Raw genomic sequence first — 115,343 nt, forward strand, 5'->3', positions numbered from 1 at the left:
GGTACACAGAGTCAAAAAACACTGAGCTGTTGACGGGAACAGGCAATAAGCAACTGATTAAGTTGTACAGTACAATAGCGCGAGTCTTGAGACTCAGCTTGTACAAAATCCAACTGCACCACTGATCAATGATTAGAATTCTTATTGCCGATGACCACACTATCATGCGCGAAGGACTCAAGCGCATACTTGATGGAAACGACGACATTCATGTAGTTGCAGAAGCTGTCGATGGATTTGATACTTTGGAAAAAGTCAGAAACACACAGTTTGATGTTCTGCTCATGGATCTTTCCATGCCAGGCAGAAGCGGCGTCGATCTGATTCGCCAGATCAAAGATGAATTTCCCAAGCTCCCTATCCTGATTCTTACCATGCATGAGGAAGAGCAATACGCTGTGCGTGCGATCAGAGCGGGTGCCAGAGGGTATCTGACGAAAGAAAGTGCAGGTACGCAATTGGTGACTGCATTACGCAAAGTCGCTTCGGGCAGGCCGTACATCAGTATTGAGGTCGCAGAACAATTAGCGATGAATGCTATGCCTGCAGACGATAATCTTCCACACACCAGCCTCTCCGACAGGGAATTTGAAGTGTTCAGCCATATTGTCAAGGGAAAAACAATTACTGAAATTGGCGACCTGTTACACCTCAGCGTAAAAACAGTCAGTACGCATAAGATGAGGATTATGCAAAAAATGAATATGAGCAATATTTCGGATCTGGTCCAATATGCTGTGGCCCATAATCTTCTGATTCCTAACGCCTGACCCTGCACTACCCTCTCGTCACTATTTTGTAGGAATATTCCTATAAGATCAGCCGCAAATCTGACAAGTCAAATCAGCATTACCTGATTTAAATCAAAAAGCCCAGCCGTGATAATAGACATCAAGCAAACAAGCGATGTCTTACATCACGAGCACCATGAATTTATTTATCGTTGAAGATTCGGTTTTAATCCAGAACCGGCTCATTCGTTTCGTAGAAGAAATACCTGGCATACACGTTATCGGTGTTTCCGGTGACGTCGATACTGCCTACGACAGTGTTATCAATAGCGACACTGATGCAATGATTCTCGATTTGCAGTTAGGCGATAAAAATGGCTTGCAACTTTTGAAAGATGTGAAGCAAAATAAACCAGAGATCAAGATTGTCATTCTCACGAATCATTCAACAGAAGACAATCGCGTGCACGCAATGCGCGCTGGTGCAGACGGTTTTCTCGACAAATCTACTGACTTCAACCAGATACAGAATTTTCTGTACGACTGGGAAAGTCCAAATATGTCGAAACAAGTTAATTAATTTTCGTTTATCCAGGAGACTCACATGACAACAGTTGCTCAAACTTCCCGCCAGGTCAGCCATCATATTCCAGCAAACAAAACGATCCTTCCAATGAAGTCAAATGAGGCAGGATGGCGTTGCCACGGCAATTTATGGTCTGACCTGAGTCAGGTCTGTGAACTGTTGAATATTCCTGCGCCGCTTAACGCAACAGATGAAGAGGCATTATTTCAGCATGTGCGTTTTAAAGCCGGACAACGCATCCATACAATCGGTCAGAATTTTGAAGCCTTGTACGTTGTCAACTCGGGATTTCTGAAAACCGTATTGATTGATGAATACGGTAACGAACAAGTGCTGAGCTTTCCGATGAAAGGTGATCTGCTCGGAATTGATGGCATCCACAACCAACAGCATGCCTCCGAAGCCGTTGCTTTGTCTGATTGCGACATTATTATTTTGCCCTACAAGGCGTTTGCAAATCTGGGCCGCAATTATCCTGAATTGGAACATGCAATGTTCAGTGTGATGAGCCGCGAACTGGTACGTGAACAATTAATGATAGGCATGCTCAGTGCACTGAGCGCAGAAGCCAAAGTTGCCCGTTTTCTGACCACACTGGGTGATCGCTTCAGTCAACTGGGTTATTCAGGAAAATCATTCAACCTGCGTATGACGCGCCATGAAATCGGCAGCTACCTTGGTCTTACATTAGAGACTGTCAGCCGTACGCTTTCTGCATTTAACGAAATGGGTCTGATCAGCGTTGATCAACGTGAAATCTGTTTGCTGGATACGACCGCATTGAAAACCTTACGTCGTCTGCCACCGGCAAAAACCCGGAACAAAGTCAGTGATAAAGTATCTGTTATGGTTGGAAAAAAACTACTTCCACAATGGGGAAATGAGACAGCAGTTGCCGTATAAAATATTTAAGTTAGAATCTGACAACTTGCGCAAAAATTCGTACGCCGACTTTTGATTCATTACCAATTTTCACCTCAGTGTTTATTTCGCTCTGAGCGGAGAAATAATTAACAGGAGCAATGACATGACATATAAGACCATACTTGTGCACGTTGATGAATCAGAGCGTTCCAATGTAAGAATCAAATTTGCGGCAGACATTGCGAAATCGGAAGATGCACATTTAATCGGAACTGCGGTGACCGGAGTATCCCGTTTTATTTATCAGGACGGAAACATCAGCGCCAGTGATCCAAACTTGACAATACATCTTAATTTTCTCAGAGAACGTGCTGAAAAAGCCGTCGCAAATTTCAACCGCGAAGTAGAAACAACAGGCATTTCATCTCATGAAAGTATGATTGCCAATGATGAGGCTGGCGGTGGCATTGGTCTTCAGGCCAGATACAGTGATCTGGTGATCATCGGGCAAACCAACCACGATGAGCCTTCGCCCTCTGTCCTGCCGGATTTCCCCGAATATATTGTGATGAACTCCGGACGTCCGGTACTGATCATCCCCTACGCCGGCGATTTTAATACCATCGCGAAACGCCCTCTGATTTCCTGGGATGCAAGCAGAGAAGCGACCCGTGCTGTCACTGATGCATTGCCTTTGCTGAAAAAAGCAGATGTTGTTCAGGTTGCGATTTTTAATCCTAAATCCACGCCTGATGCTCATGGCGAACAACCAGGTGCGGATATCGCACTTTATCTGGCAAGACATGGTGTCAAAGTTGAAGTTTCCGTCCACAAAACGTCGACCGATATCGGTAACGCATTGCTGTCATTAGCGCATGATCTTGATAGTGACATGATCATTATGGGCGGTTACGGACATTCCCGCTTCAGAGAAATGATCATGGGTGGTGTGACTAAAACTATTCTTGAAAGTATGACTGTCCCAGTATTCATGTCTCACTGATAATTACTGGCATCAGTTCCATGACCTTGAAAATAGTGGCATCCATTGATGGATGCCACTTTTCTTTTTAACAAGATATCAATACAAACTGACGTCTAGCGCTAAAATTCCCAGATATTATTCTCTTACCATCCTGTCGCATGTCATCCCAACCCACCTCCTTAACTTCAAGATTATCCGAGGCTCGCTGGATAGCGGGTTTTCTGTTCGTTCTGTCCTGTTTTATATGGATAGATCAGGAGCGTCTCTCCGTATTCGTTGTGCCAGCACCTCTGCCGGTTCACACCTTTCTTGAAACGGTAACGATCGTTATCTTTGCATCGGTATTTATCGTTTGCTGGAATGCATTTGGTGAAGTGCGTAAAAAAAGCAGTGTGATACTGGCCGTTGCATTTCTCTGTACGGCGATACTGGGTTTTTTTCACACGCTCACATTTCAGGGTATGCCGGGATTCGAGACCGCAGGCGACATGCACAAGTCCATGAGTTTCTGGCTGATTTCAAGATCCATCATTGCTACAACTTTACTTGGTCTTGCCTTTGATCCGGAAGACTCAGAAATAAGTCAGATGCAATCATACGGCGTTTTGACGGCAGGCCTGCTGGCAACATTAGGCTGGGGCATCCTGGTTTTTGCTTTTCCCGATTGGATCCCTCTTACTTTTATCCAAGGAGCGGGTCAGACGTCCTTCAAAGTAGCATGCGAAACCTCATTAATTGCAGCACATATCTTGGCTGCCGTTTTATTTTACAGACACGCATTACGCTTCCAGATTGATAAGACTGCAGAGCATTTGCATATCGACAGAGTACCTTTGTTTTTAGCCACCATCATGATGGCAATGTCTGAAGTGTATTTCTCAATCTACGCCGAAACCAGTGATGTCAATGTCGTCATCGGACATACGTTTCAGCTATTCTCTGCGATCGCAATTTATCGCAGTATGGTTGCAGTCAACATCCACACACCATATGCCAGCCTTGCTGCCTCCACTCACAGTCTCGCGGAATCTGCTGAAGAATTAAAACTGGAACGCCAGCGCCTGAGCCGTATGATAGACACCGCCATCGATGGCATCATCACCGTCGATGAAAAGCAGGATATTATTCTGGCCAATCCGGCAGCTGCTCTGATTTTCGGTTACGAAGTCAACGATTTAATAGGAACATCACTCAACCGCTTAATCCCTGCCCGCCATCGCGAGACACATAAAAATCACGTGCAACAATTTGGAGAAGCAGGTATTACCCGCCGCAAAATGGGCACTCATTTTGAAGACTTCTATGTCACCGGATGTAGGGCATCAGCCGACGAGTTTCCGATTGAGGCATCAATTGCTCACCAGCTGGAGAACGGGAAACGCTATTACACGGTCATCTTCAGAGATATTACTGACCGAAAAGTCGCAAAAGAAAAAATGGCAAAGTATCACGAGCAGCTAAGCCAGCTCTCAGCCACACTGCAATCAATCCGTGAAGAAGAGCGTAAACATATTGCACGCGAGTTACACGATGACCTAGGTCAGCTACTTGCCGCACTGAGAATGGATTTGTCCTTACTTCAACGAGATCCTTCTTTTTTAGAGCGAAATAAGCCCACCATTAATAGTATGGATCAGTTGATATTAACTGCGATTACTACGCTGCGACGGATCGCCACCGATCTGCGCCCCCGGGCACTGGATGAAGGCGGGCTTTTTTTTGCGCTGCAGACTTTACAGCGCGATTTTTCTCATCGTCATCGTATTAATTGTGAATTGATTGCAGATGAGGATCAACTGACCTTGGATGACGCGCGAAGCACCGCTATTTTCCGTATTGTTCAGGAATCATTGACCAATGTGGCACGTCATGCTGAAGCCAGCGATGTCCAGATTGAATTTCAACGCTCCGAAGAAATACTTCAGTTAAATATTAACGACAATGGCAAAGGAATCGTTGAAGAAGATATGAGCAAAACCAGCTCATTCGGCTTGGTGGGTATGAGAGAACGAATCAAAGCGATGAATGGAGAATTTCAGGTTCTGAGCACACCGGGTGAAGGTACGACGCTGGAAATAAGAATACCTCTGACAGATTAAATAGTGTCAAATATGTAGCAATGTAAAAAATACGGAATACACTACAGATATGGCAATATTTACGGGAAGAAAAACTGATGTTATCTTCAATATTGAGCAGTGGCCTTTCAGGCATGCGGGCAAATCAAACTGCATTAAATGTATCGGGTCATAATGTAGCGAATGCTGAAACTCAAGGCTTTCTACCTCAGCAAGTCAGCTTTCAAGAAACAAGTAATGGGGTAACTGTCAGCGTCAGCCAAGAGGGCTTCCGAATGGCTGCGCAAGAGACCAGTGGTACGGATCTGACGAAAGAAATAGTACAGTCTATTCAATACAAAGCTAGTTTTGACATCAATGCAAAAATGGTCAAAACCGCTGATGAATTATTGGGAACACTGATTAACACTAAAGCATAATCGCACATGCTTTTGCAGGCAAATGCTAGCGCTCAGGTAATACACAAAGAAAACCTGGCATCTGCTGCATATCCGAATACCAGAGTCCGAGTATCCCAATCGCTATCAGTATAAACGCACCTGTATATTTTAAAGCCGCAGGCACCCTGACATTACTGACAGCGTTAAATATTCCCTGACTCAGCAAAAGATGCGGCATCGCACTCAAGCCAAATAACAACATGAGTACAGCGCCTGAGAATGCGTCCCCGGCCAACAAGGCAAAAGGCGCCATCCCCCAAAGCAGTCCGCAAGGCAGACATCCCCATGCCATACCGACAAAAAATGGATACTGAATACCTTGTTTTAAGGGGGGCACCCAAAAAAATAATGATTGCTGTAAGCGCGAAACGTGTGGGCTCAAATAGCTGAAATGAAAACGCATTCCGGTTACTTTGAGTCCCAAAATAATCAGCGCAAGATTACCCGCAATGAACAAGATTTGATGGATGGGAAAGTATGGTTTCAAAATCATACCCGCAGCCCCCAAGCCTCCGAACACAGCACCGATGATCATATAGGTGGTCAGTCTGCCCGTCTGGAGCAGAACCTGAAAACGGACATTGTTATTTAACGAAACCTGAGGCAGACTTTCAGCATTGCCATCACGACTGATAGGAATTACTTTTTGTCTGCCATTTCCGGCGCGGCTGAGCATGGACGATATACCACCGCACATACCGACACAATGCACTCCTCCAGCGATACCAGCGGTTACAGCAGCAAGTATCAGAGGCAGAGTCAGCATATCAATAAATAAATTTGAAAACTTCCATTCTTAAATGGAATAGAAACTGAGGTAATCACATTATGTCGTTTGCAGCAAAAAGCTGGCTCACTTAACAGAACACATTTGTGTTGAACTTCCAGACCACGCAAACGTACATCCTGCCAATCTGACACCCGCTCAATTCAGAACTCAATGCGCTTTTTGCACCAGCAACGCGGTCAGACCGCTAGACAGAATACCTAACAGCCAGAACATGAAAAAACCGATGGTATACACCCCTGTCAGGTGTATTTGCAGACGCTGATCAAAAATAATCAACTCCATGGGATCAACGAGACTGAAAAACAAACCTGTTGCAGCACACGCCATCAAAAACGCTGGCCACAACACGATCATCAACATTGGCCGCAAGTGGGCTTTGCTGTGAGCTGAATTCTGATGTTCCAATCTCGTCCCCTTTTGTGATTATTTAACTGATCAGTCAACGAATCATAGGGATGCGCAATTATTTTGCTGTACCTAATTGCACCACCTTTTGTGCCGGCTCAAACCAATCCCCGGTCAGTCGCCAATCAGTCGTTTCTAATTTAATGTGAAACAATTTAACAGAACTTGCAGAAATATTCGATACTAACTTTAAATCACCTTCATAGATACCGGGACTCACCCTCACCATCGGTAAACGATGTACGATTTCATTGACAGAGGAGCCACTCTCGGCAGCGTTCGCCAGGCTGAGTTTCACCGTTTCCGGCAAGCTACCATCGCCTGCTAAATGCATACGCAATTTACCAGCGGAGGCATCAAGACTGAGAGTTGCCCCCAGGTGTAGTTCACGTGCTTTTGCATCTCGCTGTATATCTTTATTGATCATTAAGCCTTGTTTGTAATAGTCCTCAGCAACGACCTTGTCAGCGCCACGGAATGCAATAGCGCCTGTAAAAATACTCGCGCAAACAACAACAGCCGGACCGCCTGCGACCAACAATAACCAAGGCTCTTTGTACCACTTATCCCGTTTTTTTGACACCAGTATTGCGTCCATGACTACTCCTTATCTCGGAACAATAAATACAGCTTTTTCAGTCACGTTCACTTCTGGCGAATCCAGGTCCTTCACCACAAACCAGATACGATTTGACCCAGTCTGAAGAACGTTAGCAGGAACACGGACACGTACAGGAACAGCTTTTGCTCCAGCTGACTTCACATCAATATCAGCATTTTTAACGATCGTCGCACCGCTAACACCTTTTACTTCGACCGAATAACGTCGCGCAGACTCCTGAGTATTCATCACTTGCAGGCGATAGACATTTTCAATCTCGCCATTTTCAGTAATTTTTGGCATACCCCGATCCCTGATCACATCAACCTTTAAAGGGACGTGATAGAACAGTGATACCGCCGTCACTAAAATAATTAAACTTAAAATTCCGCTGTAAATTAACGTTCTCAGACGGAATACGCGCTTCCACATCGCTTTATTATCCAGCTTGCCTGTGAGAGCATGTTCAGTTGTATAGCGAATCAGACCCCGCTCATACCCCATTTTATCCATCACCTGATCACAGCCGTCAATGCATAAACCGCAGGCGATGCACTCATATTGCAAACCATTACGAATATCTATCCCGGTAGGACAGACCTGAACGCAGATTCCGCAGTCAACACAAGAACCGAGACCCGCCGCTTTGAAATCGACTTTCTTGTTACGAGAACCACGTGGTTCACCACGTGCACTGTCGTAAGTCACAATCAATGTATCTTTGTCGAACATCGCACTTTGGAATCGTGCGTAAGGACACATGTATTTACAGACTTGCTCCCGCATCCAGCCGGCGTTACCGTAGGTAGCAAAACCGTAGAAAAGAAACCAGAACGTTTCCCAAGGCCCAAGCGTAAAGGAGCCGACGGAGATGGCCAATTCACGTATAGGAGTGAAGTAACCGACAAAGGTAAAACCCGTCCACAGGCTTAAAACAAGCCATAAAAAGTGCTTGACGAATTTTAAAGAAAATTTACGTGCAGTTAATGGACCCGTATCGAGTTTGATACGCGCGTTACGATCACCTTCGACCTTGCGCTCTATCCATAAAAATAATTCTGTGTAAACGGTCTGAGGACAAGCATAGCCACAGAACAAACGTCCTGCCACTGCAGTAAATAAAAACAGTGACAGAGCTGATATCACCAGCAAGACCGCGAGATAAATAAAATCCTGCGGCCAGAAAACAATTCCGAATATGTAAAACTTACGCGCAACAAGATCGAATAAGACTGCTTGTCGATCGTTCCAGTTAAGCCACGCTGTGCCATAAAACAGCAACTGCGTAAAAGCCACCATTACCCAGCGCCAGGATGCAAACCAGCCCTTTTGTGTACGAGGATATATTTTCTTACGTTCCTCAAACAGAGCCAGCTCTACTTCATCCGTCGGCACCGGAGTAATGGGAATATGCTTCATTTTAAAACTTCATCTTTCTTATTTAAACAATGCTCCAGCTCTTACTTTGCAGCGCTTTCAACCGCAGGAACAACGGCAGTAGCAATTTGTTTGATGGTTGCTGCTTCCGCATCTGATACTTTCCCTGCTTCAGCGTTATTTGACAAACCCCAGACATAAGCTGCCAACAGGTGGATTTTACCGTTGCTCAGTTTCGCTTCCTGTGCTGGCATCAGGTTATTTCTACCTTTGTTGATCGTCTCCATTATCGTATCAATGTCACCACCGTACAACCAGGTTTTATCAGTCAGATTCGGCGCACCCAAAGCCTGATTTCCTTTACCGTCTGCACCATGACATGCAGCACATGCGGCAAACTTTGGCTTACCTAAGGCTGCTTTGATAGGATCATGGGCAGAATTGGATAAACTCAGTACATAGTTAGCAACATTACGGACATCATCATCACTACCAACTGCTGCGCCCATCGGAGGCATCTGACCGTTACGACCGTGAGTAATGGTAGTCTTAATGATAGCAGGATCACCACCATACAACCAATCGTTATCTGTCAGATTTGGATATCCCTTACCGCCCTGCGCATCAGATCCATGACATTGTGCACAATTGTTCAGGAATAGACGTTGAGCAATCTCACGTGCTTGCGGATCTTTAGCAACGTCTTTGATATCCATCGCCAGATATTTATTGAAGATAGGGCCATATTGCGCTTCCCCGTCTGCCATTTCTTTATCGTAAGCACCAACCTGAGACCATCCAAATGAACCCTTGTTGCTACCAAAACCTGGATAAACAACCAGATAGCCAATACTGAAGACGATTGTCAGATAGAACAACCATTTCCACCATTGTGGTAACGGATTATTTTGTTCCATCAAAGTACCATCCCATACATGGCCCGTCGTTTCCGCAGGTAAAGGTTTACCGTCAGCACCAACCTTTACTTTGACTTTCGACTGCGTCCATAACAGAACCACACAGAAGACGATGCCAAGAGCTACGATGGCGGCGATGCCTATACCCCACCATTCATTAAAAAAATCTGCCATGACTATTTTCCATTCTCATTATCAATTGGCAAGCGAGCCAGTTTTTCGAAGCGCTCCTTGTTACCGGAACTAAACGCCCAGTAGACGATGCCCAGGAAGACAAACAGGCTAATCACCGTCACCACACTGCTCAGGATCGTGAAATTCATAATTTACCCTTTCAAAAAGTGATAACCCAAGGAGCCACTCTTTAGTTTTTATTTTTAATCGCTGTTCCAAGAACTTGCAAATATGCGATCAAAGCATCTTGTTCAGATTTGTTTGCCAGATCTGCCGGACCTGCCTTGATCTGCTCATCAGTGTATGGAACCCCCAGAGTCTTCATCGCAGTCATTTTTGGAACGATGCTGTTCGGATCAAGAGGTGTTTTTGCCAACCATGGATACGCAGGCATATTCGATTCAACAACAACCGAACGTGGATCATTCAAGTGATCACGGTGCCAGTTGTCGCTGTAACGACCGCCAACGCGAGCCAGATCAGGACCAGTACGCTTACTACCCCATTGGAAAGGGTGATCATAGACAGACTCACCTGCAACGGAATAATGTCCGTAACGTTCAGTCTCAGCACGGAAAGGACGGATCATCTGAGAATGGCAGCCGTAGCAACCTTCGCGCAGATAAATATCACGCCCTGCCAGTTGCAACGGTGTATAAGGCTGCATTCCCTGAACAGGTTGCGTGGTCGATTTCTGAAAGAACAGCGGAACAATCTCAACCAGACCGCCAACACTGATCGTCAGAATAGTCAGCACCAGCAGCAGGCCTACGTTACGCTCAATCAGATCATGAGTAAAATTACGCATCAAATTTCTCCTGTTGATTTAAGCATGAGCGGAATTAGCAGACAACGCTGGAATTGCGTTATTCACTGGTTTCGCAGCCATCAGTGTTTTTGCAACGTTGTAAGCCATGATAATCATGCCACTCAGATACATTAAACCACCTGTTAAACGGATGACATAGTATGGGAATGTCGCTTTGACAGACTCAACGAAAGAGTAAGTCAGAGTTCCGTCTTCATTCACTGCACGCCACATCAGACCTTGCATCACACCAGCGATCCACATAGATGCGATGTACAGGACAACGCCGATAGTCGCAACCCAGAAATGAATCTCGATCAAACGCTTACTGTACATTTGTGTCTGTCCGAACAAACGTGGAACCAGGTAATACAAACTACCGATGGAAATAAAGCCAACCCAACCTAAAGCGCCAGAGTGAACGTGACCAACTGTCCAGTCAGTATAGTGCGACAAGGCATTCACAGTTTTGATCGCCATCATAGGACCTTCAAATGTCGACATACCGTAGAAGGACAGAGACACAATCAGGAAACGCAGGATAGGATCGGAACGCAATTTGCTCCAGGCACCGGACAAAGTCATAATGCCGTTAACCATACCACCCCATGAAGGAGCCAGCAAAATCAGGGAGAACACCATACCGATGGATTGTGCCCAGTCAGGCAGCGCGGTGTAGTGCAGATGATGCGGACCCGCCCACATATAAGTGAAAATCAATGCCCAGAAGTGGACAATCGACAAACGATAGGAGTACACAGGGCGCTCGATTTGCTTAGGAACGAAATAGTACATCATGCCCAAGAAGCCTGCAGTCAGGAAGAAACCAACCGCATTATGACCGTACCACCACTGAACCATCGCATCCTGCACACCAGCATAAGCCGAGTAGGATTTAGTCAGTGACACTGGCAGTGCAGCACTATTTACGATATGCAACACTGCGACGGCGAGAATGAACGCGCCGTAAAACCAGTTTGCGACATAAATATGTTCCACTTTACGTTTAGCCAGCGTACCGAAGAAGACGATCGCGTAAGCAACCCAGACGACGGCGATCAACAAGTCAATCGGCCACTCCAGCTCTGCGTATTCTTTACCTTGGGTGAAACCCAAAGGCAGAGAAACTGCAGCTGCAACGATCACCAGTTGCCAACCCCAGAAAGTAAACTCAGCCAGACCATCAGAAAACAAGCGTACATTGGAAGTACGCTGCACTACATAATAAGACGTCGCCATCAGCGCGCATCCGCCAAACGCAAAAATCACTGCATTAGTATGCAAGGGTCGCAACCGCCCATAGCTAAGCCAAGGTATCCCTGTTAAAAATTCTGGAAAGGCCAGTTGAGTAGCAATCACCACGCCCACAAGCATGCCGACTATTCCCCAAACCACAGCCATGACAGAAAATTGGCGTACAACCCGATAGTTGTATGAGTTTTCTTTAGTTATCGTCATGATCTCACTCTGTTGTAAAAATACACTGAAAGAATAACAACCGCACTGCACAACTACATTGATACATATCAAATATTACCGGAATCCGCGCCTGCTTCATGCTATTCACAACAGCCTCAAGAATAACGCCGATTAACGGTTTGCGCAAAAAAAACGGCGCCGTGATGGCACCGTTTTGTGGTCAGATTTTTTTGATTACTGGATTACTTGCGCAGATGCGGCGATTGCTGCTTTATTGACGCTGACTTTCGCCTTTTTCTTCAACAATTCTATGTAAGCCAGCAAGTCTTGCTGCGATTGCATGCTTGCAATCTGTTGCGCATCTGAAGCCCGTTTTGCTGCGTCGGGAACACCTGCTGTCACTTTGGAAATACGGAAGACACTATAACCCGCATTACCAAGAGCAACGCCAACGTAAGCTGGCAATTTTTGCGTATCCGCCTTCATGATCTGAATAACTGCCTGCGCAGGAATATCCTGTGGCTTGGCACGAGATATAACTTTAACGTCAGAAAATCCATTAACTGAATCTGTTGCTTTCAATGCAGCCAGCTTCGCCTTACCTTCTTTTTCGGCGAGCAGCTCAGCCTCAGACTGGGTAAGTTTTGCAACAATCGCCGGTCTGACTTCCTCCAACGGACGTTTGCTCGCTGCTTTGTATTCGAGAATACGACCTGCAATCATCGTATTTGGTGCAACCTCAATAGCTTCTGTGTTGTGCTTTTTCTTCACAGCACCATCAGAAAAAATTGCCGTCAGAAATTTAGCATTGTTTGTCAATACGGAAGCTGGAAGAGCCTTGTTCGGCTCACGCGTCAATCCGTCCACCACTTCTATTTTGAGTTTGAGCTTATCCGCAACCGGCTTCAGACTATCCGCCTGCTCGTACACCATGTTACCGAATGTTTCCGCTGCCTCAGCATAAGCTTTTGCTGCTTTCTGTTTTTTAATATCAGCAGTAATCTGCGCGCGCACCTCTTCCAGAGGTTTGACCATCGCAGGCTTTACATCAGTCAGCTGAATAATATGAAAGCCAAAATCAGACTGCACCAAATCACTGATCTCACCTTTTTTGAGCTTGTATGCAGCATCCTCAAATGGTTTCACCATTGCGCCCTTACCGAAAAAGTCAAGATCACCACCACGCTCTGCTGAGCCTGGATCCTGAGAATTTTCTTTTGCCAGCTTTGCGAATGAAGCAGGATTTTTGCGAACTTCTGCTAACAATGACTCAGCCTTCGCTTTTGCCTTCGCTTTTTCAGCATCACTTGCTTCTTTTTTTGCTGTGATCAGAATATGGCTGGCGCGGCGTTGCTCTTCAACACTGTAAGCTTTGGCATTACTCTTATAAAACTCCTGCACGTCCGCATCGGACACAGTCACCTGCGCCTGCAATACATCATTATTCAAGACAACATATTCAGCCTTGATTGACTCAGGAATTTCAAACTGAGCAGCATTTTTATCGTAATAAGCTTTCACCATTTCATCAGTGACTTTTACCTGCGAAGTAAAATCAGCTGCTTTAAAGTTCAGCACCTGAACTTCACGCTCCTGCTCACTGATCTGCGCGATACGATCCACCACAGTCTTAGGAATAAAACTCGTGTTCTGCACGGCACCCGCTAACTGCTCAACCGCCAGATCCTGACGCATACGCTGATCAAACACTGCCTGAGTCATCCCCTGAGAGGCAAGATAATTCAGATAACGCTCCCTATCAAAACTACCATCCGCCTTGACCAGACCCGGCAAAGCAAGAATCTGTTGCTGCAAGGTCTGATCGGTCACAGTCAGTTTGCTGTTTTTAATTTCGGCAGCCACCGCTTTACGCGCAATCAATTCATCCAGAACACTTTTTTTCATTTCTGGCGTATTCATCATTTTAGGATCAAACTGAGGGCCATAGCTTTGACGGAATTTATCCAACTGCTCACGCAATGCAAGATCCAGTTCCTGCTGCGTTACTGCCTGCCCGGCGACAGTCGCCACTGTTGCACCTGCAGTCGCTTGCGACCGGGTATAACTTTCGATACCAAAAAAGGCGAACGAAGGGAAAATGATCAGCAACAATAAAAATTGCATTAAGCGCTGATGGGTACGAATAAATTCAAACATGTTCAACCTATCGTATGACGAAGAATAACAATCACAAAATTGCAAATATAAAAAAAGGCGAACTTTCGTTCGCCTTTTCAGTTTTCTGGCGGAGCGGACGGGGCTCGAACCCGCGACCCCCGGCGTGACAGGCCGGTATTCTAACCAACTGAACTACCACTCCTTTTTACTACTATTGCAAATTTACTGGTGGGCGCTGAGAGGCTCGAACTCCCGACCTAAGCCTTGTAAGGGCTCCGCTCTACCAACTGAGCTAAGCGCCCGCACCTAAAACTTACATTCACGTCGCCGTTAGTCAACATAAAACAGCGCCGCGAAAAAACATTAGTTTACAGCATCTTTCAATGCTTTGCCAGGTTTAAATTTAGGAACCTTGGCAGCCTTGATTTTAATTGCATCGCCAGTGCGCGGATTGCGGCCGGTTCTCGCAGCACGTTTACCGACAGAGAATGTGCCAAAGCCAACCAATGTGACTGTACCGTTTTTCTTCAGCGTTGTTTTTACCGCACCGATCAAAGCGTCCAGGGCGCGGGAAGAAGCCGCTTTTGAAATATCCGCTGTTTTCGCAATATGATCGATCAACTCAGTTTTATTCACTTAAAGCCCCCTCACAAAAATTTGAATTTCGCGACGATGTATTCGATTGTTTCTCAGTCTCGCATCTATCACGGCAAGCAGGAAATCTGCATCCGGTATTAAAACAAGCCGCAAAGCCTTGTGTCAAGCGGTTTTACACGCTTTCATCACAATCTTAAAGATTAAGTTTAACTTTACTCAGTATAATTTCGCACATACATCCTTGCTGAGTTCAAATTTACAGCAAATTAGCGCGAACATGCAGGCCATCAATTAAACGAATACCGCACGCACGTAGCGAAAACAGAATTCACATCAAACTCTCTGACATCAATATGAAACCAATTCAAACCATCGGTACACCACTCTCCCCTTCTGCAACCAAGGTTATGCTACTGGGTTCCGGTGAACTGGGAAAAGAAGTCATCATTTCACTGCAAAGATTAGGGGTGGAAGTGATTGCGGTGGATCGCTACGAAAATGCACCTGGCCATCAGGTAGCGCATCGCGCTTACGTCATCGATATGACAGACGGCGCTGCGCTGGCGACTCTGATTGACGTAGAACGGCCTGATCTGGTCGTTCCTGAAATCGAAGCCATCGCCACGCCGATGCTGGTTGAACTGGAAAATGCCGGCAAAGTACAGGTAATTCCGACAGCGCGCGCAGCGTGGCTGACAATGAATCGCGAAGGCATACGCCGCCTTGCAGCTGAAACACTGGGACTGGCGACATCCCCCTATCGTTTTGCCGACAGTTTGGAAGAGTTGCGCGCTGCATGCACTGAAATTGGTTTTCCCTGCATCGTTAAACCAGTCATGTCGTCTTCCGGCAAAGGGCAATCGAAACTCGACAGCGCCGCCGACGTCGAAACTGCATGGAACTACGCTGCAGCAGGCGGGCGCGTGAATGCAGGTCGCGTCATCGTTGAGGGCTTCATCGATTTCGACTACGAGATCACACAACTGACCGTGCGTGCAGTCGGCGACAATGGCGAAATTCAGACGCATTTCTGTGAGCCTATCGGCCACGTTCAAGTACAAGGTGATTATGTCGAATCCTGGCAGCCACAGGCGATGCATCCAATGGCACTGCAACGCGCACGTGATATCGCAAAAAAAATCACTGACGACCTTGGCGGTCTCGGCTTATTTGGCGTTGAATTATTCGTCAAAAACGACATGGTCTGGTTCTCCGAAGTCAGCCCGCGCCCTCATGACACCGGGATGGTCACCATGTCGAGTCAGGTACAGAATGAATTTGAACTGCATGCCAAAGCCATACTCGGATTGCCAGTCAATGTCGCCTTGCGCACACCAGCGGCATCAGCAGTAATTTATGGTCAGCACGAAGCAAAAGGCATCGCATTTGAAGGCGTTGCGGCGGCATTACAAGTTCCCGGAACAGATATCCGTCTGTTCGGAAAACCAGAATCTTTTACCCGCCGACGCATGGGCGTGGCATTGGCAGCAGCGGGCGACACCGATACAGCTCGCCGTCTGGCCAAAGAAGCCGCAGGCAAAGTAAGACCTGTCATAATAAAGTAAATCATTTCAATAAACGCAGGTCTGTCAGCACGTTCACCGCGACATCATCTTAGCGGCGGCGCAACAGCAAGACCGTGTTTTTACAAAGCAGCTTATGAAGAATTTTGATGTAGTCATCGTTGGCAGTGGTCTGGCCGGATTGTCCGTCGCCCTGCATCTGGCACAAACAAGAAAAGTCGCCATCATCTCCAAACGCGAGTTACTGGACGGTGCCAGCAACTGGGCACAGGGAGGCATTGCCGCCGTACTGGATTCGCATGACAGTCATGACCAGCATATTTCAGACACACTGATCGCTGGGGGCGGCCTGTGTGACGAAGGAGCAACCCGTTATATTGTTGAGCATGGGCGTGAAGCAATTGACTGGCTGATAGAACAAGGCGTGCCGTTCACCCGCGACGATGAAGCGGAACTCGGCTTCCACCTGACGCGCGAAGGTGGTCATAGCCAGCGTCGCATCATCCACGCAGCCGATGCGACTGGGCATGCGGTACAGGTGACACTAGAACAAAAGGTCCGCAATCACCCCAACATATCGCTGTTTGAACATCATTACGCGATTGACGTCATCACTTCTGCCAAGCTCGGCGATACATCCTCAACACCACGCTGTCTTGGCCTGTATGTACAGGATGTCAAAACCGGCAAAGTCGATACCTTTGCGGCCCAGCACACCGTGATGGCAACCGGCGGCGCAGGTAAGGTTTATCTGTACACCACGAATCCGGATACGGCGACTGGCGACGGGATAGCCATGGCATGGCGCGCAGGCTGCCGCGTCGGCAATATGGAATTCATACAGTTTCATCCGACCTGCCTGTATCACCCGTTTGCCAAATCTTTCCTGATCACGGAAGCGGTACGTGGCGAAGGCGGCATTTTAAAATTACCAGCCGAAGCAGGTGCGGCAGCTGGCAAGCGTTTCATGGCTGATCACGATGAGCGTCTGGAACTGGCACCACGTGATGTCGTGGCGCGGGCGATCGACTTTGAAATGAAAAAACGCGGTCTCGATTATGTAGAGCTCGACATCAGCCATCAACCGCCGGAATTTTTGAAGGAACATTTTCCGACGATTTATGCTCGCTGTCTGGAACTCGGTATCGACATTACCAAACAAGGTATTCCTGTCGTGCCAGCGGTGCATTTCACCTGTGGCGGCATTGTCACCGACACCGATGGCAGAACCGATCTGCACGGTTTATATGCAGTCGGCGAAACGGCTTACACCGGCCTGCATGGAGCAAATCGCCTTGCCAGCAATTCCCTGCTGGAATGTCTGGTCGTTGGCCGCGCTGCGGCAAAACACATAGAAAGTCAGGAAAGAATTACACCGATTGCCTTACCAGACTGGGATGAAAGCCGTGTCTCTGACGCAGATGAAGAAGTCGTGATCGCCCACAACTGGGATGAATTACGCCGCTTTATGTGGAATTACGTCGGCATCGTGCGCACCACCAAACGGCTGGAGCGCGCGAAGCACAGGATACGTTTGCTGAAAGAGGAAATCGACGAGTATTACGCCAACTTCCGCATTTCCAATCACTTACTGGAATTGCGCAATCTGGTTGAAGTCGCCTCACTCATCGTCAACAGCGCATTGTCTCGCCGCGAAAGTCGCGGCCTGCATTTCAGTCGCGATTATCCCGACACCTTGCCAAAGGCCTTACCAACAGTGCTGACACCAAAGCGCAAAAAGTAAGCATCAGGCGATACAACACAATCAAGAATCACGAAAATGGCAAAAAACAATGCCGCCACAGCCCAATATCCATGCGGGCTCTGGCGGCATTGCTTTATACGGAAAAGAAAGAAAAAAGTCCGCGCTCAGATAATCCGTAAGGAATAATCCGTCGCCTTGATATCCTTAGTCAGGCTGCCGATGGAAATACGGTCAACACCAGTTTCAGCAATCGCACGAACGGTAACATGATCGATGCCACCGGACGCTTCCAGTAAAGCACGTCCAGCATTGATCGCCACCGCTTCACGCATCATGTCGGTATTGAAGTTATCCAACAAAATCGACGTCGCACCGGCTTGCAATGCCGTCTGCAATTGCTCCAGCGTTTCCACTTCTATCTGTATGCTGACGCCCGCATTCAGGTTCAGTGCCTGCTGCATAGCCGCAACAACACCGCCGGCAGCCGCAATATGATTTTCCTTGATCAAAATGCCGTCATACAAAGCCAGACGCTGGTTTTTTCCACCGCCAACGCGTACCGCATATTTTTGCGCCAGACGCAGTCCTGGCAAGGTCTTGCGCGTATCGAGAATCGCCGCTTTCGTGCCGGCAATGATGGCGACATACTTGCTGGTCGCCGTTGCCACTGCGGACAACAACTGCAGGAAATTCAGGGCAGAACGTTCGGCTGTCAGCAAAGCGCGGGCTGGCGCCTTGATTTTACAAACCACGGTATTGGCCTTCATCGCATCGCCTTCCGCGTATTGCCAGTCCACTTCGATAGAGGTATCCAGCGTCGTCATCACGGCATCGAACCATGGCGCACCGCACAGAATGGCATCTTCGCGCACTATCACCTGCGCCTGCACCACCTCATCGGCAGGCACCAGCAAACCAGTCAGGTCGGCGGCACCGACATCTTCGGCCAGTGCATCGCGGATATTGCGTTCAAACGCTTTTTGCAGATCGGCGTCAAACGGCGAATGGGAGTTTTTCAGATTACTAGGCATGAGTAAAAAATCCTGAGCGGAGTTCAGTTAAGCCGGACCAATGCCGGAAAATAAGCGGGCTTCTTTTGCCAGATCGGAGGATGGGCGCACATTGGCTTTTTTTGCCGCCGCAAAATCCAGCATGCGGTCAATGCAGACGCGCGCTTTTTGCCCGACCACAGGATCAACATGAATTTCATGATCGCTGTTTTCCAGCACGTGCAGCAGATTACGCAAGCCATTCATCGCCATCCACGGGCAATGCGCACAGCTCTTACAGGTAGCACTGTTGCCGGCAGTCGGCGCAACGATAAAGCGTTTGCCAGGCGCAGCCATTTGCATTTTGTGGAGAATGCCGTTGTCGGTGGCGACGATGAATTCCTGCGCATCCATGGTTTGCGCGGCATGAATCAGTTGCGAAGTGGAACCAACCACGTCGGCCTGTGCCACTACAGACGCTGGCGATTCCGGATGCACCAGAACTTTGGCGTTTGGATATTCCGCCTTCATCACATCCAGTTCCACGCCTTTGAATTCATCATGTACCAGACAGGAACCCTGCCACAGCAGCATGTCAGCGCCGGTTTCTTTCTGAATGTAGCTACCCAGATGTTTGTCCGGTGCCCACAGAATTTTTTTGCCTTGTGCATGCAGGTGGCGCACGATGTCCAGACCGATGCTGGAAGTCACCATCCAGTCGGCGCGTGCTTTAACGGCGGCGCTGGTGTTGGCGTACACCACCACGGTGCGGTCAGGATGGACATCGCAGAATGCCGCGAATTCATTCGCATCACAGCCCAGATCCAGCGAACAGGTCGCATCCAGATCCGGCATCAGGATCGTTTTTTCCGGGCTCAGGATTTTGGCGGTTTCACCCATGAAGCGCACACCGGCCACGATCAGGGTTTTGGCTTCATGATCACGGCCAAAACGTGCCATTTCCAGCGAATCCGAGACGCAACCGCCGGTTTCTTCGGCCAGATCCTGCAAGTCCGCATCCACATAGTAATGCGCCACCAGTACCGCCTGCTTTTCTTTCAGCAAGGCACGGATACGGTTTTTCAGGGCGATTTTTTCTTCCGGTGTCGGCATATCCGGCACTTTGGCCCACGCATTGGCGACACAACTGCTGCCTTCTTCCATTAAAGGACGTTCAAATTCAACGACTTTGGTAGCTTCCATCATTCTCTGCCTATCGCCGGAAGCGCGCTGGAAGGCGTTCCGGCATCAAAATATACTCCCCGGGGTATATAAAAAGGCCCATTGTTTATGCTGACAATAGGCTAATTTTGGCATATACCCCCTGTTTTTCAGGGAAATTGAGGATAAAAAACGCCGGTTGCGCTGTGGGCGAAACCGGCGTTGGGATCACAGCAAAGGCGACAGTATACGCTGTTACCAGATGTTCACGCGCTTCGCGCCCTGACGCAATGGCGAACGATCGCCCTTACATTGGAATGCCTCCGCAAATTCGGGCATGTTTGCCAGCGGCGCAATGACGCGGTATTTGTCCGGTGCATGCGGGTCTGTTGCCAATTTCATGCGTAACATTTCATCACGAATCAGGCTGCGGAAACTTTGGGCATTCGCCACAAAAAAACGCTGATCCGGCGTCAGTCCGTCAATTTCTGCGGCCTGCGGTTTGGTCTTCAGCGATTGACGTAAGGCTTGTAACGCGATTTTCAAACCGCCCAGATCGGCGATATTTTCACCAGCCGTCAGCTTGCCGTTAATGTGCAACTGATCGATAGGATTAAATTCATCGAACTGACGCTCAATGGCCTTGGCGCGCAACAGGAATTTTTTCTCATCCTGCGGCGTCCACCAGCTTTTCAGATTTCCCTGTGCATCGAACTGCCGCCCTTCATCATCAAAACCATGCGTCAGTTCATGCCCTATCGTCGCGCCGGTATTGCCGTAATTCGCTGCCGGATCAGCATTCACATGGTACAGCGGCGGTTGCAGTATCCCAGCCGGGAAAACCATTTCATTCATGGTCGGGTTGTAATAGGCGTTCACCGTTTGCGGCGTCATGCCCCATTCGTTACGGTCGATAGGTTTACCTAATTTTGCCAGCACACGCTTGAATTCAAATTCAGAAGCGCGCGCGATATTGTCGGCATACGAGCCCTTGTCGATCTGCAAGCCAGAGTAATCGCGCCAGACATCGGGGTAGCCGATTTTCACCATCACCATATCGAGTTTTTTATACGATTGCTGCTTGGTCACATCCGACATCCATTCCAGCTTACTGATACTATCGCGCATCGCCGCCTTGATGTTCGTCACCATTTCCTGCACACCGGCTTTTGCTTCGGGACTAAAGAACTGCGCCACATACAGCTCCCCCATGGCCTCGCCGGCGTGGGCATCAATGCTTGCCAGCACTCGTTTCCAGCGCGGTTGCAGCTCTTTCGTCCCGGCCAGAGTTTTGCCGTAAAAATCAAAATGCGCATTGACCAGCGCAGAATTGAGTGCCGATGCCCGCGTATTCAGTAATTCCCAACGCAGATAGGTCTTCCACTGATCGAGGGGAACACTGTCAAGCAGACGGTCTGCTTCCGCAAAAAATTTTGGATGAGCGATATTGATCTGACCCGGCTGCGTTAAACCCACACCTGAAAAATAGCTGGTCCACGGCGTCGCTTTCGCCACTTTCTGCAGCCCGGCCAGGTCGGACAAATGATAGCTGGCCTGCGGATCACGCAGCTCAACCTTGGTCAGAGACGCTTTGGCGAGACGGGTTTCCAGCGCCAGTACATCTGCCGCATTTTTTGCTGCGACGTCAGATGTATCGCCCAGAAAGCCAAACATCTGCGTCATGTAGGACAGATATTTAGCGCGGATTTCTTTCGTTTTTGCATCGGTTTTCAGATAGTAATCACGATCCGGTAAGCCCAGACCACCTTGCATCAATTGAGGAATGTAGCGGCTCGCATTTTTTGCGTCCTGATCAATCGTAAAACCAAACAGTGGATTCACACCCTGCTTGTGCAACGCAGCGATCATGGAAATGAGCTGCTGCTTATCGCGGATGGCATATATTTGCGCCAGTGTTGCATCCAGTGGATGAATTCCCTCTTTTTCGATCTGCACTTCATTCATGCCGCTGGCGTAAAACGCACCAACCAGCTGCGCTACGCGGTGTTGATCGTGACCCGCCGCCGCTGTTTCCGCGATCTTTTTCAAGGCAATCATATTGCGCTCAGTCACCTCGTCAAAAGCGCTGTAACGCGAACGGTCTGCTGGGATAGGATTATTTTTCAACCATAGCCCATTTGCGTATTCATAAAACTGTGTGCAAGGATCTGCCTTCAAATCCATCGTCGCTGATTCAAGTACCAACTGGTTTGACGTTGCTGTTTGTGCCTGCGATACCGGAGACAGACAAGCCAGACTCACCATTGTGGCAAGAGCGCTGCGTTTAAAAAGTTGAGGTATTAACATCATTTTTATCTTATTAATTATAGGTAAATCGAACATCAAAGATTATTTGACCAACACCGGTACAGAAATACCGGAATACTGCCCTGGCGAGCGATAAACGCGTTGCGTCGCCTTTTGGAAATCTTCAGGATTGGCTTTGGGAATATCCATGAATTTTTGCGGGTTCAGGTCAATCAGAGGAAACCATGAGCTTTGTACCTGCACCATGATCCTGTGCCCGCGGCGAAAAGTGTGGTTGATATCCGGCATACGATAGCTCACTGTTTCGACTTTGCCCGGCGCAAATGGCACAGGCTGTTCAAAGCCATGACGGAACTTACCGCGCAAAGGTTCGCCACGGATTAATTGCTGATACCCTGCCATTCTCAATGACGGCGGTGGCACATCTGTACCCCGCTCACGTGGTGCTTGTCGCTCAGGGTAATCATCAGGATAAACATCAATCAGCTTCACGACCCAGTCTGCATCGGTACCGGATGTCGAGACAAATAGACGGGGACTAACCGGCCCCGCAATCGTCACATCTTCTTCCAGTACATCGGTCTGATACACCAGCACGTCAGGACGGGTAGAAGCAAAACGCTGATCCGACACCATGTACTCGCGCGGCACACCCGTTGCCACATACGAGATAAACGGCACAGGTTTTTTCGGATCGCTGATATATTCGTCAAAGGTGTTGAACTCTTCCTGCGGCTCCTTCCAACTCAGCTTCCCATTCGCAGAAAAATACAAAGTGCGGTTTTGCACCTGTTGTGGCGGCCAACTGGTGTATTCACGCCAGACATTCGTTCCGGTTTCAAAGACCGTCGCTTCTGCCAGCGCCTTCCCTTTTCCGTCTTTCAGATACTGCTCAAAAAACGGAAACAGAATATTTTTACGGTAATACTCACCTGTCTTCACATCAAAACTGACATTCCCTAATGACTTGCCCTCAGCGCCAGCCCATCCGCCATGCGCCCACGGCCCCATCACGATGCCGTTAAAACTGCCTTTATTATTCGCTTTGATGGCCTGATAAGTTGTGAATGGCCCCTGCGCATCCTCGGCGTCATACCAGCCGCCAACCGTCAGTACGGGGGTCTTGACGTTTTTAAGATGCGCAGCAATATTGCGCGACTTCCAGAAATCATCGTAACTGGTATGGGCGATTGTCGGCATCAGCAATTCACGCTGTTTGTCACTCAGTTGCGCAGTGATATTTCCCAGCGTCAGATATTTCAGGAAGTACTGATAACCGTCCTGTGTGCCGTAATCAAACTGCTCCCATATTTTCGGCAACCGGGTCGGATTTTTTTCGGCTGTAAAACCGGAATAAAAATCAAAATTGGCCGACAACATAAACGCACCGCCATGATAAGAATCATCACCCATATACAAATCTGTGACGGGCGCCTGCGGTGATGCCGCCTTGATCGCCGGATGCGAATTGATGATGCTGGCAGAGGTATAAAAGCCGGGATAAGAAATACCCCAGATCCCGACTTTCCCATTATTTCCACGCACGTTTTTTAACAGCCATTCCACCGTGTCATACATGTCCTGGCTTTCATTGCCTTCGCCGGGGGCTCGGTCAGATTTCACATGGGGTGTCATCTCCTGCCACTTACCCTCCGACATGTAGCGCCCACGCACATCCTGATTCACGAAAATATAGCCGCTGTTTTCAAATTCTTTTGAAGGGCCAAGCGAACGAGGATAAAAATCGACACCATAATGCGTTTCCTCACCATCATGCACACCGCTGCCATAAGGGGTCCTGAGCATCAGAAACGGATAAGTTTTAGAGGTGTCTTTGGGGACATAGACCACAGTGAACAGGCGCACACCATCACGCATAGGAATCTGGTATTCGTACTTGGTGTACATTTCACGCACAGACGGTTTGCTGTCGGATTTTTCCGCCACGTCTGCTGCTGCCCGGGCTGAACCAGGCAAATTCAGCGACAGCAGCAAGATACACAACAAAGCAGAGAGTTTAAAACGGGCCATCACACATCCTTTTTATGATCAGATTGTTACTGAACACTATTTCTGATAACTAAAATTCACACCATATTCTGCCAATTCACATTGAAAAAGCATGCTTCATCACACAACACAAGGAAACAATAGACTTTCAGAATACTGCTAATATGCAGTTTGTGACTATGGCGGATGATAGTTATCCGCTTAGTTATTTGTTACTGAGTGTATTTTTTGCATTAAGTTTCGGATTTTTTGCAAAAACGCTCATTTATGTAATGAATTATGTGCTGAAGGTTAACGTCATGAACATACTCAAGCTGCTTTGCGTGACCGGATATATGCTTTGTACTGCCGCCCATGCATGGGCGCAAGCCCATCCCGGCCCGGTCAATTCTTTTCAACCGGGCTTCAATTCGGGACGCTCATTCCCCGGCTACAACTACCATACCCCCCGTCCCTCCTATTACAGCAACCATGGTTTTTACCGCGGACATTATTCTTACTTTCCCGAGATTCTCTTAGGCTCAGTTATCGTCGGTGCGATGCTCAGTGCTCCGCCCGTCATGTATCACAGCCACTCCTATACAAGCTACGCTCCTTACCCTGTTTATACCAGTACGTATAACAGCTATTCCAGCCCGGTGTACACCAGCGAACCAGTCAACAGTTATTCTTATTCAGACCCTGCTCCCGGGTCCAGTAATAACAGCGACTGGCTCTATTGCAGTCAGCCGGACGGCTTTTATCCCGCCATCAGAGATTGTCCCGGTGGCTGGAGAAGAGTTCCCGCGCAAGAGCGCTGAGATTGTCATTTGCCTGCCACCAAGCGGCAACGCGCGAAAAAAAAGGACGCCTGGCAGGCGTCCTTTTTATTACTCAACGACATCAGCAGTCGCTTATGCCGTTTTTCACTATTTGTTTTTCAGTACTTTCCTGATTGCTGCAGCCAACTCTTCCGCCACGAACTTGGCGACATAAGCATCCGCTCCGACACTCTTGATGTGCTCTTCATTAGTCGAACCAGAAAGAGACGAATGGATAATCACTGGTAAAGTTTTAAAGCGCTCATCCTGTTTGATCTTGCGTGTCAGGGTAAAGCCATCCATTTCAGGCATTTCCAGATCCGTCAGTACCATAGCAACCTTGTCACTGGCCGGTTTTCCTTCAGCAAGAGAAGCTGCTGTCATGGTCTGCAATTTATCCCAGGCTTCCTTACCCGTTTTTGTCATGACGAACGGTGCACCGATAGCATGCAGTGCCTGTTCAATCAGCGTACGGGCGACGCCGGAATCATCGGCAGCAAGGATCACTGCGCCTTCTTTGATCTGCAACTGATCACCTATCGTGTCAGGATCAACATCTTTGGTATCGGAAGGTGTAATCTGCCGCAGTATCTGCTCAACATCAAGCACCTGCGCAAGACGGGTATTTTCAATATCGCCATCAAGACGGGCGATACTCGTGACCATACCACCAACCGCGCTGTTTTCCGCCGACAGTACCTGGTTCCAGTCAAGACGCACAATTTCTTCCACCGATTCCACCGCAAAGCCCTGAGTGGTGCGTGCGTATTCGGTGACCAGCATAATATTCAGGCCTGTTTTCGGCGTACAACCGACAACAGCGGGCAAATCAATCACGGGAATAATCTGTCCGCGCAAATTCACGACACCCAGCATATGAGGAAGAGAGCCGGCGACTGCCGTAATCGCAGGCATCGCAACGATTTCACGCACCTTAAATACGTTGATACCAAACAATTCAGAACGATCACCATTCGCATCGCCGCCTAACCTGAACAGCAGCAATTCAAATTTATTCGAACCGGTGAGATTGGTACGCTCATCCACTTCCTGCTGTACTGTACTCATATATATTTCCTTCTAAATTAAATAGAATTGCTTCGATAGTATGTTACCAATTTCAGCGGATAAGCCAAACACATTTATCTTTTAACACAGCAAATTCACATCTTTTTGCAGTTACCGAGAAAAAAATCACACGGTAACTTTGTAAGTAACTGCTCCGGTGCTATTTAATGATGCGATAACATGGGGTATAGGCTTTACCCGGCAATTTCATACGATTTTGTGCGACAAAAGAACTGAGTAGTGCGTCCATCGATTCCATGATCTCGCTGTCGCCACAAATGTCGAAATTTCCATGTTGCTCAATCGCCCGGATCCCCTGATTCTTTACGTTACCTGCAACCACCCCGGAAAAAGCCCGCCGCAGATTAGCGGCCAGTATGTGTTGCGGCTGATTTTTATGAATCGCCAGATTGCGCATATTTTCGTGGGTAGGCTCAAATGGTCTCTGAAATTCCTGATCAATCTTCAGCATCCAGTTGAAATAATAAGCGTCGCCGTTCTGTTTTCTAAACTCCCTGACCTGTCTGACGCCCTGCTCTACCGCATTGGCAACAGCTACCGGATCATTCACGATAATCTGATAGAGTTTTTGCGCCTTTTCACCCAAAGTGCTGGCAATAAACTGGTCAATCTGATGAAAGTAATCAGCTGCGCCGTCAGGCCCCGTAAAGATCAGAGGAAACGGGATCCCTTCGTTCTCTGGATGCAGCAAAATTCCCAGCAGGTAAAGTATCTCCTCAGCCGTACCAGCTCCGCCCGGAAAGACGATGACGGCATGCCCGATACGGACAAAAGCTTCGAGTCGCTTCTCTATATCCGGCAAAATAACCAGATGATTGACGATAGGATTCGGTGCCTCAGCGGCGATAATGCCGGGTTCGGTCAGGCCTATGTAACGGTTATGCACTATACGTTGCTTCGCATGACCTATCGTCGCCCCCTTCATCGGCCCCTTCATCGCTCCCGGACCACAACCGGTGCAAATATCCAACGTGCGCAAGCCCAACTGATAACCGACTTGCTTGGTGTAATCATACTCGTGACCTGAAATCGAATGACCACCCCAGCACACTACCAGATTGGGATTCACCTGGGGACGTAACAAATTAGCGTTACGCAATATATGGAACACCGCATCGGTGATACCCTCACTGGAATTCAGATCGAATTTATTTCTGTCCGCAAGGCCAGCCGCGGCATTGCTTTCTATTTCCGCATTCATGAACAAAATATCGCGTAAAACTGCGAACAGATGTTCCTGAATCCCCTTGATCATGACACCATTGACGAACGCCATAGCAGGTGCGCTCTTGATGTCCAGTTTAATTCCGCGCTCACGCTGAATGATGCTGATATCAAAATCTTTATAGCGCTCCAGTAATTCCTTGCCATCATCGAGGCCGCTGCCACAATTCAGTACAGCCAGAGCGCAGCTGCGAAAAACCTGATACAAACCGCCATGGCTGTTATCCAATAACTTGCTGACTTCCGCTTTAGACAAGATCTCCATGCGACCTTCCGGCGCAATCTGACTATCAATCACTTCGTATTTCATCACTACTGATCTCCGCATAAAACAAATCAATTCTGTCCAGCCATCACCCAGGCGGACTTTTTTCAACATTCAGACTATCTCTTATCCTCGGCATTATGCACGGTCGCCAACGATTTATATCCGATACTTAATTTAAATAATTTCATGTCAGCAGGTAGAGACCTTTCGCGAGAGGGAGAATTTATTTGCATTGAATACTTGTATATCAAGCGCGTGCCATGTATCATTCCCCCTCTTCAGACGCGGGGTGGAGCAGTCTGGCAGCTCGTCGGGCTCATAACCCGAAGGTCGTAGGTTCAAATCCTGCCCCCGCAACCAGTTACATCAAAAAGCTCACCGCGCATGCGGTGAGCCTTTTGTCATTGCGAGACTGTGTTCAAATCACCCGGGGAAATAGGGAATGCAATAATTCCCCCGCTTAATGACGCTGGCGACCGGCAGACAGGATCATCTCAGCGTTTTCTCGAAACCGAAGAACGAGCCTCACACGGTAGATAAATTCAAATAAAATAGAACCCTCACTCTGCTCTGCAGGGCAACAGCAAAACAACAAACAAGGTAAAGGCGTTCAATGAAGTGGCAAAAACGCTGGAGAACATTGCGGGCGTTGATGTGGGAGGAATTGCATCACCTGACAACAATCCAGAACAGTGACCGACGATGGCACATGCCCTTGGCCGCAGCGCTTGCGTCTGGCTTGCCACTGATAGTCGGCGCGTATTTTAATCATCTGGACTATGGTCTGATTTCATCGCTCGGCGGGTTGGTATTTCTTTATATGCCCAACACCCCTATGTATCATCGCATGGTCTCGGTGATGGCCTGCGCTTTCGGCTTAGTCGCCTGCTATACATTAGGATTAATCAGTCATTTTTTTACTCCGGTCATGATGCCGGTGCTGATTTTCATCTCCATCCTTGTCACGATGGTCTGCCGATTGTATGCCGTGGGACCACCGGGCAGCCTGTTTTTCATTATGACAGCATCTATCGGGGCCTATACACCGGTGGACGTAATGCAGGTACCGCTATTGGTCGGCTTACTGACCATGGGCAGTTTACTCGCGTGCATGGTCGGCTTTTTTTACAGTATTTACGTACTCAGGCTGCAGCCCCCCAAGCCGGTCAATCCATTACCGCCAGTAACCTTTGATTTCGTCGTATTTGATTCTGTCGTTATCGGCGTTTTTGTGGGTATTTCACTGGCAGTTGCTCAGTTGCTGCATCTGGAAAAAGCTTACTGGGTTCCGGTCAGTTGTCTTGCCGTTATTCAAGGTGCATCACTGCGTGCGGTATGGAGCAAACAACTGCACCGGGTCATTGGCACCAGTGCAGGCCTGTTGGTTTCCTGGGGATTGCTGCTGTTGCCGCTGGATAAATGGACCATTTCGATAATGATGATGGCGCTGACCTTCGTGATCGAATTTACAGTGGTGCGACATTATGCGTTTGCGGCTGTTTTTATTACCCCTCTGACCATTCTGCTGGCGGAGGCTGCAACTCTTGGGCACGGCTCCCCCTCAGAGCTGATTCACGCAAGATTCTTTGATACGGTACTGGGTTGCATCGTTGGTCTGTTTGGCGGGATTTGCCTGCATAACCAAGGTTTCCGGGATATCGCCAGCCGTCAAATGCGTCGCCTGATACCATCACGTCTGATGTCATGATAACTGCGGATACCCGGAATAATGATCCAGTCCGGGGCTGGTCAAAAAACACCCTTTCTCACCCCAAAAAAAGTGGCGACAAAATGTCGCCACCATACTGATTCACCCGATAGCCGGAACTTAGCCTGCGTGTTTTTTAACCCAGGCGACATAATGATCCATCCATTTTTGCAAAAATGCCTTACTGCCTGGACCAATGTTGCCATCACCGTCAAACAGACCTTCTTTGGCGTGTATAAATGCTTCTGGCTGAGGTAACACAGGCATATCCAGATACGAGAGTATGTTGCGCAAATGCTGTTGCGCCATCGCCGTACCAATCACGCCGACAGATACCCCCAGCACTCCGGCAGGCTTACCCGCCCAGGCACTCTGTCCATAAGGACGTGATGCGTGGTCGATCGCATTTTTAAGCACACCGGGTATAGAGCGATTGTATTCCGGCGTCAGAAACAGCACACCTTTTGCAGCGCTGATATCTGCTTTCAGACGACTAACTGGCGCGGTTTGTTGTCCATCATCATCCTGGTTATAAAGCGGCAAATCACCAATCTCTGACTGCTTAAATGTGAATTCCGCAGGCGCCAGTTTCGCGATAGCGTTTGCCAATTGACGATTAAATGAATCTTTGCGAAGACTACCGATGACTACTGCAATTTGATATTGGCTCATGTTGATCTCTCCTTAGTGTAATGAAAAAACAAACTGACCTGACTGCCTGAGCGACGATAAAAACGAAAGCAACGATGACAACAACTGATGATCGTCTCATCAATATACATAAAATATCTGCTTAGTACCGTCATTCTTATTTGAGCTGAAAATTGATCCGCTACAAACAGAACACCGTTTGCCATCAATGAGCAATTCCGCGATATCTAAGCAAACTTGCTCTGCTTAAATGACCGGATTCCGATATAATCCGCCTCCTTCGAGGTTCAGAAGATCGTTGATCTTAGCAGGCGTTTCCACTTCAGACATGCGGATCACAGCCTGATCAATAGCGGAAAATGTAAGGTCAGCCGATAAGCAACTGCAGCCCACGCAGAGTGCTGAATTGCTACTCTCAAGCATATCCTCTTAAAAAAATCAGATGCTTGATTCACTGATAGACAGTGTGCTGCGGGGATAAGTTTTTATTTTATATTTACAGAAAAACTGCCACTGCAGATTCATACAAAATCCGATGAAAGATTACAAAGATAACGCAACAATGGAATTACCCGGATTTGACGAACCCGCATTTGAAGTGCAGGAAATCAGAAAAGGAAACACCAAACGCCGCCACAGAAAAACTATGCGCCAGGAACAACTGGATTTGCTGGCCGTGTTAGGTCCGACCGACACCACCGGGCTGCCGGCATGGGTTCATGATGAAAATACCGACCTGACCGGCCTTCCCGTCTGGCGCTGAATATCTTCAACGGACCAAGGCCTTAATCACAGGCCATTGACGTCTTGAAATAGGCAGCCGCTCAACAGATCCGGCGACGATTACCTGCCAATTTTCACTCACCTTCTCGTTTTCGCCGTCCATATCAGCGATGTGCGTCGCACGCTCGACGCCGGCGATCGCTGCTTTCGCAACCAGCGCATTTCGGTGAATGCGCACAAATTTGTCTTTCAGCTCCGCTTCTAAAGAGGTCAGAGATTCCTCCAGCAGAAATTCTTTATGCGACGTATATAAAGTCACGTATTTCTGCTCTGCCTTCAGAAATAACACCTCATTCACGGGTACCAGCAAAATACGTCCTCGTTCGGGAATGGAAAAGTGTTCACGGCAGCCAGGCACCACTATCTGTTCAGGAGCCGACGCAGTTCCCGCCGTCTTGACCGCAAGCCTTGCAGCGACACGATTGACAGACTCAGCAAGGCGACTCGCCCTGACGGGCTTAAGGAGGTAATCTGACGCTTGCACACCGAATGCCGGCAACGCAAATTCATCATAAGCCGTAATAAAAATAATTGCCGGCACACCGGAAAGCGGCGCGTGCTGCCGTAAATACTGCGCCATTTCAATCCCGCTCATTTCCGGCATCTGCACATCAAGCAAAACAATATCCGGCTGCAATTCGGCAATTTTTTCAAGCCCCGATTTTGCATCAGATGCTTCACCAAGCAGCAGATGCGGGCACTCAGCCTGAATATCAGACAATAAAGTCGTCAGCCTTTCCCTCGCAGGCGCCTCATCATCAACAATGAAAATGGTGGGAATATTCATCTTTGTGCAGGAAATTGTAATTTCACTTCAAAACCGTCATTTGATTTACTGGTACTCAGACGCGCCTCCACGTCATACAACAGATTTAAGCGCTGGCGTATATTTTCCAGCGCCATCTGATTGCCTGACGACAGTCTGGCTGCCTGATGTACGGGATTACGCACGCTGATTTCAATTTTATCTAATCCCTTCTGAATATCGATGAAAACCGTTGCGTTTTCTGCCGAGGGTTCCACACCATAATGCACCGCATTTTCCAGCACAGGCTGCAACAACAATGCAGGAATTTGTATCAGACGTAAATCTTCATCCGTCAATTGCACGATATTCCACTGCAACTGCAAACGCTCCCCGAGACGCAAAGACTCAATTGCGAGATATTGCCGGCAAAGATGCAACTCATCATACAAACTCGTCATGGTCCGGGTGTCACGCATCAGTACCCGGAACAAATCGGACAAATCCTCAATCACAGATTCAGCACGGCGCGGATCCTTGCGTATCAGTGACAACGCGGTGTTTAAACTGTTGAACAAAAAATGTGGTCGTATCCGCGCCTGTAAGGCCTGCAAGCGCGCCTCTCCCAACGCAGGAGAAAAAGCCCTGGTCCGCAGCTCAAAATACTGTTGCAGGCAAAATCCTGCGACACCGGCGAAAACGAGAATAAAAATGGTATTCAGGCGCGGAAAAGCCAGCAAAAACCAGTCAAGCTGAGTCAGAAGAGAAATCAGGCAAAAACTGACAACAACGGGAATCAGAATGCAGGCCAGTCGCTGCGACCAGACTGGGCTGGCATGGTTATAAACATAACGGCGGGTAGCACATAACAGGAAAAGCGAAAGCAGACAAATCGATTCGATCAGCATCGATGCTTCAATGAAATTCTCCAGAACCAGCGCCCAGCCGTCACCGCGCGAAGCCAATCCCAGCAAAACAATCATGCTGACACCCGCCAGCACACGAAAAATCACGCCGGTATTACAGCAATCTGGAATCACAGGTTCCTTATTCGGGACAGATAAAACAGTCGTCATCGTGGTTTTGCTCGGGGAAAAGGGGTGCGGTGTTTTATAATCTGGGAATATTTATCGCTAACCGCAGCTAAAACGGCAACCTATCCATTATGACATCACAATTCAACAAAAAAAGCGAGGCATGGTCTGCCCGTTTCTCCGAGCCAGTTTCCGATCTCGTCAAGCGCTACACCGCATCGGTATTCTTTGATAATCGCATGGCAGCGGTGGATATTCAGGGCTCACTCGCACATGCGGAAATGCTGAGCGCACAAAATATCATCAGTGCGCAGGATTATGCCGACATTCAGCGTGGCATGGCGCAAATTCAGTCTGAAATTGAATCCGGCAAGTTTGAATGGTTACTGGATCTGGAAGATGTGCATCTGAACATAGAAAAACGCCTGACCGAGCTGGTCGGTGACGCAGGAAAACGACTGCATACCGGACGCTCACGTAACGACCAGGTAGCGACCGACATCCGCCTTTATATGCGCTCTGCGATTGACAATATCGTTGCCCTGCTACGTGCTCTGCGCAGCGCATTGCTTGATCTGGCAGAAAAAAATGCCGATACGATTTTGCCGGGTTTTACCCACATGCAAGTCGCCCAACCGATCACCTTCGGACATCACATTCTGGCGTATGTTGAAATGTTCGGACGGGATACCGAACGCATGCTGGACTGCCGCAAACGCGTCAACCGTCTGCCATTGGGCGCGGCAGCCCTGGCTGGAACAACCTTCCCTATCGACCGCGAACGCGTTGCCAAAACACTGGGCTTCGATGAAGTCTGTTACAACTCGCTGGACGCGGTTTCTGACCGTGACTTCGCGATTGAATTTTGCGCCGCAGCTGCACTCGTGATGACACATATTTCACGGATGTCTGAAGAACTGGTGATCTGGATGAGCCCTCGGGTCGGCTTCATTGATATCGCCGATCGTTTCTGCACCGGCTCGTCGATCATGCCGCAAAAGAAAAATCCTGACGTGCCAGAGCTCGCCCGCGGAAAGACAGGTCGCGTCAATGGTCATCTGATTGCGCTGCTGACGTTGATGAAGGGGCAGCCACTGGCGTACAACAAAGACAATCAGGAAGACAAAGAACCGCTGTTTGATACAGTCGATACACTGATCGATACACTGCGCATTTTTGCTGACATGGCAACCGGTATCAGCGTCAAGCCAGAAGCCATGCGTGCTGCGGCTTTGCAAGGTTATGCCACAGCAACCGATCTTGCGGACTATCTGGTCAAAAAAGGCTTGCCGTTCCGCGATGCGCACGAAGCCGTTGCGCATGCCGTCAAAACTTGTGTAGAAAAAGGCTGCGATCTCAGCGAAATGTCGCTCGAAGAATTACGTGGCTACTCAGCATTGATAGAACAGGATATTTTCCAGGTACTGACACTGGAAGGCTCTGTCGCTGCTCGCGATCACATCGGCGGCACAGCACCAAATCAGGTACGGGCAGCAATTGCACGCGCACGCCAGTCGCTCGCATAAACTCTCGTATTAACAACAAGCACACGGTGCGGCCCGTTCCGGAGCCGCACCCCTCCCCCTTCAAGACCCGCTCTCCTGCTCGCTTTACCAATGCTATAAGTAATTCTACTTAAGCAGCTGATATTGCACCGCAACACCATGTTATATTGCCCTTAAGGTTAGCAGCCAATACAATATTCGGCGAAAATAAATGTTTGTCTAATAAAAATCCAAGGTCAGTTATTCTGGGCAGTCAGGTAAAAGCGACAAGTATTTTCTCGCACTCTCAGTGACCGGCCAGTTTTTTCACCACTTTCTTTCAGGGAACCTTTATGTCACATCAACTTAAAATGATAGTTGCAAGTGCCTTACTCGGCTGGTCAGCACTTGGCAATGCGGCCGATATTAAAGTCGGGGTTGCCGAAGCACTGACTGGCCCTGCGGCAAAATACGGGATAGCAATCAAAAATGGTTTTACTCTGGCAGCCGATGGTATCAATGCAAAAGGTGGTGTCAACGGTAACAAAATCGCGCTTGTTGTCGAAGATGAGCAAGGCAAAAAGGAAGAAGCCATCAATGTTTTCAAAAAACTGATTTTCCAGGAAAAGGTTTTGCTGATTTTTGGTCCGACCTTATCGAACTCAGCATTTGCCGCTGATCCTATCGCCAACGCGACTAAAACCGTGGTTTTTGGCACCAGCAATACTGCCGACGGCATTACGAATATGGGACCTTTCACTTTCCGTAACTCTGTGATGGAAGCCGACGTTTTGCCAGTAACGACCCGCGCTGCAGTTAAAAAATTCAACATTAAAAAAGTTGCCGTGCTGTATGGCAATGATGATGCCTTCACCAAGAGTGGCTACGATGTCTTCAAGTCAGCGCTCGCGGATCAAAAAATCAGCGTTACAGATACCGAAACTTATGCAAAGGGCGACGTTGATTTCAAGGCGCAACTGACTAAAATCAAGGCATCGAATCCCGATGCGATCGTTTGCTCCTGCCTGGCCGAAGAAGCCGCCAACATTATTCTGCAAACCCGTTCGCTGGGCATGAAGCAGCCTTTTATCGGCGGTAACGGATTCAATTCACCCAAGCTGTTTGAAATCGCCAAAGACGCAGCGGACGATACTTTAATGGGCAGCCCGTGGTCGATAGAAAATGCCTCCGCAGCCAATAAAAAATTTATCGCCGATTACAAAGCTAAATTTGGCAATGAGCCGGATCAGTTCGCAGCACAGGCATTTGACGCGCTCAATATCGTTGCTGAAGCATTAAAAACAGTAAAACTGACTGGCAGTATCGATAAAGACCGCATTGCTTTGCGTAATGCCCTGCCAGCAATTAAATTCGAAGGAGCCACCGGTAAGTTTGCATTCCGCCGCGCCGCTGCCAAGGATAGAAAAGAAGCTGGTTACGATGCGCAGCAAGAAGCCATCGTCAATATTGCTAAAGGCGGTAAGTTTATTCTGCTGAAGTAAGACGACGCTGAAGGTACAGCGATCACACCGCGCGCTGACGTTGCGTGATCGCTGATATATGGCAACAGTAAAAATTTTTGCTCTGCCCCGATTTTGATTTATTCACAGATATATTTACCCGCATTGCATCGGCGTTTCTGAACTGAATTTATTTCATTTCCTTAAAACGCTTTTCTGACAGAACTGATGCTGAGTCCTATATTTGCAATAGCTGCAGCAGTTTTTCGCCTGGATCATCATGTTTGAACAACAACTTATCAATGCTCTGTCACTCGGTAGTGTGTACGCATTGTTCGCCCTCGGTTTTACTCTTGTCTTCGGCGTACTCGGCGTCATCAATCTCGCACACGGCGCTATCTTTATGCTGGGCAGCTATGTTGCCTTATTACTTGTGAGTCAATTTCAGATGTCCTTGTGGCTGGCGATGCTGATCGCCATGCTGACGTGCGGCGTGATCGGCGTGATTGTCGATTTTCTGGTATTGCGGCCATTGCGCAAACGGAATGCGCCGCATCTGGCGCCGATGATCGCCACCATCGGCGTCGCCATCATGATTACGAACGTGGCGCAGGGCTTCTTTGGCGCAGAAAACAAACGTTTTCCGTTTGGTACGATACCGGAAGAAAGTTTTACTGTCGGTAATCTGCACCTGACTGCCGTGCAATTAGCCATTGTCCTGATTTCATTTGCACTGATGGTCGTATTGCTGATCGTGATGCGCCGCACACAACTGGGCAGAGCCTTACGCGCTATCGCCGAGTCACCTAAAGCAGCGTATCTGCTTGGTATTAACGTTGAAGGTCTATTTCTGTTCACCTCTTTTGCTGCAGCGGCGCTCGGCGGTGCCGCCGGGGTACTGGTTGGCCTCTCGTTCAATGCGATCTCACCATTCATGGGACAACCTATGCTGCATAAAGGCATTGCAGTGATTATTCTCGGTGGCATGGGCGATATCCGCGGAGCCCTCATCGGTGGCTTATTTCTTGGCTTTGCCGAAGTGATGAGCGTAGCGTACATGTCCAGTGATTTCCGTGATGCGGTGGCATTTGGTTTATTGTTTGTGATCTTGTTGGTTCGTCCCTCCGGTATGTTTGGCAAGATTTTAGAAAGAAAGGCATAAGATCATGCTCGAATGGTGGGATGGTTTCTGGGCTATTTACAGCAACGTTATTTTCGGCATCGGCATCAACGCGATGCTGGCATTGTCAATTTATCTGACCCTGTCTTGCGGCTTGCTATCGCTTGCCAACGCTGCGTTCATGGGTATAGGCGCGTACGCCGCGTCGATGATCAGCATGCAGACCGAACTTGCGTTCCCGGTCGCCTTGCTTGCAGCGGCTGTTGTTCCCGCACTCGTTGCCCTCGTGATCGGGATTCCGACCCTGCGTCTGTCGGGTGTTTATCTGGCAATGGCGACACTTGGTTTCGGTGAAGTTGTCCGCGTTATCGTTCTGAACATGGAAATCACCGGCGGCCCTATGGGTCTGAACGGCATTCCGTTGAAAACAGAATGGTGGCATATCGCCCTGACTTTAGGCGTCACCTTATTCATCCTCGCAAGATTACGCCGCTCAAAAACCGGGCGAGCATTTGAAGCGATTAAAGAAGATGAAATTGCCGCGCGATTAATGGGCGTTAACGTCGCTGGCTACAAACTGTTGGCATTTGTGCTGGGCGCTGTGATCGCCGGCATCGCGGGCGGGCTGAATGCGCATTACACATTCACCATAGGTCCGGGAAATTATGCGTTTGAAAACGCAGTCGAAATTCTGACGATGGCCGTCTTTGGTGGCACCAGCAACCTGATCGGCCCGGTGATAGGCAGTACGATACTGACACTGTTGCCGGAAGTGATGCGCTCACTGAAGGATTTCCGTCTCGCCGCCAATGGTCTGATCCTGATCATCGTAATTCTTTACCTGCCTAAGGGCATCTGGGATCCAGCTAAAATCCGCGCGCTGCGCCGCAAATTCACATCCAGCAAGTCTGAAGAGGTTGCTTAAATGTTGCAGTTACAAGCTATCAGTAAAAATTTCGGCGGCTTGCAGGTCTTGCAGGACGTCAGCTTCTCCATGCCTGAAGGCAGTATTTTCGGCCTCATCGGCCCGAATGGCGCAGGTAAAACCACTATCGTGAATCTGATCACCGGTCTGCTGCGCCCATCCAGCGGCGAGATACGCTTCAATAGTCAGGATCTGAGCGTGGTGGAGCCTCACAAAATCACGCAACTCGGCATCGCCCGCACATTTCAGAACATCCGCATTTTCAAGGAAATGAGTTTGCTGGAAAACGTCGTCGTTGGTATGCATGAGCACCTCAATTACAGCGTCGGCAGTATGTTATTTAATCTCGCCGCATATAGAAATGCAGAAGCAAAAGCACGTGAACGTGCCCATGAATTGCTGACCTGGGTAAGACTCGATCACAAAGCACACATGCTGGCCGACAATTTATCGTACGGCGAACAACGTAAGCTGGAATTCGCGCGTGCGCTCGCGACACAACCCAAACTATTGCTGCTGGACGAGCCGGTCGCTGGTATGAATCCCGCGGAAAAAACCGAGCTGATGGCTGAGATTAATAATATCCGTCAACGCGGATTTTCGATTTTCATGATTGAACACGACATGCGTTTTGTGATGGAACTCTGTGACCGCATCGCGGTACTCAATTTCGGTAAAATCATTGCAGAGGGCACGCCGGACGAGGTACGCGCTAATCCGAATGTGATCGAAGCTTATCTTGGCAAGGAGGATGCTGCATGAGCACGATATTAAGCATCCATAACCTCAGCGTATCGTATGGTCACATCCGTGCCGTCAAAAATATACAACTGGAACTCAACGCTGGTGAGATCACGGCTCTCGTCGGTGCCAATGGTGCGGGCAAGAGCACGTCATTACTGGCAGTCTCCGGTCTGATCAAAGCGAATACCGGAAACATCCTGTTTAACGGTGAAGACCTGACGACACTCTCACCGCATCAGATCGTACAAAAAGGTGTGGTACAAGTAGCCGAGGGACGCGCGATTCTGACCACATTAACAGTGCAGGAAAATCTCGATCTCGGCGCTTACACCCGCAAAGATAAAGCGCAGATCAGCAAGGATCTGGACTACGTATTTCATCTGTTTCCGGTGCTGAAAAACCGCGCTTCCGGACTCGCAGGCAATTTATCCGGTGGCGAACAACAAATGCTCGCAATTGGCCGCGCTCTCATGGCAAAACCCAAAGTGTTGCTACTCGACGAGCCATCAATGGGGCTCGCACCGTTAATGGTGCAGGAAATTTTCCGCGTGCTGAAAGAAATCAACCAGACCGGGCTGACGATTTTGCTGGTGGAACAAAACGTCAGACAAGCACTGAAAATTGCCCAGCGTGGCTACGTTCTTGAAAATGGCGAAATTGTGTTGCAAGACAGCGGTCAGAATCTGCTGAACAACACGAGAGTGATCGAGGCTTATCTGGGTGCCTGATCTCGAATGCCAACCAAAACGTAATCAGCAATCCGAAATCCGAATCGCAGGCAATCGCCTGCGATTATCTGATGACAAGTCAGTCGCAAAGCACCGTTATCCCGGTGCATCCTTATTTAATTGCTCCAGAATTTTTTTCGCCACGCCACCAACATTGGGCAACACGCTATTTTTAGCCAGGTAAGTGATTTGATCTTCAGCGAGTTCCTTCACCTCTCTTGCCATTTCAGGATGCTTTTTTAATAGTAAAAAAAGAACTCCCAAGGCTTTATTCCTGTCGGTGTGAGAAGGCAGGTTCAATTGCCATGCAAGGTCGCCGATAAGATGGTGGATGTCTGCTGACGGTATATAGCTAAAGTAAAAAGAAATGAATTGAACAAGATTGTTTCTTACTGGCGAGCTCTCATCTCTGAAAGCGACCATTGCTTTGATCATCGCTGCCTGAGGGTCGCCACACCAGTTCAGCAAATGTGCTGCCTCTGTGCGCTGCGACTCGCTCTTTGAATATAGTAGTACATCAAATATCGCCTGTTTTTGCACCGAAGCAAGCAAAAATAACTGATTCGCCAACAAGGATAATTCTTGATCGTCATAATCAAGAAAAACACCGCGCGAGACAAAACTCTTTACGCCGGCATTTTTCTTGAGTTTTTCTATCCAGACGGAAGTCAGTTGCCTTGATAACTTGTATAAGTCTGAATTCAGTTCAATGTCGCGATATGGGATTTTTTCGGGAGTCTTTAATTTACTTTCATCTCCCGCTTCAACAACATCAACAACGGCATAGACCTTGCCGCCGCCAAAACCAACGATACCGCATCGCGCAAACGGAACATGAAGCCGGACTTCCAACGTATCACACCATGCTTTAAGCGAGGACATATCTGATGGTAACGGTGTATTCGTTTGCAGAGGAAACCCACTCAGGATGGTCTCCCTCGCTATCAGTTTATTTCCCAATACCTCAACACCTTGCAAAGACTGCTGCGCAAATCCCACAGATGAAAGCAACAACAAAATAAAAAAGGAAAGTAAATTTTTAACAGCCATAGCAAGTTTTAAAATGAAGAATTCAGCATAAAAAAACGACCATCTGTGATGGCCGTTTTCATTTGCGCGGTACGTGAGAGAATCAGTTACCCGCTATCGTCATGCTCTCTATCAGTATCGAGCCGGTCTGCTTGGTACCGCGTACCAGCGTATCGGCACCGACTGCCACAATCTGCATGAACATGTCGCGCATATTGCCTGCGATCGTGATTTCTTCGACCGGATATTGAATCACACCGTTTTCCACCCAATAGCCGGAAGCGCCACGCGAATAGTCGCCAGTAACGTAATTAACACCCTGCCCCATCAGCTCGGTTACCAGCAAACCTGTGCCCATTTTTTTGAGCATGGCAGCAAATTGATCGCTCTTTTTTGTATTCGATGACAGCAGACTCAAATTATGCGAACCGCCGGCATTACCAGTTGTTTGCATTCCCAGCTTACGCGCCGAATAGGTTGATAAAAAATAGCCCTGCAAGACACCATTGCTGACCACGTCGCGGCGCTGGGTGCGAACACCTTCATCATCGAATGGCGATGAACCAACTGCGCCTGGCACATGCGGATCTTCAAGCACCTGGATATGTTCAGGAAAAATCTGCGTCCCCAGCGAATCCAGCAAAAATGAAGATTTACGATACAAAGCGCCGCCGGAAACCGCCTGCACAAACGATCCCAGCAAGCCTGCAGCCAATGGTGCCTCAAACAGAACCGGGCATTTACGGGTCGTCAGTTTGCGAGCATTCAGACGCGCCAGAGCACGTTCAGCAGCATAACTGCCGATGGCTTCAGGCTGGGCGAGTTTTTTCGGATTGCGCTGTGATGAATACCAGTCGTCACGCTGCATCTTGGCGCCCTTACCTGCAATCGGTGCTACGGCGATGGTATGACGGGAAAGCGGGTAACCACCGATAAAGCCGCGCGAGTTCGCAGAAACGAAATGCGACTGCTGCACATGAACACTGGCGCCTTCACTGTTTGTAATCCGTTTATCGACCGCGAATGCTGCCGCTTCGGTGCGTCTGGCGATCTCGATCGCTTCTACTGCGCTGATCTGCCACGGATAGCACAGCTTCAGGTCGCGCGGTGCCATTTCAAACAGTTCCGCATCCGCCAGGCCGGCGCAATCGTCTTCGGCAGTAAAACGGGCGATGTTATACGCTGCATCAACCGTATCTTTCAGCGCCTGACGGGAAAAATCAGAGGTGCTCGCATTGCCGCGTTTTTGTCCGATATAAAAAGTAATACCGATACCTTTATCGCGGTTCTGTTCTATCGTTTCCACCTTACCTTTGCGCACGCTGATCGATAAACCTTCGCCTTCGCTGATTTCGACGGCGGCATCGGAAGCGCCTTTTTCCTTAGCAAAAAGCAACATATCCTGTGCAATTTGTTTCAACTGATCCTGGGTATGGGTAAAAACTGGCTTGCTCATAGATGAGGTTTCTTTGGAGACTGAACTAAAACGGGTATCATAGCAGCCGTTTCATTAAGTTTATAGTAAAGGCGCAGAATTATGCCAAATCCAAACCGGGGCTCATGTGGCTACCAATCCAGCGAGTTTGAACAGGAATACGAACGTCCTTCAAAATCTCAGCTCAAACGCGAAATGACCGCGTTGCAAAAACTGGGACAAGAACTGGTCGAACAGGCGCGTGACCGCGTCAAACGCGTTCCTATGCCGGAAGATGTGCGCGACGCGATTCTCGAATGTCAGCAAATCACGAACCATGAAGGTCGTCGCCGTCAGATGCAATTTGTCGGTAAAAAAATGCGCACACTGGATGAAGCTGAAATCGCGCTGATCCAGAAAACCATCGACAGCTGGAAAGGCTCATCGAAAGCGGAAACTGCGGCGATGCATGCACTCGAACGCCGTCGTGACAAACTGCTGACAGACGATAATGCTCTGACAGAATTGCTGTCGGAACATCCGCATCTCGATGTGCAGCAATTGCGCACACTGATCCGCAATGCGCGCAAAGAACAGGCAGAAAACAAACCACCAAAAGCCTATCGCGAGATTTTCCAGATTCTGAAAGAATTGCAGAAAGCACCTGCGGGTGATGAAACACTGGAAGATGCGGAAGGTCAGGAGGATGAGGATCATGAGCAATACTGATGCGGCCGACCGCGCTCTGCGCATAGGCTTGGTCTCAATCTCCGACCGCGCATCCGCCGGCGTCTATCAGGATCAGGGTTTACCCGCGTTACAGGAATGGTTCAGCACTGCCATGGCGAGTAACTGGGTGATGGAAACCCGCCTGATTCCCGATGAACGTCAGGCAATTGAACAGGCACTGACGGAGCTGGTCGATGTGGCGCGCTGCGATCTGGTGATTACTACTGGCGGCACCGGCCCTGCTCGGCGCGATGTGACGCCGGAAGCCACGCTGGCGGTCGCCACCAAAGAGATGCCGGGATTCGGCGAGCAGATGCGTCAGATCAGCCTGCAATTTGTACCAACCGCGATCTTGTCACGGCAAGTGGCTGTGATACGAGAAACCGCTGATCACGCCGCATTGATTCTGAATTTGCCGGGACAACCGAAGTCGATTAAAGAAACGCTGGAAGGTTTGAAAGATGCGGATGGCAAACAGATTGTGTCCGGCATTTTCGCAGCAATTCCTTATTGCATCGACCTCATCGGCGGGCCTTACATAGAAACGCACGAATCGGTCTGCAAAGTCTTCCGCCCTAAATCGGCGTTACGACAAAAATCCTGATTGCCTCCCGCTCAAACGGGTCGCCCGCTATTTGCTCAGACAGATGAACAAAGCAGATTTTCCGCCATCAGCAAGACGATTATGGATCTCTGCTTTGCTCGTCACCTCAGCGCTGGACCTGCTCAATAACGCCTTTGGGGCAACTGTAAACGCGGTGACTGCGGTGAATACAATCACTCCGGGCACATCCAAGAAACAACAGACATCATCCGACATCCGCAATTCCCCTTCAACCAAGAAAAACACTCCGTCAGCCATGAGCAATTACCTCGACACCGTAGAAATTGAAAGCGCCACCAATCCCAGCGTCGCTATTATCTGGATGCATGGTCTGGGCGCAGATGCCAATGATTTCGTCCCCATCGTTCAGGAACTCGATCTGAGCGGCTTACCTGGCATCCGCTTCGTGTTCCCGAACGCGCCAACGATGCCAGTGACGATCAACGGCGGCTATGTAATGCGCGCCTGGTATGACATCCTGGGCACCGACATCGCCCGCCGCGAAGATGAAAAAGGCTTACGCGCATCGCAAGTGGAAATTGAAAAACTGATCGCGCGCGAAGTGGCACGCGGCATTCCGGCTAATAAAATTTTCCTCGCGGGTTTCTCGCAAGGTTGTGCCATGACCTTGCAAACCGGCTTACGCTATCCACAAAAACTGGCCGGCTTGCTGTGCTTATCCGGATATGTACCCTTGCGTGATGTGGTCGCTGCCGAACGCAGTGCGGCGAATCAGGATACGCCAGTGTTTCTGGTGCATGGTCGCGCCGATCCTGTGATTCATATTCAACGTGCAGAACAATCGCGTGACCTGCTGAAAGAACTCGGTTATCAGATTGAATGGCATGAGTACATGATGCCGCATTCGGTCTGCGCCGAAGAAATCCGCGATATCGGGCTGTGGCTGAAAAAGGTACTGACTGCGTCAGCCTGAGCAAACTGAGCGCTGCAAGCGTCTCAGCGGCAAAAATATACTCCCCCCAGTATTTTAAAACGTCCTTATTTTCTGCTGAGAATAAGGCGTTTTTTGCATATACTCCCCATTTTTCTGCATTTTTTATAAAATCGGGGCGCAAAATAGGGCTGGTCTGAATGCCGCCGCGACGGCGATACGCGCATGGGACCGATGGCGGCATCACCATACTCAGCGTTTGCGATGTATAGTACGCGCACATCCTGAGCAGCAAAAAAGTATGACAAAAGGAAGAGCGTCCACCCTCTTTTTTTTCATATCGATATACGCAAAAAATGTAAGGAAGCACGCTTGATAAAGATCAATCACGCGGCATCACCTGACTCGTAGTATCCATACACCCAACTTCTGAAAGACCATCATGGCACTTTATTTGAATAACGCAGATTCCATCGGACGCACACCATTAATTCGCCTCAACCGCATCACCGCCGGTGCAGGTGCCACGGTACTGGTGAAAGTGGAAGGCCGCAATCCAGCCTACTCCGTCAAATGCCGTATCGGCGCGGCGATGATCGCAGATGCCGAAGAACGCGGATTGCTCGGCGCAGGCAAAGAACTGATAGAACCCACCAGCGGCAACACTGGTATCGCCCTTGCGTTTGTCGCCGCAGCCAAAGGCATACCGCTGACATTGACGATGCCGGAAACCATGAGCATAGAACGCCGGAAATTACTTGCTGCCTTCGGCGCGAAGCTGGTACTGACTGAAGGGCCTAAAGGCATGAATGGCGCGATCGCCAAAGCCGAAGAAATCCGCGCCAGCGACCCGGATCGTTATGTCTTGTTGCAGCAGTTTAAAAACCCGGCGAATCCGGCAGTACATGAACGCACGACAGGCCCGGAAATCTGGGAAGACACCAAGGGCAACATCGATATTTTCGTCGCTGGCGTCGGCACCGGCGGCACCATTACCGGCGTTTCCCGTTATCTGAAAAAGACGCAGGGAAAAACCCTGCAGACCGTCGCGGTAGAGCCGACTTCCAGTCCGATACTGACGCAGCAACGCGCTGGCCTGCCTTTGCAACCGGGGCCGCATAAAATTCAGGGCATCGGCGCTGGCTTTGTGCCTGATGTGCTGGATTTATCGCTGATCGATCAGATCGAACAAGTCAGCAACGAAGACGCCGTGTTGTTTGCGCAGCGACTCGCCAAAGAAGAAGGCATACTCGCCGGCATTTCTTGTGGTGCTGCGGTAGCGGCAGCAACCCGACTCGCGTTTTTACCTGAAAATGCAGGCAAAACCATCGTCGCGATTTTGCCGGATTCCGGCGAGCGCTATCTGAGCTCAGTCTTGTTTGAAGGTTATTTTGATGCGGCAGGTGTGGCCGTATAAACAGCCATAATGCCAAAGTCGTGACACCGAAGTAAAACGGCTTGGGAAAAAACAGAGTTACCTCCGCTTTTATCCGCAAGCCGTTTTTTAAGCAAACGATTAAAACCGTTCAGCCGAAATCCTTCAGCAGTTCCAGATCGATCTGTACCGAGGCGTCGCCGGAAGACATCCAGATTTGTCCGTCCTGTATCGTGCATTGCAATTGCATAGTACGTTGTGCGAGTTTTTCCAGCGCCTGGCTTTGTGCCGACGGCACATTCATCACCTTCAGATTTTTTGCGCGATCGAGGCGGCTGTTCATCTGCTTCCACCAGATATCGCTGGCACTGGCAAAGCTATAGACAATCACTTTCTCAGAACGTCCGCAGGCTTTCAGCAAGCGACGGTCATCGGGCTGCCCGACTTCGACCCACAGTTGTATCGCATCGGTATAGTCTTTTTCCCACAGATCAGGCTCTTCGGTATCGGAAATACCTTTGCCGAATTCCAGTCGCTCAGCCGCGTGAATCGCAAATGCCAGCACGCGTATCATCATGCGTTCATCGGTTTCCGATGGATGACGGGCAATCGTCAGACTATGATCGGCGTAATAGCCGCGATCCATATCCGAGATATTCAGATCGGCTTTGTAAATAATCGATTTCAATGCCATTATTTGAACACCACTGTCTTGTGACCATTCAGCAGAATACGGTGTTCAACAAACCATTTCACCGCCCGCGCCAGCACCACGCACTCAACATCGCGCCCGATGGCGGTCAGTGTTTCTGGTTCCATCGCATGATCAACGCGCTCGACGTCTTGCTCAATGATCGGACCTTCGTCCAGATCACCAGTCACAAAATGCGCGGTCGCACCGATCAGTTTCACGCCACGATCATGCGCCTGATAATAAGGTTTCGCACCTTTAAAGCTAGGCAGGAAAGAGTGATGAATATTGATCGCTTTGCCCTTGAGTGCCTCACACATCTGCGGCGACAATATCTGCATGTAGCGCGCCAGCACTACCAGATCCGCCTGATTGGCAGCGACGATTTCCAGCACTTTTTCTTCCTGCGCACGCTTGGCTTCAGCCGATGCACCTGCCGCTAACGGTAAGTGATGGAATGGAATATTGTAGCTGGCAGCAAGCTGATAAAAATCGGTGTGATTGGAAACGATGGCCTTGATTTCTACCGGCAATAAGCCACTCTTGTAACGGAACAGTAAATCATTCAGGCAGTGACCAATTTTAGAAACCATCAGTATCACGGCTGGCTTGTGATGCGCATCATTGAGCTTCCAGCTCATTTGCATGCTGTGAGCGAGTTCCGCAAATTCTTCGCGTAACGCTGTCTCTTTGACGCCAGCATCCTCAACAGCGAAATGCACGCGCATAAAAAACGTAGCGGATTGTTCATCACCAAACTGCGCAGAATCGATGATATTGCAGCCATGATTGGCTAAAAATCCTGAAACGCTGTGTACGATACCGCGTTGATCAGGACAAGAAAGCGTAAGAATATATTCTGGTCGTATGGTCATCATGTTATTTTTTCGCCCGAATACACATAACATTCGGGGGTGAGGCAAATTTAATTTGGAATAATCCGCAATTTTAAAGCAAAACAAAGCTAAAAACCGTAACCGCCTATTGTCGCACGTTCATCGCAGGTACGTCCCGCATCGGTACCGGATTAGCGAGAATCGATCCTGAATTTCACGACGTTTTAAAATAGCGGCAACAAAAAGCACGTACGTTCTATTTCGTGTATATTGATGCTGGCGCAAAAAAAACGGCGATAGCCACTATCCCATCCGTAAGACATCACCAAAAACACAGGAGACAACATGAGCAGCTTCAGCAATCAGCAATACCGCCTCGCCGCACGTCCGGTCGGCTCACCGAAACACAGCGACTGGAAATTCACCACCGAACAAGTCAGAGAGATTAACGATGGTGAAATAGTCGTCCAAACGATCTACATTTCGCTCGACCCTGCGATGCGCGGCTGGATGAATGAAGGCAAATCCTATATCCGCCCGGTCGCGATTGATGAAGTCATGCGTGCTGGCGGTGTCGGCAAGGTGGTGGCATCGAAATCGCCTTTATTTGCGGTCGGCGACTATGTTTCCGGCGGTACAGGAGTGCAGCAATACTGGGTTGGCGCAGCAAATGATAAAACAGCAGCCTTCTACAAAATTAATCCGGCACTCGCACCTTTACCGAAATACCTGAATGCGCTCGGCATGCCTGGTATGACCGCGTACTTTGGCTTACTCGATGTCGGCCAGCCGAAAGCGGGTGAAACCGTCGTCGTTTCTGGTGCGGCTGGTGCGGTCGGTCAAACGGTCGGTCAGGTTGCCAAACAAAAAGGCTGCCGCGTCGTTGGCATCGCCGGAGGCAAAGACAAATGCGATTTCGTGGTGAATGAACTCGGTTTTGATGCCTGCATCGACTACAAATCCGGCTCGGTCCGTGATGGACTGAAAGAGCACTGCCCGAATGGCGTTGACGTGTATTTTGATAATGTCGGCGGCGATATTCTTGATACCGTGCTGACCCGCATCAACATGAAGGCACGCATCATCATCTGCGGAGCGATCTCCCAATACAACAACACAACACCGGTAAAAGGTCCTGCCAACTATTTATCGTTACTGGTTAATCGTGCGCGTATGGAAGGTATCGTCGTTTTTGATTACGCAGCGCGCTATGGCGAAGCCGTCGCAGAGATGAGTAAATGGATGGCCGAGGGTAAATTCCACACCCGCGAAGATATCGTTAAGGGCATAGAAACTTTCCCTGACACGCTGATGATGCTGTTCGATGGAAAAAATTTCGGCAAGCTGATTCTGCAAGTCGCAGACGAGTAATTTTTCATCTGAACTGATACAAAAAAAACGGCCTGAGAAAAATTCAGACCGTTTTTATTTTTTGTACCGACGATGACAGCTAGAGACCATCAACCGGGCATAAGCGTTGACGGACAATACTGGCTATATTCTTTTTCAAGACGAAGTAATTTATTTCGCAGTCTGCCAGGGTCTGATCCACGCCAGACCTTCTGAGGTTCCCGCCCTCGGCCGGTATTCGCACCCTATCCAACCCTCATAGCCCAAATCATCGAGCAATTGAAACAGATACGGGTAATTGACTTCACCTTCGGATGGCTCGTGACGATCCGGCACACCCGCGATCTGAATGTGGCCTATGCCAGCCCGCGGTCTGTGCATATCCCGCTGCAGCTTGCGTGTGATGTCGCCCTCCATAATCTGACAGTGATACATATCAAACTGCACTTGCAAATGACTGACGCCGATTTCTTCGCAGATTTCCTGTGCCGTATTTTGCTCAGATAAAAAATAGCCCGGCATATCTCGGGTATTGATAGGCTCAATTAACACCGTCACATTTTCACGTGAAGCCAGCAAAGCTGCATACGCCAGATTACCCAGATACACCGCGCGATGGCGAGCCCTGTCCTGCTCAGGCTGTATCAGCCCTGCCATCACATGAATATGGCGGTTGCCCAGCACGCGAGCGTATTCCAGCGCCAGATCAAAGCTGCGCTTGAATTCGTCCTCGCGCCCCGGCAAAGACGCCAGTCCGCGCTCACCGCCGGCCCAGTCTCCGGGCGGCGCATTGAACAAGACTTGCTGCAAATTATTCGCGTCCAGCAATTCACGTAATTGCTGGACCGGATAATCGTATGGAAACAGATATTCCACTCCAGTGAAACCATCTTTTGCCGCAGCAGCAAAACGTGCAGGAAAATCGACTTCGGTATACATCATGCTGAGATTGGCAGCAAAACGAGGCATGTATTTCTCCTTAAAAATCCGGCATTCAGGCAGGTCTGACACAGGCCGGATTCAGTTAAATCGATGAATGTTTATATCGGTCGTTTGGCGTAGCGTTGCGCCAGCACCGCACAGACCATCAGTTGCAACTGATGGAACAGCATCACCGGCAACAGCACCATGCCGACGGAGCCGCTGGAAAACAACACTTTCGCCATCGGTACACCGCTCGCCAAACTCTTTTTAGAGCCGCAAAAAACAATAGTGATTTCATCCTCTTTAGTGAAACCAAGGCGACGGCTGATCATCGTCGTAAACCCCATCACCAGAGCCAGTATGACCGCGCTGATTAGCAGTAGCGTCAATAACATCAGCGTTGGCACCTGATGCCACAATCCTTGCACAACCGCTTCACTGAACGCCACGAACACTACCAGCAGAATCGAGCTCTGATCGACCATTTTTAACACGGTCGCATGTCTGGTGATCCATGCCTGTAAATAAGGTCGCATGATCTGCCCGGCCACAAACGGCAACAGCAACTGATAAACAATCTTGAGCATCGCATCGGCAGACGAATGTCCGTCGCTGTTGGCTTTAATTAACAGGCTGACCAGCAAAGGGGTGACGAAGATACCCAGCAGATTACTGGCAGAAGCACTGCATACCGCAGCCGGAACATTGCCACGCGCAACCGAGGTGAAGGCAATGGATGACTGCACTGTTGAAGGCAGCAGGCACAGATACAGCATGCCCAGATATAAATCCGGAGTCAGCACAGTCAGTAGCGCCGGCTTGAGCACGATGCCTAGCAAAGGGAATACGGCAAATGTCACGCCCAGCACCAGTAAATGCAAACGCCAGTGCGTCATCCCCGCCACCACCGCCTCACGCGATAATTTGGCACCGTGCATAAAGAACAGCAAAGCGATCATCAGTGTCGACAGATGATCAACGCTGACCGCGAGCGCTCCTTTTACCGGGAAAAAACTGGCGATCAGAATCACGCCCAGTAAAAGTAAAGTCATGTTGTCAGGTAAAAAGCGGGGGCGTTTCATAGGTGACGATAGAAATAAAAATGAGCTTCATTGTACTTGAATCATCTGAACATATTCCCCTAATCAAAACGCAATGCAGCTATTCATAAAATTGTGGCAATCACACAGCAACCACCCGCTGAACGGTCAACGAAGAACGAATACAACGCTCACTAAAAAGGAAAATCTAAATCGTATAAAAAATAGTCAAACGAAGTAAAACCAGAAGATTCTCCGGAATTGCGCGGGTTTTATCAAATCTGTGATTCATCTGACTGTCAGTTGAATTCAAGCGGTGAATTTACCTGTATATTTTTGCCTTTATCACATCATCTGAAGTATTTTTTGCAATCATTTTCGCCGGCCAGTGCCGGTGCTACCCGACTCCGGAGACTCTATGCAAAAACATCTGATCGCCAGCTTACTGGCACTCGCGTTTGCTTTTCCTGTCAGCGGCTTTGCGGCGCACAGTAATGACACTGAAGCGCAACGCTGGAATCTCGCCGATCTGTATGCGAACCGTGCTGCGTGGAATGCCGACGCAAAAAAACTGGAAGCACAATTGACTGAGCTGAAGAAGTGCAGCGGTCATCTGGGCGATAAGATCAGCAACTTCAAATCCTGCATGGATCTGAATGCCGATATTCTGAAACGCTATGCACGTCTGGCGACCTACGCCTCACAATTCCGTGATCAGGACACAGGCGACAATGAAGGCCAGGATATTTTGCAGAATGCAGATATACTCGGCAGCAAGCTAGAAGAAGCAAGTTCTTTCTTCCGTCCTGAGATACTGAATCTGGGACAAAAGAAAATTGATGCGTATCTGAATCAGGACAAATCGCTCGCCGCCTACCGCTTTGGCCTGCACGATATCCTGCGCGGTGCGCAACACACGCTGGATAAAAAAGGCGAGGAACTCATCGCGACATTCGGCATGGCAACCAATGCCCCAAGTGCCGTTTATTCAACACTGTCAAATGCGGAAATGCCCTGGCCAAAAATCACGCTTTCTGACGGTCAGCAAGTCACCATCGATCAGGCCGCTTACACCAAATACCGCGCTTCGCCGAACCGTGCTGACCGCAAACTGGTGTTTGACGCATTCTGGAGCAAATGGAAAGAATTTGAACGCAGCTACGGCGTCACGTTTTACGAGCAGCTTAAGCGCGATGCCGTATATGCCAAAGTGCGCAACTACCCGGACTCACTGACCCATGCGCTCGATGGCAATAACGTGCCCCGTGCCGTTTACGACACGCTGGTCGATCAGACCCGCGCCAATCTACCTACGCTGCACCGTTATTTCAAATTGCGCGCAAAAATGCTGGGAGTACAAGACCTGCGCTATTTCGATATTTACCCGCAACTGGTTTCCGGCAATTTCACTTACAGCATCGACGACGGTGTGAAACTGATGCTGAGTTCAGTCAAACCACTTGGCGACGACTACGTCAATGCCATCACCAGAGCAAGCACAGCTCGCTGGATGGACGTTTATCCACGCCCACGCAAGCGTTCGGGTGCCTACATGTCCGGCGTCGCTTATGATGTTCATCCATACATACTGCTGAATTACAACGACGATTACGAGTCAGTCTCCACACTCACGCACGAATGGGGGCATGCGATGCATTCGTATCTGGCGAATAAACATCAGCCGTTCAGCACCGCTGATTACCCTATTTTCACGGCTGAAATCGCATCGACCACCAACGAAGTGTTGTTGCTCGATCACATGCTGAAAATCGCTAAGAGCGACGATGAGCGTCTGCTGTATCTAGGTTCCGCACTGGAAAACTTGCGCGGCACATTCTTCCGGCAGGCCATGTTTGCCGACTTTGAACGCGAAGTGCATGCGCGCGTGGATAAAGGTGAATCATTGACGGGCGAAGGACTCACCAAAATCTACGGTGATATCCTGAAGCGTTATCACGGCGATAAAGAAGGTGTCATGAAAATCGACGATGTCTATGCAACAGAGTGGGCTTACATCCCGCATTTTTATAATCGCTTCTATGTCTTCCAGTACGCGACCTCAATTGCCGCGGGCTCTATGTTTGCCGATGAAATCCTGAAAGCACAACCGGGTGCGCGAGACAATTATCTGAATATTCTGAAAGCTGGCGGCTCAGCCTACCCTTATGATCTGGTCAAAAAAGCGGGTGTCGATCTGGCATCACCAGCACCATATCAGGCGGTATTCAAACGCATGAACAGCATCATGGATCAGATTGAAGCCATCATTACAAAACGCTGAACCTCAGGCAGAATCAGCTAAAACTAACCTCGTTCCACGCCATCCGGAACGAGGTTTTTTATATCGCCGAAACGCGACAAAATGCCAATATTCACGCCGTTCAACCTAAAAAAATCAGAGGAAGTCAACGAAATCCTTCAATACGCCTCGCTTTATTTGATCGGTATCAAAGAGCAAATCGGGCACACAGAGTACAGTAAAAGAAAATTCTGCGGAGACCGTCATGTGCGCCAGAAACTTCCATCCAATATCCGTCGATATCATTCAGCAAGAACATCAGCATTTGTCTGCCGTCATACAGACTATGCTGGACTTTGTACGCTCGACAGATAAAGGAGAAGCACCGCCTGACCTTAAACTATTCCGTGCGATCCTTTTTTATATCTGCGAATATCCGGAAAAAGTGCATCATCCTAAGGAAGACAAATTTCTGTTTTCCAAGATAAAAGAGCGCACACACCAGCTCGATAATGTACTGGATGCCTTAATCGAACAGCATGGTAACGGCGAATATCTGGTGCGCAATCTGCAAAACGCATTATTGAAATACGAGTTTTTCGGCATGCCGGCATTTCCGCATTTCAGGGACTTGGCAGAACAATATGCTCTCTTCTATTACGCTCACATGCAAACGGAAGAGAATGAAGTTTTGCCGGTCGCCAAACTGGTATTAAATGTCAACGACTGGCAAGAAGTGGATCAGGCATTCATGGAAAACCGTCACCAGCTTGATGGCGCTGGCGAACGCTATCGTTACGAACAATTGTTCTCCTACATCATCAGTCACAGCTCAAGAGCTGCAGCTGCACCCGATCCCTTATAACGCAATACTGAAAAAATTCTTCAGCGACTTAAGATCAGCGTCTTGAAGATAAAACAATACCGGCAACAATCAGTAAAAACGCCACCGCATGAAAAAGCTGTGGCGTTTCGCCTAAAAATAGCGACGACAGCAAAGCCGCAAATAAGGGTGTCAGATTACTGAAAAACGCCGCAATACTCGGTCCGACCCGTTGTACGCCCATTCCCCAGCAGCGAAACGCAATCAGCGCCGGCCCGACTGCGACAAACATAATCGCCACCACCAGGGTACTGCTCCACTGAATAACCGGAGCAGCAATCATCCATTCACCCGCTGCAAACAATCCCGACCAGACCAGCCCGAAGCTGACCTGCGCCAATAAAAAATGTGACCAGTGATCACGCAACTCGCCGTCGCCACCGCGCGTCAGTAGCCAGCTGTACAGTGACCAGCAAATCGCCGCCAGCAGCATCAGCAGGTCGCCTGGAACCAGACGCAGCGCCATCAGATGCTGAAGCTCACCACGGCTCAGTACCAGCAATACCCCGGCCATCGATACGACCACGCCTGCGACCGCAGAGCGGGAAATCGGTGCCTGAAAAAATAAACGACCGATTAATAACATCCACACCGGCATACTCGCCGCCACCAGCGTGACATTGATGGGAGTGGAACTTTGTAACGCCAGATATTGCAGGGCGTTGTACATGCCCACACCAAGCAGACCAAGAATTGCGTAGCGATACCAGCGAAACCAGAATATGCTGCCGCGTTTAAAGATACCGGCAGCCATCGGTAACAAAATCAGAAAAGCAATTGCCCAGCGAAAGAAATTCAAGCTTACCGGCGGCACCATGCTATGTATCATACGTCCGACCACGGCATTCCCCGCCCATAGCAGTGGTGCAAATACCAGTAAAAAAATGGTGCCGGGAGTCAGTTTATGATTCATACACAATCGGAATGGGAAAGAAATAGCGATCAGCAAAGTCCGCTAGCATACCATCGCGGCAGTGGCAAAAGCGACCCGTCCCATGACAGTGGATTGACAGATTTATGATTGCAACACATACAGGTTGGTTTAAATCAAAATTCCGTATATCTGATTTTCTGCGCTGCAGGTAAAAATCAGCAGTATAAAAAAGAGCAGAGGCGAAAAGTGAAATTATTAATTCTGGGCGGTACTGGTTTGGTGGGCCGGCAATTAGTTGCCCAAGCGCTGGCGCACAGGGATGTCTCGCAAGTGACCGCGCCGACGCGTAGAGCCCTGGCGCAGCATCCGCAATTACGCAATCCCATCGTTGAGTATGCCGATTTACCACCGGATGCAGACTGGTGGCAGGCCGATGCAGTGTTATGTGCGCTGGGCACCACCATCAGGATCGCCGGATCGCAAGCGGCATTTTCCCGTGTTGACCACGACTATGTACTGGCCGCTGCCCGCCTCGCTAAAGCCTCTGGCACACCTCGATTTGTATATAACTCCGCACTTGGTGCAAACGCAAATGCACGTTCATTCTATTTAAGGGTCAAAGGTCAGGTGGAAAATGATTTACACGCTTTGAATTTTCCAGCGCTGACTATCGTGCGTCCGTCTTTGCTGTATGGCGGCAGCAGAGCCGATAAGCGCCCCGCAGAAACTGCTGCCATTATTGTCTCGCACCTGCTGGGGCCCCTGATTCCCTTGCGCTACCGGGCAGTTAATGTGACTGACGTCGCAGCTGCAATGATCAACGCCGCTGTGACGTTTGACGATGGTTTTCACATACTTGAGTCAGACCAACTGCAACACGCTGACACTCGCATAGAAAACCGCAGATAAAAATTTAAAACCTCAATAAAAACGCGCCTTCCCGGGTAAAAATTACCGGAAAGGCGCATATATACTCAGAGTATCAGCATGTCATTAACGCTGCATACTTTCCCAGACTTTCTGCAAGCGTTTCACCGACACCGGCATCGGCGTGCGTAACTCCTGCGCAAACAAAGACACCCGCAACTCTTCCAGCAACCAGCGGAATTCCAGCAATTTAGGATCAGCATCGGCACCTGTTTTACGAGGCGTTCTTTGCCATGGTTGCGCGACGCTGTTCCACTCCGCCATCAATTTAGCGTCACGCGCCGGGTCGGCACGCAGCTTATCCATACGTATCGTGATCGCTTTCAGATAACGCGGAAAATGCACCAGCTGGCTGAAGTCAGTATCTGCGATAAAGCGTTTGGTAATCAGCATCTGTAACTGACTCTGAATATCCGCCGCCGCTTGCGCATGGGCTTTAATGCCCTGAATTTTCTTCGGCAGACTGTGATACTCCGCCAGTATCTGCCCCGCCATACGGGCGATTTCATTCGCCAGCAAATTCAGGCGCGCCTTTCCTTCCTCGCGGCGGATATTAAATTCACCAGAATTAGTTGGCAGGGGCTGCTGCAGACACGCGCGTTCAATCGCCGTCTGGATAATCTGTTCGCGCAATTCTTCCTGCGAGCCCAGCGCCATGAACTGCATGCCCATTTGCTGCAAACCCGGAATATTTTTCTCAAGGAATTTCACCTGCTCCTTGAGCTGCAAAGCAAACAGGCGGCGCAGACCTATTCTGTGCACCCGCGCTGCTTCGTCCGGATCGTCAAATACCTCGATATGACAATGCGTGAGCTTATCCACCAGCGCCGGATAACCGATCAGCGTTTGCTTACCCTGCTGTACTTCCAGCAATTCCGGCAGGCTGTCGAAAGTCCAGCCTGTAAAATTTTCCTGCTTCAGCACCGGCGCCGGTGCAGCTGCTGACGCTTTCTGAGGAGCTATATTACCGCTGCCTTTGCGTGATACCGCACTGGCAGCAGTGGTCTGCGCATCCACCAGCGCCAGCTTTTCTGCACTCGCAATTTTCTGAAAACTTTCACGCGCCTGGCCGCCAAATTCAGCACGCAGATTCGCCAGATTCCGCCCCATTTCTAACTGACGGCCATGCTCATCCACGATTTTAAAATTCATCGTCAGATGTACAGGCAAGGTCTCAAATTTAAAATCGGTGGTTTTACACAGCAAACCTTTTTGCTCGCGGATATCGGCAATCACGGCATCGAGGAAATTTCCTTTACCAAAATCATTACGCTCGCAAAAGCCAGCCGCATATTCCGGCAAAGGCACGCAATGACGGCGTATTTTTTGGGGCAAGGATTTGATCAGCAAGTGCACTTTTTCTTTCAGCATACCGGGCACCAGCCACTCACAGCGTTCTGCCGACACCTGATTCAGTGAAAACAAAGGCACGGTCAATGTCACGCCATCACGCGGGCTGCCGGGTTCAAAATGGTAGCTGAGTTGCAGCGCCACACCGGAAACCTGCATAGTTTTCGGAAACAAATCCGTCGTCACGCCTGCAGCCTCGTGGCGCATCAAATCATCTTTATTCAGATGCAGCAATTTGGGGTTGGCTTTGATCTCTTCTTTATGCCATTCCTCAAACAACACTGCGTTACACACATCAGGCGGAATCAGCTTGTCATAAAACGCGACAATCAGTTCAGCATCGACCAGCACATCGAGGCGGCGCGATTTGTGTTCCAGATTTTCAATTTCCCGCACCAGTTTCTGATTGTGGACAAAGAACGGCGCGCGTGTCTCGAACTCGCCTTCCACCAATGCTTCGCGGATAAAAATCTCACGCGCTTCGACCGGGTGATACAAACCATACTGAATCCTGCGCTGACTGTAGACGACCAATCCATACAAGGTCGCTCGTTCAAACGCCGACACCTGACCCGTCCGCTTTTCCCAGCGCGGTTCGCCGTAGGATTTTTTCAGTAAATGACCGCCGATCTTTTCCAGCCATTCCGGCTGTATCTGAGCAATACAACGCCCGTACAAACGACTGGTATCAACGAGCTCTGCCGCCATAATCCAGCGTCCGGCTTTCTTCGCCAGACTGGAGCCGGGCCAGATATAAAACTTGATACTGCGGGCACCAAGGTAATGCGCTTCTTCCTCGGATTTATAGCCGATATTCCCGAGTAAGCCAGTCAGTAAAGACAGATGCAGTTGTTCATAAGTGGCGGCAGTTTCATTCAGACGCCAGCCCTGCTCTTTCACGATGGTCAGCAATTGCGAATGCACTTCGCGCCATTCGCGCAAGCGCATCTGACTCAGGAAATTGCTACGGCAATTATCCTGCAACTGACGGTTGGTTTTTTTATGCTCTATCGCATCCTCAAACCATTTCCAGATTTTCAGATACGAAATGAATTCAGATTTTTCATCGGCAAATTTCTTATGCGCCTGATCGGCTGCTGCCTGCGCGTCCATAGGCCGGTCGCGCGGGTCCTGCACCGATAAAGCGGCAGCGATGATCAACACTTCCTGCAAGGCCTGATTATCACGCGCGGCCAGGATCATGCGCCCGACCCGCGGGTCTAACGGCAACTTCGCAAGCTGACGCCCCACGGCAGTTAATTGATTGCTGTCATCCATTGCCCCCAGCTCCTGCAAGAGCTGATAGCCATCGGCAATCGCTCTGCCCGGCGGTGGTTCAATAAAGGGGAAGCTTTCTACATCGGTGAGTCGCAAGGACTTCATCCGCAAAATAACTGCGGCCAGCGAAGAGCGCAAAATTTCCGGTTCAGTGAAACGGATGCGCTGATGAAATTCCTGTTCGTCGAACAGTCGTATACAAACACCGGCAGAGACGCGTCCACAACGGCCAGCACGCTGGTTCGCTGCCGATTGCGCGATGGGTTCAACCTGCAATTGTTCTACTTTATTCCGGTAGCTGTAACGCTTGACGCGGGCCAGACCGGTATCGACGACAAAGCGGATGCCAGGCACCGTCAACGATGTTTCTGCGACGTTGGTCGCGAGTATAATGCGACGCGCATTCGACACTTTGAACACCCGCTCCTGCTCTTGCGCTGACAAACGGGCGAATAAAGGCAGTATCTCAACATGCGGGGGATGATGTTTGCGCAAGGCTTCCGCAGCGTCACGAATCTCGCGCTCGCCCGGCAAAAATACCAGCACATCACCGGAACCGATACGGCATAACTCATCGACCGCATCGGTAATCGCCGTCATCAGATCACGTTCTTTATCTTTTTCGGTATCCTGCACCGGGCGATAACGTACCTCCACAGGATACAAACGTCCCGATACCTCAATGACTGGCGCAGGCCTGGGTTCTGCGCCACGTGAAGAAGCAGAATCGTCGGCAAAATGATTGGCAAAACGTTGCGCATCAATCGTCGCAGACGTGATGATAATCTTTAGATCGCGGCGCTTGGGCAGCAATTGCTTCAGATAGCCGAGCAAAAAATCAATATTCAGGCTGCGCTCATGCGCCTCATCGATGATGATGGTGTCGTATTGACGCAGTAAAGGATCAGTCTGCGTTTCAGCCAGCAAAATACCATCGGTCATTAATTTGACCGAGGCACCTTTGCTCAGCGTATCGGTGAACCTCACTTTAAAACCGACATGCTCACCAAGTGGCGAATTTAATTCCTGCGCAATCCGCTTGGCGGTTGATGAAGCCGCAATCCGGCGCGGCTGAGTATGACCGATCAGGCCTTTGCGCCCACGCCCGAGTTCCAGACATATTTTTGGCAATTGCGTGGTTTTACCCGAACCGGTTTCACCGCAGACGATGATGACCTGATGCTTTTGCAGGGCTTCTGCGATTTCGGCGCGCTTGCCGGACACAGGCAATTCTTCGGAAAACGTAATAACAGGCAGCGGATTGCGGAAAGGCAGGTTGCTGTCATCGCTCACGGCAGCCGTGGCTGTATTTGCGAGCCTCGCACCGCTACGCGCAGGCGACTGTTCCGCAGGCTTAATTGCGGGGCGTTCTGAACGTCCGCGCTGAGCTTGCGATGTGACCGTGGAAGCAGCTGGTGACGCAGGTTGGCGCACCTGATCAGTCTGCGACTTCGCTGCAGGAGTTGCAGTATTTTCTGCTGCCGGGGTGGCTTGCCGCAATTGCTGGCGCAACTCACGTAAGCCAGATAAACCGTCTATCGTGGTGGACGTTGCTTTTTTTTGGGAATTTTTAGGAGAATGATTAGAAGACATAGCGACGCGCATTATAATCTGCGGATGGAAAATCCTGTTCAATTCGTTCAATGGCTGCGCTCAGTCGCGCCGTATATTCATGCCTTTCGTGGCAAAACCTTTGTGGTCGCCTTTCCCGGCGAACTGGTCATGGCAGGTGCGCTGCCGGTGCTGGCACAGGATTTGTCTTTATTGCATGCACTTGGCATCAAAATTGTCATCGTCCACGGCTCGCGCCCACAGGTCGCTGAACAACTTGCCTTGCGTAATGTGGAAGGTCGTTTTCACAATGGTATCCGGATTACCGATATCGCCGCACTCGAATGCTCGAAAGAAGCGGCCGGTGAATTACGTCTCGACATCGAAGCGGCATTCAGCCAGGGCTTGCCTAACACCCCGATGGCCCATGCTGCGATACGCCTGATTTCAGGTAATTTCGTCACCGCCAAACCAATCGGCATTGTCGATGGCATCGACTTCGGTCTGACCGGGACTGCGCGTAAAGTCGCTTATGACACCATAGGCCGCATCCTCGATGGCGGCAGCCTGGTTCTGCTGGGGCCACTCGGCTTTTCACCCACAGGTGAAGCATTTAATCTGACGATGGAAGATGTCGCCGTTTCAACGGCAACTGCGTTACGCGCCGACAAGCTGATTTTTATTTCCGAAACACCGATGATGGTGGACCGCGAAGGCAGTGAAATCCGCGAGCTCTCCTTCACCCAGGCAGAAAAAGAACTGGCGGCAAATTACCTGCCACCGGATTCCGCTTTTTATCTGGAACATGCAGTCAAAGCCTCGCGTGGTGGTGTGCCGCGTATTCATATCGTGCCTTATGAAATGGATGGTTCCGCGTTGCTGGAATTATTTACGCATGATGGCGTCGGCACGATGGTCTCGTCAGAAAATCTGGAAAGCCTGCGTGAAGCAACGATTGAGGATGTCGGCGGCATCATTAAACTGATAGAACCACTGGAAGCCGACGGCACGCTGGTCAAACGCGGCCGCGAACTGATAGAACGTGAAATCAATTACTTCTCGGTCATTGAGCATGATGGCGTAATCTTCGGTTGCGCTGCCCTGTACCCGTTCCCTTTTGAAAAAATGGGCGAAATGGCCTGTCTGACGGTTAATCCTGATGTGCAGAGTCAGGGCGACGGCGAACGTATTCTGAAGCACATAGAAAAACGCGCACGCCGCGCGGGTTTTCATTCACTGTTTGTGCTGACAACCCGTACAGAACACTGGTTCCTGAAACGCGGCTTTGTCAAAGCAACCGTCGATGATTTACCGAAAGACCGGCAAAAAATGTACAACTGGCAGCGCAAGTCATTGGTGCTGATCAAGCAGCTCTGATCACTTGCCTTTATAATCCACGGCGGTTGAATGACTGTGATGTCCGCTGTGTTTTGACGTATTTCTAAGGAGTATTACTATGGCCCGTATGGTCCACTGCATCAAACTGAACAAAGAAGCCGAAGGCCTGGATTTCCCTCCATATCCGGGCGAACTGGGTAAAAAAATTTATGAAAGTGTATCCAAAGAAGCCTGGGCTGGCTGGATGAAACATCAGACTATGCTGGTCAATGAAAACCGCCTGAACCTCGCCGACACCCGCGCCCGCAAATATCTGGCGACACAAATGGAAAAACATTTCTTCGGCGACGGTGCCGATGCTGCTGCCGGTTACGTGCCACCAACGGAATAATCATCTTCCGCTCAGATCAAAGCCCGCACTGCGCGGGCTTTTTTTTTACGTCGCGCCAGAAGTCAGCAGGTAAAGACAGGGGACTGCAAGATGACGCAAGGTCATCTGAAAAATCAATATGCTTATTGATTTAGTTGTTTTTAAGGAGAAACTGTACGCTTTTTGTGTTTCCTTAAGTTTATGTTCAGAAATGCCATATAAGCTGTCTATGCGCCATGCGACGTCTGTTTGACTATGCACCTCACCCAGGGTTCAACGATGAACATTTACAAAAAACGGGCAGCACAAAGAATAGGACTTGTCAGTCTGCTGCTGGCGATCGTCGGCAGCCCTGTCGCCTGGCTGATTTCACGGGAAAATGCCGAAGAAGAAATCGTTTCGTTTGCCATCGAAGAAAGTCGTCACCCACTGGCATTTCTCGACGATGCCAGCATGACGGGCAGCGAAAAGGCCAGGCAAGCACAGCATGGTGCAGATATTCTGACCAGCGGCATCTTCGATATTGCCGAAGTCTACGACGCACAGGGGAACAAATTAGCAGAAAAAGTCACCGCGACAGGGGATATGGTGGAAAGCCAGTTACCGCATCATCCGCGTCCCGAATATCAGGACACCCATTACGAAAATAACGCTATCACTCTTGCTAGCGACAAAAGAAATGCCATCCGCGTATTCGTTCCGCTGTTTGACAAACAGAAAAAACTGAGCGGCTATTTCGAGGGTGTACGCGTTATACCTGAGTGGCAGATGCAGCAGATTTCTGCAGATGCCAGTATCGTCGCACTGATGGTGGCGATTGCCTCCTTACTTTGCGGATTGACGATTTATCCGGTGGTCACTTACCTCGCAAAAGAAAACGAACGCAAAACCCTGCTGATCTATGAATCGCATATTTCGATGATGGAAGCGCTCGGGCGCGCTATCGCAAAACGGGACTCAGACACGGGTGCACACAATTATCGTGTCGCCTGGATGTCGGCTCTGATGGGTGAAAAGCTCGGCCTCAGTGGAGAACATATGCAAGGGCTGATCATAGGCAGTTTTTTGCACGATGTCGGAAAAATCGGCATCCCCGATGCGATTCTGTTGAAGCCTGGAAAACATACGCCGGAAGAAACGCAGATGATGCGTACCCACGTTGAGCATGGCGAACAAATCGTCAAAGGAGCTGGCTGGTTGCCCAGCGTCGCCGCTGTCGTCGCAGCCCACCATGAAAAATGGGATGGTCAGGGCTATCCACGCGGACTCAGTGGTCCAGCCATTCCTCTGGAAGCGAGGATATTTGCGATTGCCGACGTCTTTGATGCCCTGTGCTCAAAACGGCCTTACAAGGAACCGTTCAGCTATGAGCAGGCGATAGCGATTTTACAAGAAGGTGCTGGCAGCCATTTCGATCCCGATCTGCTGGCACATTTTTTAGACATCGCCGCTTCAGTCTATAACACGGTCTCCTCCATGAACGAAGAACAGATACGCGAATTACTCAGAGCGACGATGACACGCCACTTCGTCATCAACACATAAACAAGGTCCGCCGGTCTCTGCATCCATCGTCTGGCTTCGGAAGACGGATACAGAAGTATTCTCCGTCATTTCTCCGGAAAAACACGTCCCGCCGCACACTGTTGCCACACTGAAATGGCGCGTCGTGTGCGAACGACGGCGGATGTCGTTTGATTACAACCTTAACCGGTATTTCAATGTCAGAACGATAGGCAATGCTAAAATATTAAGCACATTTTTTCTGACAGGGGTTGGCATCATGTACCGGACTATCCTCACCACTTTCCGCCAGCTGTTCTGCATGTTCACATTACTGGCGCTCGTCTCCTGCGGTGCTGGAGACACCTCCGCCACCAAAGACACAGCAACTTCTGCGGCCAATTTACTCTCTGCACCCGCACTCACCGCTGCCGGCACAGGCAGCGACGTCTCCTATGTATTTCCTGACACCGGCTGGTACTGGAATCCTGCCGAAGGTGGTCGTGGCTTTGCGATTGAACGTCAGGGCGATAAGATATTTTTGTCCGGTTTTTTGTATGAAAGCAATGGGCACCCGACCTGGTATGTCAGCACGATGGAAATGCAGTCGAACAAACAATTCATCGGTGCGCTGGCACGTTTTGCCGGCGGCCAGAGTCTGACCGGAGACTATAAAGGTGCGACGCAGAGTCAGGTAGGTTATGCGGTACTCTCGTTTGTCTCTCCGACCGAGGGCACCCTGTATGTCACGCCGGATACAGGTGAAAACGCCGTTACCGTGAAGTTGCAACGGTTTCCGATTTCCAGCCCCACACCTTTCCTCGCATCGGCAGCCAGCTTTCAGAATGGCTGGTGGTGGAGCGATAAAGAAGGCGGCCGTGGCTATTTTATTGAGGTACAGGGTAATCAGGCTTTCGTCGGCAGCTTTATGTATGACACCGCGGGCGAACCGACCTGGTACGTCAGTTCCGCAAACTTATCAGCACCGGATAAACTCAGTGGCTCATTACAGGAATATGCCGGCGGCCAGACTCTGGTTGGCGGCTACAAATCCGCCGCACCGAAAGCGAATGCCGGTAACATGAATTTCAGTTTTACTGCTGCCGATGCGGCCACGATGACCCTGCCGAATGGCAAAGCGGTACAACTCAGCCGTTTCGGATTCAGCACTACGAACAGTTCTGCACCACCGTCCGTCACTTGCACGCCGCCGCAAATCCTGCAGAACGGCGTCTGCACTACTGCTAATGCGCCCGTTCCGATTCGTCCCGTCTTCTATTTCACCACCACCCCGGTTCCAAGCGGGAATTATTACGGGGTGATGCTTTGCTATTCCGGGCCTTACGAATGTGACACACTGGTTGATTCTATTTTTGTCAGCAACGAAGAGTTGCAAGATCCTGACACTGCCGAGGCGTTAATTTATGCGAAAAGCGTCGCAGAAGAATTCCGCCAGATCATCGACCGGCTGTGGCGCGCAAAGACTTATCCCAGTCGTTCTGCGCTGGCTGCCGCATTTCGCACAGCAATCCAAAACAATCTGGCAAACCAAGGAAAAACTGCTGTCAACGATGCGACCAACTATCTGATGACTGCAGGCTATCCGGCAGCTTCCACGAGTGCACCGGCCACACCAACCTGCTATGCGCCGCAAGTGCCGCAAAACGGCATCTGCGTCACGCCGCCAAAACCAGTAACCTGCACAGCGCCGCAGATACTCTCTAACGGTTCCTGCGTCACCCCTTTGCCTTTGAATGTGAAACCGATATACGGCGCCTTTGGCATTGCCCCCCCGGAAAGCCATAAACAGTTTTCAGATGACATTTGCGATAGCTGGCAAGTCATCGGCGCACCAGTGGTGCTCAGCACGTGTACCACCAAATCAGGTTACTGGGGCTACGAAGTCATCGAAAACCGCAGCGCCACGAGGGCTACAATTTGCTACAAGGCCTATTTTCACAGTGGTGCAGCACCGGATAAAGGCTGCTACTACTACATGAAATCGATGGAAATAATGAGGCCATATTGCCCCGACTGCGGTAGCAAAAAAGGAGGAGCCCGGCAAATAGACCTGATCGAATTCACGCCGCAATGACATGAACAGGTCACATTTATCTTCTGGGGCTTAAAATATACTCCCCCCAGTATATAAAACAGTCCTTTGTTTATAAGGAGATGAAGGCAGTTTTATAAAATAAATGGGGGAGTATGTAAAAAAGGCTGTCTTTGACAGCCTTTTTTATGTCCGCAGTACACGCCGCCGCAACTGGGCGGTAACGCACTCAGAATCGCAATGTTTTTACACCCTCAGCGGTTCCCAGCAGGCAGACATTCGCACCTTGCCGGGCGAACAAACCAACGGTCACGACGCCCACGATATTATTGATCGTCGCTTCCAGTGCTACCGGATCCGCGATTTGCAGACCATGCACATCAAGAATCATATTGCCGTTATCCGTCAATAAAGGTTTGCCGTCTTTCAGGCGCAAACGCGCCTCACCTCCCAGCGCATTGAGCTTACGCGCCACCACCGCATGCGACATCGGAATCACCTCCACCGGCAACGGAAACTTACCCAATTGATCGACGAGTTTAGAGCCATCGGCGATACAGACAAATTTATCGGCCACGGAAGCCACAATTTTTTCGCGGGTCAGCGCAGCGCCGCCGCCTTTAATCATCGCGCCATGTGGCGTGATTTCGTCTGCACCGTCGATATACACGGGCATCGATGTCACCTCATTCAGATCGAGTACGGTAATGCCATGATCACGCAAGCGTTGCGCGGTGGCTTCCGACGAAGCGACTGCCGCCTTGATTTTATGCTTCATCTTGGCCAGCTCGTCGATAAAGAAATTAGCGGTCGAGCCTGTGCCGACACCGACAATCTCATTTTCAACAACATAGGCAATCGCCGCCTGAGCAACGGCGCGTTTCAATTCATCCTGGGTCATGTGATTTCCAATCATGCGTGGACCTGAATATGACAGTCCATAAGTTCAAAAAATTTGCGCTATTTTACCGGACAGCCAGTAGCGACAGCGTAGTTCATGGGTAAATGATCAGACCGGCCACAACGGCGCCTCATCCATGAGCGCAATCTGCTCGCGCAATTCGAGTATGCGATCCTGCCAGTAACGCTGGCTGTTAAACCACGGGAACGCCGCCGGAAACGCCGGGTCGTCCCAGCGCTGCGCCAGCCACGCCGAATAATGCAGCAGGCGCAGGGTGCGTAACGCTTCAATCAGATGCAGCTGGCGCGCATCAAAGTCGAAAAAGTCTTCGTAACCGACCAGAATATCGGTCAGCTGGCTCTGCATCTCGGCACGGCTGCCGGACAACAGCATCCACAAATCCTGTATGCCCGGTCCCATGCAGCTATCGTCAAAATCGACAAAATGCGGCCCGGCCTGTTCACCAGATTCCAGCCACAAGACATTGCCCATGTGGCAGTCGCCATGCAAACGCAGCATCTGAACGTCCCCTGCCCGCTCGTAACAGCGCGCAATGCCATCGAGCGCCTGTTGCGATACCGACGCATACGCCTGCAGCAAATCCGGCGGAATGAAATCATGTTCCAGCAACCATTGCCGCGGTGCGATACCAAAGGTGTGCTGATCAATTGCGGGTCGGTGACAATACGTCTGCATTGCGCCAACGGCGTGTATGCGTCCAATGAAACGTCCCAACCACTCCAGCGTGGCAGCATCACCGATTTCCGGTGCCCGTCCACTCTGCCGCGGGAACAAGGCAAAACGGTAGCCTTGATACTGGTGCAGACTATCGCCTGCCGCATTCACTATCGCAGGCACAACGGGTATCTCTTGCTCAACCAGCTCACGCACAAACTGATGCTCTTCAAGAATCGCCGCGTCAGTCCAGCGCTGTGGCCGGTAAAACTTAGCGATCACCGGCGGCGCATCTTCCAGTGCAAGCTGATACACGCGGTTTTCATAACTGTTCAACGCCAGTAAGCGACCGTCGCAACGCAGACCGCAACTGTCAACGGCATCCAGTACGAGGTCGGGTGATAAATCAGCAAACGAAGTAGCCAGAGAGATCGGAGAAATTTGTTCTTTCATAGCCGGAATTGTACGTGTATATCCTGCATCTGATTTGATTTACATGCCTCAGACGCGGATTTAATTCCGAGGGAAAACGCAGAAAACACCTGCACAGCCTGACGACAAAGCGCTACACTTCCGGTATTTTCATCACACCAACAGGTAACACCATGCATCTCGACGAACCGCTCAGCGACAAAGAATTCAACGAACTCGATAAATTTCTCATGTCCGATAAGGTAGGCGATGAAGGTATGACGATGGATGCGCTGCACGGCTATCTGACGGCGATTGCACTGGGGCCTGAAGTGATACCGATGGCAGAATGGCTGCCGAAAGTCTGGGGGCTGCCGGAACAGGGCGAACCTAAGTTCAAAAACGAAAAAGAAATGCAGCGCATCACACAACTGATCGCGCGTTTTATGAATGAAATACAGATTACGTTTGAAGTCGCCCCCCAGGAATACGAACCTCTATTCTGTGTGATGGAGCAAAACGGAAAAGAACTCATCGACGGCGAAACCTGGGCCTGGGGTTTCTGGGAAGGCATGCAATTGCGTGAAGAAGCCTGGGAAGCCGCCTGGGAATCCGAAGAAATCGGTCCTTTGCTGCAACCGATCTATTTGCTGGGCGCCGAAGAAATCGAAGAAGATGAAATGCGTTTCGTCGATACACCGGAAAAATGCCACGAACTGGCGCTGACGCTGGAAACTTCGATTCCCGCGATACGCCGTTTCTGGGTGCCTTTGCGTAAATCCGGTGTCACAACCGTAAAACGCGACGCACCGAAAGTCGGACGCAATGATCCCTGCCCCTGCGGCAGCGGCAAGAAATACAAAGCCTGCTGCGGCGCTGAACCAACTATCCATTAATTCGGGTTCACGATAACAAGCAGCAGGTATCAGGAAGAAAATATTATGTTTATTTTCTTCCTGAAAGCGACCAAAGCGCTAGTCAATACAGACCCCAGCTTCACTCATAACGCAGCAACGACGAAGCAATTACTTGAAAGGCCGCCATGGGCATAGAATATTCGATAGAATTTTCCTTTACCGATGCACATCGGGTCGCCAGTTTATTCGCCACCATCGGCGCATTGCCCGTTGCCTTGCCCACCGGTGCCCGTTACGACTTTCAATCCGCCGTTTCAGGAAGAATGCCGGACGGAACAGCAAAAATAACAGACTCAGGCGTGATTTTTTATTCGCACGGCGGACAAGGCGAGGAATACTTAGGCAAAGTAATCGCTTCGCTGGTAAGAGAATTCGGTAGCGTCAGCGTCCGTAAGATCTGATCAGCTCGGCACCATTTTGCCTCAACCATGCTCATGCTGAAGTCATGCTGCTGGAAGGAAACCTCTAGCAGTACCACTGGCGAACACATTCCCAGCATGTTATTTTTTGCGCTTTCGTTTTAAGACAGCCGGAGACCCACATGAGCTTGCAAGAACAATTCAATCAGGCGTTGGCAGATTCTAAAAATTTACCTGAACGTCCTGACAATATGACGCTGTTAAAAATTTACGCTTTGTATAAACAAGGCAGCACCGGCGACGTAACTGGCGATCGTCCTGGTATGACGGACTTTGTCGGTCGCGCTAAGTTTGATGCGTGGGCCGGCCTGAAAGGCACCACGCAGGAAGCCGCGATGCAACAGTACATTGATCTGATTAACTCACTGAAATAAACAATAAAAACGCAATTAAAAAAAGCCCTGGTCAGGGCTTTTTTTGCGTCATTTTTTTGGCAAACAGCGTCAGAGTTTCAGCAGATTCGGCGGTACCTGCCCGCTCAGACCGGCGATCAGATTGTCGGCGGCACAATTCGCCATTGCCAGACGCGTTTTTTCTGACGCACTGGCAATATGAGGGGTCAGCACGACATTATCCAGCGTCAGAAAATCCGGGTGAAACTTAGGCTCATTTTCAAACACATCCAGTCCGGCAGCAGCGATACGTTTTTCGCGCAGCGCCGCAATCAGCGCCACATCATCGACAATGCCGCCACGTGCCAGATTGGTCAGTGTTGCGGTCGGCTTCATCATTGCCAGTTCAGCCGTCGCAATCGTGTGGCGGGAAGCCGGTGAATACGGCAACACCAACATCACATGATCGGCCTGGCGTAAAAGCTCTTCTTTACTGACATAAACAGCATTATTCGCCTGTGCTTCCAGCTCTGGCGCAATACGCGAACGGTTGTGATAAATCACGCGCATATTAAATCCAGTGGAACGGCGCGCGATTGCCTGTCCGATACGTCCCATGCCGATAATTCCGAGCGTGGAACCGTGTAAATCCGGACCGAGGAAATAGTCATATCGCCATTTATTCCACTTCCCGGCACGCAGCCAGTGTTCCGACTCAGTAATGCGACGCGCCGCCGCCATCATCAGCGCCCAGCCAAAATCGGCTGTCGTTTCATTCAACACATCCGGCGTGTTACTCGCCATCACGCCATGCACAGAGCAAGCTGGCAAATCAATGTTGTCGTAACCGACTGCCATATTCGCGACCATTTTCAACTCCGGCACTTGCTGCAACAAAGCCGCGTCGATGCGCGCACTTGCGGTCGCCAGTATCCCGGCTTTGCCAGCCAGACGCTGCGCCAGCTCTGCGGGCGTAAAAATCACATCATCCTGATTCGACTCAACCTCAAAATGCTGATGCAAACGGTTCAATACTTCTGGGAATATCGCTCTGGCAACCAAAATCGCTGGTTTCATAGTTAACAACTTTCTTTACATTAAGGGCTGATGGTTGCTTATCTTAACCTCGAAAAAGAAGTTTTTCCGGGTTCCTCTGCGCCCTTAAAAACTTTCATCTCAGCAATCAACAGGCGTGACGATTTTCATCGATAGTGACCCATATCAATAACAATGATCATGAATCCACTTAAAATACGATTTTGCGTTTCCGCTGACAAAAGCCCGCTGCCAGAACCGCTTTTAATCCCTGTCTGCATTTGCTTATGCGCAAACGATATAAGTGCAGTTTGTGAGAACTCTTAAATTGCCTTAAAATACAAGGCTTTGCAGCCTGAGCACGCGTTATTCTGCGATCTGGCTGCGCCAACATCCCGAATTTTTTAGATTGGACTGTTATGACCCACGTTGTGACCGAATCCTGCATCCGCTGCCGTTATACTGATTGCGTGGATGTCTGCCCAGTGGACTGCTTTCGCGCTGGCCCGAATTTCCTGGTGATTGATCCGGACGAATGCATCGATTGCGCTGTCTGCGTTGCAGAATGCCCGGCGAATGCGATTTTTGCTGAGGAAGACGTACCTTCTGATCAGCAACAATTCATCAAGATCAATGCGGAGCTGACACGCAACTGGCCTTCCATCACTAAAACAGTGGCGCCGCTCGCTGATGCGGATGACTGGAAAGATGTCAAAGACAAGCTGCAATATCTGGAGCGCTAATCTGGCGCGGATAAATCCGCTCAGCTTATTCACGTAATTTAAGCAATATCAGGAACTATCTAGTCGTATGGAAAACAAACAAACTACCCAGGCAAATGGCGTTATTGAAGCAGATGCCGTCATCGTTGGCGCAGGTCCGGTTGGCCTGTTTCAGGTGTTTGAATTAGGTCTGCTCGAAATTAAAGCCCACGTCATTGATTCTCTGCCAGTAGTTGGCGGTCAGTGCGTCGAGTTGTATCCTGATAAACCGATCTATGACATCCCTGCGGTTCCGGTTTGCACCGGCCAGGAACTGACCGATAATCTGCTCAAGCAAATCGAGCCGTTTGAACCGACCTTCCATCTGGGGCAGGAAGTGACACTGGTTGCGCGTCGTGAAGATGGCCGTTTCGACCTCGAAACCTCCATAGGCACACGCTTCATCACAAAAACGATATTCATTGCAGCCGGCGTAGGCTCGTTCCAGCCACGCACATTAAAAGTCGACGGCATTGAAGCATTTGAAGGCAAACAAGTCTTCTACCGAGTCAAAGATCCTAGCCAGTTTTATGGTAAAAACCTGGTGATCTGCGGTGGTGGTGATTCAGCGCTCGACTGGGCACTGAATCTTGTCGGTAAAGCAGAATCCGTCGTCTTGTTACATCGCCGTGAAGATTTCCGCGCTGCACCGGCCTCCGTCGCCAAGATGAAAGAATTATGCGACAACTATGAAATGCAACTGACGATCGGTCAGGTTACCGGCATTGAAACCAAAGATGACTTGCTGTCTGAGATCAAAGTTACAGGTGCAGACGGCGTCACACGCCGTATGCCGCTGGATAATCTGCTGGTGTTCTTCGGCCTCTCACCAAAACTCGGCCCTATTGCCGAATGGGGTCTGGAAATCGAACGCAAGCAATTGAAAGTCATGGATACTGAAAAATTCGAGACGAATGTTCCGGGTATTTTCGCTGTGGGTGACATCAATACCTATCCAGGTAAGAAAAAACTGATTTTGTCGGGCTTCCATGAAGCCGCACTGGCTGCTTTCGGTGCAGCACCGTATATTTTCCCTGAGAAGAAAATTCACATGCAATACACGACAACCTCACCAAAACTGCACAAGATTCTGGGTGTGGATACACCGACATTCGACTAAGTTGAATTTCTTCTTAAAAAGCGCAAAGCTCAGTTCTTTGCGCTTTTTTTATTTCCGAAAATAATCAACACAGGCTGACTTAGCAAAAAAATTATCACCATGATCACGTTTGTAACATTAATTTGCATACGAACGGCCTGCAACAACATCAGAGAAACCAAAAAATCCAAAACTGGTTTATGATGCAATGCAATATCCATATAAAAATACTGCCTCAGGCAGAAAAAAATATCCCAAAAAATCCAATCAGTTGTAAGAAAACGGACTATCCGTCTTTGACCAGAAAGATGTCATCATGCTCTATCAACTCCATGAACTCAATCGCGCTTTCCTGACCCCGTTAACCCAATGGGCAGAAGCCTCCTCCAAGCTCTTCACTAACCCGGTTTCTCCTCTCGCACACACACCTTATGCTCAGAGAGTCGCCGCTGGTTACGAATTAATGTTCAGACTGGGGAAAGATTACGAGAAACCGGAATTTGGCATCACATCAACGACGATCAACAAACAAGTGGTGGAAATCGTCCAGGAAACAACAGTAATCAAGCCCTTTTGCAAGTTACTGCACTTTAAAAAAGTATTACCGACAAAAGACCTGCAAAAATTAAAGCAACCCAAAGTATTGCTGGTCGCACCGCTGTCAGGACACCACGCAACTCTTTTGCGCGATACTGTGCGCGGCTTATTGCCAATGCACGATGTCTATATCACTGACTGGACCGATGCACGCATGGTACCGTTGTCGGAAGGTCGCTTTCACTTGCATGACTATATCTACTATGTGCAGGAATTTATCCGCACTCTAGGCCCGGATCTGCATGTTATCTCAGTATGTCAGCCGACTGTTCCGGTACTGGCAGCGATTTCTCTGATGGCCACCGATAAAGATCCTTATCTGCCAAAAACCATGACAATGATGGGCGGACCGATAGATCCGCGCAAATCACCGACGCAAGTCAACAACCTCGCCACCGAAAAGAAATTCTCGTGGTTCGAGAACACCGTGATTTACAGCGTGCCTGCAAACTATCCGGGTTATGGTCGAAAAGTCTATCCGGGTTTTTTACAGCATACGGGTTTTGTCGCCATGAATCCGGATCGTCACGCACAAAGTCACTGGGATTTTTACCAGCATCTGGTCAAAGGTGATGATGAATCTGCAGAACAGCATCGCAAGTTTTACGATGAATACAATGCGGTTCTGGATATGCCGGCCGATTACTATCTTGAAACCATTAAAACCGTGTTCCAGGAATTTCATTTGCCGAAAGGAACCTGGGAAGTCGAAGGTAAAATGGTGCGTCCGCAGGACATCAAAACAGTCGCCTTATTCACTGTTGAAGGTGAACTCGACGATATTTCCGGCGCAGGTCAAACCCAGGCAGCACATGAGCTTTGCAGCAGCATTCCGGCAAACATGAAACAGGATTTCGTAGCCCCTGGCTGTGGACATTACGGTATTTTTTCCGGTCGTCGCTGGCGCGAAATCATCGCTCCGAAAATTGCGGAATTTATTCAGAAACACGCCTGATCTCATTGCCATCCACAAGGGTTCAGAACGGCAAATCTGCAGCCACTATTCTCACGGATGGTGGCTTTTTTCATTGTTGTTCCTGAAATTTGCGTAGATAATCTCGGCTTCACACAACGCATTTATTTGTTTACTTCACTTCCCGTGTCCACTTCCATCGCCGCACAAATCGAAGATCTGCTTCCACAGACGCAATGCACAAAATGTGGCTATCCTTCCTGCCACCTGTACGCTAACGCCATTGCCTCTGGTGAAGCCAGTTACAATCAATGTCCTCCGGGTGGTCAGCAAGGCGTGGAGCGGCTGGCACAGCTACTGAATCTGCCGGTGATCGCACTCGATACCAGTCGCGGCGCAGAGCGCGAACGCCCGGTTGCCATTATTGATGAAGCCTTTTGCATAGGCTGCACGCTTTGCATACAAGCCTGCCCCGTCGATGCCATTATCGGTGCACCAAAGCAGATGCATACCGTCATCGCCAGTCTGTGCACAGGCTGCGATCTCTGTGTTGCCCCCTGCCCTGTCGATTGCATCGCCATGCAGCCGGTCACCGAAGGAAAAACTGGCTGGAATGCGTGGAGCCAGGAACAAGCAAATAGCGCGCGTCAGCAATTTGAATTCAGAACCATGCGCTTAGCGCGTGAAAAGCGTGAAAATGATGAGAGACTTGCCGCCAAAGCTGCTGCAAAACTGAAGGCATTGGAATTGGAACCTGCGCTGAGCGAGGAGGAAATACGCAGCAAAGAACGCAAAAAGGCAGTGATTGCCGCCGCAATGGAACGCGCCAGATTAAAAAAAATTGCAGCGGAAGCGGAGCAAAATAAATCATGAATGCAGAAAAACGGCATGCCATTTTTACGCGCCTGCAAAAAGAAAACCCGCATCCAACAACAGAACTTGAATACAAAACGCCTTTCGAGCTACTGATTGCGGTCTTATTGTCGGCTCAGGCAACCGATGTCTCGGTCAACAAGGCAACCCGCGTGCTGTATGCGGTCGCTAACACCCCTGAAGCCATTTATGCCCTCGGTGTTGATGGATTAATTCCGTATATTCAGACGATAGGCTTGTTCAGGACCAAAGCAAAAAATGTGATCGCAACCTGTCACCTGCTGATCACGGAGCATCATAGTGAAGTACCGCGTAACCGCGAAGCATTGGAGGCTTTACCCGGTGTCGGCAGAAAAACTGCCAACGTGGTGATGAATACAGCGTTTGGCGAACCAACCATCGCGGTCGATACGCACATTTTCAGAGTATCAAACCGTACCGGCCTCGCACCGGGTAAAAATGTTGATATTGTCGAACAAAAACTGATGAAATTCGTACCAAAAGAATTCCGTCAGGACGCACATCACTGGCTGATCCTGCATGGCCGCTATACCTGTATCGCCAGAAAACCGAAATGCTGGAATTGCATGATCGCTGACCTGTGCGAATACAAACAAAAAACGCCCTTACCCGATAAGGTGTAAAGGCATGATTGCATCGTGCGCCACCAGCTAAGCACGTTATACGATTTTGCAGGCTTCTTCAAAACTGAGGCGTGGCGAACGGGGAAATAATTTCTCTGTATCGCCATAACCCAGATTGCAGATGAAATTAACCTTTACTTCCGTTCCGGCAAAAAAGTGTTGATCGATCTTCTCGGCATCAAAACCAGACATCGGTCCGCAATCAAGACCAATAGCACGTGCCGCCAGCATCAGGTAAGCGCCTTGCAATGATGAATTACGAAAAGCCGTCGATTCAATCGCCGCCTGATTTCCGGCAAACCATGAACGTGCATCAGTGTGCGGGAAGAGTTTAGGTAATTGCTCATAGAACGCCATATCCATACCGATAATGGCAGTCACCGGCGCAGTTTTCACTTTATCGACATTTCCCGCAGAGACGCAGGCAGCTAACTTTTCCTTTTCAGCGTCCGACTTTACAAAGACTATGCGCGCCGGCGTTGAATTCGCCGCAGTCGCGCCCCACTTCATCAATTCATAAATCTGATACAACTGCGCGTCGCTGACGGGCTTGTCGAGCCAGACATTATGTGTACGGGCACGAGTGAATAAAGTATCGAGAGCATCCTGATTGAGCATTGTTTTTTCCTTTTGACAGTAGCACATGAAAAAATGAAGCCTGAAAATCTTCAGGCTTCAAAGCGATAAACGAAAATTCCCCCTACAATAGCAAACTTCAAATTCAAGCTTCGGTATCAATCTTATGTTTAACCCCAGCCAGCAAGATGTCAGACGTTTTTTTTGTGAAACTTACAGAAAAAGCCAGGCACGTGAGATTCTGACACCACTGGAAGCGATTGCTTCAGACTGGATCAGGCAACACCCTGAATACGATGAGACTTTACACGATGCAGAAGAAGCACTGCAGGCGAATTACAGCGTCGATCAGGGACAAACCAATCCATTTCTGCACTTATCGATGCATCTGTCGATTTCAGAGCAAATCTCTGTCGATCAGCCACGCGGCGTCAAAGCCGCATTTCAGACTCTTGCCAACAAATACAACTCAGAACACGAAGCGCATCATCAGATCATGGAATGTCTGGGTGAGATGATCTGGAACTCCCAGCGAACCGGGTTGCCTCCGGATGGTCAGGCCTATATCGAGGCATTACAGCAACGATGCCGATAAAAAAAGCCACGGTCAACGTGGCTTTTCCCTCTTAACACTTGGCGCTGAATGAACGAGTGTTGTTCTGACTTATTTTTTCAGTACCAGACTACCCGGCAAACTGTGCAGGTAAGCGGCGATATTCTGAATATCGGTATTTGACAAGGCCTTTGCCTGTCCGCCCATAATCGCATTTCCACGGCCGTTCGGGCCATCCGCACCGCGCTGATACGCTTTCAGTGCCTGCGCCAGATAATCCACATGTTGCCCGGCCAGTTTAGGGTAAGCAGGATCAATCGGAGAGTTGTAATCTTTGCCGTGGCAAGACGCACAGTTATTTTTTTCAGTTGCAGCTTTGCCCGCCTCAATATTCCCTGCAGCAAAAGCAGGAACAGAACAGAGCGAAAGCAGCACCGCCAGTAATTTGACTTTTTTCATCTTGATCTCCGACTCTTATTTTTGTTGTGAATAGTAAGCAGCTAAATCAGCGATATCCTGATCACTCAGGCTGCCAGCAATACCGCGCATAGACGGATGTTTCCGTTCACCCTTTTGGTATGCTTTCAGCGCACTTTCTATATATTTCGCAGACTGGCCACCGATCATCGGGACTTGAAAAACTTCAGGATAAGTTGCCTTGTATCCGGGGATGGCATGGCAGCCAATGCACATGGCGATTTTTTTATCAGCAGCATCTTTAGCATTGCCAACAACTTCAGCCGCTGCTGCAGCTTGAGCGAGACTCGTGAAAACGAGGAGTGCGAACAGTTTTTTCATATGAGCTTTAATAAGAATTATACAAACTGAAAAATGAAGACAACACCTTGATGTAGCTCAGCATTCTATATGATCAAAATCAATTTTGCGTAAAAAAAAGTCAGCAAAAACCCACAATTTGCACAACTATGCAGCAGTTTGTTGTTCTGAGGTTTTGCTCCGCGTTGTGTCCTTACACAAAACTATTATTGTCGATTCTGAAAAACGCACATCCGTTCACAAAATTACAGATTCTCGCTTATACTCGATGAGCTTATTTAACTCCACTGACTTAACTCTTCTGATACCACCATGACGCTGGAAACCACGACTCTCCGTTTTGATGGTGCCGACAACTACGTCGCCACCGATGATTTAAAACTTGCCGTCAACGCTGCGTTAAAACTGCAACGCCCGTTACTGATCAAAGGCGAACCCGGCACCGGTAAAACCATGCTGGCAGAAGAAGTCGCAGCAGCGCTGAATATGCCCTTACTGCAGTGGCACATTAAATCCACCACCAAAGCCCAGCAAGGTCTGTATGAATACGACGCCGTGTCCCGTCTGCGTGATTCCCAGCTTGGTGATGAACGCGTCAAAGACATCCATAACTACATCGTCAAAGGCGTTTTGTGGCAGGCGTTTACCGCCGATCAGCCTGTCGTCTTGCTGATCGATGAAATTGATAAAGCCGATATTGAATTCCCGAATGATTTGCTGCGCGAACTCGATCGTATGGAATTTTACGTCTACGAAACACGCGAAATGGTGCGCGCTAAACACCGGCCGCTGGTCATCATTACATCAAACAATGAAAAAGAATTGCCGGATGCATTTTTGCGCCGCTGCTTTTTCCATTACATTAAGTTTCCGGACAAAGAAACAATGCAAAAAATTGTCGATGTCCATTTCCCGAAACTGAAAGCAGAGTTGCTGACGCACGCATTACAGACATTTTACGAAGTGCGTGATGTGGCAGGCCTGAAGAAGAAACCTTCCACATCCGAATTTATCGACTGGCTGAAACTCTTGCTGGCAGAAGACATTCCTGCCGAGGCACTGCGCAGCAAAGACAATAAAGCCATCGTCCCACCACTGCACGGTGCCTTGCTGAAAAACGAGCAAGACGTGCACTTATTTGAACGCCTGATCTTCATGTCCCGCAACAACCGCTAATTCGCTAATTAATTCCACATCACCGCGCAGATGCTTGTACACATCAAGCTCTGCGCGTAAAAAAACTTCTCGCTCAAAAGCCCCCCCCCAGAAATTTCGAGGATAATCCGAGATCAATTTCTCAGACTCCCGGCTTCGTATCTCAATCCCCCCCAAAAAAAAGCGCCGATCGCCACAAAAAGAGACCGCGTGAATTAAAAACCACAAAAAGAAACCCATAGGTTTCTTTTTGAGATTAATGAGTTACTATTCTCATGACTTTATAAGCCATTTGCCAATTCATTTTGAGGAAGAGGATCATCATGCAAAAATCAGATACAGCGAAAACCGATCAACTTATTCACGCTTCGCGAACAATGTTGTGGCTTGCGTTGATTGTCGTCATTCTCCTGGGAGTAATCGCCCTCGCCATCAATCTCTTTCCTGAATCAGGCTGGGGCAATCGACTGCAGCAGTTTTTACAAATCCTGCCGATATTCATCATTGCAGGAATATTTTCCGTTCGAAAAAAAGGTCTCAGGTCAGCCCCCAATGACTCAGCGATGAAAGCCGTACTCGAAGACGAGCTGCGCATCGCCAGCGTACAGCGTGCCTATCGTTACGGATTCATGAGCGTTTTACTTGCACAACCAGTACTCGCCGTTTTACTGCAATTCACTGAGCAAAATAACGTATGGATCATGAGCAGCATGAGCCTGACGCTTGGCCTTTGCGTCTTCATCGCCACCATACTCATATTGGATCGCTAGTCGATGATCTGCGCATTTTTTTGAACCAATAATATGAATGAACAATTGAAAACCACGATGAAGGTGCAGCGAGCGATACGTGATCTGACTCAGGCGGATCTTGCAGAAATGAGTGGCATTACCCGAAAATCTATCAACGCCATTGAGACGGGGAATATGGTGCCATCGATTATTTTGGCACTCAAACTTGCACGCTGTTTACAAGTACCCGTTGAAGAATTATTCAGTTTGGAAGCGCTTCCGGAATAAACAAGGAAACAAGCGATAAGACATTCAGCATCAATGTGCAGAGGCTTGCATCTATAAAATTCTGTGCAAATTCGGCAAAAAAAAGGCATCACCATTCAGGCAATGCCGTTTTCGCTGAGTAGAAAAACCGTCGTTTATTCAACGACTAAATCAATTACTGCGATTCTTTCAACTGATCAAGAATCGCTGGATTTTCCAGAGTTGATACGTCTTGCGTGATGGTTTCGCCTTTTGCCAGAACACGCAATAAGCGGCGCATGATTTTGCCGGAGCGGGTTTTCGGCAGATTGTCGCCAAAGCGAATTTCTTTTGGTTTGGCAATCGGGCCGATTTCTTTGGCAACCCAGTTACGCAATTCTGTCGCAATTTGTTTCGCTTCATCACCGATCGGACGGCTGCGTTTCAGCACCACGAATGCGCAAATCGCTTCACCTGTGGTGTCATCAGGCTTACCAACCACGGCAGCTTCTGCCACCAGCGGGTGTGCAACCAGTGCCGATTCAATTTCCATCGTGCCCATGCGGTGACCAGACACATTCAACACATCATCGATACGACCGGTAATGGTGAAGTAGCCGGTATCTTTATTGCGTATCGCACCGTCACCGGCAAGATAAATCTTGCCGCCGAATTCCTCTGGGAAATAGCCTTTTTTGAAGCGTTCCGGGTCGCCCCAGATGGTGCGTATCATCGCAGGCCACGGACGCTTCACAACCAGAATACCACCCTGCCCGTTCGGTAAATCATGGCCGGTTTCATCCACGATGGCCGACATAATTCCAGGCAAAGGCAAGGTGCAGGAACCCGGTACCAGTGGTGTCGCGCCTGGCAATGGTGTCATCATGTGACCACCGGTTTCTGTCTGCCAGAAAGTATCAACGATAGGGCAATTACCGCGTCCGATATTGTTGTAGTACCACATCCACGCTTCCGGATTAATCGGCTCTCCCACCGATCCCAGCAAGCGCAAGGATGACAGATCAAATTTTGACGGATGCACATTCGCATCCGCATCCGCAGCTTTGATCAGCGAACGGATTGCAGTTGGAGCAGTATAGAAAATCGTTGCCTTGTGTTTTTCTACCATGTTCCAGAAACGTCCGGCATTCGGGAAGGTTGGAATACCTTCAAACACGATTTCTGTCGCACCGACGGCCAGCGGGCCATAGGTAATGTAGGTATGACCAGTGACCCAGCCGATATCAGCGGTACACCAGAATACATCGGATGGTTTGATGTCGAACGTCCACTTCATTGTGAGAATCGCCCACAACAGGTAACCGCCGGAAGAATGCTGCACGCCTTTAGGTTTGCCGGTGGAGCCGGAAGTGTAAAGAATAAACAGCGGATGCTCGGCGCTGACCCATTCAGGTTCGCAGACATCAGACTGATTGGCAACCAGATCATGCATCCACAGATCGCGTCCGGCAGTCAGGTTAATTGCACCGCCAGTGCGTTTGTAAATCACGACATTTTTAACTTTTTCGCAGTCGCCTAATGTCAGCGCTTCATCCACAATCACTTTCAGGGGCAGATGTTTACCGCCGCGCACCTGTTCGTCTGCGGTGATGATCGCAACCGCGCCAACGTCAACAATACGTTCATGCAAGGATTTTGCGGAGAAGCCACCGAACACAACGGAATGTGTTGCGCCGATACGGGCGCAGGCTTGCATGGCGACCACGCCTTCGACTGACATCGGCATGTAAATCACAACGCGGTCACCTTTAGTGATACCGAGAGATTTCAAGCCATTCGCGAACTGGCAGACTTTGTGATGCAGTTCTTTGTAGGTGACCTTGGTGACCTCACCGCCATCAGCCTCGAAGATCACGGCAACTTTATCGCCATTGCCTTTTTGCAGATTCACATCCAGACAGTTGTAGGACACGTTCATCAGACCGTCTTCAAACCATTTATAAAACGGTGCGTCCGTTTCATCCAGCACCGTTTCAAACGGCTTGTGCCAATGCAGATTTTCACGCGCAAGCTTGGCCCAGAAGCCTTCGTAATCGGTTTCTGCTTCTTTGCACATCGCGTGGTAAGCATCCATGCCGGAAATCGTTGCATTCGCAGCAAAAGCGGCTGGCGGAGGGAAAATCCGTGATTCGGCTTTTGCTTCTGTGGCGGATCCTGAAGTTGCGTTAAGGTCTGACATACGTGTCTCCAATTTTTATAGTTTGATTGAAATCATCAACGAAGTAATAGGCAAACCTTAAACTTGGAGACTTACTCAAGCCTTACGGTTTGCACGGGAAAACCATACCAGAACAATACCAATTTACCGCGACAGGTCAGCAGTAAAATCCTGTCACTCCCACAATATAACAATCACAAGGAAAACAGCAGCGATTTCAGCACGGCAACGCGATGCCGGTCTGCTGCCTGACGCCGTAACAATCCGCGGCAACAAATCAGGCGGACTTACACGATCTGGCAGCGCCCATGTAAAATACCGCCTGCATTCATGTCAACCTGGCAGATAAAGACAAAGAGACGAAGAGAACACCCCATGTCAACACCAGAAACCCACAGCAAACTATCGCCACTCGCTAACCTGATATTTTTCAGCCGCTGGCTGCAACTGCCGCTTTATCTGGGACTGATCCTTGCACAATGCGTTTATGTCTTTCATTTCTGGGTAGAACTGGTTGATCTGATCGGTGCAGCACTTGGCAATCAGGCCTCGCTGCAACATATTCTTGATGCAGTGTCCACCGGCGGTGATCGTCCGGCCAAACTGACCGAAACGACGATCATGCTGGTGGTATTGGGATTAATCGACGTCGTCATGATTTCCAACCTCTTAATCATGGTGATTATCGGTGGCTATGAAACCTTTGTTTCCCGTCTCGGGCTGGACGGTCACCCGGATCAGCCGGAATGGCTGTCGCACGTCAATGCTTCCGTATTGAAAGTGAAGCTGGCGATGGCGATCATCGGTATCTCGTCTATCCACTTACTGAAAACATTCATCAATGCCGGCAATTACAAATCAGAAGTGATCATTGCGCAAACGGCCATACACATTGTGTTCCTGCTGTCCGCACTGGCCATTGCCTACTGCGATCAGATTATGACCAAGACGCAGCAAGCTGCTGCTAAACATTAAGAACAACGCACAAACTCAAATCAATTATGAGCCCTGTCTCCCAATATTCATGCGGTCTTCCAGAGCAGTCATCCGGACACCCGCATCTTTATTGGGACTCAGCCACATCACTGATTGACACCCGCGCCAATATTCGTTGTACCGAGTTCGGCACTGCAACGATACAGCGCAAAGAACCCCATCTTTTTTCATTCACCTAGCCAAGAGCCACATCATGACAGTCATTAAACAAGACGACCTGATCGAATCCGTTGCTGCAGCCCTGCAATTCATCAGTTACTACCATCCTGCTGATTACATTGCGCATCTGGCGCGTGCTTATGAAGCAGAACAAAGCCCTGCCGCGAAAGATGCGATTGCGCAGATTCTGACGAACTCGCGCATGTGCGCCGAAGGTCACCGCCCTATCTGCCAGGATACCGGCATCGTTAACGTCTTCCTGAAAATCGGTATGGGCGTACGTTTTGAAGGTTTTTCCGGCTCCATCATTGATGCGGTGAACGAAGGTGTACGTCAGGGCTATAACCTGGCTGAAAATAAGCTGCGTGCTTCTATCGTTGCTGACCCGCAGTTTGAACGCAAAAATACCAAAGACAACACGCCAGCCGTGGTTCACATGGAACTGGTTCCTGGCAATACCGTTGATGTGAAAGTCGCAGCAAAAGGCGGCGGCTCTGAAAACAAAACGAAATTCGTCATGCTGAATCCTTCTGATTCGCTGGTGGACTGGGTCATGAAAACGGTGCCGACGATGGGCGCAGGCTGGTGCCCACCGGGTATGCTGGGCATCGGTATCGGCGGTACCGCAGAAAAAGCGATGCTGATGGCGAAAGAATCCCTGATGGATGACATCGACATGTACGAACTCAAACAACGCGGCCCGCAAAACAAAACTGAAGAACTGCGTATCGAATTGTGCGACAAGATCAATGCACTCGGTATCGGCGCACAGGGTCTGGGCGGTCTGACGACGGTGCTCGACGTGAAGATCAATATGTATCCTACGCATGCTGCATCCAAGCCAGTTGCGATGATCCCTAACTGTGCAGCAACACGTCACGCTCACTTCGTACTCGACGGTTCCGGCCCGAGCTATATCGAACCACCGAAACTGTCTGACTGGCCAGAAGTCCACTGGACACCAGACACAGAAAAATCCAAACGCATCGACCTGAACACCCTGACCAAAGAAGAAGTCGCTTCCTGGAAACCAGGTCAGACCTTGCTCTTGAACGGCAAAATGCTGACCGGCCGCGATGCAGCGCATAAGCGTATTCAGGATATGCTGGCGAAAGGTGAATCGCTGCCAGTTGATTTCACCAACCGTGTGATTTACTACGTTGGCCCGGTTGATCCTGTGCGTGATGAAGCAGTTGGCCCGGCTGGCCCGACCACGGCCACCCGCATGGATAAATTCACCGACATGATGCTGGAAAAAACCGGTCTGATCTCGATGATCGGTAAAGCAGAACGTGGCCCGGTTGCGATTGAATCGATCAAAAAACATCAGTCGGCGTATCTGATGGCAGTGGGTGGTGCGGCTTATCTGGTCTCGAAAGCGATCAAATCTGCGAAAGTGGTTGGCTTCGCCGATCTGGGTATGGAAGCGATCTATGAATTCGATGTCGTCGATATGCCAGTGACCGTTGCTGTTGATTCAAACGGCACCTCGGTACACAATACCGGCCCGAAAGAATGGCAGGCAAAAATCGGTATCATTCCGGTGCAGTAATCCCCGCCTGTTTCCCGGTTCATCACCACGGAAAGAGGCAGCGCAAAGCCGGTATTTTGTATCCGGCATTGCTCTGCCTTTTTCCTCTCATCATAAAATGACGATGCGATTTTCCCCTGATGCACCGATAGGCGTGTTTGATTCCGGTGTTGGCGGCTTATCGGTGTTACAGCACATTCGTCAGACGCTGCTGCACGAATCTCTGATGTATTTTGCCGATTCGGGCTTTGCTCCTTACGGCGAAAAATCCGAATCAGTGATTATTGAACGCAGTTTTGCGATCACTGATTTTCTCTTGCAGCATCACATCAAAGCACTGGTCGTCGCCTGCAACACAGCGACTGCAGCGGCGATACAATTACTTCGCCAGCGCCACCCTGATCTGATCATCGTCGGCATTGAACCCGGCTTGAAGCCTGCCGCGGCGCTGAGTCAATCCGGCATCATCGGTGTCCTCGCGACGCAAAGCACCTTACACAGTAAAAAATTTCAGGATCTGCGCGATCATCTGACGCAGACGACCGGCGTTAAAGTAGAACAGCAAGCCTGTATCGGACTGGCCAGCCAGATAGAAAAAGGCGAACTGCATTCTGGTGTCACCTACTCGCTGGTGCAGAAATACGTCACACCTTTATTGCACGCAGGTGCAGATGCCATAGTGCTGGGCTGCACACATTACCCGTTCGTAATCCCACTCATCAATGAGGTGATTGCGCAAACCTCGGCACCGGGCAGGCAAATGCACATCATCGATACGGGACTGGCCGTCGCTCAGCAATTAAAACGGCGGCTCATCAAAACGGATTTGCTGACACATAGCAGTGACGCCGCCAATGTCACCGCATGGACTACAGGCAGCCAGTCCAGCCTGAATACGGCGTTCACGCAGTTATTGAAAATACCAGCAACCACGATACACACCTTAGCCACGCAACACATACCGGCAGACAAATAAAAACGGCGCTCAACAGCGCCGTTTTTTACGCATATCACTGAATAATCAACGTTCAGCGAAACCGGGCTGCACCCGGCGTGACATCGTGATTAACTCAGCACTGCCGCAATCGCCTTCGCCGTTGCTTCGACATTGCCCGTATTCAGACCAGCGACGCACATGCGGCCAGAACGCACCAGATACACGCCGAACTCGTCTTTCAGACGATCACATTGTTCTGCTGTCAGGCCGGTGTAGCTGAACATACCGCGTTGCGTCAGGAAGTAACTGAAATCGCGGCCCGGTAATTTCGCACTCAGCACATCGTGCAACTGACGGCGCATTAACTGAATACGATCACGCATCGCAACTACCTCTGCTTCCCACATCGGGCGCAACTCTGGATCTGTCAACACGCGCGCCACTAATTGGCCACCATGCAAAGGCGGATTCGAATAATTGCGACGTATCGTTGCCTTCATCTGACCGAGCACGTTCACCGCCTGCGCCGCATCCGGGCAAACAACGCTCAACGCGCCACAACGCTCGCCATACAGACTCATGCTCTTGGAGAAAGAATTAGCGACGAAGAAGCTCAAACCCTCATCGGCCAGCAAGCGCACCGCATACGCGTCTTCCTCTATGCCATCGCCATAACCCTGATAAGCCAGATCGAGGAAAGCGATCAGCTCGCGCTCTTTCAGCACTGGCACCAGGGCCTGCCATTGCGCCTGCGTCAGATCAACGCCGGTCGGGTTGTGGCAGCATGCATGCAACAAGACGATGCTTTTCTTTTCTGCCGCTTTGAACGCTTCCAGCATGGCATCAAAACGCAGGCCACCAGTCGCGGCGTCATAGTAAGGATAGGTTTTAACCGTGATTCCGGAGCCCTCAAACACGGCGCGGTGATTATCCCAGGTCGGGTCACTCACCAGCATGACGGAACCGGGGAAATAGCGATGAATAAAATCGCCGCCGACTTTCAGACCACCGCTGGAACCCACCGTCTGCAAAGTTACAATACGACCAGCCTTGACCGCCGCATGTTCCGCGCCGAACAACAAATGCTGAACCGCGGTACGGAAATTCGCCGCGCCTTCCATCGGCAAATACGGACGTGCGCCCGCTTCTGCCACCACCTTCAACTCCGCCGCACGCACCGATGGCAGCATAGGAATCTTGCCGGCATCATCAAAGTAAATACCGATGGACAGATTAATTTTGTTTGGACGAGGATCTTTGCCAAACGCCTCATTCAAAGACAAAATAGGATCACCAGGATAGGCCTCGACGTGCTGAAACATGTTATGACTCCAGATAGTTATACATACGACAGGAATATCGCTCCGTACACAGCGTATCCTGAAAATAAAGAAACACAAGATGCGAAGACAGAACGCGACAAGACCGCCATTTTGACATACTCCATCGTCAATACCGCCATTGCGGGAAGATTATCCGCATCTGCTTCTGTGAAAAAACGGGTATCTGCAGACCTCAGTGCAATACGCTTGAGCGCGCACACATGCTGTCGGGCTGCTGCATGCTCAGTAAGCACAAAGCAAATACGCAATATGCACGCTTCAGAATATCGTCCACCGCAGCTGAAAAGTCACATTCAACGATACGCCTGTGTTGAATTCGGCAAGCTGACAGACACGTCAGGCAACGCTTTTCGGGTAGCCAATTGCCTCAGCCTCAGCATAGACTGCACTTAAATCAGCATCGGCGTTCAGCGCCAGAATGACAGCATCATCAAGCGGCTGATGAGAAAACAGCGCCTCTACCGCTGCAAGCGACACAGCAATCTCGTAGTACTCTTCCGCCCATGCTTGATAAGCGGCGGGCGACGACACGATCAGCGCAAGCATGTCATCGGAACCATCATTATCTAAACTACTGCTGACCTTACTCCAGTCCACATCGGCCGTTTGTCGCCAGTAGCAAAAAGTTGCGCGCTCCATAGAAAATGCCGGCTCCTGCAAAAATGACGCAAAATTCGCCGGCACCTGCGCCTGAATGTTGTGAGGAAGTTCAGCATCATCGGCCAGTTCATGTGCGTAACCCTTGATCGCCGCCCCGGCAGCGTCCAGCAGCAAGAACCAGTCATCGCCGCAGCCATTCCGCATCGAAGCCATTTCTTCCCCCTGCCCCCAGTGGCGATCAAAGCTGTAATAGCGATATTCCCATTCCGGACAAAGTATCGCATCCAGCATCGCCAGCGATTGCGTGACCCGGCGTATTTTCGGAATGGATGGTAGTAAATCAGGGGACATGTTTGATACTTAACGTTGAAGCTAACCGGCCCGCAACGGCATGGCGCCGGAGGGCCAGAATGAAATGAGGCCCGGAGGCGGCATGCCGTTGCGGGTCCGGTTGAGCGACTGGTTAGGCATCAGGAGCATGCTATTCACCGTGCCCCCCATATCGAAGAACGACTTCCCGAAATCTCCCCATCGCACCCGTTTCCCTATTGGTAAGGTCCCAGTAGTTGGACACTGCGCGATCAATCATCTCTGCAGCCTTCACATCAACTGGAAATGAAATCTGATCGACCTCACTAAAGTGCTTGCAACGATTCTTGTAGAAGTTGGCTAGATTGGCGATCTCCTTTCTCGCCGCTTTTGCTTCAGGGGAATCTGCCTCGGCGTCAACAAAGCCGAGAGCGCCAAGTGCGCCTGACGTGATTTCGTCTAGCCAATGCGTTTGCCCTCGCTTGTTTAGTAGCTTGCCTAGGATTTCTTCAGCGGCACCCGCGAGAGTTAGTGCGGAAACGTAGTCCTTCGGCCCCATGAACAAGTCAATCGCGCGCTCGAGCTGTCGATGGGCGATCTCTAGGTTTGTCAGAGTTTCGTCAACGCGAGCGAGCTTCATCTGATGCCTAACGTTGAAAATCACCGGACGAAGGCAAGCGCAGCTTGCCGAAGGTCCGGTGGATTGTGATGTTAGGCATTGGCTTCTGCCTCATTTTCGGTTGGATACACCGACAGACACAGAGAAATACCGGCCTGACCTGACAACGACAACAACGCTGGCGGAAATGTGAATGAGGACCAACCAGGCGGATATATTTCAGCCCCGAAATCAAGAACCAACCACTCAACACCAGGGAACGAACTCAGGCGATCTAGGTTTTCAAGGTTGCTTTGAAGGAACGAAATTACATCTTCAATTTGCTGCGGCAAATCGGAGAAGCTGGCTTCGCTGGCCACAATTCGAATGCCCGAGGATTCATTGATTTGTTCGTTTGTAGTGCTATTCGGGAAGTGCCTCTCACCCTTCCGCCACATTGAATCAATGAGAAGTGGGACGCTAGCGATGAAGCCGTCCGCATTGAAATTTGTGCCACCGGCTCGGAGCATGCAACTCATAGATGCCTAACTTGTTTTAAAGTGCAAAATGGCAAAATAACAGATGAATGAAAAATAAGCAACAAGTTCCAATGCCTCGCAAGTCCTTATCTGGTATAGCTTTTTTTCGTTATACTGATTAAACGCACAGTATAACAACAGGAACCTGCCCGCGTTCGTCGCAGGCTCAAATATGTCGGGGTATCACATCAGTTAGGCGCACAGACGCATGCGCCTAAACCCGAGGGGAAAATGTTCTCATTCTGCATACTCCCCCCTGTTTTTAATAAAACACCCTTAATCCCTGCAGAAACATTGGGCTTGCAGATATACCCCGGGGAGTATATTTTCGGGGTTTGAAGGGCTGAAAAAGAGTATGGAGAGCACCTGAGGCTGCCAGCCAACGCGTTTAGTACAAAAAATCAGTAGCAGGCAATCGGGCGATTTGCCTGCACTCTGACAATATTGGTTAAGAAAGTCGTTTAATCCAACGGACGGCACAGAGACAGCACATGCCCCTGATCCGGGCGGGCGGCACCGCTCAGCATGGCTTCATAGACCTGACGTACATCGGTTTCGCCATAGCCGTGGCTGATCTGCATCCACGGTTTTTCAGCCGCCGTGACGGGTTGCATGAAGGCTTGCCATGCGTCTGCAAGGCGTTTCTGTACTCCGCCCGGGCCCCAGTCTGTGATGCGTTTTTTGATTTGTGCCGGAGCAAAAAACAGGGTTGGTCGCGCCCCCGGCAAACCGGATGCACCGCTGAGTTCATCCCAGTGCGTGCCGCCAACGGCGCAGCTGTATTTCATGTTGTCGCCGAAATGATGATGCAACTGGCTGCGCAACTGCCCGTTGCCCGCCATATCGACATACACCACAGCCTGATCAGCCGCCAGTGTGGCAACCTGATCATAGCTGATGACCTGATCGTAAATTCCCATATTGCGGACGAAGTCCAGATTCGCTGCCGAGGTCAGGCCGATCACTTTGCAGGTTTTATCCTTGCGCTGCGACAGCATGAACGCGAGGCCATACGCCGTTTTGCTGGAGGCACTCGAAATCAGCACCGATTGCGCACCGAAAAACTGGTTGTCATCGAGAAAATCATCGATCATGAAGGATGTGATAAACAGCGGCCGCAGCAGCACTTGCACGTCTTCCGATTCTTTGGTGTAGCCGGGGTCGGTCGTGGTTCTGACGTAATGGTTGTACAAGCCATGCATGGTCTGGCGGTGTTCTGCCCCATCCATAAAACCTGCGTCCGACACGCGGGTGGCATTCACGGTCAAATGCGTCGCCATCGGGTAGTAGCCATAGAACCGTTCGCCGACCTGCACACCATCGGCTTTGGACGCGATGACATCGGCAAAGCCCCAGACCGGAATATTTCCCCAGCCCTTTTCTGTGGGAAAGAAATTCCAGTATTGCATAGCCTCGCCAAAAGCGGCATAGGTCACGTTATTCGAGGTGAAAGCAAAACGGTCTATCTGCAGCAACACCTGTCCGTCTTGGAGCTCGCCCAGCGTTGGTACACGCAAAGGGACGAATCTGGATTCAGGCAAGTGGCTTTTGTTGACGATGAATTCTTTCGGCTGGATGCTCATGTCTCGTTATCTGTTTTGTTAAAAAGTACAGTATTGCATGTTTTCTGACATCTTTTCAAAAGCGATACCAGCTGTGCCGGATTGCCGCTTCAAACCGAACACAGAGTTCTTGCACACGCGCCTGATGACAGTATTCTGCGAAACCAGGCGCAACAAAAAATACCCCACCGGATAAAAACATCAAATGCACCGCAATGAAGCCGGCACTCACCATAACAAAGCCCACTTTTGGTGCAACGCAATAAAAATGCCCGGACAAGCATCTGATTTCAGAAATCACAGAATCAGATGGCGAAAAAAAAAGCCCGCAATTGCGGGCTTGAATCCAAAACCTGTGGGGTATTGGAGGAGACAGCTCCAATATACTGCAATGCAGCAAAAATGTATAGCGTTTTTTAAAAAAAATCGAAAATCCATAAAAAATGGCATTACCCAAAGTGGAATAATGCCATTCTTAAAAAAACTCCCGCGTTACAAGGTGTATTCACCCTGAACCTGCAAGAGGTCTGAGTGGTGTTTATTCTTCCGCGTGATTATGCGAATAATCATTGGCTTCCACCGGCACGTTCGCGCCGTTGATGCCTTCAAAGAAGAAAGGCTTGCGGGCTTTTTTGCTTGCACCGGTTTCATTCATGCTGGCGGTATCGTATAAGCGGCCATTGATCATCACCTGAGTGATGCGATCTGACTGGCGAATGTCTTTCAGCACATCGCCATCGATCACCATCAGATCGGCCAGTTTGCCCGGTTCCAGCGAGCCCACATCTTTATCCAGCCCCAGGTAGCGCGCGCCGTTCATCGTCGCACTGCGGATCGCTTCGATCGGTGTCATACCGCCGCGCACCAGCGTCCACATTTCCCAATGCGCCGCCAGACCTTCACGCTGACCATGCGCCCCCAGATTCACAGGTACACCGGCTTTTTGCAGCGCCACGGCGGTTTCCGCGGTACGGAACACATTGAAATCCTCTTCCGGTGCGGTCACACGGCGCACACTGCGCGGTTGCAATACCGAGCGCGGCACGTATTTAGACAAGAGTGGATGCTTCCAGACATCAGTACGCGCATACCAGTAATGTTCGCCATCCAGACCGCCGTAAGCAACGCCCAGCGTCGGGGTATAACCGACCTTGGTCTGCGACCATAACTGCTTGACGTCGTCATAGACTTTTTCCACTGGCAACGCGTGCTCGACACCGGTATGGCCATCAACCACCATGGTCATATTGTGCTGGAACAGCGAGCCACCTTCGGGCACCACCATCATGCCGGTCTGCCGTGCGGCTTCCAGAATCTGTTGACGCTGTTCGCGGCGTGGCTGATTGTAGCTTTTCACCGAAATCGCACCCGCTGCTTTCAGGCGTTTCAGATGCGTCATCGCGTCATCCAGACTATTCACCACAGCGCTGAAATTACCTTTTGCGCCGTACAAAATCGTGCCGGTGGAAAAAATACGCGGCGCCACCACTTCTCCGGCTTTTTGTAATTCGCTGTGCGTGAAAATATCATTGGTGTCGTTTGACGGATCATGTATCGTCGTCACACCAAAAGCGAGCGACGCGTAATCGATCCAGCTTTGTTGCGGGATAATGCCGCCCTCACCCATGCCACCATGCCAATGCACATCCACGATGCCCGGCAATATCGTTTTACCTTTCGCATCAATCACCGTTGCACCGGCAGGCGTCGCCACCTCTGACGTTTTACCTATCTGCACAATGCGATTGTCTTTGATGACGATGCGGCCATCTTCAATCACTTCATCGCCTTTCATGGTCGCAATTTTTGCACCAGAAATCACCGTCACACCGGCAGGTTTATCAGCCTTTTGCGCAAAGCCTATTTTCATGCCGTTTTCACTGAATTTAGGCAACTCTTTCGGCGCACCAGGCACGAAAGCAAAGGCGTCTTTCAGATCGCGGGTGAACAATTCATCACCCAGCGCAAAATGAATTTTCTTGCTATCGCCCGACCAGTGCAGATATTGGCCAGCGTTCACATCCAGTTGTTTGACTGGCAGCGCATCCATTTTCTGGCCTATCGTGATTGGTTTGCCCGCCAGCGGCAGCGGCGTCACATACGCATGGAAACGCTCACCGAATGCCAGCCACTCACCATCAGGTGAGATCGCAAATTCACCGGCAAATTCACTCTTTGCGACCGCCTGTTCCGGCGATTTATCCAAAGGCACACGCACCAGCGATGTCGTCCAATCGACTTCGCCGGTGTATTTGGTCCGGCTCACATACACTGCGCTGCTATCTTTACCAAATTGCGGCGCACTACCGTCTTCCGTCACCAGTATCGGTGCAGATTTACCGTCGGCATTGGCGATATACACACCTGTTTCGACTGCATACCACGGCGTGGTCAGGTAACCGCCTCTGGCTTTGACGAAAACAACTTGCTTACCATCCGGTGAAAAACGGGCCTGCACATATTTACCCGGTGCTTTCGTGATTACAGTGTCTTTGCCTGAGGCGATATCCAGCACTCTGACCGTACCCAGTTTCTGATCATTCCAGGTGGTGTAAACGACGCTTTTACCATCACGGGAAAAGCTGGGGAAATATTCAAAATTCTCGGTTTGTTTCGTCAGGCGACGCGGTGTGCCATTCGGTAAATCGCGGATATACAAATGCCCCAGCGCCGAATAAATCACTTTGTCACCTGCCGGTGCCACATTTACCCACCGCAGCTGATGCACATCGAACTGATCCGGCGCGACCTCATGCGCGAAGCGCAATGCCGGACGAATTTCACGCGTATCTTTGACATGGAAAGCGATCTCAGTTGCTTTGCCTGCAAACGGATCAAGACGCCATAATTTTCCCTTGGCCCAGACCACAATTTCTTTACTGCCCGGCATCCACGCAAACGCCGGATACACGCCGTGAATCGCCCAGGCTTCCTGCATATCGCGTTCCAGTTCAGGCCAGGCGGCAGTTTCAGCGCCGGTCTCCAGATTTTTCAGAAACAGCGTCGATTGATTGCGCACACGACGCACGAAGGCGAGGTATTTTCCGTCCGGCGAAGGCACAGGACGCACCGCACCACCGGGGCCACTGACGATGGCTTTGACTTTACCGTCCTGCAAATCTTTGCGGAAAATCTGATAAATCTGCCCATTCGAGTCTTTGTTGTATTCAAACGAAGTGCCGCCAGTTGTGTCTTGCGAATAATAGACATAACGGCCATCCGGCGAGAATGCGGGTTCGCCCAGATCTTTTTGCCAGTTCGGTTTTTCATTCAGTTGTATGCCTGCGCCGCCGCTGGTGTGATACATCCAGATTTCACCCGAGCCCAGCGAACGCGTGCCGCTGTAATGTTTACGGGCAGCGATGTAATTGCCATCCGGATGCCAGACCGGATTATTCAACAGGCGGAAATCTTCTTTCGTCACGGCACGTGCGTTGCTGCCGTCGGCATCCATGACCCAGACATTATCGCCACCACCTGCGTCCGACATAAATGCAATATGTTTGCCATCCGGCGAAAAACGCGGCTGCATTTCCCAGGCGACAGAATGCGTGAGCGCTTTCGCTTCACCACCGGACACAGGCAGGCTGTAAATATCGCCGAGCAAATCAAATACCAGTTGCTTGCCATCTGGGCTGACATCGACACTCATCCAGGTGCCGCTGCGGGTATCGATATCCACCGTTTGTTTGTCACCGGGCGGATTATTCACATCCCATTTTTTCTTGTCGGTATCTGCCTTTTTTTCGGCCTTGTTTTCTGCTTTGGTGTCGGTGGTAGCTGTTTTTTCAGCTCCGGCGGCAAATGTAGCTGCAACCGGAAAGCACATCATGACTGCCAGTGCGCCTGGCAAGAGTCTGGAAACACGCATCAGTTTTTCTCCTGTTTCTTTTTTTTGAGGGTTCGCGCTCGCACGTTTGCTTGCCGTAGTGTTGACGCCGGCTGAGCGCTGATGATCGTTGACGTCTGTCGGACTGAGCGAAGCAGAAAATAGTTCCCGCTGTCAGCGCTTTTCATTACCGCTTTTTGCTGATGGATGACGCTCTGCTCAGCGTCAGCACTCATGGCGTGTGTGCAGAGAAACGACAAACGCAGACGCCGTGATGCCGCGAGCAGTGACAGGCAGAGAACATCGCCGGTATCAGCCGGGTGTTACAGCAATTCAGTAAGCGCGGGACAAATCGCGCCACAAGCGCTTAAAAACCGGGAAAAATGCCTAATATATACCCCCCCCAGTATTTTTTAAAACCCTTTATTTACAATGAGGATAGAGCGAAATCAGCAGATACTCCCCTGTTTTCTGCTTTTTTAAAGGATTTACCCAGACAGCAGAAGCAAATCGTTCAGTTTTTAAGCGTTGCAGTGTCAGTGATGCCCCAGTCACGCAGTATGTCCTGACTGTGTTGCCCAGGTTGCGCCGGTGCTTGCGGCAGATCCGGCACACTGCGGCTGAAACGCGGTGCTGGTGCTGGCTGTGTCACGCCAGCGATCTCGACAAAATTCTGCCGCGCCAGATTATGCGGATGCTGCGGTGCCTCGGCCATATCCAGCACAGGCGCAAAACAGATGTCGGTGCCTTCCATAATGGCGCACCATTCGGCCCGGGTTTTCGTCAGAAAAACCGCCGCTAATTTTTGTTTCAGCTCCGGCCATGCTGGCGTGTGCATTTGCTGCTGAAACGCGGGATCGGTGATGCCTGCGTGTTGCAGCAATAGCTGATAAAACTGCGGTTCTATTGCACCGACCGAAACAAATTTACCGTCCGCGCAGGCGTAGGTATCGTAAAAATGCGCGCCGCCATCGAGCATATTGCTGCCGCGCTGATCATTCCACGCACCGTAAGCACGGAAGCCATACAGCATCGCGCCGAGCAAGGCGGAACCATCGACCATCGCCGCATCCACGACCTGGCCGCGCCCGGATGTTTTTGCCTCGAGTAAGGCGCAAACGACACCGAACGCCAGCATCATCGCACCGCCGCCAAAATCACCGACCAGATTCAGCGGCGGTGCCGGTGACGTATCGGGGCGACCCATTGCATGCAGCATGCCGCTCAAGGCGATGTAATTCAGATCGTGCCCTGCTACTTGCGCTAAAGGACCATCTTGCCCCCAGCCTGTCATGCGGCCAAACACCAGACGCGGATTTTTTTGCAGGCAGACATCCGGCCCCAGCCCCAGCCTTTCCATCACGCCGGGACGAAATCCTTCGATCAGCGCATCGGCTTTGCCGATCAACTCCAGTAAGGTTGCGCGGTCTTGTGGCTGCTTCAGATCGAGCGCCAGCGAACGCCGGCCGCGCGCCATCACATCGTATTTCGTGCCCAGCATAGGAAATGGATTCGCCGCACCAGCGACCGATGGACGATCTATGCGTATGACCTCCGCCCCCATGTCGGCAAACATCATCGCCGCAAACGGGCAAGGCCCCAGCCCCACCATTTCTATGATGCGCAAACCACTTAATGGACCACTCATACTGCCTCCGGAGAATGATTATCTGATGCAAGGTGCGTCGCGTTTTCTTCCATACGCTCCGCATCGTCGTACCAAACAGCACACGCGATTCTGTCAGAACGACACCCTGATCAATTTACTTGCAATCGCTTACAAGCCGCGGGCGATGATTTCTTTCATGATTTCATTCGCCCCGCCATAAATGCGCTGCACACGGGCATCCGCATACATCTGCGCAATCGGATATTCGAGCATATAACCATAGCCACCGAACAGTTGCAGACACTGATCGACAACTTTGCATTGCAGGTCGGAGATCCAGTATTTCGCCATCGACGCCAGCTCAGTATCCATGCGGCCTTCGAGCATATCGACGATGCAACGGTCGATAAAGGTACGGGCAATGGTGGCTTCAGTTTTGATTTCCGCCAGTACAAAACGGGGGTTCTGCATGTCTATCAATGCCTGTCCAAACGCCTTGCGCTGTTTCGTATGCTCGACTGTCAGCTGCAAAGCACGTTCTATCGCGGCGACCCCGGTGACACCGAGTATCGTGCGTTCATACGGTAACTCTGTCATCAATTGTGCGAAGCCACGACCTTCCACACCTCCGAGCACCGCATCCGCAGGCACGCGCACATCATCAAAAAACAGCTCACAGGTATCCTGCCCTTTCTGACCGATTTTCTCCAGGATGCGACCGACTTTAAAACCGGGACAATCTCTGGTTTCCAGCAACATCAGCGAAACACCTTTGGCACCCGCGTCCGGATCAGTTTTGGCAACGACAACGATCAGATCAGCCAGATAGCCATTCGAGATAAAAATTTTTGAGCCATTAATGCGGTAACCATCTGCATCCGCCAAGGCAGTGGTGCGTATGCCTTTCAGATCAGAACCGGCGCCGGGTTCGGACATCGCAATCGCCGCGACCATTTCACCGCTCGCCAGCAAGGGCAGATATTTTTTCTTTTGCGCTTCCGTGCCCTGATTCAGAATGTAGTGCGCCACAATCGCATGCACATGGATGCCGAACGCCATGTCACCGGCATAAGTCACTTCTTCAAACACGATCGCCTGATGCGCAAAAGTGCCGCCGGAACCACCGTATTCTTCAGGAATATCTGCGAGCAGCATACCCATCTCGCCACCTTTGCGCCACAACTCGCGATCGACGTGTTGCTGTCTGGCCCAACGTTCCTGATGCGGTACCACTTCGCTCTCGACAAAACGGCGAATCGCATCGCGGAAACCTTCCAGCTCGGCTGTCATCCAGGGGGATGTATATTGCATATTATTTTCCTCTCTGCCTCAGGATTGGCGATACATGGTGACGACGCAAGCGCCGCCCAGTCCCAGGTTATGCTGCAGTGCTGTCCGCGCATTGGCGACCTGTCGCGCTCCCGCATTGCCACGCAATTGCTGGGTCAGCTCGAAACACTGCGCGAGCCCGGTGGCGCCCAGCGGATGCCCTTTCGACAGCAAACCGCCGGAAGGATTGGTCACGACTTTACCGCCGTAGGTATTGTCGCCATCGTCAATGAATTTTTCCGCGCCGCCTTCGGGGCATAAACCCAGTGCTTCGTAAGTGATCAGTTCGTTGTGCGCAAAGCAGTCGTGCAATTCGACGACATCCAGATCTTCCGGGCCTACACCAGCCTGGGCATAGACTTTCGCTGCTGCACTCTGGCTCATGTCGTAACCCACTACGCGCATCATGTCACTTGAATTAAAAGTGCTGGGCGTATCCGTCGTCATGGCTTGTGCAGCAATATACACTTGCGTATTCAGGCCACGCGCTTTGGCAAATTTTTCAGAGACCAGAACTGCCGCAGCGGCGCCGCAGGTCGGCGGACATGCCATCAGCTTCGTCATCACACCGGGCCAGATCATGGTGGAATTCAGCACGTCTTCCGGTGTCACTTCCTGACGGAACAAGGCCAGCGGATTATTCACCGCATGGCGGCTGGCTTTGGCGCGGATTTTTGCAAACGATGCCAGCGGTGTGCCGTATTTCTGCATGTGTGCCAGACCGGCACCACCAAAATAACGCAGCGCCAGCGGAATCTGTGGCATGCCGACCAACTGATCGGTCACGGCATCAAACGCATCAAACGGGCTAGGTCTGTCCTGAAAGACAGAGCCCAGCGCGCCCGGGCTCATCTGCTCAAACCCCAGCACCAGCACGCAATCAACAGCACCGCTGGCAATCGCCTGACGCGCCAGAAACAAGGCACTGGAACCGGTCGAGCAATTATTATTCACATTCACAATCGGTATGCCGGACATGCCGATCTGATACAAAGCCTTTTGCCCTGCCGTTGAATCGCCGTACACATAACCAACATACGCCTGCTCGATATCATCGTAGCTGAGGCCCGCATCAGCGAGTGCCAGACGGCCAGCTGTCATTCCCATCTGATCGTAACTCGCGCTGTTGCCTGGCTTGACGAAAGGGATCATCCCTACGCCGGATACATATACCCGCTGATTCATGTGTGTCTCCTGATTATTTTTATCGTTGATAGATGATGTAAAACTGAGCCTATACAAAAACTGTAGCAGCTCATTGACAGCTCTGCCTGACAGCTTTGCCGCATCGTCCGCAAACGGCCTGACTGAAGCGGGCAACAAAATAGGTCAAACGACCAATTAAGCAAAAATTATAGGTCAGTCGTACTATTTGTCAATCGTTATGGGATAATTTTGCCTCACACGTATTCACCCAAGCGGTCATTTCCACACATTACTCATGCCTGACGCACTGCACACCTCGTTGAAAAGCAAACCTTCCGGAACCACAGAAAAAGGCATGGAACGGGTGCATGCGATTCTGAGCGTTGCGCGGACGATTTTTGCGACCGAGGGTTACGCTGGTTTATCGATGCGCAAAGTCGCTTCGCAGGCGGGCATCAGCCTCAGCAACGTGCAGCACTATTATCAAAGCAAAGATTTGCTGATCGAAGCCGTGCTGCTGATGACCATGAATACGTTTCAGGAAAAACTCGATCACATCACCGCAGCGAAGGACAAACTGTCACGCATAGAGCAGCTCAACAGCGCGATTGATATGTTTCTGGAGGAATTGAATGACCCGCTGACGCACGGTTTGTTTTTTGAATTATGGGCACTGGCGGCGCGCAATGCGTTTGCGTCAGCGCTGATGGATACGATGATTCTACGTGAACGCAAAGCCATCTATAAATTGATACGCGGTATGCACCCGGATGTCAGTGATGACGAGTACATGTTACGCGCAGTTCTGATCGTCGCTCAGGTGGAAGGTCTGATGTTGTTCCGCTATCACAAGCACAGACAAAAAACAGAAATGCAGGCGGTACATGCAGCGTTGAAGAAAAGCATAGTCCAACTTGCCACCACCGCATAAGGCCTGCATCCCTCTCATAAAAATCAGGCCATCGCCGATACAAAGAACAAGCCGCTAAGTGCAATACCGGCACCGGCGATGCGGTTGAGTTTTGCACTGATTTTTGTACTGAGTAAGTGGTTTGTGGTGATCGTCGCAAACAAGCCGCTCAGATGCAGCAAGGCAGTCGCGGCAACAAAACCGGCACCGAACGCCAAGGCTTTACCATCGACAGGCATTTCAACCCCATGCGCATAACCATGCGCGACCGCGAATACTGCAATCAGCGCGGTGCTGGCGGCCAGCGGCAATTTCACCGCGCCCGCGATCAGCAAACCAAGGATCAGCACAGAAGCAGCAATCCCCGCTTCCACACCGGGAAGGATGACGCCACTCATGCCCAGCGCAGCACCTGCCGTCATCATCAGCGGAAATGCCAGTGGCAGCAACCAGTAAGCCGGGCGCTGATGCTGCGCGGCCCAGATGCCTACCGCCAGCATCGCCAACAGATGATCTGTGCCCATCAACGGATGCAGAAAACCAGCCAGAAAACCGCTGCCGCCAGCGACGGAATGCATCACGCTGACGTGGGCAAATGCGGGTGTAGCGACCAACATCGTTGCGCTCAGCAAGCTCAACAAGCTCAGTAAATGGCGGGATTTAACGGTGATGGATTTCATGATTTTTTCCTTCAGCTTAGATGAATACGAATGGTAGGAATTAATAATTTTCAGAAAAAAAAATACTGCAGGACTTACGCAAAATTGTCCCGGCAAGGCTGGGCGACAAAGACAGTACGAATAGTACGGCCAGGAGCCATAACGCAGCTGGGGCGGTTTTGCGCAAGTCCTCGCGCGGGCTTATGGTCTGACTTCGTCCAGCATGCCCTGCTCACGAATGAAACTCACCACGGCTTCCAGCCCGTCACCAGTGCGCAGATTCGTAAACACAAACGGGCGCGTGCCGCGCATGCGTTTGGCATCCTGCGCCATGATGTCGAGGTTCGCACCAACATGCGGTGCCAGATCTGTTTTATTGATGATCAGCAGATCAGACCGGGTGATGCCGGGGCCGCCTTTACGCGGGATTTTTTCACCGCCTGCCACGTCGATCACATAAATCGTCAGATCGGATAATTCAGGACTGAAGGTCGCCGCCAGATTGTCACCGCCAGATTCCACCAGTATCAGATCAAGATCAGGAAAATCGGCACTCATACGCGCAATCGCTTCCAGATTAATTGAGGCATCTTCACGAATCGCGGTGTGCGGGCAACCGCCGGTTTCCACGCCCATCAGTCTTTCCGCTGGCAACGCATCAGCACGCAGCAGAATTTCCATGTCTTCTTTGGTGTAAATATCATTCGTGATAACCGCCATTTCATAGTCATCGCGCATGCGCTTGCACAGCATTTCGCACAGGGCGGTTTTGCCGGAACCGACCGGGCCACCGATGCCGACACGCAAGGGATTCGGTTCGCTTTTGCCTGTTGCTGTGCTCGTATCGGCTGTGCTCGTATCGGCTGTATTCATATTTTCTGTATTCATAGTCATTCTGTTCCTGTTGTTCTCATGTTGAGGCGACAAACATCATCTTTAACTTCCGTCTGTAAAACACATCAGGAACGGTAAAGACGGCTGTACTGCACTTCATGCTGCATAGACAAAAGCGACAAACCCGGCGACCAGTTCGATAACTGATGGTCTTCCAGATGTTCTGCCAGCGTCGCTGCAGCTTCCAGATCTGCACGCAAAGACAGCAATAAACGCTGCCCTGCGACCTGCCCCAGCGGTATTGATTTCACACACACCAGCGCCTGATTTTCTGCCCAGGTAAATAACATGCCCAGCAAGGCTGCTTTCGCCGGCACCTCCAGCGCGACGGCGGCACAAGCCAGTGCAGTCGGTAATGGCAACTCGCTTTGCGCCTGCAAGATCGTCAGCAATGCAGGATCAGCAATCTGCAAATCACCGACCAGCTTGCCCAGCGAATACCCCATTTGTATGGTTTCTGCGCGAAACTCTGCGGTATCGCGCGCGGCGATAAATAATTCATTCCAGTACGTCACGGCAGTCAGATCTTTTTGCTGAAACGCGCGTATCAGTCGCCATAAAACCGGCGCTTCAAAGCGGGCAACGACTTCGCGCAAATACGTGGCGATCCATGTCCGCGCTGTCGCTTCATTTTTTACCGTGCCATTCTCTATCGCTGCTTCCAAACCCTGCGAATAGCTGTAAGCCCCTATCGGCAACGACGGGCTGGCGAGCTGCAACAGATGAAGTAAGGCGGCGGATTGCATGTGCTCATTGTCTTTTGTTGTTTACTGCTTATCCGAAGGGCGATGTATGCGCTGTCGCAAGGGTATCGGCGCCAGCGGATTATGCGGATGCATGTCATCGCCACCATGATGATGACCACCGCCGTAAGCGCCAGCCTCGGGCTCAAAACTCGCCATCTCTTCAGTTACGACCGCGTTCAGGCCTTCCAGCATTTCTTTCAGCACCGGGTCTTTGCGGATACGTAAAAAGCCATCGCCGAGTTGCGCTTGCGTGTGCCGGTTTCCCAGATGGAAGGCGCAGCGCAGCAATGCAAACGCATTCGCACATTCGACTTTGTAAGTAGGCTCAGCCGCCGCCAGCACCTGAATAATGCGGCCATCATTTGCCAGCATCAGATCACCATCGCGCATCACGGTGCCACGCACGGTGAATACGGCAACATCTTCGCCACTTTGCAAGGTCGCACGCAAACGCGATTTTTCGCGCAATTCATACGGCAGAATAAGTTGGCCGTCGATCTGAGGCGCATTCTCACTGCGTTCAATTTTGGTATGGAGTGTCAGCATCATGTCAGAATAAAAAATAGCGCTGTGCCATCGGTAAAATCTTGGCCGGTTCGCACACCAGCAATTCACCATTCGCACGTACTTCATAGGTTTCGGGGTCCACTTCCATCTTTGGCGTGAGCCCGTTCAGGATCATGTCTTGTTTGCGTATCGTGCGCGTGTTCTTTACCGGAATCAGGGTTTTAGTCAGTTTCAGTTGTTCCGCTAATCCGGCATCCAATGCCGCCTGCGAAACAAAGGTGAACGATTTTTTCAGGCCGCCGCCAAACGCGCCGAACATCATGCGGTAATGCACAGGCTGCGGTGTAGGAATCGACGCATTCGGATCGCCCATCTGCGCCGCGGCGATCATGCCGCCTTTCAGTATCATCGATGGTTTCACGCCGAAGAACGCGGGTTTCCACAACACGATATCGGCAATTTTTCCAACTTCCAGCGAACCCACCGCATGCGAAATGCCATGCGTGATCGCCGGATTAATCGTGTATTTAGCGATGTAACGCCGGACACGGAAATTATCGTTATGGCGACTGTCTTCCGGTAACGCACCGCGCTGTTGTTTCATCTTATCGGCGGTTTGCCAGGTGCGCATAATCACCTCTCCAACGCGCCCCATCGCTTGCGAATCTGACGACATCATCGAGATCGCCCCGATGTCATGCAGAATATCTTCGGCAGCAATCGTCTCACGGCGTATGCGTGATTCGGCAAACGCGATGTCTTCTGCAATCGCAGGATCAAGGTGATGACAGACCATCAGCATATCCAGATGTTCATCGAGCGTATTGACGGTGTAGGGCCGGGTCGGATTGGTTGACGACGGCAGCACATTGCCCTCGCCGACTGCGGCGATGATGTCCGGCGCATGGCCGCCGCCCGCGCCCTCGGTGTGGAAAGTATGTATCGTGCGGTCTTTGAATGCGGCCAGCGTGTGCTCTAAAAAACCGCCTTCATTCAAGGTGTCGCTATGAATGGCGACCTGCACATCCATGTTGTCGGCCACACTCAGACAATTATCAATGGCCTGCGGCGTTGTTCCCCAGTCTTCATGCAGTTTCAGGCCTATCGCACCGGCACGTATCTGCTCTTCCAGCGGCAACGGCAGGCTGACATTGCCTTTACCTAAAAAACCTAAATTCATAGGAAACGCATCTGCGGCCATGATCATGGAATGCAGATGCCACGGCCCCGGTGTGCAGGTCGTCGCCGCTGTGCCGACCGCAGGCCCGGTGCCGCCACCAAGCATGGTGGTTACGCCGCTCATCAGTGCTTCTTCTATCTGTTGCGGACAAATGAAATGAATATGCGAATCAATGCCACCGGCAGTCACGATCATACCCTCGCCCGCAATGATTTCAGTCGCACCGCCAATCGCCATATCCACACCGGGCTGGATATCAGGATTGCCCGCCTTGCCTATGCAGGCGATCAGGCCGTTTTTCAAACCGATATCCGCCTTGACGACGCCCCAGTGATCGAGAATCACCGCATTCGTGATCACGGTATCCATCACACCCGCATGCGGGCGCTGAGATTGCCCCATGCCATCGCGTATCACTTTGCCGCCGCCGAATTTGACTTCTTCACCATAGATCGCAAAGTCTTTTTCGATCTCAATAAATAAACCGGTATCGGCAAGACGAATACGGTCGCCGGTGGTCGGGCCAAACATTTCGGCATACGCCTGACGCGAAATTTTCATGCGTTGTTCTCCTTCGCATCCAGTGCGCCCATGACTTTGCCGCTGAAACCAAACACCCGCCGTTCACCTGCCAGCGCCACCAGCTCAACCGTGCGTTGCTGCCCCGGCTCAAAGCGCACCGCCGTACCCGCAGCGATATTCAGCCGCATGCCATACGCCGCCTGCCGCTCAAATTGCAATGCCGGATTGGTTTCAAAAAAATGAAAATGCGAGCCCACCTGAATCGGCCGGTCACCGCTATTAGCGACCGTCAGCGACGTCGTCTGCCGCCCCACGTTCAACTCGATATCGCCGTCAGCGATCAGCATTTCTCCCGGAATCATGTGGCCTCCTATGGAATCGGATGATGAACGGTCACCAGCTTGGTGCCATCAGGAAAAGTCGCCTCAACCTGAATATCAGGAATCATTTCAGGAACCCCTTCCATCACATCGGCACGGCTCAATATCTGCGTGCCATCGGACATTAGCTCTGCGACGCTTTTACCATCGCGTGCACCTTCCATGATCGCCGCAGTAATCAGCGCCACCGCTTCGGGATAATTCAGTTTCAGGCCACGCGCCTTGCGTCTTTCCGCCAGCAGCGCCGCCGTAAAAATGAGTAGTTTGTCTTTCTCTCTCGGGCTCAGATCCATCGTTCGCTTTCCTCATCTGCCTACGCAATGTGTTATTGACAGAAACAGCAAGAATCAAACCAGCCAGAACGCACCAAGTTTTACAGGCAACGCACCGCCGAGAAATGATGTGCGCATCAAATAAGTGCAGGTTGATTGATTTTGGTGCGACTGGAGATGCGACGGAAATTCTCTTAGCTGCCGAAAGGGAATAGCGTTTGTATTCGCTCGCGCTGCAGATATCGCATTGGTACTGGTGCGATGACTTTAGTAAATAGCAGTCGTCGGCAAAACAATGCGAATCTCTGGAAAAATCAGCTACTCAGGTATTCCAGATGCGCGGTATGCGTGCAGGTTGTCTGGCGATGACGGGACGCAGGTGTTGCCAGACCAGTTGCATCCATGCGCGGGCGACTTCGCTGGAATTGCCGAGATAACGCGCGACCAGCACTGACTTCATTTGCGTGACGCCACACAAAGCCTGTGGCTCGCGCGCATCTAGTAAGGCGCGGCTTTCTTCGCGTAATTGCAAAAGCTGTGCGCTGCTGAGCATGGCGCCTGCCGCCAGTACCATGCCACTGACAGAACGACCAGCAAGCCCCAGCGGACTTTGCATGGACTCGCCATCACCTTCCAGACAACCTTGCTCAAACCAGATCAGTTTGCCATCACGATAGATGCGGCTGTGTTGCCAGATATTGCCGCTGGTGTAGATTTCACCGGCAGCGGTGCGGCCAAAACACAGAATGTCGGACGCAATGACGGCGGCATTGCCGCTGAGGTGAATATCCTGATGCAAGGATACGCAGGCATCATCAAAAAATATGGTTTCTTGCGGCAGCCATTCCATGACCGCGCCGTCAGCGACATGTAGCACCACAGCTTGCTTAGATGTGTAGCCATTGCCGCGATACCATTTGGCGGCGCCGGGCGTGGTGATCAGGGCGTGGGTTCCCGCGCCCAGCGTTGCGCTGATCTGCAATTCGTCGCCACCGACCACGCCACCGGGAGGATGAATAATGATCGCGTGGCAAATCTCCGCGCCTTCGGGATACAAAGGCTTTTGTACCCGCAGCGGGCCAGTGTGCTGACGCTCAGTCAGGCGTGTGGTCTCTGCATCTTTGCTAAACCCCAGTTGCAAACGTGCCTGCCAGTGGGCTTTTTCTGGTGCGGATGGTGCAGATACTGCATCAGTTTCGGTGATAGGCGTCGTAACAGTGATAGGCAAACTCATGCAGACTCACAACAAAAAAACAAGAACCACACTATACCGCCAGATGGCGTTTGATATCGTCGCCATCCATCAAATCCTGTGTGCCGGACGCCACGACTTCACCGCGCGTCAAGACTACAAACTGATCGGCCAGTTCACGTGCGAAATCAAAATACTGTTCGCACAGCAGAATGCCAATATCGCCGCGTTCACGCAAGAGCCGGATCACACGACCAATGTCTTTGATAATCGATGGTTGTATGCCTTCGGTGGGTTCATCGAGAATAATCAGCTTGGGTTCGGCCAGTAAAGCGCGGGCAATCGCGAGTTGCTGTTGCTGTCCACCAGACAAATCGCCGCCGCGCCGGTGCAGCATTTCCTTCAACACGGGGAATAATTCATACACTTCGCCTTTGATCGTTTTGGCGCGTTTCGCTGGCAGCGTGGCCATGCCCATCAGCAAATTATCTTCCACTGTCAGACGGGCAAATATCTCGCGCCCTTGCGGCACATAGGCAATACCAGCTTTCGCCCGCTCATGCGGCGTCAGCTTCTTAATATTGCGTCCTTCAAATATCACTTCACCCTGTGATGCAGGCAACACACCCATCAGGCATTTGAGCAAGGTGGTTTTACCGACGCCGTTACGCCCCAGCAAGGTCAGGCATTCACCTTTATTCAAGGATAGGGAAATGCCGCGCAGCGTATGACTGGAGCCGTAATATTGATGGAGTTGATTAACTTCTAGCATGATTTTTCCGATTTAAACGGCGGCTGTAGGCTGCCTGACATCATCTTATTTTCAGCGCCCCAGATAGACTTCGATCACACGTTCATCTGCCTGCACCTGCTGCATCGTGCCCTCTGCCAGTACGGCACCTTCGTGCAATACCGTGACCTTGCCCAGTTGTGCAATCTCGGTCACAAATCCCATGTCATGTTCCACCACCATGATCGAGTGTTTGCCACGCAATTCATTCAGCAATTCGGCGGTGCGTGCGGTCTCAGCATCCGACATGCCTGCAACCGGCTCGTCCAGCAAAATCAGTTGCGGCTCTTGTATCAGCAACATGCCGATTTCCAGCCATTGTTTCTGCCCGTGCGACAGCAAACCGGCGAGGCGTTTTTCTTCACCCTGCAAACGTATCAGTTGCAATATCGCCGCGATCTTGTCGCGCTGTTCGCTATTCAATCTGGCAAATAAAGTCGTCTTGACCCGCTTATCCATTTTCATGGCGAGTTCCAGATTCTCGAACACCGTGTGCTGCTCAAACACCGTGGGGCGCTGAAATTTGCGACCGATACCTGCATGCGCAATGTCGACTTCATTCATCTTGCTCAGATCCATGGTCTGACCAAAAAATGCGGTGCCCGATGCAGGCCGGGTTTTGCCGGTAATCACATCCATCATGGTGGTTTTACCGGCACCGTTCGGCCCGATGATGCAGCGTAATTCACCGACAGAAATATCCAGCGTCAGATGATTGATCGCTTTAAAACCATCAAAGGAGACAACGATATCTTCCAGATACAGAATCGCGCCATGCGTGGTATCGACACCTGCCTGCCGGACTCTGCCATAGGAAACACCCTGATCGCCGGTCGCCGATGGGTATTGCTGGCCGGGACGCAATACGCCGCTCATCACGCCGTTCATCAGGTAAGTCATGCGGCCTCCCCGCGTTTTCTGAATTTACATGCCAAACCCAAGATGCCTTGTTGCATAAACAGGGTCACCAGTATGAATAACAAGCCCAGCGCATACAGCCAGAGATCAGGAAAGGCCGCCGTAAACCAGCTCTTCAGACCATTCACAGTGAACGCGCCGATAATCGGGCCGAGTAAAGTGCCGCGTCCGCCAACGGCGGCCCAGATCACCATCTCGATGGAATTTCCCGGTGACATTTCAGACGGATTGATGATGCCAACCTGTGGCACGTACAAAGCCCCGGCAATGCCGCACAAGACTGCAGACAAGGTCCAGATAAACAGCTTGAACCATAAGGGATCGTAGCCGATGAACATCAGGCGGGATTCGGAATCCCTGACCGCCTGCAACACCCGCCCGAGTTTGGACTGCACGATCCAGCGACACAAAAATAAGGCGGCCAGCAGAATCACTAAGGTGGTCAGATACATCACCGCTTTCGTGCCAGGCGCGGTAATGCTGAAACCGAGGATGCGTTTAAAATCGGTAAAGCCGTTATTGCCGCCAAAGCCTGTGTTATTGCGGAAAAACAGCAGCATGAAAGCAAAAGTCATCGCTTGCGTGATGATGGAAAAATACACGCCTTTGATTCTGGAACGGAAAGCGAAATAGCCAAAGACGAACGCCAGCACACCGGGCACCAGCACCACCAGCGCCATGCAATACCAGAAATGATCCGTCAGAGACCAGTACCACGGGTAGGTTTTCCAATCGAGGAACACCATGAAATCGGGCAAATCGCTTTGATATACACCGTCACGGCCTATTGCCCGCATCAGATACATGCCATGCGCATAAGCGCCGAGCGCAAAAAAGACGCCGTGCCCCAAAGACAAAATACCGGTGTAGCCCCACACCAGATCCAGCGCCATCGCCGCCAGTGCGTAACACATGAACTTCGCAACGATACCGATCACATACGCTGACACATGCAAGGCATGGCCTGCCGGGAACACGAGATAGCACAACGGCAGCAAGGCGGCGATCAGCGCCAGTACAACGATGCCCGCCCATGCCGGACGTGAAAATAAATGGCGCATCAGTCGACACTCCTTCCCTTGAGTGCAAACAAGCCTTGCGGTCTGCGTTGAATAAAGATAATGATGAACACCAGAATCACAATTTTGGCCATCACCGCACCTGCCACCGGCTCCAGAAATTTATTCACTTCACCGAGGCCGAATGCCGCAATCACGGTACCCGCCAGCTGGCCGACACCGCCCAGCACCACCACCATAAACGAATCGACGATATAGCTCTGTCCCAGATCAGGGCCGACATTCCCCAACTGAGACAAAGCAACGCCGCCCAGACCCGCGATACCAGAGCCGAGACCAAAGGTCAGCATATCGATCTTGCCGGTCGCTACGCCGACACAATCGGCCATGCGGCGGTTTTGCGTCACGGCCCGCACAAATAAACCCATGCGGGTTTTATTCAGGATCAACCAGACCGCAAACACCACGGCCAGAGAAAAGAAAATAATGATGATGCGGTTATAAGACAGCACCAGCGAGCCCATTACCGTGACACCGCCAGACATCCAGGCCGGATTAGCCACCTCGACGTTTTGCGCGCCGAACACCGAACGCACGCCCTGCATCAGCATCAGGCTGATACCCCAGGTGCAAAGCAGGGTTTCCAGAGGGCGGCCATACAGCCAGCGAATCACCGTGCGCTCGAGCACGATACCGACCATGCCCGACACCAGAAAAGCCGCTGGCACGGCCAGCAATAAATACGCATCAATCGCTTCCGGAAAAAAATGTCGGAACAGTGACTGACAAACATAAGTCGTGTAGGCACCGATCATCAGCAATTCGCCATGCGCCATATTGATGATGCCCATCAGTCCGAACGTGATCGCCAGCCCCAACGCTGCCAGCAACAACACGCTGCCGAGCGAGATACCGTAAAACAGATTGCCGACAAATTCGGTGCGGGCTATGCGGCTGTCGATGGCATTGAGGGTTGCCACCGCTGCGACGCGTATGCTTTCGTCCGGCTCGGCGTAACTGCCATCAGCACGCTGCGCAATCATTTCCTGTAATGCCGGTCGCAGATTGGCATTCGCACTATTGACCAGCGTCTTCAGCGCCGCTTTGCGGATAGCCGGGTCTTCTGCGTGCAGATTGACGGTGGCAATCAGCATTTGCAGCAATGCGCCGATTTCAGGATCTTTTTCTTTGACATACGCCTTGTTCAGCAAAGGCAGTTGTTCCGGCGTCGCTTCTTTTTGCAACGCCTGCGCCGCCGCCAGACGAACGGCGCGCTCAGGCGCAAACAACTTCAGACCGGATAAGGCGCTATCAACTGCCGCCCGCAGCCGATTGTTAATCGCAATGACATCAGCACCATCGGGTAAGGCAAGCTTTTTGCCATCGGCCAGAGACATAAACTGTTCACCATCCGGCAGAAAAACCTGATCGTCTTTGAAATACAACTCTTCATTTTTCAGTGCGCTCAGCACTTTCGCGGCTTCATCATTCGCCAGCGCGGCTATCGTATTGACGGCAACGATACGCGCATCCGGATCTTCACCTGCCAGCGCCTTGAGCTGACTCGCTTCAATCGCCGCATGCGCTGTTGCCGGCAGCAATATCGATGTCGCGATGCTGAACAGGATGCCGCATAATCCGCCACGTAATCTGCTAAGCAATGTTCCACCTGATGTGGCGGACATCGTGACAAGCTGGCGTGCCAACATTTTCTGGAATGTCATAGTTCTGCAGACGTGTTCATTAATCGAATTTTCGTGCAAGCTGGTTGTGTACGAGAGCGGGAAAACACCACCACCGCAAACAGAAAGCTAGCCAGATTCCCCGCACGCGCAAGCAACGACCTGGTCAGTCGGGGAAACACCAGGAAGTGCTCGCGCAAGGAGGAAACTGTCGCACTAGTTACAGCTTTTGCTTACCTTCATTACCCGGAATATAAGGGCTCCAGGGTTGCGCGCGGATAGGCACTTTGGTTTTGTAGACGACGCTGAACTGGCCGTCTGCTTTAATCTCACCAATCATGACGGGTTTATGCAAATGGTGATTGGTCGCATCCATCGTCAGTTCAAAACCGGATGGAGCTTTGAAGGTCTGCCCGCCCATCGCTGCGATCACTTTATCGGTATCCGTGGATTTAGCTTTTTCCACTGCTTGCTTCCACATATAAATGCCGACGTAGGTTGCTTCCATAGGATCGTTCGTCACCACGGTGGCAGCATTCGGCAATTTTTTCGCAACGGCATATGCTTTCCATTTTTTGATGAATTCCGCATTCACCGGATTTTTGACCGACTGGAAGTAATTCCATGCCGCCAGATGACCGACCAGAGGTTTGGTATCAACACCGCGCAATTCTTCTTCACCGACCGAGAACGCCACGACAGGCACGTCGGTCGCTTTCAGACCGGCATTGCCGAGTTCTTTATAGAAAGGGACATTCGAGTCACCATTGATGGTCGAGATCACTGCCGTTTTTCCACCGGCGGAAAATTTCTTGATATTCGCCACGATGGTCTGGTAATCAGAATGACCAAACGGAGTGTAGACTTCATCGATGTCGCTATCTTTCACACCTTTGCTATGCAGGAAAGCGCGCAGGATTTTGTTGGTCGTGCGTGGATAGACATAATCCGTACCGAGCAGCACGAAACGTTTTGCCGCGCCGCCTTCTTTTGACATCAGATATTCTGTCGCCGGGATCGCTTGCTGATTCGGTGCAGCGCCAGTGTAAAACACGTTTTTCTCCAGCTCTTCACCTTCATATTGCACAGGGTAAAACAGCAGGCTGTTCAACTCTTTGAACACCGGCAGCACCGATTTACGTGATACCGATGTCCAGCAACCAAACACGACTGAGACTTTATCTTGCGACACTAACTGCCGTGCTTTCTCAGCAAACAAAGGCCAGTTAGATGCCGGATCAACGACAACCGCTTCCAGTTTTTTCCCCATCACGCCACCTTTGGCATTGATTTCATCAATCGTCATCAGCGCCACGTCTTTCAGCGATGTTTCAGAAATCGCCATCGTTCCTGAGAGGGAATGCAAAATGCCAACCTTAATCGTATCTGCTGCGAATGCCTGAGCCATCCAGCCCGATGTAGCGAGCGCCATTGCGCCTATTGCTGTTGCTTTCAAAACCGTACGACGTGTCATGATTTCTCCTGAGGTGGTGGGTAACAAAGAAACTGCAAGCTTCACCAGCCTATGAGCAGATAGCGTGCCACGTTTGCGAAAAGCGGCGGAAATACGCTTCGGCTATCCTGAAATAGGAAAAATCGGGGGAGTATGTGCGGAAAACAGCTTTATCTCCTTATAGATATTGGGCTTTTTTACATACCGGGGGGAGTATATTTTTCGCCTGCAGTGCCGTTTTTTCGTGCTGGCTAGGCCGGATGCGGATGTGGAGTGCACTAGTTGCGGATTATTTGCTTCGTTATGCCCGCTGACAGCGCAGCGTCGCTGTGCGTGATTCAAGACAGGGAGCAGCCGGAATCAGAAATGGGCAAAAGTGTCTGAATCTGAGCAGCAAGGCACTTTCTGTCTTTTTCGGTGCAGCCCTGCATTCGCATTGTGCGCAACGAATAAAAGCAGCACACAAAAAAATACGGAGACTGTCTGTTCAGTCTCCGTACCCTTGTTCCGGACGGTGGCCAACCCGCTATCTGCTGATCCGGCACACCTCGTTACCGTCATACATATCGGTTGCATGTACAGTAACTGAGATGAATCATACCAAAAAATTGTTTCATTGCCATGACATACATCAAAAAAAATGCGCTTGCCTACCGCCGCGCTGTTTTTTCAAGACATCAGCACTTTGACTTCGTGCGGCCATAGGTGTCTTCAAAACGGACAATATCATCCTCACCCAGATAACTGCCGGACTGTACTTCGATAATTTCCAGCGGTATCGCGCCCGGATTCGCCAGCCGGTGCACTTCGCCCAACGGAATGTAGGTTGATTGATTTTCCGTCAGCAGCATGACTTTATCGCCGCAAGTGACTTCGGCCGTTCCCCTGACCACGACCCAGTGTTCCGCGCGGTGATGATGCTTTTGCAGACTCAGGCTGGCACCGGGCTTGACCTGTATGCGTTTGACCTTGAAGCGTTCTTCTTCATCAATGCTGTCATACCAGCCCCAGGGACGATACACCTTGCGATGTAATGTATGTTCCTGCCGCCCCTGCTGCGTTAATTGCGCCACAATCGCCTTCACATCCTGACTCTGACGCCTATCAGCCACTAACACTGCGTCCGGCGTTTCGACGACAACCAGATGATCAATGCCAACGGTGCTGACCAGGCGGCTGGACGAATAAATCAGGCTATTGCTGGAATTGGTCTGTATCACATCGCCGTACGTCACATTGGCCTGCGCATCCTGCTTGCCGACCTGCCAGACGGCATCCCACGCGCCCAGATCGTTCCAGCCTGCGTCCAGCGGAATCATGCGTATGTCAAAAGCTGACCCCGGGCATTTTTCCATCACGGCGTAATCGATAGAGTCTGCCGGAATGTTGGCAAAAGCAGCAGTACCGGGACGGATGAATTGGGCGTCGCTGTTTTTTTCCGACCACGAGAGTCTGGCAGACTCCGCAATATCAGGCCGGAATTGCGCCAGTGCTTTCAACCAGGTGCTGGCTCTGAGCACAAACATGCCGCTGTTCCAGAGATATTCGCCACTGTCCAGATATTGCTGCGCCGTCGCTGCATCAGGCTTTTCAGCAAACTGCGCTACTGCAGATTCACCGAATGTTGCTGCCTGCCCGGTTCTGCGGATATAACCGTAGCCAGTTTCAGGGCGATCAGGCGTAATGCCTAAAATTATAATCGCGCCATCGCTGGCGGCTCGCACGCTACGCTGCAATGCGTTGGTGAACGCGGCGTCATCCTGTATGGTCTGATCTGCCGGTGTCACCACCAGCACCGGGTCTTCGCCGTTGGCCGTGGCTTCAAGCGCCGCCAGCGTCAACGCCGGTGCGGTATTTTTTCCGGCGGGTTCCAGTAACAGACTGGCCGCAACGGATTTCATTTCACGTAACTGGTCAAGCGCCAGAAAACGATGCTCTTCATTGGTCACGATCAGCGTAGGGCTGACCTGAATATCGGCATCGGCAATCGCATTCACGCGTTGCACCGCTTGCTGAAACAAGCTGGTGGTGCCGGATAACACCAGAAACTGTTTAGGAAAACCCGCGCGTGACAAGGGCCACAGGCGGGTGCCTGAGCCACCACATAAAATTACCGGAACAATTTTGGTCATGGATAATTCCCGCCTGCATTACTTCAATCATTAGCGCTTATTCGCGCTTCATCCTGGAATTCGCCTGCAGCTTTACTCGGCTGATTCCAGCAACTGTTCGCTGGTTCTGCCGAAACGGCGCTCGCGCTTCTGGAACGAAGCGATCGCTTCATCCAGCGATTTACCGTCGAAATCCGGCCAGTAGGTATCGGTAAAGAAAAATTCTGAATACGCCATTTGCCACAACAGGAAATTCGATATGCGTGCTTCGCCACCGGTGCGTATCAGCATGTCTGGCGGCGGCGCGTAGGCCATAGACAATTTTGACGACAGCATGTCTTCGGTAATGCTGTCCTGATCCAGCCCTTCACGAATTAATGCGTTACAGGCATTGACGATATCCCAGCGGCCACCGTAATTGGCGCAGATCGTCAGCGTCAGCCCGGTATTAGCCGCCGTTTTCTCTTCCGCGTTGTGGATCAATTGCTTGAGTTCGGCGTCAAATTTGCTCAGATCACCGATGATTTTCAGACGGATATTGTTCTGGCACATGTTGTTGATTTCAAGTACCAGTACTTTCCGGAACAATTTCATGAGCAGTGAGACTTCCTCCGGTGGACGACGCCAGTTTTCTGAACTGAACGCAAACAAGGTCAGGTAACGGACACCACGGTTACAACATGCTTCCACCACTTTATTGACAGCATTCACCCCTTTGGTATGACCGGCAAAACGAGGCAACAAACGTTGTTTTGCCCATCTGCCGTTACCATCCATAATGATTGCGATATGTTCGGGGATGTTTCCTGATTCAGCCCTGGCAGGCTTACTTAAGTCTTTACTCATACAATTTACATTCTTTATTTAACACGTCTATCCAAGATAACAACCTCCAAGAATGTCACAACGTTGATACGAGCACATCAACTTCGAAGGTATCAGTCATCAGTCCGCGCGACCTGGGACTTATCTGGTACGCGGGGGATTATAAAAGACTTCACCGGAAACCGACGGAATAATCTGCACTGTCGCGTTAAATTCATTTTCTTTTAATCAACATTCAACGCTGCCTGCAAGCCGCTCGCGCGCAGCGTCAGGCGTCCGATCGCATGTCCCAGGACAGACGCTACCGGTGTCAGCAGGCTGAATTTCTCCTTCGCCCGGGTAATACCGGTATAAATCAGCTCGCGGGTGATCACCGGCGATGTCTCTGCGGGCAATACCATCACCGTATGCTGAAATTCTGACCCTTGCGATTTATGCACCGTCATCGCAAACGCTGTTTCCACATGGCGCAGGCGTGACGTCAGTACATGGCGCAGTTTGTCGCCCTCCAGAAAATACACTCTTTGCACCTTGTCTTTCCTGAAGTCAGGCAAAGTCATGCCGATGTCGCCATTAAAAACCCCGATGCCGTAGTCATTACGGGTAATCATCACTGGCCGCCCGGTGTACCATTCGGTCCGGCTGTTGATATGTCCGAGCTGATGCAGATGTTTTTCGATAGACTGATTCAAGCCGCTGACACCCCAATCCCCTTCCCTGACGGCACACAAAATACGGAATGACTCAAAGGCTTTCAGGACGGCAATCACCCATTGCTGAAACTGTGCCTCGTCATCACCCTGCGGCCTATGCGCCAGTAATTGCAGGTAAGAGAAATAACCACCTTCTGCACCAGCCCTGCCATGCAAGGCTATTTGCAATAGCGTTTTTTGCTGGGCAGATTCGGCCCAGAACAAGACTTGCTCATCTGCCCTGCGCAAACAATCAATCGCAAGGTCTGTCTGCCCGCTATTCACAGCCAATGCCAGCGCGCCGATGGCACCGCTGAAACGGCGGCTCTTTCTGAGCATCACGGTCTGCTGCGCAATCACATTGCCATTCGCAATAAACTCTGCCGGAAGCTCTTTGCCACAGGCACTGGCGATATAACGCGCCGTATCGGAAGAATAATTGCCGGATTCCGCACGATCACACAAATCGCCCAGCACTGCTCCTGCTTCTACCGATGCCAGTTGATCTTTATCTCCGAGCAAAATCAGCATCGTGGATTCGGGCAGTGCCGCCAGCAGAGCAGCCATCATTTCCAGATGCACCATCGATGCCTCGTCCACGATCAGCACGTCAATATCCAGCAAATTTCCCGCATGATGGCGGAATGCCCGTGTATCAGGGCGAGCCCCCAACAGACTATGCAACGTGCGCGCCGCACCGATACGGTTCGTCAGCTCCGCCAGCGGCAGCGCCGGACCAATTTTCTGAGCGAGTTCAGATAAAGCATGATCAATCGCCTGTTTCAGGCGCGCTGCGGCTTTACCTGTCGGGGCAGCCAATGCGATACGCAGACGTTCTGGCTGTGCAGACAAGGCGAACAACAGCGCCAGCAGCCGCGCCACGGTGTACGTCTTACCCGTTCCCGGGCCACCGGTAATCACCGAAAAATGGCTGCGTACAGCAATCGCACAAGCGGTTTTCTGCCAGTCAATCTCGTCAGAGGCATGAAATAACACATCCAGCCAGCGCGACACGGTAGCCACATCGACAGGCATCAAAGCCGACGCCCGTTTTCTGGCCGCAGTCGCTATCGCCATTTCATGTCGCCAGTAACGACGCAGATACAGGCTCTCTCTGTGCAACACCAGCGGCTCTTGTTGATCAAACTGATCATCCTGACCCGCTTTATCCGCAGCATAAATCTGCGCAGAACTGCTGAGCACATGCAACCATCCCTCAACGTCGGCAGGTACATCCATCTCCGCAACCAGCGTTTCCCACAGCGCCTTATCCCAGCCTGACAAAGCGCAAGGGTCAGCCACTAATGCACCGAGTTTGATACAACTATGACCCAGCGCCTCGAGCTCACATAACAAGCCAACGATCAGCAATTGCCGCTGATCCTGCATGCCAAGGCTGTGCATGAAACGCATAAAAGCCACAGAAAGAAGACGGACTTGCCCCTGCTCTGCATATTGTTTGAATCTTTCCAGCACTGGCGGTGTCGCTACCATCATGATGGGATTTCCTTTGTATCGTTCACAGAATTACCGGCAGCCGACGCTTCATCGTGGCGCATCATCTGATCGAGCCTGCCGAGGAATTCCGGGTTTGCTTCAAGCTGGTAACAACCATGCGTCTCTTCGTTGGCAACGCCACGCATGAAGAAAAAAATCGCGCCACCAAGATGTATGGCAGGGTTATAAGTCTCGCCCAGGCGCAACTGCAACAAGCGATGTAAGGCCAGCATATAAATCGCCCCCTGCACATC

108 protein-coding genes and 3 tRNA genes (2 of these 111 cut by a window edge) are annotated in these 115,343 nt (G+C 50.5%); 47 read left to right on the plus strand and 64 right to left on the minus strand.

Annotated elements, in window-relative coordinates; all coding sequences use genetic code 11:
- The 7 genes from ACPAOP_RS07810 to ACPAOP_RS07840 all read left to right on the plus strand — a co-directional run.
- Window positions 1–25: the final stretch of a universal stress protein gene (locus tag ACPAOP_RS07810; RefSeq protein WP_423679463.1), read on the plus strand. Its footprint begins 431 nt before the window's first position; only the last 25 of its 456 coding nucleotides appear in the window; its start codon lies off the left edge, out of view; it ends in the stop codon at window positions 23–25.
- 103 nt (window positions 26–128) lie between these two features.
- Window positions 129–770: a response regulator gene (locus ACPAOP_RS07815; protein ID WP_423679462.1), complete on the plus strand. Its 642-nt coding sequence runs from the start codon at window positions 129–131 to the stop codon at window positions 768–770.
- 157 nt (window positions 771–927) lie between these two features.
- Window positions 928–1,311 (plus strand): response regulator, encoded by a 384-nt coding sequence (locus ACPAOP_RS07820; protein WP_423709861.1) that lies wholly within the window; start codon window positions 928–930, stop codon window positions 1,309–1,311.
- Between the two features lie 93 nt (window positions 1,312–1,404).
- Complete coding sequence (locus tag ACPAOP_RS07825) at window positions 1,405–2,220, plus strand: helix-turn-helix domain-containing protein (protein ID WP_423709990.1); 816 nt, start codon at window positions 1,405–1,407, stop codon at window positions 2,218–2,220.
- Between the two features lie 124 nt (window positions 2,221–2,344).
- Window positions 2,345–3,184, plus strand: coding sequence for a universal stress protein (locus ACPAOP_RS07830; protein ID WP_423709862.1), 840 nt, complete (start codon window positions 2,345–2,347; stop codon window positions 3,182–3,184).
- A 140-nt stretch (window positions 3,185–3,324) separates the two neighbouring features.
- Window positions 3,325–5,265, plus strand: coding sequence for an MASE3 domain-containing protein (locus ACPAOP_RS07835; protein ID WP_423709863.1), 1,941 nt, complete (start codon window positions 3,325–3,327; stop codon window positions 5,263–5,265).
- A 77-nt stretch (window positions 5,266–5,342) separates the two neighbouring features.
- Window positions 5,343–5,663: a flagellar basal body rod C-terminal domain-containing protein gene (locus tag ACPAOP_RS07840; RefSeq protein WP_423709864.1), complete on the plus strand. Its 321-nt coding sequence runs from the start codon at window positions 5,343–5,345 to the stop codon at window positions 5,661–5,663.
- A 25-nt stretch (window positions 5,664–5,688) separates the two neighbouring features.
- On the opposite strand, the gene ACPAOP_RS07845 is transcribed toward ACPAOP_RS07840, so the two are convergent.
- The 12 genes from ACPAOP_RS07845 to ACPAOP_RS07900 all read right to left on the minus strand — a co-directional run bounded on the left by ACPAOP_RS07845 (window position 5,689) and on the right by ACPAOP_RS07900 (window position 14,929).
- A complete protein-coding gene (locus ACPAOP_RS07845; protein WP_423709865.1) occupies window positions 5,689–6,450 on the minus strand; it encodes a sulfite exporter TauE/SafE family protein in 762 nt (253 codons plus the stop codon).
- Between the two features lie 171 nt (window positions 6,451–6,621).
- The gene (locus ACPAOP_RS07850) at window positions 6,622–6,879 is read right to left on the minus strand and encodes a hypothetical protein (protein WP_423679456.1); all 258 of its coding nucleotides are present in this window, start codon (window positions 6,877–6,879) and stop codon (window positions 6,622–6,624) included.
- A 58-nt stretch (window positions 6,880–6,937) separates the two neighbouring features.
- Entirely contained in the window at window positions 6,938–7,477 is a 540-nt protein-coding gene (locus ACPAOP_RS07855) for a FixH family protein (protein ID WP_423679455.1), read from the minus strand.
- Between the two features lie 9 nt (window positions 7,478–7,486).
- A complete protein-coding gene (gene ccoG, locus ACPAOP_RS07860) occupies window positions 7,487–8,899 on the minus strand; it encodes a cytochrome c oxidase accessory protein CcoG (RefSeq protein ID WP_423679454.1) in 1,413 nt (470 codons plus the stop codon).
- A 41-nt stretch (window positions 8,900–8,940) separates the two neighbouring features.
- Window positions 8,941–9,948 carry a cytochrome-c oxidase, cbb3-type subunit III gene (gene ccoP / locus ACPAOP_RS07865; RefSeq protein ID WP_423709866.1) on the minus strand — a complete coding sequence of 336 codons (1,008 nt, stop codon included), beginning with the start codon at window positions 9,946–9,948 and terminating at the stop codon, window positions 8,941–8,943.
- Between the two features lie 2 nt (window positions 9,949–9,950).
- Window positions 9,951–10,097, minus strand: a complete 147-nt coding sequence (locus tag ACPAOP_RS07870) for a cbb3-type cytochrome oxidase subunit 3 (RefSeq protein ID WP_162018315.1) — start codon at window positions 10,095–10,097, stop codon at window positions 9,951–9,953.
- Between the two features lie 41 nt (window positions 10,098–10,138).
- Window positions 10,139–10,756 (minus strand): cytochrome-c oxidase, cbb3-type subunit II, encoded by a 618-nt coding sequence (gene ccoO, locus ACPAOP_RS07875; RefSeq protein WP_423679452.1) that lies wholly within the window; start codon window positions 10,754–10,756, stop codon window positions 10,139–10,141.
- A gap of 18 nt (window positions 10,757–10,774) precedes the next feature.
- Window positions 10,775–12,214, minus strand: a complete 1,440-nt coding sequence (ccoN, locus tag ACPAOP_RS07880) for a cytochrome-c oxidase, cbb3-type subunit I (RefSeq protein ID WP_423679451.1) — start codon at window positions 12,212–12,214, stop codon at window positions 10,775–10,777.
- 195 nt (window positions 12,215–12,409) lie between these two features.
- Window positions 12,410–14,332: a SurA N-terminal domain-containing protein gene (locus ACPAOP_RS07885; protein ID WP_423709991.1), complete on the minus strand. Its 1,923-nt coding sequence runs from the start codon at window positions 14,330–14,332 to the stop codon at window positions 12,410–12,412.
- Window positions 14,333–14,418: 86 nt separating this feature from the next.
- Window positions 14,419–14,495, minus strand: a tRNA-Asp gene (locus tag ACPAOP_RS07890).
- Between the two features lie 24 nt (window positions 14,496–14,519).
- A tRNA-Val gene (locus ACPAOP_RS07895) sits at window positions 14,520–14,595 on the minus strand.
- Between the two features lie 61 nt (window positions 14,596–14,656).
- The gene (locus tag ACPAOP_RS07900; protein ID WP_423679449.1) at window positions 14,657–14,929 is read right to left on the minus strand and encodes an HU family DNA-binding protein; all 273 of its coding nucleotides are present in this window, start codon (window positions 14,927–14,929) and stop codon (window positions 14,657–14,659) included.
- A 314-nt stretch (window positions 14,930–15,243) separates the two neighbouring features.
- Here ACPAOP_RS07900 and purT point away from each other — a divergent pair, with 314 nt between their 5' ends.
- Together purT and nadB are read left to right on the plus strand one after the other, a co-directional pair.
- Window positions 15,244–16,455, plus strand: coding sequence for a formate-dependent phosphoribosylglycinamide formyltransferase (gene purT, locus ACPAOP_RS07905; protein WP_423709867.1), 1,212 nt, complete (start codon window positions 15,244–15,246; stop codon window positions 16,453–16,455).
- A gap of 94 nt (window positions 16,456–16,549) precedes the next feature.
- The gene (gene nadB, locus ACPAOP_RS07910) at window positions 16,550–18,157 is read left to right on the plus strand and encodes an L-aspartate oxidase (RefSeq protein ID WP_423679447.1); all 1,608 of its coding nucleotides are present in this window, start codon (window positions 16,550–16,552) and stop codon (window positions 18,155–18,157) included.
- 125 nt (window positions 18,158–18,282) lie between these two features.
- Here nadB and nadC read toward each other — a convergent pair whose 3' ends face one another.
- The 4 genes from nadC to ACPAOP_RS07930 all read right to left on the minus strand — a co-directional run bounded on the left by nadC (window position 18,283) and on the right by ACPAOP_RS07930 (window position 24,567).
- Window positions 18,283–19,149, minus strand: a complete 867-nt coding sequence (gene nadC / locus ACPAOP_RS07915; RefSeq protein WP_423709868.1) for a carboxylating nicotinate-nucleotide diphosphorylase — start codon at window positions 19,147–19,149, stop codon at window positions 18,283–18,285.
- Between the two features lie 27 nt (window positions 19,150–19,176).
- Entirely contained in the window at window positions 19,177–20,310 is a 1,134-nt protein-coding gene (nadA, locus tag ACPAOP_RS07920; protein WP_423709869.1) for a quinolinate synthase NadA, read from the minus strand.
- A 213-nt stretch (window positions 20,311–20,523) separates the two neighbouring features.
- Complete coding sequence (locus ACPAOP_RS07925) at window positions 20,524–22,578, minus strand: M13 family metallopeptidase (RefSeq protein ID WP_423709870.1); 2,055 nt, start codon at window positions 22,576–22,578, stop codon at window positions 20,524–20,526.
- A 39-nt stretch (window positions 22,579–22,617) separates the two neighbouring features.
- Window positions 22,618–24,567, minus strand: a complete 1,950-nt coding sequence (locus tag ACPAOP_RS07930; protein WP_423709871.1) for a CocE/NonD family hydrolase — start codon at window positions 24,565–24,567, stop codon at window positions 22,618–22,620.
- A gap of 278 nt (window positions 24,568–24,845) precedes the next feature.
- On the opposite strand from ACPAOP_RS07930, the gene ACPAOP_RS07935 reads away from it, so the two are divergent.
- Window positions 24,846–25,346, plus strand: coding sequence for a hypothetical protein (locus ACPAOP_RS07935; RefSeq protein WP_423709872.1), 501 nt, complete (start codon window positions 24,846–24,848; stop codon window positions 25,344–25,346).
- A gap of 108 nt (window positions 25,347–25,454) precedes the next feature.
- Here ACPAOP_RS07935 and ACPAOP_RS07940 read toward each other — a convergent pair whose 3' ends face one another.
- Window positions 25,455–26,414 (minus strand): chemotaxis protein, encoded by a 960-nt coding sequence (locus tag ACPAOP_RS07940; RefSeq protein WP_423709873.1) that lies wholly within the window; start codon window positions 26,412–26,414, stop codon window positions 25,455–25,457.
- Between the two features lie 160 nt (window positions 26,415–26,574).
- The gene (ppnN, locus tag ACPAOP_RS07945; RefSeq protein WP_423709992.1) at window positions 26,575–27,969 is read right to left on the minus strand and encodes a nucleotide 5'-monophosphate nucleosidase PpnN; all 1,395 of its coding nucleotides are present in this window, start codon (window positions 27,967–27,969) and stop codon (window positions 26,575–26,577) included.
- A 241-nt stretch (window positions 27,970–28,210) separates the two neighbouring features.
- On the opposite strand from ppnN, the gene ACPAOP_RS07950 reads away from it, so the two are divergent.
- Both ACPAOP_RS07950 and ACPAOP_RS07955 read left to right on the plus strand, forming a co-directional pair.
- Window positions 28,211–28,287: transfer RNA gene (locus tag ACPAOP_RS07950), tRNA-Met, on the plus strand.
- 253 nt (window positions 28,288–28,540) lie between these two features.
- Window positions 28,541–29,635: an FUSC family protein gene (locus ACPAOP_RS07955; RefSeq protein WP_423709874.1), complete on the plus strand. Its 1,095-nt coding sequence runs from the start codon at window positions 28,541–28,543 to the stop codon at window positions 29,633–29,635.
- Window positions 29,636–29,755: 120 nt separating this feature from the next.
- Here ACPAOP_RS07955 and ACPAOP_RS07960 read toward each other — a convergent pair whose 3' ends face one another.
- Complete coding sequence (locus ACPAOP_RS07960; protein ID WP_423679439.1) at window positions 29,756–30,307, minus strand: NADPH-dependent FMN reductase; 552 nt, start codon at window positions 30,305–30,307, stop codon at window positions 29,756–29,758.
- A 514-nt stretch (window positions 30,308–30,821) separates the two neighbouring features.
- On the opposite strand from ACPAOP_RS07960, the gene ACPAOP_RS07965 reads away from it, so the two are divergent.
- Window positions 30,822–31,049, plus strand: a complete 228-nt coding sequence (locus ACPAOP_RS07965; RefSeq protein ID WP_423679438.1) for a hypothetical protein — start codon at window positions 30,822–30,824, stop codon at window positions 31,047–31,049.
- A 6-nt stretch (window positions 31,050–31,055) separates the two neighbouring features.
- On the opposite strand, the gene ACPAOP_RS07970 is transcribed toward ACPAOP_RS07965, so the two are convergent.
- Window positions 31,056–31,856, minus strand: a complete 801-nt coding sequence (locus ACPAOP_RS07970; protein WP_423709875.1) for a LytR/AlgR family response regulator transcription factor — start codon at window positions 31,854–31,856, stop codon at window positions 31,056–31,058.
- The gene (locus ACPAOP_RS07975) at window positions 31,853–32,890 is read right to left on the minus strand and encodes a sensor histidine kinase (protein ID WP_423679436.1); all 1,038 of its coding nucleotides are present in this window, start codon (window positions 32,888–32,890) and stop codon (window positions 31,853–31,855) included. The genes ACPAOP_RS07970 and ACPAOP_RS07975 overlap by 4 nt, the downstream gene beginning before the upstream one ends.
- Window positions 32,891–32,979: 89 nt before the next feature.
- Between ACPAOP_RS07975 and argH the strand changes: the two genes are divergently transcribed.
- The 6 genes from argH (at window position 32,980) to ACPAOP_RS08005 (ending at window position 39,309) form a co-directional block, all read left to right on the plus strand.
- Window positions 32,980–34,374: an argininosuccinate lyase gene (argH, locus tag ACPAOP_RS07980; protein WP_423709876.1), complete on the plus strand. Its 1,395-nt coding sequence runs from the start codon at window positions 32,980–32,982 to the stop codon at window positions 34,372–34,374.
- Between the two features lie 329 nt (window positions 34,375–34,703).
- A complete protein-coding gene (locus tag ACPAOP_RS07985; RefSeq protein WP_423709993.1) occupies window positions 34,704–35,834 on the plus strand; it encodes an ABC transporter substrate-binding protein in 1,131 nt (376 codons plus the stop codon).
- A 238-nt stretch (window positions 35,835–36,072) separates the two neighbouring features.
- A complete protein-coding gene (locus ACPAOP_RS07990; RefSeq protein ID WP_423679434.1) occupies window positions 36,073–36,954 on the plus strand; it encodes a branched-chain amino acid ABC transporter permease in 882 nt (293 codons plus the stop codon).
- A 4-nt stretch (window positions 36,955–36,958) separates the two neighbouring features.
- On the plus strand, window positions 36,959–37,837 hold the full coding sequence (locus ACPAOP_RS07995) for a branched-chain amino acid ABC transporter permease (RefSeq protein WP_423679433.1): 879 nt from the start codon (window positions 36,959–36,961) through the stop codon (window positions 37,835–37,837).
- Window positions 37,838–38,599 (plus strand): ABC transporter ATP-binding protein, encoded by a 762-nt coding sequence (locus tag ACPAOP_RS08000; RefSeq protein WP_423679432.1) that lies wholly within the window; start codon window positions 37,838–37,840, stop codon window positions 38,597–38,599.
- Complete coding sequence (locus ACPAOP_RS08005; RefSeq protein ID WP_423709877.1) at window positions 38,596–39,309, plus strand: ABC transporter ATP-binding protein; 714 nt, start codon at window positions 38,596–38,598, stop codon at window positions 39,307–39,309. The genes ACPAOP_RS08000 and ACPAOP_RS08005 overlap by 4 nt, the downstream gene beginning before the upstream one ends.
- 96 nt (window positions 39,310–39,405) lie before the next feature.
- Here the strand turns inward: ACPAOP_RS08005 and ACPAOP_RS08010 are convergent, their stop codons facing one another.
- Window positions 39,406–40,359 carry a hypothetical protein gene (locus ACPAOP_RS08010; RefSeq protein ID WP_423709878.1) on the minus strand — a complete coding sequence of 318 codons (954 nt, stop codon included), beginning with the start codon at window positions 40,357–40,359 and terminating at the stop codon, window positions 39,406–39,408.
- Window positions 40,360–40,441: 82 nt separating this feature from the next.
- Window positions 40,442–41,794 (minus strand): metalloprotease PmbA, encoded by a 1,353-nt coding sequence (gene pmbA, locus ACPAOP_RS08015; protein WP_423709879.1) that lies wholly within the window; start codon window positions 41,792–41,794, stop codon window positions 40,442–40,444.
- A gap of 81 nt (window positions 41,795–41,875) precedes the next feature.
- Between pmbA and yjgA the strand changes: the two genes are divergently transcribed.
- The 4 genes from yjgA (at window position 41,876) to cysK (ending at window position 45,394) form a co-directional block, all read left to right on the plus strand.
- Window positions 41,876–42,481 carry a ribosome biogenesis factor YjgA gene (yjgA, locus tag ACPAOP_RS08020; RefSeq protein WP_423709880.1) on the plus strand — a complete coding sequence of 202 codons (606 nt, stop codon included), beginning with the start codon at window positions 41,876–41,878 and terminating at the stop codon, window positions 42,479–42,481.
- Window positions 42,468–43,085 (plus strand): molybdopterin adenylyltransferase, encoded by a 618-nt coding sequence (mog, locus tag ACPAOP_RS08025; RefSeq protein ID WP_423679427.1) that lies wholly within the window; start codon window positions 42,468–42,470, stop codon window positions 43,083–43,085. The genes yjgA and mog overlap by 14 nt, the downstream gene beginning before the upstream one ends.
- 256 nt (window positions 43,086–43,341) lie before the next feature.
- A complete protein-coding gene (locus tag ACPAOP_RS08030) occupies window positions 43,342–44,019 on the plus strand; it encodes an alpha/beta hydrolase (RefSeq protein WP_423682314.1) in 678 nt (225 codons plus the stop codon).
- Between the two features lie 400 nt (window positions 44,020–44,419).
- On the plus strand, window positions 44,420–45,394 hold the full coding sequence (gene cysK, locus ACPAOP_RS08035) for a cysteine synthase A (RefSeq protein WP_423709881.1): 975 nt from the start codon (window positions 44,420–44,422) through the stop codon (window positions 45,392–45,394).
- 109 nt (window positions 45,395–45,503) lie between these two features.
- Here cysK and ACPAOP_RS08040 read toward each other — a convergent pair whose 3' ends face one another.
- Window positions 45,504–46,046: a YaeQ family protein gene (locus tag ACPAOP_RS08040; protein WP_423679425.1), complete on the minus strand. Its 543-nt coding sequence runs from the start codon at window positions 46,044–46,046 to the stop codon at window positions 45,504–45,506.
- A complete protein-coding gene (gene purU / locus ACPAOP_RS08045) occupies window positions 46,046–46,921 on the minus strand; it encodes a formyltetrahydrofolate deformylase (protein ID WP_423709882.1) in 876 nt (291 codons plus the stop codon). The genes ACPAOP_RS08040 and purU overlap by 1 nt, the downstream gene beginning before the upstream one ends.
- Before the next feature lie 303 nt (window positions 46,922–47,224).
- Between purU and ACPAOP_RS08050 the strand changes: the two genes are divergently transcribed.
- Window positions 47,225–48,250 (plus strand): NADP-dependent oxidoreductase, encoded by a 1,026-nt coding sequence (locus tag ACPAOP_RS08050; protein WP_423679423.1) that lies wholly within the window; start codon window positions 47,225–47,227, stop codon window positions 48,248–48,250.
- Between the two features lie 150 nt (window positions 48,251–48,400).
- On the opposite strand, the gene otnI is transcribed toward ACPAOP_RS08050, so the two are convergent.
- Window positions 48,401–49,198, minus strand: coding sequence for a 2-oxo-tetronate isomerase (otnI, locus tag ACPAOP_RS08055; RefSeq protein WP_423679422.1), 798 nt, complete (start codon window positions 49,196–49,198; stop codon window positions 48,401–48,403).
- Between the two features lie 71 nt (window positions 49,199–49,269).
- Window positions 49,270–50,235 carry a bile acid:sodium symporter family protein gene (locus tag ACPAOP_RS08060; protein WP_423679421.1) on the minus strand — a complete coding sequence of 322 codons (966 nt, stop codon included), beginning with the start codon at window positions 50,233–50,235 and terminating at the stop codon, window positions 49,270–49,272.
- Window positions 50,236–50,611: 376 nt separating this feature from the next.
- On the opposite strand from ACPAOP_RS08060, the gene pepF reads away from it, so the two are divergent.
- Together pepF and ACPAOP_RS08070 are read left to right on the plus strand one after the other, a co-directional pair.
- Window positions 50,612–52,474, plus strand: a complete 1,863-nt coding sequence (gene pepF / locus ACPAOP_RS08065) for an oligoendopeptidase F (protein WP_423709883.1) — start codon at window positions 50,612–50,614, stop codon at window positions 52,472–52,474.
- A gap of 223 nt (window positions 52,475–52,697) precedes the next feature.
- Window positions 52,698–53,297: a hemerythrin domain-containing protein gene (locus ACPAOP_RS08070; RefSeq protein WP_423709884.1), complete on the plus strand. Its 600-nt coding sequence runs from the start codon at window positions 52,698–52,700 to the stop codon at window positions 53,295–53,297.
- Window positions 53,298–53,331: 34 nt separating this feature from the next.
- On the opposite strand, the gene ACPAOP_RS08075 is transcribed toward ACPAOP_RS08070, so the two are convergent.
- The gene (locus ACPAOP_RS08075) at window positions 53,332–54,228 is read right to left on the minus strand and encodes a DMT family transporter (RefSeq protein WP_423709885.1); all 897 of its coding nucleotides are present in this window, start codon (window positions 54,226–54,228) and stop codon (window positions 53,332–53,334) included.
- A 207-nt stretch (window positions 54,229–54,435) separates the two neighbouring features.
- Here ACPAOP_RS08075 and ACPAOP_RS08080 point away from each other — a divergent pair, with 207 nt between their 5' ends.
- Window positions 54,436–55,098: an oxidoreductase gene (locus ACPAOP_RS08080; protein ID WP_423679417.1), complete on the plus strand. Its 663-nt coding sequence runs from the start codon at window positions 54,436–54,438 to the stop codon at window positions 55,096–55,098.
- Between the two features lie 84 nt (window positions 55,099–55,182).
- Here the strand turns inward: ACPAOP_RS08080 and hrpA are convergent, their stop codons facing one another.
- A complete protein-coding gene (gene hrpA, locus ACPAOP_RS08085; RefSeq protein ID WP_423709886.1) occupies window positions 55,183–59,337 on the minus strand; it encodes an ATP-dependent RNA helicase HrpA in 4,155 nt (1,384 codons plus the stop codon).
- Window positions 59,338–59,361: 24 nt separating this feature from the next.
- Between hrpA and argA the strand changes: the two genes are divergently transcribed.
- From argA to ACPAOP_RS08105, 4 genes are all read left to right on the plus strand, one after another.
- Window positions 59,362–60,672 (plus strand): amino-acid N-acetyltransferase, encoded by a 1,311-nt coding sequence (gene argA / locus ACPAOP_RS08090; RefSeq protein ID WP_423679415.1) that lies wholly within the window; start codon window positions 59,362–59,364, stop codon window positions 60,670–60,672.
- Between the two features lie 79 nt (window positions 60,673–60,751).
- On the plus strand, window positions 60,752–61,024 hold the full coding sequence (locus ACPAOP_RS08095; RefSeq protein WP_186885801.1) for an oxidative damage protection protein: 273 nt from the start codon (window positions 60,752–60,754) through the stop codon (window positions 61,022–61,024).
- A gap of 258 nt (window positions 61,025–61,282) precedes the next feature.
- Window positions 61,283–62,548, plus strand: a complete 1,266-nt coding sequence (locus ACPAOP_RS08100; protein WP_423709887.1) for an HD-GYP domain-containing protein — start codon at window positions 61,283–61,285, stop codon at window positions 62,546–62,548.
- 280 nt (window positions 62,549–62,828) lie between these two features.
- Window positions 62,829–64,601, plus strand: coding sequence for a hypothetical protein (locus ACPAOP_RS08105; RefSeq protein WP_423709888.1), 1,773 nt, complete (start codon window positions 62,829–62,831; stop codon window positions 64,599–64,601).
- Window positions 64,602–64,788: 187 nt separating this feature from the next.
- On the opposite strand, the gene rpiA is transcribed toward ACPAOP_RS08105, so the two are convergent.
- Window positions 64,789–65,460: a ribose-5-phosphate isomerase RpiA gene (gene rpiA, locus ACPAOP_RS08110; RefSeq protein WP_423709994.1), complete on the minus strand. Its 672-nt coding sequence runs from the start codon at window positions 65,458–65,460 to the stop codon at window positions 64,789–64,791.
- 108 nt (window positions 65,461–65,568) lie between these two features.
- A complete protein-coding gene (locus ACPAOP_RS08115; protein ID WP_423709889.1) occupies window positions 65,569–66,588 on the minus strand; it encodes a serine/threonine protein kinase in 1,020 nt (339 codons plus the stop codon).
- Between the two features lie 152 nt (window positions 66,589–66,740).
- Between ACPAOP_RS08115 and ACPAOP_RS08120 the strand changes: the two genes are divergently transcribed.
- The 3 genes from ACPAOP_RS08120 to ACPAOP_RS08130 all read left to right on the plus strand — a co-directional run bounded on the left by ACPAOP_RS08120 (window position 66,741) and on the right by ACPAOP_RS08130 (window position 68,256).
- Window positions 66,741–67,442, plus strand: coding sequence for a UPF0149 family protein (locus tag ACPAOP_RS08120; RefSeq protein ID WP_423709890.1), 702 nt, complete (start codon window positions 66,741–66,743; stop codon window positions 67,440–67,442).
- A gap of 146 nt (window positions 67,443–67,588) precedes the next feature.
- On the plus strand, window positions 67,589–67,864 hold the full coding sequence (locus ACPAOP_RS08125; RefSeq protein ID WP_423679408.1) for a hypothetical protein: 276 nt from the start codon (window positions 67,589–67,591) through the stop codon (window positions 67,862–67,864).
- A 140-nt stretch (window positions 67,865–68,004) separates the two neighbouring features.
- Complete coding sequence (locus ACPAOP_RS08130) at window positions 68,005–68,256, plus strand: acyl-CoA-binding protein (RefSeq protein WP_423709891.1); 252 nt, start codon at window positions 68,005–68,007, stop codon at window positions 68,254–68,256.
- Window positions 68,257–68,325: 69 nt separating this feature from the next.
- Here ACPAOP_RS08130 and ACPAOP_RS08135 read toward each other — a convergent pair whose 3' ends face one another.
- A complete protein-coding gene (locus ACPAOP_RS08135) occupies window positions 68,326–69,291 on the minus strand; it encodes a 2-hydroxyacid dehydrogenase (RefSeq protein ID WP_423709892.1) in 966 nt (321 codons plus the stop codon).
- A 377-nt stretch (window positions 69,292–69,668) separates the two neighbouring features.
- Here ACPAOP_RS08135 and fdxA point away from each other — a divergent pair, with 377 nt between their 5' ends.
- From fdxA to nth, 5 genes are all read left to right on the plus strand, one after another.
- Window positions 69,669–69,992: a ferredoxin FdxA gene (fdxA, locus tag ACPAOP_RS08140; protein ID WP_423679405.1), complete on the plus strand. Its 324-nt coding sequence runs from the start codon at window positions 69,669–69,671 to the stop codon at window positions 69,990–69,992.
- Between the two features lie 67 nt (window positions 69,993–70,059).
- The gene (locus ACPAOP_RS08145) at window positions 70,060–71,130 is read left to right on the plus strand and encodes an NAD(P)/FAD-dependent oxidoreductase (RefSeq protein WP_423709893.1); all 1,071 of its coding nucleotides are present in this window, start codon (window positions 70,060–70,062) and stop codon (window positions 71,128–71,130) included.
- 295 nt (window positions 71,131–71,425) lie between these two features.
- A complete protein-coding gene (locus tag ACPAOP_RS08150; protein WP_423709894.1) occupies window positions 71,426–72,661 on the plus strand; it encodes a polyhydroxyalkanoate depolymerase in 1,236 nt (411 codons plus the stop codon).
- 144 nt (window positions 72,662–72,805) lie between these two features.
- On the plus strand, window positions 72,806–73,492 hold the full coding sequence (gene rsxB, locus ACPAOP_RS08155; RefSeq protein WP_423709895.1) for an electron transport complex subunit RsxB: 687 nt from the start codon (window positions 72,806–72,808) through the stop codon (window positions 73,490–73,492).
- A complete protein-coding gene (gene nth, locus ACPAOP_RS08160; protein WP_423709896.1) occupies window positions 73,489–74,136 on the plus strand; it encodes an endonuclease III in 648 nt (215 codons plus the stop codon). Before rsxB ends, nth begins: the two co-directional genes overlap by 4 nt.
- A 36-nt stretch (window positions 74,137–74,172) precedes the next feature.
- Here the strand turns inward: nth and ACPAOP_RS08165 are convergent, their stop codons facing one another.
- On the minus strand, window positions 74,173–74,781 hold the full coding sequence (locus ACPAOP_RS08165) for a malonic semialdehyde reductase (RefSeq protein WP_423709897.1): 609 nt from the start codon (window positions 74,779–74,781) through the stop codon (window positions 74,173–74,175).
- Between the two features lie 97 nt (window positions 74,782–74,878).
- Here ACPAOP_RS08165 and ACPAOP_RS08170 point away from each other — a divergent pair, with 97 nt between their 5' ends.
- On the plus strand, window positions 74,879–75,307 hold the full coding sequence (locus ACPAOP_RS08170; protein ID WP_423709898.1) for a DUF1841 family protein: 429 nt from the start codon (window positions 74,879–74,881) through the stop codon (window positions 75,305–75,307).
- A gap of 69 nt (window positions 75,308–75,376) precedes the next feature.
- Here the strand turns inward: ACPAOP_RS08170 and ACPAOP_RS08175 are convergent, their stop codons facing one another.
- Together ACPAOP_RS08175 and ACPAOP_RS08180 are read right to left on the minus strand one after the other, a co-directional pair.
- Window positions 75,377–75,724 (minus strand): c-type cytochrome, encoded by a 348-nt coding sequence (locus ACPAOP_RS08175; protein ID WP_423709899.1) that lies wholly within the window; start codon window positions 75,722–75,724, stop codon window positions 75,377–75,379.
- Between the two features lie 15 nt (window positions 75,725–75,739).
- Complete coding sequence (locus tag ACPAOP_RS08180) at window positions 75,740–76,063, minus strand: c-type cytochrome (protein WP_186898153.1); 324 nt, start codon at window positions 76,061–76,063, stop codon at window positions 75,740–75,742.
- Window positions 76,064–76,354: 291 nt separating this feature from the next.
- On the opposite strand from ACPAOP_RS08180, the gene ACPAOP_RS08185 reads away from it, so the two are divergent.
- Window positions 76,355–77,218 carry an AAA family ATPase gene (locus ACPAOP_RS08185; RefSeq protein ID WP_423709900.1) on the plus strand — a complete coding sequence of 288 codons (864 nt, stop codon included), beginning with the start codon at window positions 76,355–76,357 and terminating at the stop codon, window positions 77,216–77,218.
- On the opposite strand, the gene ACPAOP_RS08190 is transcribed toward ACPAOP_RS08185, so the two are convergent.
- Entirely contained in the window at window positions 77,177–77,437 is a 261-nt protein-coding gene (locus ACPAOP_RS08190; protein ID WP_423709901.1) for a hypothetical protein, read from the minus strand. The genes ACPAOP_RS08185 and ACPAOP_RS08190 overlap by 42 nt on opposite strands.
- An 83-nt stretch (window positions 77,438–77,520) precedes the next feature.
- Here ACPAOP_RS08190 and ACPAOP_RS08195 point away from each other — a divergent pair, with 83 nt between their 5' ends.
- Entirely contained in the window at window positions 77,521–77,967 is a 447-nt protein-coding gene (locus ACPAOP_RS08195; RefSeq protein ID WP_423709902.1) for a hypothetical protein, read from the plus strand.
- Window positions 77,968–78,000: 33 nt separating this feature from the next.
- Window positions 78,001–78,216, plus strand: a complete 216-nt coding sequence (locus tag ACPAOP_RS08200) for a helix-turn-helix transcriptional regulator (protein WP_423709903.1) — start codon at window positions 78,001–78,003, stop codon at window positions 78,214–78,216.
- 154 nt (window positions 78,217–78,370) lie between these two features.
- Here ACPAOP_RS08200 and acs read toward each other — a convergent pair whose 3' ends face one another.
- Window positions 78,371–80,374 carry an acetate--CoA ligase gene (gene acs, locus ACPAOP_RS08205; RefSeq protein WP_423709904.1) on the minus strand — a complete coding sequence of 668 codons (2,004 nt, stop codon included), beginning with the start codon at window positions 80,372–80,374 and terminating at the stop codon, window positions 78,371–78,373.
- A 354-nt stretch (window positions 80,375–80,728) separates the two neighbouring features.
- Between acs and ACPAOP_RS08210 the strand changes: the two genes are divergently transcribed.
- The 3 genes from ACPAOP_RS08210 (at window position 80,729) to murI (ending at window position 84,015) form a co-directional block, all read left to right on the plus strand.
- Complete coding sequence (locus tag ACPAOP_RS08210; RefSeq protein ID WP_423709905.1) at window positions 80,729–81,328, plus strand: TIGR00645 family protein; 600 nt, start codon at window positions 80,729–80,731, stop codon at window positions 81,326–81,328.
- Window positions 81,329–81,542: 214 nt separating this feature from the next.
- Window positions 81,543–83,060 (plus strand): fumarate hydratase, encoded by a 1,518-nt coding sequence (locus ACPAOP_RS08215; protein ID WP_423709906.1) that lies wholly within the window; start codon window positions 81,543–81,545, stop codon window positions 83,058–83,060.
- Between the two features lie 103 nt (window positions 83,061–83,163).
- Window positions 83,164–84,015 carry a glutamate racemase gene (murI, locus tag ACPAOP_RS08220; protein ID WP_423709907.1) on the plus strand — a complete coding sequence of 284 codons (852 nt, stop codon included), beginning with the start codon at window positions 83,164–83,166 and terminating at the stop codon, window positions 84,013–84,015.
- Window positions 84,016–84,104: 89 nt separating this feature from the next.
- Here the strand turns inward: murI and ACPAOP_RS08225 are convergent, their stop codons facing one another.
- The 10 genes from ACPAOP_RS08225 to ACPAOP_RS08270 form a co-directional block, all read right to left on the minus strand.
- Window positions 84,105–85,298, minus strand: a complete 1,194-nt coding sequence (locus tag ACPAOP_RS08225; RefSeq protein WP_423679823.1) for an aromatic amino acid transaminase — start codon at window positions 85,296–85,298, stop codon at window positions 84,105–84,107.
- 357 nt (window positions 85,299–85,655) lie between these two features.
- Window positions 85,656–86,270, minus strand: coding sequence for a hypothetical protein (locus tag ACPAOP_RS08230; protein WP_423709908.1), 615 nt, complete (start codon window positions 86,268–86,270; stop codon window positions 85,656–85,658).
- A gap of 130 nt (window positions 86,271–86,400) precedes the next feature.
- Window positions 86,401–86,868, minus strand: coding sequence for a hypothetical protein (locus ACPAOP_RS08235; protein ID WP_423709909.1), 468 nt, complete (start codon window positions 86,866–86,868; stop codon window positions 86,401–86,403).
- A 71-nt stretch (window positions 86,869–86,939) separates the two neighbouring features.
- A complete protein-coding gene (locus ACPAOP_RS08240; RefSeq protein ID WP_423709910.1) occupies window positions 86,940–87,365 on the minus strand; it encodes a hypothetical protein in 426 nt (141 codons plus the stop codon).
- Window positions 87,366–87,826: 461 nt separating this feature from the next.
- On the minus strand, window positions 87,827–88,948 hold the full coding sequence (locus ACPAOP_RS08245; protein WP_423709911.1) for a DUF2855 family protein: 1,122 nt from the start codon (window positions 88,946–88,948) through the stop codon (window positions 87,827–87,829).
- 55 nt (window positions 88,949–89,003) lie between these two features.
- A complete protein-coding gene (locus ACPAOP_RS08250; protein WP_423709912.1) occupies window positions 89,004–89,384 on the minus strand; it encodes a hypothetical protein in 381 nt (126 codons plus the stop codon).
- A gap of 81 nt (window positions 89,385–89,465) precedes the next feature.
- Window positions 89,466–92,798: an amidohydrolase family protein gene (locus tag ACPAOP_RS08255; RefSeq protein ID WP_423709913.1), complete on the minus strand. Its 3,333-nt coding sequence runs from the start codon at window positions 92,796–92,798 to the stop codon at window positions 89,466–89,468.
- A 472-nt stretch (window positions 92,799–93,270) separates the two neighbouring features.
- The gene (locus ACPAOP_RS08260; RefSeq protein WP_423709914.1) at window positions 93,271–94,404 is read right to left on the minus strand and encodes a CaiB/BaiF CoA transferase family protein; all 1,134 of its coding nucleotides are present in this window, start codon (window positions 94,402–94,404) and stop codon (window positions 93,271–93,273) included.
- Window positions 94,405–94,533: 129 nt separating this feature from the next.
- A complete protein-coding gene (locus tag ACPAOP_RS08265; RefSeq protein WP_423709915.1) occupies window positions 94,534–95,676 on the minus strand; it encodes an acyl-CoA dehydrogenase family protein in 1,143 nt (380 codons plus the stop codon).
- Window positions 95,677–95,694: 18 nt separating this feature from the next.
- On the minus strand, window positions 95,695–96,879 hold the full coding sequence (locus tag ACPAOP_RS08270) for a lipid-transfer protein (RefSeq protein WP_423709916.1): 1,185 nt from the start codon (window positions 96,877–96,879) through the stop codon (window positions 95,695–95,697).
- Window positions 96,880–97,135: 256 nt separating this feature from the next.
- Between ACPAOP_RS08270 and ACPAOP_RS08275 the strand changes: the two genes are divergently transcribed.
- Window positions 97,136–97,771: a TetR/AcrR family transcriptional regulator gene (locus tag ACPAOP_RS08275; protein ID WP_423709917.1), complete on the plus strand. Its 636-nt coding sequence runs from the start codon at window positions 97,136–97,138 to the stop codon at window positions 97,769–97,771.
- Between the two features lie 23 nt (window positions 97,772–97,794).
- Here ACPAOP_RS08275 and ACPAOP_RS08280 read toward each other — a convergent pair whose 3' ends face one another.
- From ACPAOP_RS08280 to recB, 17 genes are all read right to left on the minus strand, one after another.
- Window positions 97,795–98,430 carry a HupE/UreJ family protein gene (locus ACPAOP_RS08280; RefSeq protein WP_423709918.1) on the minus strand — a complete coding sequence of 212 codons (636 nt, stop codon included), beginning with the start codon at window positions 98,428–98,430 and terminating at the stop codon, window positions 97,795–97,797.
- A gap of 180 nt (window positions 98,431–98,610) precedes the next feature.
- Complete coding sequence (gene ureG, locus ACPAOP_RS08285; protein WP_423709995.1) at window positions 98,611–99,282, minus strand: urease accessory protein UreG; 672 nt, start codon at window positions 99,280–99,282, stop codon at window positions 98,611–98,613.
- 86 nt (window positions 99,283–99,368) lie between these two features.
- Complete coding sequence (locus tag ACPAOP_RS08290; protein ID WP_186885765.1) at window positions 99,369–100,049, minus strand: urease accessory protein UreF; 681 nt, start codon at window positions 100,047–100,049, stop codon at window positions 99,369–99,371.
- A 21-nt stretch (window positions 100,050–100,070) separates the two neighbouring features.
- Window positions 100,071–100,595: an urease accessory protein UreE gene (ureE, locus tag ACPAOP_RS08295; protein WP_423709919.1), complete on the minus strand. Its 525-nt coding sequence runs from the start codon at window positions 100,593–100,595 to the stop codon at window positions 100,071–100,073.
- 4 nt (window positions 100,596–100,599) lie between these two features.
- The gene (gene ureC, locus ACPAOP_RS08300; protein ID WP_423709920.1) at window positions 100,600–102,297 is read right to left on the minus strand and encodes an urease subunit alpha; all 1,698 of its coding nucleotides are present in this window, start codon (window positions 102,295–102,297) and stop codon (window positions 100,600–100,602) included.
- Window positions 102,294–102,620, minus strand: a complete 327-nt coding sequence (locus ACPAOP_RS08305; protein ID WP_190480777.1) for an urease subunit beta — start codon at window positions 102,618–102,620, stop codon at window positions 102,294–102,296. The genes ureC and ACPAOP_RS08305 overlap by 4 nt, the downstream gene beginning before the upstream one ends.
- 8 nt (window positions 102,621–102,628) lie before the next feature.
- Complete coding sequence (locus ACPAOP_RS08310; protein WP_186885762.1) at window positions 102,629–102,931, minus strand: urease subunit gamma; 303 nt, start codon at window positions 102,929–102,931, stop codon at window positions 102,629–102,631.
- A 301-nt stretch (window positions 102,932–103,232) separates the two neighbouring features.
- Entirely contained in the window at window positions 103,233–104,144 is a 912-nt protein-coding gene (locus tag ACPAOP_RS08315) for an urease accessory protein UreD (RefSeq protein WP_423709921.1), read from the minus strand.
- 31 nt (window positions 104,145–104,175) lie between these two features.
- Window positions 104,176–104,874 carry an urea ABC transporter ATP-binding subunit UrtE gene (gene urtE / locus ACPAOP_RS08320; RefSeq protein ID WP_423709922.1) on the minus strand — a complete coding sequence of 233 codons (699 nt, stop codon included), beginning with the start codon at window positions 104,872–104,874 and terminating at the stop codon, window positions 104,176–104,178.
- A gap of 51 nt (window positions 104,875–104,925) precedes the next feature.
- Window positions 104,926–105,768, minus strand: a complete 843-nt coding sequence (urtD, locus tag ACPAOP_RS08325; RefSeq protein WP_423709996.1) for an urea ABC transporter ATP-binding protein UrtD — start codon at window positions 105,766–105,768, stop codon at window positions 104,926–104,928.
- Window positions 105,769–105,788: 20 nt separating this feature from the next.
- Window positions 105,789–106,871, minus strand: coding sequence for an urea ABC transporter permease subunit UrtC (gene urtC / locus ACPAOP_RS08330; RefSeq protein ID WP_423709923.1), 1,083 nt, complete (start codon window positions 106,869–106,871; stop codon window positions 105,789–105,791).
- On the minus strand, window positions 106,871–108,553 hold the full coding sequence (gene urtB / locus ACPAOP_RS08335) for an urea ABC transporter permease subunit UrtB (RefSeq protein ID WP_423709924.1): 1,683 nt from the start codon (window positions 108,551–108,553) through the stop codon (window positions 106,871–106,873). The genes urtC and urtB overlap by 1 nt, the downstream gene beginning before the upstream one ends.
- A gap of 178 nt (window positions 108,554–108,731) precedes the next feature.
- Window positions 108,732–109,985, minus strand: coding sequence for an urea ABC transporter substrate-binding protein (gene urtA / locus ACPAOP_RS08340; RefSeq protein WP_423709925.1), 1,254 nt, complete (start codon window positions 109,983–109,985; stop codon window positions 108,732–108,734).
- 656 nt (window positions 109,986–110,641) lie between these two features.
- Entirely contained in the window at window positions 110,642–112,096 is a 1,455-nt protein-coding gene (locus tag ACPAOP_RS08345) for a mannose-1-phosphate guanylyltransferase/mannose-6-phosphate isomerase (RefSeq protein WP_423709926.1), read from the minus strand.
- Window positions 112,097–112,168: 72 nt separating this feature from the next.
- Window positions 112,169–112,921: an isoprenyl transferase gene (locus ACPAOP_RS08350; protein ID WP_423679797.1), complete on the minus strand. Its 753-nt coding sequence runs from the start codon at window positions 112,919–112,921 to the stop codon at window positions 112,169–112,171.
- Between the two features lie 203 nt (window positions 112,922–113,124).
- The gene (recD, locus tag ACPAOP_RS08355; RefSeq protein ID WP_423709927.1) at window positions 113,125–115,089 is read right to left on the minus strand and encodes an exodeoxyribonuclease V subunit alpha; all 1,965 of its coding nucleotides are present in this window, start codon (window positions 115,087–115,089) and stop codon (window positions 113,125–113,127) included.
- A protein-coding gene (recB, locus tag ACPAOP_RS08360; protein WP_423709928.1) for an exodeoxyribonuclease V subunit beta crosses the window boundary here: on the minus strand, window positions 115,086–115,343 show its 3' end. 3,417 nt of this gene lie beyond the right edge of the window; only the last 258 of its 3,675 coding nucleotides appear in the window; its start codon lies beyond the right edge, outside the window; it ends in the stop codon at window positions 115,086–115,088. Before recB ends, recD begins: the two co-directional genes overlap by 4 nt.

The sequence above is a fragment of the Undibacterium sp. WLX3042 genome (assembly GCF_049544825.1).
Taxonomy (GTDB): Bacteria; Pseudomonadota; Gammaproteobacteria; order Burkholderiales; family Burkholderiaceae_D; genus Undibacterium.

What these genes read in the sequence shown, in the direction of transcription:
- ACPAOP_RS07815 (WP_423679462.1), top strand. Translation starts at nt 129, where the DNA reads ATGATTAGAATTCTTATTGCCGATGACCACACTATCATGCGCGAAGGA.
- ACPAOP_RS07820 (WP_423709861.1), top strand. Translation starts at nt 928, where the DNA reads ATGAATTTATTTATCGTTGAAGATTCGGTTTTAATCCAGAACCGGCTC.
- ACPAOP_RS07825 (WP_423709990.1), top strand. Translation starts at nt 1,405, where the DNA reads ATGAAGTCAAATGAGGCAGGATGGCGTTGCCACGGCAATTTATGGTCT.
- ACPAOP_RS07830 (WP_423709862.1), top strand. Translation starts at nt 2,345, where the DNA reads ATGACATATAAGACCATACTTGTGCACGTTGATGAATCAGAGCGTTCC.
- ACPAOP_RS07835 (WP_423709863.1), top strand. Translation starts at nt 3,325, where the DNA reads ATGTCATCCCAACCCACCTCCTTAACTTCAAGATTATCCGAGGCTCGC.
- ACPAOP_RS07840 (WP_423709864.1), top strand. Translation starts at nt 5,343, where the DNA reads ATGTTATCTTCAATATTGAGCAGTGGCCTTTCAGGCATGCGGGCAAAT.
- ACPAOP_RS07845 (WP_423709865.1), bottom strand. Translation starts at nt 6,450, where the DNA reads ATGCTGACTCTGCCTCTGATACTTGCTGCTGTAACCGCTGGTATCGCT.
- ACPAOP_RS07855 (WP_423679455.1), bottom strand. Translation starts at nt 7,477, where the DNA reads ATGGACGCAATACTGGTGTCAAAAAAACGGGATAAGTGGTACAAAGAG.
- ccoG (WP_423679454.1), bottom strand. Translation starts at nt 8,899, where the DNA reads ATGAAGCATATTCCCATTACTCCGGTGCCGACGGATGAAGTAGAGCTG.
- ccoP (WP_423709866.1), bottom strand. Translation starts at nt 9,948, where the DNA reads ATGGCAGATTTTTTTAATGAATGGTGGGGTATAGGCATCGCCGCCATC.
- ACPAOP_RS07870 (WP_162018315.1), bottom strand. Translation starts at nt 10,097, where the DNA reads ATGAATTTCACGATCCTGAGCAGTGTGGTGACGGTGATTAGCCTGTTT.
- ccoO (WP_423679452.1), bottom strand. Translation starts at nt 10,756, where the DNA reads ATGCGTAATTTTACTCATGATCTGATTGAGCGTAACGTAGGCCTGCTG.
- ccoN (WP_423679451.1), bottom strand. Translation starts at nt 12,214, where the DNA reads ATGACGATAACTAAAGAAAACTCATACAACTATCGGGTTGTACGCCAA.
- ACPAOP_RS07885 (WP_423709991.1), bottom strand. Translation starts at nt 14,332, where the DNA reads ATGTTTGAATTTATTCGTACCCATCAGCGCTTAATGCAATTTTTATTG.
- purT (WP_423709867.1), top strand. Translation starts at nt 15,244, where the DNA reads ATGAAACCAATTCAAACCATCGGTACACCACTCTCCCCTTCTGCAACC.
- nadB (WP_423679447.1), top strand. Translation starts at nt 16,550, where the DNA reads ATGAAGAATTTTGATGTAGTCATCGTTGGCAGTGGTCTGGCCGGATTG.
- nadC (WP_423709868.1), bottom strand. Translation starts at nt 19,149, where the DNA reads ATGCCTAGTAATCTGAAAAACTCCCATTCGCCGTTTGACGCCGATCTG.
- nadA (WP_423709869.1), bottom strand. Translation starts at nt 20,310, where the DNA reads ATGGAAGCTACCAAAGTCGTTGAATTTGAACGTCCTTTAATGGAAGAA.
- ACPAOP_RS07925 (WP_423709870.1), bottom strand. Translation starts at nt 22,578, where the DNA reads ATGATGTTAATACCTCAACTTTTTAAACGCAGCGCTCTTGCCACAATG.
- ACPAOP_RS07930 (WP_423709871.1), bottom strand. Translation starts at nt 24,567, where the DNA reads ATGGCCCGTTTTAAACTCTCTGCTTTGTTGTGTATCTTGCTGCTGTCG.
- ACPAOP_RS07935 (WP_423709872.1), top strand. Translation starts at nt 24,846, where the DNA reads ATGAACATACTCAAGCTGCTTTGCGTGACCGGATATATGCTTTGTACT.
- ACPAOP_RS07940 (WP_423709873.1), bottom strand. Translation starts at nt 26,414, where the DNA reads ATGAGTACAGTACAGCAGGAAGTGGATGAGCGTACCAATCTCACCGGT.
- ppnN (WP_423709992.1), bottom strand. Translation starts at nt 27,969, where the DNA reads ATGAAATACGAAGTGATTGATAGTCAGATTGCGCCGGAAGGTCGCATG.
- ACPAOP_RS07955 (WP_423709874.1), top strand. Translation starts at nt 28,541, where the DNA reads ATGAAGTGGCAAAAACGCTGGAGAACATTGCGGGCGTTGATGTGGGAG.
- ACPAOP_RS07960 (WP_423679439.1), bottom strand. Translation starts at nt 30,307, where the DNA reads ATGAGCCAATATCAAATTGCAGTAGTCATCGGTAGTCTTCGCAAAGAT.
- ACPAOP_RS07965 (WP_423679438.1), top strand. Translation starts at nt 30,822, where the DNA reads ATGAAAGATTACAAAGATAACGCAACAATGGAATTACCCGGATTTGAC.
- ACPAOP_RS07970 (WP_423709875.1), bottom strand. Translation starts at nt 31,856, where the DNA reads ATGAATATTCCCACCATTTTCATTGTTGATGATGAGGCGCCTGCGAGG.
- ACPAOP_RS07975 (WP_423679436.1), bottom strand. Translation starts at nt 32,890, where the DNA reads ATGACGACTGTTTTATCTGTCCCGAATAAGGAACCTGTGATTCCAGAT.
- argH (WP_423709876.1), top strand. Translation starts at nt 32,980, where the DNA reads ATGACATCACAATTCAACAAAAAAAGCGAGGCATGGTCTGCCCGTTTC.
- ACPAOP_RS07985 (WP_423709993.1), top strand. Translation starts at nt 34,704, where the DNA reads ATGATAGTTGCAAGTGCCTTACTCGGCTGGTCAGCACTTGGCAATGCG.
- ACPAOP_RS07990 (WP_423679434.1), top strand. Translation starts at nt 36,073, where the DNA reads ATGTTTGAACAACAACTTATCAATGCTCTGTCACTCGGTAGTGTGTAC.
- ACPAOP_RS07995 (WP_423679433.1), top strand. Translation starts at nt 36,959, where the DNA reads ATGCTCGAATGGTGGGATGGTTTCTGGGCTATTTACAGCAACGTTATT.
- ACPAOP_RS08000 (WP_423679432.1), top strand. Translation starts at nt 37,838, where the DNA reads ATGTTGCAGTTACAAGCTATCAGTAAAAATTTCGGCGGCTTGCAGGTC.
- ACPAOP_RS08005 (WP_423709877.1), top strand. Translation starts at nt 38,596, where the DNA reads ATGAGCACGATATTAAGCATCCATAACCTCAGCGTATCGTATGGTCAC.
- ACPAOP_RS08010 (WP_423709878.1), bottom strand. Translation starts at nt 40,359, where the DNA reads ATGGCTGTTAAAAATTTACTTTCCTTTTTTATTTTGTTGTTGCTTTCA.
- pmbA (WP_423709879.1), bottom strand. Translation starts at nt 41,794, where the DNA reads ATGAGCAAGCCAGTTTTTACCCATACCCAGGATCAGTTGAAACAAATT.
- yjgA (WP_423709880.1), top strand. Translation starts at nt 41,876, where the DNA reads ATGCCAAATCCAAACCGGGGCTCATGTGGCTACCAATCCAGCGAGTTT.
- mog (WP_423679427.1), top strand. Translation starts at nt 42,468, where the DNA reads ATGAGCAATACTGATGCGGCCGACCGCGCTCTGCGCATAGGCTTGGTC.
- ACPAOP_RS08030 (WP_423682314.1), top strand. Translation starts at nt 43,342, where the DNA reads ATGAGCAATTACCTCGACACCGTAGAAATTGAAAGCGCCACCAATCCC.
- cysK (WP_423709881.1), top strand. Translation starts at nt 44,420, where the DNA reads ATGGCACTTTATTTGAATAACGCAGATTCCATCGGACGCACACCATTA.
- ACPAOP_RS08040 (WP_423679425.1), bottom strand. Translation starts at nt 46,046, where the DNA reads ATGGCATTGAAATCGATTATTTACAAAGCCGATCTGAATATCTCGGAT.
- purU (WP_423709882.1), bottom strand. Translation starts at nt 46,921, where the DNA reads ATGATGACCATACGACCAGAATATATTCTTACGCTTTCTTGTCCTGAT.
- ACPAOP_RS08050 (WP_423679423.1), top strand. Translation starts at nt 47,225, where the DNA reads ATGAGCAGCTTCAGCAATCAGCAATACCGCCTCGCCGCACGTCCGGTC.
- otnI (WP_423679422.1), bottom strand. Translation starts at nt 49,198, where the DNA reads ATGCCTCGTTTTGCTGCCAATCTCAGCATGATGTATACCGAAGTCGAT.
- ACPAOP_RS08060 (WP_423679421.1), bottom strand. Translation starts at nt 50,235, where the DNA reads ATGAAACGCCCCCGCTTTTTACCTGACAACATGACTTTACTTTTACTG.
- pepF (WP_423709883.1), top strand. Translation starts at nt 50,612, where the DNA reads ATGCAAAAACATCTGATCGCCAGCTTACTGGCACTCGCGTTTGCTTTT.
- ACPAOP_RS08070 (WP_423709884.1), top strand. Translation starts at nt 52,698, where the DNA reads ATGTGCGCCAGAAACTTCCATCCAATATCCGTCGATATCATTCAGCAA.
- ACPAOP_RS08075 (WP_423709885.1), bottom strand. Translation starts at nt 54,228, where the DNA reads ATGAATCATAAACTGACTCCCGGCACCATTTTTTTACTGGTATTTGCA.
- hrpA (WP_423709886.1), bottom strand. Translation starts at nt 59,337, where the DNA reads ATGTCTTCTAATCATTCTCCTAAAAATTCCCAAAAAAAAGCAACGTCC.
- argA (WP_423679415.1), top strand. Translation starts at nt 59,362, where the DNA reads ATGGAAAATCCTGTTCAATTCGTTCAATGGCTGCGCTCAGTCGCGCCG.
- ACPAOP_RS08095 (WP_186885801.1), top strand. Translation starts at nt 60,752, where the DNA reads ATGGCCCGTATGGTCCACTGCATCAAACTGAACAAAGAAGCCGAAGGC.
- ACPAOP_RS08100 (WP_423709887.1), top strand. Translation starts at nt 61,283, where the DNA reads ATGAACATTTACAAAAAACGGGCAGCACAAAGAATAGGACTTGTCAGT.
- ACPAOP_RS08105 (WP_423709888.1), top strand. Translation starts at nt 62,829, where the DNA reads ATGTTCACATTACTGGCGCTCGTCTCCTGCGGTGCTGGAGACACCTCC.
- rpiA (WP_423709994.1), bottom strand. Translation starts at nt 65,460, where the DNA reads ATGACCCAGGATGAATTGAAACGCGCCGTTGCTCAGGCGGCGATTGCC.
- ACPAOP_RS08115 (WP_423709889.1), bottom strand. Translation starts at nt 66,588, where the DNA reads ATGAAAGAACAAATTTCTCCGATCTCTCTGGCTACTTCGTTTGCTGAT.
- ACPAOP_RS08120 (WP_423709890.1), top strand. Translation starts at nt 66,741, where the DNA reads ATGCATCTCGACGAACCGCTCAGCGACAAAGAATTCAACGAACTCGAT.
- ACPAOP_RS08125 (WP_423679408.1), top strand. Translation starts at nt 67,589, where the DNA reads ATGGGCATAGAATATTCGATAGAATTTTCCTTTACCGATGCACATCGG.
- ACPAOP_RS08130 (WP_423709891.1), top strand. Translation starts at nt 68,005, where the DNA reads ATGAGCTTGCAAGAACAATTCAATCAGGCGTTGGCAGATTCTAAAAAT.
- ACPAOP_RS08135 (WP_423709892.1), bottom strand. Translation starts at nt 69,291, where the DNA reads ATGAAACCAGCGATTTTGGTTGCCAGAGCGATATTCCCAGAAGTATTG.
- fdxA (WP_423679405.1), top strand. Translation starts at nt 69,669, where the DNA reads ATGACCCACGTTGTGACCGAATCCTGCATCCGCTGCCGTTATACTGAT.
- ACPAOP_RS08145 (WP_423709893.1), top strand. Translation starts at nt 70,060, where the DNA reads ATGGAAAACAAACAAACTACCCAGGCAAATGGCGTTATTGAAGCAGAT.
- ACPAOP_RS08150 (WP_423709894.1), top strand. Translation starts at nt 71,426, where the DNA reads ATGCTCTATCAACTCCATGAACTCAATCGCGCTTTCCTGACCCCGTTA.
- nth (WP_423709896.1), top strand. Translation starts at nt 73,489, where the DNA reads ATGAATGCAGAAAAACGGCATGCCATTTTTACGCGCCTGCAAAAAGAA.
- ACPAOP_RS08165 (WP_423709897.1), bottom strand. Translation starts at nt 74,781, where the DNA reads ATGTGCTACTGTCAAAAGGAAAAAACAATGCTCAATCAGGATGCTCTC.
- ACPAOP_RS08170 (WP_423709898.1), top strand. Translation starts at nt 74,879, where the DNA reads ATGTTTAACCCCAGCCAGCAAGATGTCAGACGTTTTTTTTGTGAAACT.
- ACPAOP_RS08175 (WP_423709899.1), bottom strand. Translation starts at nt 75,724, where the DNA reads ATGAAAAAAGTCAAATTACTGGCGGTGCTGCTTTCGCTCTGTTCTGTT.
- ACPAOP_RS08180 (WP_186898153.1), bottom strand. Translation starts at nt 76,063, where the DNA reads ATGAAAAAACTGTTCGCACTCCTCGTTTTCACGAGTCTCGCTCAAGCT.
- ACPAOP_RS08185 (WP_423709900.1), top strand. Translation starts at nt 76,355, where the DNA reads ATGACGCTGGAAACCACGACTCTCCGTTTTGATGGTGCCGACAACTAC.
- ACPAOP_RS08190 (WP_423709901.1), bottom strand. Translation starts at nt 77,437, where the DNA reads ATGGGTTTCTTTTTGTGGTTTTTAATTCACGCGGTCTCTTTTTGTGGC.
- ACPAOP_RS08195 (WP_423709902.1), top strand. Translation starts at nt 77,521, where the DNA reads ATGCAAAAATCAGATACAGCGAAAACCGATCAACTTATTCACGCTTCG.
- ACPAOP_RS08200 (WP_423709903.1), top strand. Translation starts at nt 78,001, where the DNA reads ATGAATGAACAATTGAAAACCACGATGAAGGTGCAGCGAGCGATACGT.
- acs (WP_423709904.1), bottom strand. Translation starts at nt 80,374, where the DNA reads ATGTCAGACCTTAACGCAACTTCAGGATCCGCCACAGAAGCAAAAGCC.
- ACPAOP_RS08210 (WP_423709905.1), top strand. Translation starts at nt 80,729, where the DNA reads ATGTCAACACCAGAAACCCACAGCAAACTATCGCCACTCGCTAACCTG.
- ACPAOP_RS08215 (WP_423709906.1), top strand. Translation starts at nt 81,543, where the DNA reads ATGACAGTCATTAAACAAGACGACCTGATCGAATCCGTTGCTGCAGCC.
- murI (WP_423709907.1), top strand. Translation starts at nt 83,164, where the DNA reads ATGCGATTTTCCCCTGATGCACCGATAGGCGTGTTTGATTCCGGTGTT.
- ACPAOP_RS08225 (WP_423679823.1), bottom strand. Translation starts at nt 85,298, where the DNA reads ATGTTTCAGCACGTCGAGGCCTATCCTGGTGATCCTATTTTGTCTTTG.
- ACPAOP_RS08230 (WP_423709908.1), bottom strand. Translation starts at nt 86,270, where the DNA reads ATGTCCCCTGATTTACTACCATCCATTCCGAAAATACGCCGGGTCACG.
- ACPAOP_RS08235 (WP_423709909.1), bottom strand. Translation starts at nt 86,868, where the DNA reads ATGAAGCTCGCTCGCGTTGACGAAACTCTGACAAACCTAGAGATCGCC.
- ACPAOP_RS08240 (WP_423709910.1), bottom strand. Translation starts at nt 87,365, where the DNA reads ATGAGTTGCATGCTCCGAGCCGGTGGCACAAATTTCAATGCGGACGGC.
- ACPAOP_RS08245 (WP_423709911.1), bottom strand. Translation starts at nt 88,948, where the DNA reads ATGAGCATCCAGCCGAAAGAATTCATCGTCAACAAAAGCCACTTGCCT.
- ACPAOP_RS08255 (WP_423709913.1), bottom strand. Translation starts at nt 92,798, where the DNA reads ATGCGTGTTTCCAGACTCTTGCCAGGCGCACTGGCAGTCATGATGTGC.
- ACPAOP_RS08260 (WP_423709914.1), bottom strand. Translation starts at nt 94,404, where the DNA reads ATGAGTGGTCCATTAAGTGGTTTGCGCATCATAGAAATGGTGGGGCTG.
- ACPAOP_RS08265 (WP_423709915.1), bottom strand. Translation starts at nt 95,676, where the DNA reads ATGCAATATACATCCCCCTGGATGACAGCCGAGCTGGAAGGTTTCCGC.
- ACPAOP_RS08270 (WP_423709916.1), bottom strand. Translation starts at nt 96,879, where the DNA reads ATGAATCAGCGGGTATATGTATCCGGCGTAGGGATGATCCCTTTCGTC.
- ACPAOP_RS08275 (WP_423709917.1), top strand. Translation starts at nt 97,136, where the DNA reads ATGCCTGACGCACTGCACACCTCGTTGAAAAGCAAACCTTCCGGAACC.
- ACPAOP_RS08280 (WP_423709918.1), bottom strand. Translation starts at nt 98,430, where the DNA reads ATGAAATCCATCACCGTTAAATCCCGCCATTTACTGAGCTTGTTGAGC.
- ureG (WP_423709995.1), bottom strand. Translation starts at nt 99,282, where the DNA reads ATGAATACAGCCGATACGAGCACAGCCGATACGAGCACAGCAACAGGC.
- ACPAOP_RS08290 (WP_186885765.1), bottom strand. Translation starts at nt 100,049, where the DNA reads ATGCAATCCGCCGCCTTACTTCATCTGTTGCAGCTCGCCAGCCCGTCG.
- ureE (WP_423709919.1), bottom strand. Translation starts at nt 100,595, where the DNA reads ATGCTGACACTCCATACCAAAATTGAACGCAGTGAGAATGCGCCTCAG.
- ureC (WP_423709920.1), bottom strand. Translation starts at nt 102,297, where the DNA reads ATGAAAATTTCGCGTCAGGCGTATGCCGAAATGTTTGGCCCGACCACC.
- ACPAOP_RS08305 (WP_190480777.1), bottom strand. Translation starts at nt 102,620, where the DNA reads ATGATTCCGGGAGAAATGCTGATCGCTGACGGCGATATCGAGTTGAAC.
- ACPAOP_RS08310 (WP_186885762.1), bottom strand. Translation starts at nt 102,931, where the DNA reads ATGGATCTGAGCCCGAGAGAGAAAGACAAACTACTCATTTTTACGGCG.
- ACPAOP_RS08315 (WP_423709921.1), bottom strand. Translation starts at nt 104,144, where the DNA reads ATGAGTTTGCCTATCACTGTTACGACGCCTATCACCGAAACTGATGCA.
- urtE (WP_423709922.1), bottom strand. Translation starts at nt 104,874, where the DNA reads ATGCTAGAAGTTAATCAACTCCATCAATATTACGGCTCCAGTCATACG.
- urtD (WP_423709996.1), bottom strand. Translation starts at nt 105,768, where the DNA reads ATGAGCGGCGTATTGCGTCCCGGCCAGCAATACCCATCGGCGACCGGC.
- urtC (WP_423709923.1), bottom strand. Translation starts at nt 106,871, where the DNA reads ATGCGCCATTTATTTTCACGTCCGGCATGGGCGGGCATCGTTGTACTG.
- urtB (WP_423709924.1), bottom strand. Translation starts at nt 108,553, where the DNA reads ATGACATTCCAGAAAATGTTGGCACGCCAGCTTGTCACGATGTCCGCC.
- urtA (WP_423709925.1), bottom strand. Translation starts at nt 109,985, where the DNA reads ATGACACGTCGTACGGTTTTGAAAGCAACAGCAATAGGCGCAATGGCG.
- ACPAOP_RS08345 (WP_423709926.1), bottom strand. Translation starts at nt 112,096, where the DNA reads ATGACCAAAATTGTTCCGGTAATTTTATGTGGTGGCTCAGGCACCCGC.
- ACPAOP_RS08350 (WP_423679797.1), bottom strand. Translation starts at nt 112,921, where the DNA reads ATGAGTAAAGACTTAAGTAAGCCTGCCAGGGCTGAATCAGGAAACATC.
- recD (WP_423709927.1), bottom strand. Translation starts at nt 115,089, where the DNA reads ATGATGGTAGCGACACCGCCAGTGCTGGAAAGATTCAAACAATATGCA.